Annotated in this window: 111 protein-coding genes, 1 tRNA gene and 1 pseudogene (2 of these 113 running past the window's edge); 65 read left to right on the top strand and 48 right to left on the bottom strand. The window is 43.5% G+C overall.

Features of this window, described 5'->3' with window-relative positions:
• From HYN43_RS15285 to HYN43_RS15250, 9 genes are all read left to right on the top strand, one after another.
• A protein-coding gene (locus HYN43_RS15285) for a TolC family protein (RefSeq protein ID WP_119410174.1) crosses the window boundary here: on the top strand, positions 1–1,220 show its 3' portion. It extends 103 nt beyond the left edge of the window; 1,220 of the gene's 1,323 nt are visible here — the last part of the coding sequence; its start codon lies beyond the left edge, outside the window; it ends in the stop codon at positions 1,218–1,220.
• 11 nt (positions 1,221–1,231) lie between these two features.
• Positions 1,232–2,293 (top strand): HlyD family secretion protein, encoded by a 1,062-nt coding sequence (locus HYN43_RS15280; protein ID WP_119410173.1) that lies wholly within the window; start codon positions 1,232–1,234, stop codon positions 2,291–2,293.
• A 3-nt stretch (positions 2,294–2,296) separates the two neighbouring features.
• The gene (locus tag HYN43_RS15275) at positions 2,297–3,814 is read left to right on the top strand and encodes an efflux MFS transporter permease (RefSeq protein ID WP_119410172.1); all 1,518 of its coding nucleotides are present in this window, start codon (positions 2,297–2,299) and stop codon (positions 3,812–3,814) included.
• Positions 3,815–4,021: 207 nt separating this feature from the next.
• The gene (locus tag HYN43_RS15270; RefSeq protein WP_119410171.1) at positions 4,022–4,999 is read left to right on the top strand and encodes a helix-turn-helix domain-containing protein; all 978 of its coding nucleotides are present in this window, start codon (positions 4,022–4,024) and stop codon (positions 4,997–4,999) included.
• Between the two features lie 185 nt (positions 5,000–5,184).
• Complete coding sequence (locus tag HYN43_RS15265) at positions 5,185–6,477, top strand: NAD(P)/FAD-dependent oxidoreductase (protein WP_119410170.1); 1,293 nt, start codon at positions 5,185–5,187, stop codon at positions 6,475–6,477.
• A gap of 306 nt (positions 6,478–6,783) precedes the next feature.
• Positions 6,784–7,413, top strand: a complete 630-nt coding sequence (locus tag HYN43_RS15260) for a hypothetical protein (protein WP_119410169.1) — start codon at positions 6,784–6,786, stop codon at positions 7,411–7,413.
• Positions 7,414–7,418: 5 nt separating this feature from the next.
• Entirely contained in the window at positions 7,419–8,519 is a 1,101-nt protein-coding gene (locus HYN43_RS15255) for a hypothetical protein (protein WP_119410168.1), read from the top strand.
• An 11-nt stretch (positions 8,520–8,530) separates the two neighbouring features.
• Positions 8,531–8,698: a hypothetical protein gene (locus tag HYN43_RS30410; protein WP_162996502.1), complete on the top strand. Its 168-nt coding sequence runs from the start codon at positions 8,531–8,533 to the stop codon at positions 8,696–8,698.
• A 362-nt stretch (positions 8,699–9,060) separates the two neighbouring features.
• Entirely contained in the window at positions 9,061–12,042 is a 2,982-nt protein-coding gene (locus tag HYN43_RS15250; RefSeq protein WP_119410167.1) for a lantibiotic dehydratase, read from the top strand.
• Here the strand turns inward: HYN43_RS15250 and HYN43_RS15245 are convergent, their stop codons facing one another.
• Together HYN43_RS15245 and HYN43_RS15240 are read right to left on the bottom strand one after the other, a co-directional pair.
• Positions 12,043–12,771, bottom strand: a complete 729-nt coding sequence (locus HYN43_RS15245; protein ID WP_119410166.1) for a LytR/AlgR family response regulator transcription factor — start codon at positions 12,769–12,771, stop codon at positions 12,043–12,045.
• On the bottom strand, positions 12,758–13,825 hold the full coding sequence (locus tag HYN43_RS15240) for a sensor histidine kinase (RefSeq protein ID WP_119410165.1): 1,068 nt from the start codon (positions 13,823–13,825) through the stop codon (positions 12,758–12,760). The genes HYN43_RS15245 and HYN43_RS15240 overlap by 14 nt, the downstream gene beginning before the upstream one ends.
• Positions 13,826–13,990: 165 nt before the next feature.
• Between HYN43_RS15240 and HYN43_RS30405 the strand changes: the two genes are divergently transcribed.
• The 3 genes from HYN43_RS30405 to HYN43_RS15230 all read left to right on the top strand — a co-directional run bounded on the left by HYN43_RS30405 (position 13,991) and on the right by HYN43_RS15230 (position 18,485).
• Positions 13,991–14,164, top strand: a complete 174-nt coding sequence (locus HYN43_RS30405) for a hypothetical protein (RefSeq protein WP_162996501.1) — start codon at positions 13,991–13,993, stop codon at positions 14,162–14,164.
• Between the two features lie 89 nt (positions 14,165–14,253).
• Positions 14,254–17,376 carry a lantibiotic dehydratase gene (locus HYN43_RS15235; protein ID WP_119410164.1) on the top strand — a complete coding sequence of 1,041 codons (3,123 nt, stop codon included), beginning with the start codon at positions 14,254–14,256 and terminating at the stop codon, positions 17,374–17,376.
• A gap of 203 nt (positions 17,377–17,579) precedes the next feature.
• The gene (locus HYN43_RS15230; protein WP_119410163.1) at positions 17,580–18,485 is read left to right on the top strand and encodes a metallophosphoesterase family protein; all 906 of its coding nucleotides are present in this window, start codon (positions 17,580–17,582) and stop codon (positions 18,483–18,485) included.
• 168 nt (positions 18,486–18,653) lie between these two features.
• On the opposite strand, the gene HYN43_RS15225 is transcribed toward HYN43_RS15230, so the two are convergent.
• The 3 genes and pseudogenes from HYN43_RS15225 to HYN43_RS15215 all read right to left on the bottom strand — a co-directional run bounded on the left by HYN43_RS15225 (position 18,654) and on the right by HYN43_RS15215 (position 22,383).
• Positions 18,654–21,689 (bottom strand): glycosyltransferase family 117 protein, encoded by a 3,036-nt coding sequence (locus HYN43_RS15225; protein ID WP_119410162.1) that lies wholly within the window; start codon positions 21,687–21,689, stop codon positions 18,654–18,656.
• A gap of 141 nt (positions 21,690–21,830) precedes the next feature.
• A pseudogene (locus tag HYN43_RS30775) lies at positions 21,831–21,977 on the bottom strand (type II toxin-antitoxin system YafQ family toxin); the annotation flags it as partial.
• 139 nt (positions 21,978–22,116) lie between these two features.
• A complete protein-coding gene (locus tag HYN43_RS15215) occupies positions 22,117–22,383 on the bottom strand; it encodes a hypothetical protein (protein WP_162996500.1) in 267 nt (88 codons plus the stop codon).
• 63 nt (positions 22,384–22,446) lie between these two features.
• Here HYN43_RS15215 and HYN43_RS15210 point away from each other — a divergent pair, with 63 nt between their 5' ends.
• The 4 genes from HYN43_RS15210 to HYN43_RS15200 all read left to right on the top strand — a co-directional run bounded on the left by HYN43_RS15210 (position 22,447) and on the right by HYN43_RS15200 (position 25,157).
• On the top strand, positions 22,447–23,232 hold the full coding sequence (locus HYN43_RS15210) for a mechanosensitive ion channel family protein (RefSeq protein ID WP_119410160.1): 786 nt from the start codon (positions 22,447–22,449) through the stop codon (positions 23,230–23,232).
• Positions 23,233–23,243: 11 nt separating this feature from the next.
• Positions 23,244–23,747 (top strand): inorganic diphosphatase, encoded by a 504-nt coding sequence (locus tag HYN43_RS15205; protein WP_119410159.1) that lies wholly within the window; start codon positions 23,244–23,246, stop codon positions 23,745–23,747.
• Positions 23,748–23,826: 79 nt separating this feature from the next.
• A complete protein-coding gene (locus tag HYN43_RS30400) occupies positions 23,827–24,003 on the top strand; it encodes a hypothetical protein (RefSeq protein ID WP_162996499.1) in 177 nt (58 codons plus the stop codon).
• Between the two features lie 62 nt (positions 24,004–24,065).
• Entirely contained in the window at positions 24,066–25,157 is a 1,092-nt protein-coding gene (locus tag HYN43_RS15200) for an L-dopachrome tautomerase-related protein (RefSeq protein WP_162996498.1), read from the top strand.
• On the opposite strand, the gene HYN43_RS15195 is transcribed toward HYN43_RS15200, so the two are convergent.
• The 3 genes from HYN43_RS15195 to HYN43_RS15185 all read right to left on the bottom strand — a co-directional run bounded on the left by HYN43_RS15195 (position 25,144) and on the right by HYN43_RS15185 (position 26,790).
• On the bottom strand, positions 25,144–25,545 hold the full coding sequence (locus HYN43_RS15195; protein WP_119410158.1) for a winged helix-turn-helix transcriptional regulator: 402 nt from the start codon (positions 25,543–25,545) through the stop codon (positions 25,144–25,146). The genes HYN43_RS15200 and HYN43_RS15195 overlap by 14 nt on opposite strands.
• A gap of 71 nt (positions 25,546–25,616) precedes the next feature.
• Positions 25,617–25,823 carry a hypothetical protein gene (locus HYN43_RS15190; protein ID WP_119410157.1) on the bottom strand — a complete coding sequence of 69 codons (207 nt, stop codon included), beginning with the start codon at positions 25,821–25,823 and terminating at the stop codon, positions 25,617–25,619.
• A 91-nt stretch (positions 25,824–25,914) separates the two neighbouring features.
• Positions 25,915–26,790, bottom strand: coding sequence for a glycoside hydrolase family 25 protein (locus tag HYN43_RS15185; RefSeq protein ID WP_245446921.1), 876 nt, complete (start codon positions 26,788–26,790; stop codon positions 25,915–25,917).
• Between the two features lie 420 nt (positions 26,791–27,210).
• Between HYN43_RS15185 and HYN43_RS15180 the strand changes: the two genes are divergently transcribed.
• The 7 genes from HYN43_RS15180 (at position 27,211) to HYN43_RS15150 (ending at position 33,626) form a co-directional block, all read left to right on the top strand.
• Positions 27,211–27,648 carry a MarR family winged helix-turn-helix transcriptional regulator gene (locus tag HYN43_RS15180; RefSeq protein WP_119410155.1) on the top strand — a complete coding sequence of 146 codons (438 nt, stop codon included), beginning with the start codon at positions 27,211–27,213 and terminating at the stop codon, positions 27,646–27,648.
• Positions 27,649–27,663: 15 nt separating this feature from the next.
• Entirely contained in the window at positions 27,664–28,932 is a 1,269-nt protein-coding gene (locus HYN43_RS15175; protein ID WP_245446920.1) for an MFS transporter, read from the top strand.
• Positions 28,933–28,950: 18 nt separating this feature from the next.
• Positions 28,951–29,508, top strand: coding sequence for an isochorismatase family protein (locus tag HYN43_RS15170; RefSeq protein ID WP_119410154.1), 558 nt, complete (start codon positions 28,951–28,953; stop codon positions 29,506–29,508).
• A 157-nt stretch (positions 29,509–29,665) separates the two neighbouring features.
• Complete coding sequence (locus HYN43_RS15165; RefSeq protein WP_119410153.1) at positions 29,666–30,988, top strand: IPT/TIG domain-containing protein; 1,323 nt, start codon at positions 29,666–29,668, stop codon at positions 30,986–30,988.
• Positions 30,989–31,133: 145 nt separating this feature from the next.
• Positions 31,134–31,790, top strand: coding sequence for a phosphatase PAP2 family protein (locus HYN43_RS15160; protein ID WP_205589779.1), 657 nt, complete (start codon positions 31,134–31,136; stop codon positions 31,788–31,790).
• Positions 31,791–31,874: 84 nt separating this feature from the next.
• Entirely contained in the window at positions 31,875–32,240 is a 366-nt protein-coding gene (locus HYN43_RS15155; RefSeq protein WP_119410152.1) for a VOC family protein, read from the top strand.
• A 354-nt stretch (positions 32,241–32,594) separates the two neighbouring features.
• Positions 32,595–33,626: a hypothetical protein gene (locus HYN43_RS15150; protein ID WP_162996497.1), complete on the top strand. Its 1,032-nt coding sequence runs from the start codon at positions 32,595–32,597 to the stop codon at positions 33,624–33,626.
• Between the two features lies 1 nt (position 33,627).
• Here HYN43_RS15150 and HYN43_RS15145 read toward each other — a convergent pair whose 3' ends face one another.
• On the bottom strand, positions 33,628–33,834 hold the full coding sequence (locus HYN43_RS15145) for a hypothetical protein (protein WP_119410150.1): 207 nt from the start codon (positions 33,832–33,834) through the stop codon (positions 33,628–33,630).
• Positions 33,835–33,937: 103 nt separating this feature from the next.
• Positions 33,938–36,388: a TonB-dependent receptor gene (locus HYN43_RS15140; protein ID WP_119410149.1), complete on the bottom strand. Its 2,451-nt coding sequence runs from the start codon at positions 36,386–36,388 to the stop codon at positions 33,938–33,940.
• Positions 36,389–36,600: 212 nt separating this feature from the next.
• Between HYN43_RS15140 and HYN43_RS15135 the strand changes: the two genes are divergently transcribed.
• The 4 genes from HYN43_RS15135 to HYN43_RS15120 are packed head-to-tail and all read left to right on the top strand — an operon-like array spanning position 36,601 to position 38,340.
• Positions 36,601–36,846: a hypothetical protein gene (locus HYN43_RS15135; RefSeq protein ID WP_162996496.1), complete on the top strand. Its 246-nt coding sequence runs from the start codon at positions 36,601–36,603 to the stop codon at positions 36,844–36,846.
• Positions 36,843–37,664: a PRTRC system ThiF family protein gene (locus HYN43_RS15130; RefSeq protein ID WP_119410148.1), complete on the top strand. Its 822-nt coding sequence runs from the start codon at positions 36,843–36,845 to the stop codon at positions 37,662–37,664. Before HYN43_RS15135 ends, HYN43_RS15130 begins: the two co-directional genes overlap by 4 nt.
• Positions 37,665–37,675: 11 nt before the next feature.
• Positions 37,676–37,891 (top strand): hypothetical protein, encoded by a 216-nt coding sequence (locus HYN43_RS15125; protein WP_119410147.1) that lies wholly within the window; start codon positions 37,676–37,678, stop codon positions 37,889–37,891.
• Positions 37,888–38,340 carry a macro domain-containing protein gene (locus tag HYN43_RS15120; RefSeq protein WP_119410146.1) on the top strand — a complete coding sequence of 151 codons (453 nt, stop codon included), beginning with the start codon at positions 37,888–37,890 and terminating at the stop codon, positions 38,338–38,340. The genes HYN43_RS15125 and HYN43_RS15120 overlap by 4 nt, the downstream gene beginning before the upstream one ends.
• Positions 38,341–38,987: 647 nt before the next feature.
• Here the strand turns inward: HYN43_RS15120 and HYN43_RS15110 are convergent.
• From HYN43_RS15110 to HYN43_RS15100, 3 genes are read right to left on the bottom strand one after another with little or no spacing between them, the layout of a single operon-like run.
• On the bottom strand, positions 38,988–39,197 hold the full coding sequence (locus HYN43_RS15110; RefSeq protein WP_119410144.1) for a hypothetical protein: 210 nt from the start codon (positions 39,195–39,197) through the stop codon (positions 38,988–38,990).
• Between the two features lie 9 nt (positions 39,198–39,206).
• Positions 39,207–40,280 (bottom strand): nucleotidyl transferase AbiEii/AbiGii toxin family protein, encoded by a 1,074-nt coding sequence (locus tag HYN43_RS15105; protein ID WP_119410143.1) that lies wholly within the window; start codon positions 40,278–40,280, stop codon positions 39,207–39,209.
• On the bottom strand, positions 40,261–40,872 hold the full coding sequence (locus HYN43_RS15100; RefSeq protein ID WP_119410142.1) for a DUF6088 family protein: 612 nt from the start codon (positions 40,870–40,872) through the stop codon (positions 40,261–40,263). Before HYN43_RS15100 ends, HYN43_RS15105 begins: the two co-directional genes overlap by 20 nt.
• A gap of 594 nt (positions 40,873–41,466) precedes the next feature.
• On the opposite strand from HYN43_RS15100, the gene HYN43_RS15095 reads away from it, so the two are divergent.
• The 5 genes from HYN43_RS15095 (at position 41,467) to HYN43_RS15075 (ending at position 50,140) form a co-directional block, all read left to right on the top strand.
• Positions 41,467–42,219, top strand: coding sequence for a hypothetical protein (locus HYN43_RS15095; RefSeq protein ID WP_162996495.1), 753 nt, complete (start codon positions 41,467–41,469; stop codon positions 42,217–42,219).
• A 252-nt stretch (positions 42,220–42,471) separates the two neighbouring features.
• Positions 42,472–43,587: a FecR family protein gene (locus tag HYN43_RS15090; protein ID WP_119410140.1), complete on the top strand. Its 1,116-nt coding sequence runs from the start codon at positions 42,472–42,474 to the stop codon at positions 43,585–43,587.
• A 287-nt stretch (positions 43,588–43,874) separates the two neighbouring features.
• Positions 43,875–47,315, top strand: a complete 3,441-nt coding sequence (locus HYN43_RS15085; RefSeq protein ID WP_162996494.1) for a SusC/RagA family TonB-linked outer membrane protein — start codon at positions 43,875–43,877, stop codon at positions 47,313–47,315.
• 2 nt (positions 47,316–47,317) lie between these two features.
• Entirely contained in the window at positions 47,318–48,718 is a 1,401-nt protein-coding gene (locus HYN43_RS15080) for a RagB/SusD family nutrient uptake outer membrane protein (protein WP_119410138.1), read from the top strand.
• Between the two features lie 15 nt (positions 48,719–48,733).
• Positions 48,734–50,140, top strand: a complete 1,407-nt coding sequence (locus HYN43_RS15075) for a TlpA family protein disulfide reductase (protein ID WP_119410137.1) — start codon at positions 48,734–48,736, stop codon at positions 50,138–50,140.
• A gap of 43 nt (positions 50,141–50,183) precedes the next feature.
• Here HYN43_RS15075 and HYN43_RS15070 read toward each other — a convergent pair whose 3' ends face one another.
• The 6 genes from HYN43_RS15070 to HYN43_RS15045 all read right to left on the bottom strand — a co-directional run bounded on the left by HYN43_RS15070 (position 50,184) and on the right by HYN43_RS15045 (position 55,798).
• A complete protein-coding gene (locus tag HYN43_RS15070; protein WP_162996493.1) occupies positions 50,184–50,459 on the bottom strand; it encodes a DUF6520 family protein in 276 nt (91 codons plus the stop codon).
• 78 nt (positions 50,460–50,537) lie between these two features.
• On the bottom strand, positions 50,538–50,984 hold the full coding sequence (locus tag HYN43_RS15065; RefSeq protein ID WP_119410135.1) for a MauE/DoxX family redox-associated membrane protein: 447 nt from the start codon (positions 50,982–50,984) through the stop codon (positions 50,538–50,540).
• Positions 50,985–50,987: 3 nt separating this feature from the next.
• Positions 50,988–53,654 (bottom strand): lanthionine synthetase LanC family protein, encoded by a 2,667-nt coding sequence (locus tag HYN43_RS15060; protein ID WP_119410134.1) that lies wholly within the window; start codon positions 53,652–53,654, stop codon positions 50,988–50,990.
• A 309-nt stretch (positions 53,655–53,963) separates the two neighbouring features.
• Positions 53,964–54,770: an ImmA/IrrE family metallo-endopeptidase gene (locus HYN43_RS15055; RefSeq protein WP_119410133.1), complete on the bottom strand. Its 807-nt coding sequence runs from the start codon at positions 54,768–54,770 to the stop codon at positions 53,964–53,966.
• Between the two features lie 5 nt (positions 54,771–54,775).
• Positions 54,776–55,111 (bottom strand): hypothetical protein, encoded by a 336-nt coding sequence (locus tag HYN43_RS15050; protein WP_119410132.1) that lies wholly within the window; start codon positions 55,109–55,111, stop codon positions 54,776–54,778.
• Between the two features lie 15 nt (positions 55,112–55,126).
• On the bottom strand, positions 55,127–55,798 hold the full coding sequence (locus HYN43_RS15045; RefSeq protein ID WP_119410131.1) for an RNA polymerase sigma factor: 672 nt from the start codon (positions 55,796–55,798) through the stop codon (positions 55,127–55,129).
• Positions 55,799–55,883: 85 nt separating this feature from the next.
• On the opposite strand from HYN43_RS15045, the gene HYN43_RS15040 reads away from it, so the two are divergent.
• From HYN43_RS15040 to HYN43_RS15025, 4 genes are read left to right on the top strand one after another with little or no spacing between them, the layout of a single operon-like run.
• Positions 55,884–56,192 carry a multiubiquitin domain-containing protein gene (locus HYN43_RS15040; protein WP_119410130.1) on the top strand — a complete coding sequence of 103 codons (309 nt, stop codon included), beginning with the start codon at positions 55,884–55,886 and terminating at the stop codon, positions 56,190–56,192.
• Between the two features lies 1 nt (position 56,193).
• The gene (locus HYN43_RS15035) at positions 56,194–56,592 is read left to right on the top strand and encodes an E2/UBC family protein (protein ID WP_119411242.1); all 399 of its coding nucleotides are present in this window, start codon (positions 56,194–56,196) and stop codon (positions 56,590–56,592) included.
• Positions 56,567–57,982 carry a ThiF family adenylyltransferase gene (locus HYN43_RS15030; RefSeq protein WP_119410129.1) on the top strand — a complete coding sequence of 472 codons (1,416 nt, stop codon included), beginning with the start codon at positions 56,567–56,569 and terminating at the stop codon, positions 57,980–57,982. The genes HYN43_RS15035 and HYN43_RS15030 overlap by 26 nt, the downstream gene beginning before the upstream one ends.
• Positions 57,979–58,320 carry a ubiquitination-like system serine protease family protein gene (locus HYN43_RS15025; RefSeq protein WP_119410128.1) on the top strand — a complete coding sequence of 114 codons (342 nt, stop codon included), beginning with the start codon at positions 57,979–57,981 and terminating at the stop codon, positions 58,318–58,320. Before HYN43_RS15030 ends, HYN43_RS15025 begins: the two co-directional genes overlap by 4 nt.
• Positions 58,321–58,337: 17 nt before the next feature.
• Here HYN43_RS15025 and HYN43_RS15020 read toward each other — a convergent pair whose 3' ends face one another.
• Both HYN43_RS15020 and HYN43_RS15015 read right to left on the bottom strand, forming a co-directional pair.
• Positions 58,338–58,532 carry a hypothetical protein gene (locus HYN43_RS15020; RefSeq protein ID WP_119410127.1) on the bottom strand — a complete coding sequence of 65 codons (195 nt, stop codon included), beginning with the start codon at positions 58,530–58,532 and terminating at the stop codon, positions 58,338–58,340.
• 7 nt (positions 58,533–58,539) lie between these two features.
• Positions 58,540–60,015 carry a hypothetical protein gene (locus tag HYN43_RS15015; RefSeq protein WP_119410126.1) on the bottom strand — a complete coding sequence of 492 codons (1,476 nt, stop codon included), beginning with the start codon at positions 60,013–60,015 and terminating at the stop codon, positions 58,540–58,542.
• Between the two features lie 295 nt (positions 60,016–60,310).
• On the opposite strand from HYN43_RS15015, the gene HYN43_RS15010 reads away from it, so the two are divergent.
• The 4 genes from HYN43_RS15010 (at position 60,311) to HYN43_RS14995 (ending at position 62,918) form a co-directional block, all read left to right on the top strand.
• Positions 60,311–60,694 (top strand): hypothetical protein, encoded by a 384-nt coding sequence (locus tag HYN43_RS15010; protein WP_119410125.1) that lies wholly within the window; start codon positions 60,311–60,313, stop codon positions 60,692–60,694.
• Positions 60,672–61,637, top strand: a complete 966-nt coding sequence (locus tag HYN43_RS15005; protein WP_119410124.1) for an MvdC/MvdD family ATP grasp protein — start codon at positions 60,672–60,674, stop codon at positions 61,635–61,637. Before HYN43_RS15010 ends, HYN43_RS15005 begins: the two co-directional genes overlap by 23 nt.
• Complete coding sequence (locus HYN43_RS15000) at positions 61,597–62,283, top strand: hypothetical protein (protein WP_119410123.1); 687 nt, start codon at positions 61,597–61,599, stop codon at positions 62,281–62,283. Before HYN43_RS15005 ends, HYN43_RS15000 begins: the two co-directional genes overlap by 41 nt.
• A gap of 455 nt (positions 62,284–62,738) precedes the next feature.
• The gene (locus HYN43_RS14995) at positions 62,739–62,918 is read left to right on the top strand and encodes a hypothetical protein (protein ID WP_119410122.1); all 180 of its coding nucleotides are present in this window, start codon (positions 62,739–62,741) and stop codon (positions 62,916–62,918) included.
• Between the two features lie 79 nt (positions 62,919–62,997).
• Here HYN43_RS14995 and istB read toward each other — a convergent pair whose 3' ends face one another.
• The 6 genes from istB to HYN43_RS14965 all read right to left on the bottom strand — a co-directional run bounded on the left by istB (position 62,998) and on the right by HYN43_RS14965 (position 69,796).
• Positions 62,998–63,759 carry an IS21-like element helper ATPase IstB gene (istB, locus tag HYN43_RS14990; protein ID WP_119407387.1) on the bottom strand — a complete coding sequence of 254 codons (762 nt, stop codon included), beginning with the start codon at positions 63,757–63,759 and terminating at the stop codon, positions 62,998–63,000.
• A 20-nt stretch (positions 63,760–63,779) separates the two neighbouring features.
• Positions 63,780–65,309 (bottom strand): IS21 family transposase, encoded by a 1,530-nt coding sequence (gene istA / locus HYN43_RS14985; protein ID WP_245446919.1) that lies wholly within the window; start codon positions 65,307–65,309, stop codon positions 63,780–63,782.
• A gap of 632 nt (positions 65,310–65,941) precedes the next feature.
• The gene (locus HYN43_RS14980; RefSeq protein WP_119410121.1) at positions 65,942–67,261 is read right to left on the bottom strand and encodes a phage integrase SAM-like domain-containing protein; all 1,320 of its coding nucleotides are present in this window, start codon (positions 67,259–67,261) and stop codon (positions 65,942–65,944) included.
• A 196-nt stretch (positions 67,262–67,457) separates the two neighbouring features.
• Positions 67,458–67,535 (bottom strand) — tRNA-OTHER (locus tag HYN43_RS30395).
• Between the two features lie 78 nt (positions 67,536–67,613).
• Complete coding sequence (locus HYN43_RS14975) at positions 67,614–69,053, bottom strand: phage integrase SAM-like domain-containing protein (protein ID WP_119410120.1); 1,440 nt, start codon at positions 69,051–69,053, stop codon at positions 67,614–67,616.
• A gap of 263 nt (positions 69,054–69,316) precedes the next feature.
• Positions 69,317–69,796 carry a Dps family protein gene (locus HYN43_RS14965; RefSeq protein WP_119410119.1) on the bottom strand — a complete coding sequence of 160 codons (480 nt, stop codon included), beginning with the start codon at positions 69,794–69,796 and terminating at the stop codon, positions 69,317–69,319.
• A gap of 97 nt (positions 69,797–69,893) precedes the next feature.
• On the opposite strand from HYN43_RS14965, the gene HYN43_RS14960 reads away from it, so the two are divergent.
• Genes HYN43_RS14960 through HYN43_RS14950 form a run of 3 tightly spaced genes read left to right on the top strand, consistent with a single transcriptional unit; the run spans position 69,894 to position 72,321 of the window.
• Positions 69,894–70,658, top strand: coding sequence for a DUF4905 domain-containing protein (locus HYN43_RS14960; RefSeq protein ID WP_162996492.1), 765 nt, complete (start codon positions 69,894–69,896; stop codon positions 70,656–70,658).
• A gap of 21 nt (positions 70,659–70,679) precedes the next feature.
• Positions 70,680–71,696 carry a DPBB and LysM peptidoglycan-binding domain-containing protein gene (locus tag HYN43_RS14955; RefSeq protein ID WP_119410117.1) on the top strand — a complete coding sequence of 339 codons (1,017 nt, stop codon included), beginning with the start codon at positions 70,680–70,682 and terminating at the stop codon, positions 71,694–71,696.
• Positions 71,689–72,321 (top strand): uridine kinase family protein, encoded by a 633-nt coding sequence (locus HYN43_RS14950; RefSeq protein WP_119410116.1) that lies wholly within the window; start codon positions 71,689–71,691, stop codon positions 72,319–72,321. The genes HYN43_RS14955 and HYN43_RS14950 overlap by 8 nt, the downstream gene beginning before the upstream one ends.
• 67 nt (positions 72,322–72,388) lie before the next feature.
• On the opposite strand, the gene HYN43_RS14945 is transcribed toward HYN43_RS14950, so the two are convergent.
• The 3 genes from HYN43_RS14945 to HYN43_RS14935 form a co-directional block, all read right to left on the bottom strand.
• Positions 72,389–72,751, bottom strand: coding sequence for a superinfection immunity protein (locus HYN43_RS14945; protein WP_119410115.1), 363 nt, complete (start codon positions 72,749–72,751; stop codon positions 72,389–72,391).
• Positions 72,752–72,879: 128 nt separating this feature from the next.
• Positions 72,880–73,536, bottom strand: a complete 657-nt coding sequence (locus HYN43_RS14940) for a 3-oxoacid CoA-transferase subunit B (protein WP_119410114.1) — start codon at positions 73,534–73,536, stop codon at positions 72,880–72,882.
• Between the two features lie 134 nt (positions 73,537–73,670).
• Positions 73,671–74,369: a CoA transferase subunit A gene (locus tag HYN43_RS14935; RefSeq protein WP_119410113.1), complete on the bottom strand. Its 699-nt coding sequence runs from the start codon at positions 74,367–74,369 to the stop codon at positions 73,671–73,673.
• 168 nt (positions 74,370–74,537) lie between these two features.
• On the opposite strand from HYN43_RS14935, the gene HYN43_RS14930 reads away from it, so the two are divergent.
• On the top strand, positions 74,538–75,095 hold the full coding sequence (locus HYN43_RS14930) for a hypothetical protein (RefSeq protein ID WP_119410112.1): 558 nt from the start codon (positions 74,538–74,540) through the stop codon (positions 75,093–75,095).
• 147 nt (positions 75,096–75,242) lie between these two features.
• Here the strand turns inward: HYN43_RS14930 and HYN43_RS14925 are convergent, their stop codons facing one another.
• From HYN43_RS14925 to HYN43_RS14910, 4 genes are all read right to left on the bottom strand, one after another.
• A complete protein-coding gene (locus tag HYN43_RS14925) occupies positions 75,243–76,328 on the bottom strand; it encodes an SGNH/GDSL hydrolase family protein (RefSeq protein WP_119410111.1) in 1,086 nt (361 codons plus the stop codon).
• 279 nt (positions 76,329–76,607) lie between these two features.
• Complete coding sequence (locus tag HYN43_RS14920) at positions 76,608–76,970, bottom strand: bleomycin resistance protein (protein WP_205589778.1); 363 nt, start codon at positions 76,968–76,970, stop codon at positions 76,608–76,610.
• Between the two features lie 174 nt (positions 76,971–77,144).
• Entirely contained in the window at positions 77,145–79,508 is a 2,364-nt protein-coding gene (locus HYN43_RS14915) for an endonuclease MutS2 (RefSeq protein WP_119410110.1), read from the bottom strand.
• A gap of 4 nt (positions 79,509–79,512) precedes the next feature.
• Positions 79,513–80,082 carry a DUF4296 domain-containing protein gene (locus tag HYN43_RS14910; protein ID WP_119410109.1) on the bottom strand — a complete coding sequence of 190 codons (570 nt, stop codon included), beginning with the start codon at positions 80,080–80,082 and terminating at the stop codon, positions 79,513–79,515.
• Positions 80,083–80,125: 43 nt separating this feature from the next.
• On the opposite strand from HYN43_RS14910, the gene HYN43_RS14905 reads away from it, so the two are divergent.
• The 4 genes from HYN43_RS14905 (at position 80,126) to HYN43_RS14890 (ending at position 83,518) form a co-directional block, all read left to right on the top strand.
• A complete protein-coding gene (locus HYN43_RS14905; protein ID WP_119410108.1) occupies positions 80,126–80,815 on the top strand; it encodes a YggS family pyridoxal phosphate-dependent enzyme in 690 nt (229 codons plus the stop codon).
• A 210-nt stretch (positions 80,816–81,025) separates the two neighbouring features.
• Positions 81,026–81,445 (top strand): GNAT family N-acetyltransferase, encoded by a 420-nt coding sequence (locus HYN43_RS14900; protein ID WP_245447283.1) that lies wholly within the window; start codon positions 81,026–81,028, stop codon positions 81,443–81,445.
• Positions 81,446–81,457: 12 nt separating this feature from the next.
• Positions 81,458–82,261, top strand: a complete 804-nt coding sequence (locus HYN43_RS14895; RefSeq protein WP_119410106.1) for a DUF3298 and DUF4163 domain-containing protein — start codon at positions 81,458–81,460, stop codon at positions 82,259–82,261.
• Positions 82,262–83,518, top strand: coding sequence for an aspartate kinase (locus HYN43_RS14890; protein WP_119410105.1), 1,257 nt, complete (start codon positions 82,262–82,264; stop codon positions 83,516–83,518).
• 143 nt (positions 83,519–83,661) lie between these two features.
• On the opposite strand, the gene HYN43_RS14885 is transcribed toward HYN43_RS14890, so the two are convergent.
• Positions 83,662–84,135, bottom strand: a complete 474-nt coding sequence (locus tag HYN43_RS14885; RefSeq protein ID WP_119410104.1) for a DUF4920 domain-containing protein — start codon at positions 84,133–84,135, stop codon at positions 83,662–83,664.
• Positions 84,136–84,250: 115 nt separating this feature from the next.
• Here HYN43_RS14885 and HYN43_RS14880 point away from each other — a divergent pair, with 115 nt between their 5' ends.
• Positions 84,251–85,111, top strand: coding sequence for a YitT family protein (locus tag HYN43_RS14880; RefSeq protein ID WP_119410103.1), 861 nt, complete (start codon positions 84,251–84,253; stop codon positions 85,109–85,111).
• A gap of 129 nt (positions 85,112–85,240) precedes the next feature.
• Here HYN43_RS14880 and HYN43_RS14875 read toward each other — a convergent pair whose 3' ends face one another.
• Both HYN43_RS14875 and HYN43_RS14870 read right to left on the bottom strand, forming a co-directional pair.
• On the bottom strand, positions 85,241–85,624 hold the full coding sequence (locus HYN43_RS14875; protein ID WP_119410102.1) for an acyl-CoA thioesterase: 384 nt from the start codon (positions 85,622–85,624) through the stop codon (positions 85,241–85,243).
• Between the two features lie 80 nt (positions 85,625–85,704).
• Positions 85,705–86,703: a beta-ketoacyl-ACP synthase III gene (locus tag HYN43_RS14870; protein ID WP_119410101.1), complete on the bottom strand. Its 999-nt coding sequence runs from the start codon at positions 86,701–86,703 to the stop codon at positions 85,705–85,707.
• A 219-nt stretch (positions 86,704–86,922) separates the two neighbouring features.
• On the opposite strand from HYN43_RS14870, the gene HYN43_RS14865 reads away from it, so the two are divergent.
• The 3 genes from HYN43_RS14865 to HYN43_RS14855 are packed head-to-tail and all read left to right on the top strand — an operon-like array spanning position 86,923 to position 88,929.
• Entirely contained in the window at positions 86,923–87,666 is a 744-nt protein-coding gene (locus HYN43_RS14865; protein ID WP_119410100.1) for a dioxygenase family protein, read from the top strand.
• A gap of 16 nt (positions 87,667–87,682) precedes the next feature.
• On the top strand, positions 87,683–88,207 hold the full coding sequence (locus HYN43_RS14860; RefSeq protein WP_119410099.1) for a hypothetical protein: 525 nt from the start codon (positions 87,683–87,685) through the stop codon (positions 88,205–88,207).
• A gap of 2 nt (positions 88,208–88,209) precedes the next feature.
• Positions 88,210–88,929, top strand: a complete 720-nt coding sequence (locus HYN43_RS14855; RefSeq protein WP_119410098.1) for a pirin family protein — start codon at positions 88,210–88,212, stop codon at positions 88,927–88,929.
• Here HYN43_RS14855 and HYN43_RS14850 read toward each other — a convergent pair.
• On the bottom strand, positions 88,917–89,717 hold the full coding sequence (locus tag HYN43_RS14850) for a carbon-nitrogen hydrolase family protein (RefSeq protein WP_245446918.1): 801 nt from the start codon (positions 89,715–89,717) through the stop codon (positions 88,917–88,919). The two genes, HYN43_RS14855 and HYN43_RS14850, sit on opposite strands and share 13 nt — an antisense overlap.
• Before the next feature lie 174 nt (positions 89,718–89,891).
• Here HYN43_RS14850 and HYN43_RS14845 point away from each other — a divergent pair, with 174 nt between their 5' ends.
• Positions 89,892–90,428 carry a hypothetical protein gene (locus HYN43_RS14845; RefSeq protein ID WP_119410097.1) on the top strand — a complete coding sequence of 179 codons (537 nt, stop codon included), beginning with the start codon at positions 89,892–89,894 and terminating at the stop codon, positions 90,426–90,428.
• 312 nt (positions 90,429–90,740) lie between these two features.
• Positions 90,741–90,995 carry a hypothetical protein gene (locus HYN43_RS14840; protein ID WP_119410096.1) on the top strand — a complete coding sequence of 85 codons (255 nt, stop codon included), beginning with the start codon at positions 90,741–90,743 and terminating at the stop codon, positions 90,993–90,995.
• Positions 90,996–90,997: 2 nt separating this feature from the next.
• Here HYN43_RS14840 and HYN43_RS14835 read toward each other — a convergent pair whose 3' ends face one another.
• Positions 90,998–92,677, bottom strand: a complete 1,680-nt coding sequence (locus tag HYN43_RS14835) for a GH39 family glycosyl hydrolase (protein ID WP_119410095.1) — start codon at positions 92,675–92,677, stop codon at positions 90,998–91,000.
• Positions 92,678–93,089: 412 nt separating this feature from the next.
• Here HYN43_RS14835 and HYN43_RS14830 point away from each other — a divergent pair, with 412 nt between their 5' ends.
• From HYN43_RS14830 to HYN43_RS14810, 5 genes are all read left to right on the top strand, one after another.
• Positions 93,090–93,923 carry a phosphatase PAP2 family protein gene (locus HYN43_RS14830; RefSeq protein WP_162996491.1) on the top strand — a complete coding sequence of 278 codons (834 nt, stop codon included), beginning with the start codon at positions 93,090–93,092 and terminating at the stop codon, positions 93,921–93,923.
• A 281-nt stretch (positions 93,924–94,204) separates the two neighbouring features.
• Entirely contained in the window at positions 94,205–94,609 is a 405-nt protein-coding gene (locus HYN43_RS14825; RefSeq protein WP_119410093.1) for a BlaI/MecI/CopY family transcriptional regulator, read from the top strand.
• Between the two features lie 13 nt (positions 94,610–94,622).
• Positions 94,623–96,239 carry a M56 family metallopeptidase gene (locus HYN43_RS14820; protein ID WP_119410092.1) on the top strand — a complete coding sequence of 539 codons (1,617 nt, stop codon included), beginning with the start codon at positions 94,623–94,625 and terminating at the stop codon, positions 96,237–96,239.
• Positions 96,240–96,400: 161 nt separating this feature from the next.
• Entirely contained in the window at positions 96,401–97,270 is an 870-nt protein-coding gene (locus tag HYN43_RS14815) for a hypothetical protein (protein WP_119410091.1), read from the top strand.
• A gap of 82 nt (positions 97,271–97,352) precedes the next feature.
• Entirely contained in the window at positions 97,353–97,994 is a 642-nt protein-coding gene (locus tag HYN43_RS14810) for a hypothetical protein (protein ID WP_119410090.1), read from the top strand.
• 8 nt (positions 97,995–98,002) lie between these two features.
• Here HYN43_RS14810 and HYN43_RS14805 read toward each other — a convergent pair whose 3' ends face one another.
• The gene (locus tag HYN43_RS14805) at positions 98,003–98,581 is read right to left on the bottom strand and encodes a Crp/Fnr family transcriptional regulator (RefSeq protein ID WP_119410089.1); all 579 of its coding nucleotides are present in this window, start codon (positions 98,579–98,581) and stop codon (positions 98,003–98,005) included.
• A gap of 134 nt (positions 98,582–98,715) precedes the next feature.
• Here HYN43_RS14805 and HYN43_RS14800 point away from each other — a divergent pair, with 134 nt between their 5' ends.
• From HYN43_RS14800 to HYN43_RS14780, 5 genes are all read left to right on the top strand, one after another.
• Entirely contained in the window at positions 98,716–99,153 is a 438-nt protein-coding gene (locus HYN43_RS14800) for a hypothetical protein (RefSeq protein ID WP_119410088.1), read from the top strand.
• Positions 99,154–99,193: 40 nt separating this feature from the next.
• Positions 99,194–100,189 (top strand): L-glyceraldehyde 3-phosphate reductase, encoded by a 996-nt coding sequence (mgrA, locus tag HYN43_RS14795; RefSeq protein ID WP_119410087.1) that lies wholly within the window; start codon positions 99,194–99,196, stop codon positions 100,187–100,189.
• A gap of 23 nt (positions 100,190–100,212) precedes the next feature.
• Positions 100,213–101,679 (top strand): glycoside hydrolase family 30 protein, encoded by a 1,467-nt coding sequence (locus HYN43_RS14790; protein WP_119410086.1) that lies wholly within the window; start codon positions 100,213–100,215, stop codon positions 101,677–101,679.
• A 208-nt stretch (positions 101,680–101,887) separates the two neighbouring features.
• On the top strand, positions 101,888–102,598 hold the full coding sequence (locus tag HYN43_RS14785) for an RNA ligase family protein (protein WP_119410085.1): 711 nt from the start codon (positions 101,888–101,890) through the stop codon (positions 102,596–102,598).
• Entirely contained in the window at positions 102,567–103,697 is a 1,131-nt protein-coding gene (locus HYN43_RS14780) for an AAA family ATPase (protein ID WP_245446917.1), read from the top strand. The genes HYN43_RS14785 and HYN43_RS14780 overlap by 32 nt, the downstream gene beginning before the upstream one ends.
• A 79-nt stretch (positions 103,698–103,776) precedes the next feature.
• Here the strand turns inward: HYN43_RS14780 and HYN43_RS14775 are convergent, their stop codons facing one another.
• Genes HYN43_RS14775 through HYN43_RS14765 form a run of 3 tightly spaced genes read right to left on the bottom strand, consistent with a single transcriptional unit; the run spans position 103,777 to position 104,973 of the window.
• Positions 103,777–104,187 (bottom strand): LIC_13387 family protein, encoded by a 411-nt coding sequence (locus HYN43_RS14775; RefSeq protein WP_119410083.1) that lies wholly within the window; start codon positions 104,185–104,187, stop codon positions 103,777–103,779.
• A complete protein-coding gene (locus HYN43_RS14770; protein ID WP_119410082.1) occupies positions 104,177–104,641 on the bottom strand; it encodes an SRPBCC family protein in 465 nt (154 codons plus the stop codon). The genes HYN43_RS14775 and HYN43_RS14770 overlap by 11 nt, the downstream gene beginning before the upstream one ends.
• 5 nt (positions 104,642–104,646) lie before the next feature.
• Positions 104,647–104,973, bottom strand: coding sequence for an ArsR/SmtB family transcription factor (locus tag HYN43_RS14765; protein WP_119410081.1), 327 nt, complete (start codon positions 104,971–104,973; stop codon positions 104,647–104,649).
• A gap of 303 nt (positions 104,974–105,276) precedes the next feature.
• On the opposite strand from HYN43_RS14765, the gene HYN43_RS14760 reads away from it, so the two are divergent.
• A complete protein-coding gene (locus HYN43_RS14760) occupies positions 105,277–105,816 on the top strand; it encodes a peptidoglycan-binding domain-containing protein (RefSeq protein WP_119410080.1) in 540 nt (179 codons plus the stop codon).
• 125 nt (positions 105,817–105,941) lie between these two features.
• Here HYN43_RS14760 and HYN43_RS14755 read toward each other — a convergent pair whose 3' ends face one another.
• The 5 genes from HYN43_RS14755 to HYN43_RS14735 all read right to left on the bottom strand — a co-directional run.
• Positions 105,942–108,470 (bottom strand): zinc-dependent metalloprotease, encoded by a 2,529-nt coding sequence (locus HYN43_RS14755; RefSeq protein WP_205589777.1) that lies wholly within the window; start codon positions 108,468–108,470, stop codon positions 105,942–105,944.
• Positions 108,471–108,619: 149 nt separating this feature from the next.
• The gene (locus HYN43_RS14750; protein ID WP_119410079.1) at positions 108,620–110,062 is read right to left on the bottom strand and encodes a RagB/SusD family nutrient uptake outer membrane protein; all 1,443 of its coding nucleotides are present in this window, start codon (positions 110,060–110,062) and stop codon (positions 108,620–108,622) included.
• Between the two features lie 11 nt (positions 110,063–110,073).
• Entirely contained in the window at positions 110,074–113,349 is a 3,276-nt protein-coding gene (locus tag HYN43_RS14745) for a SusC/RagA family TonB-linked outer membrane protein (RefSeq protein WP_162996490.1), read from the bottom strand.
• 228 nt (positions 113,350–113,577) lie between these two features.
• Positions 113,578–114,741 (bottom strand): FecR family protein, encoded by a 1,164-nt coding sequence (locus HYN43_RS14740; RefSeq protein ID WP_119410077.1) that lies wholly within the window; start codon positions 114,739–114,741, stop codon positions 113,578–113,580.
• 76 nt (positions 114,742–114,817) lie between these two features.
• Positions 114,818–115,343, bottom strand: partial view of an RNA polymerase sigma factor gene (locus HYN43_RS14735; protein WP_119410076.1) — the 3' portion only. 74 nt of this gene lie beyond the right edge of the window; only the last 526 of its 600 coding nucleotides appear in the window; its start codon lies off the right edge, out of view; the stop codon is at positions 114,818–114,820.

The raw sequence follows: 115,343 nt of genomic DNA, 5'->3' as shown, positions 1-115,343 counted from the left end.
AGGTGTTTGCGCTTGCCCTCAATAACAGTGTACAGCTTAAGGTGGTGCAAAAATACACCGAACTTGCCCGGCAAAAAACAGAAATTGATAAGCTGTATAAATTGCCCGGTATTACCAGCAGTTTAAACTACGGCTATATCAGCAATGCCGATATCTGGACACCGAGTTTTTCCGAACATCAAAAAGGTCACATACCACACCAGTTTACCCAACTCACGGTGCAGGCTGCCGAGGCTATTTTTAGGGGAGGGGAGATCAATAACAGCATTCGCAAATCAACCCTCGAAGAGCAGGTGGCTGTTTTATCTTTAGAAAAAAGCACCCAGGATATTAAATTCCTGGTAGTGGCCCAGTACCTGGATATTTACCGGGCTATGAATTTAAAGCAGGTGTTCATCAACAACGCCAAACTGGCCGAAAACAGGTTGAAAAATATCCTGGTGATGAAAAAGCAGGGTATGGTAACCCAGAATGATGTGTTACGCACCCAGATCACCCTTTCAGATCTGCAGCTGGCTATCCGCAAAACGGATAATAATATCGCCATCCTCAACAAACAGCTTAACATAGTAACCGGACAACCAGACGAGGCCCGGCTGATACCAGACAGCACCCTGCTTAACGACCAGCAAACCACTCAAACGGTTGAATTTTTTACTGAAGAGGCCTACAAAGAAAATCACGAGCTTAAAATAGCCGCTACAGAAAATACCATTGCCGAAACCAACATTAAACTGTTTGGTGCCGACCGCTACCCCGAAATTGCCGTATTTACCGGCAGCAGCCTGCAGCGGCCTTTTCTCAACAGTATCCCATCTATTGATATTTTTTATAATGTGTGGCAGGCCGGTATCGGCATAAAATATAATATCTCATCAATTTACCAGTCGCCCCGTAAGCTTAAACTGGGCAAAATTCAATTGGAGCAATCAAAGCAGAAAGAGTTGTTGCAGCGGCAAAATGTAGGTGTTGAGGTAAGCTCGCGCTATATCAAATACAATGAAGCTATCGACGAACTGGCTACCCTGAAGAGCGACCAACAATCGGCCGAAGAGAATTACCGTATTGTAGAGAAGAAATACTTTAACCAACTGGCCCTGCTTACCGATTTGATTGATGCTACCAGCACTAAAATAGAAGCGGAAACTAAAGTAGTTAACGCCCGGATTAATATTGTTTACACCTATTACCAGCTCCTTAAAGCGGTAGGTACCCTCTAACATAAATAGCCATGAGCGATCAAAATATCCCCGAAAAAAATAAAAACCGTAAGCTGCTGATCATGCTGTTAAACAGCCTGCTTATAGTTTGCGTTATTGCTGCCATTGTTTGGGGCATCTCCACTTATTTTAATTTAGATAAGGATGCCTACACCAATGATGCCCAGGTTGAAGAATATATAAACCCGGTTAACGTACGCATTCCCGGTTATATTAAACAGGTGAGGTTTGAGGAGCATCAGCAGGTAAAAAAAGGCGATACCCTGGTATTGATTGATGACAGGGAGTATAAAATTCAACTCGAGCAAGCCGAGGCTGCTTATCTTGCTGCGTTAGCCACAAAAAATGTAACATCATCATCGGTAAATACGGTGCACAGCAACATCAGCATAACCGATGCCAACATCAAAGCTTCGGAGGCGCGACTGTGGAATGCTAAACAAAACTATAACCGCTACGCAAATTTGCTAAAGGAAGGTGCCGCCACCCAACAACAGTTTGACCAGGTAAAAACCGAATATGATGCCTTGCTGGCCCAGAATACAGCCCTTAAACGCCAGCTTAACACCACCAACCTTTCAACCAGCGAAACTTCAAAAAGGATAGATATTAACGATGCCGAAATTAAGCGCACCCACGCTTTGGTTGATATGGCTAAACTCAATTTATCATATACCGTTATTACTGCGCCTTATGATGGGGTAACCGGCAGGCGCAATGTACAGGAGGGCCAGTTGGTTCAGGCCGGGCAAAATCTGCTATCATTTGTACGCAACGGCAATAAATGGGTGGTTGCCAATTATAAGGAAACGCAGATCGGCAAAATCCACATCGGATCAAAAGTTAAGCTGAAGATTGACGGTCTGGGCGATGAGGAAATGGAGGGTAGGGTGGTGGCTATTTCGGGGGCAACAGGTTCGCGGTATTCGGCGGTACCGGTTGATAACTCTACCGGTAACTTTGTAAAAGTTCAGCAGCGTATCCCCGTTAAAATTGAATTGTTGCCAGCAAACTCCCGTAAATTGAACCAACTGATAGCCGGGATGAATGTTGAAGTACGCCTGGCCAATTAATATATGGAACTATATGATCTTTTTTATAAATGGGTGCCGGTTTACATAAAGCTGCCGGTATTGTTTATACTGATATTTGGCATATTGGTTTGCAACGGCATTTTTTTAGGCAATACCAACGATATTTTCAGCGATCTGGGTGTATATACCGAGCCTTATACCCAGGCCTACAATGCCATGTACATAGGCATGGGCATTGGGTTGATAGCGCACGTACGGCTCAAGATGCGTTTTAGCAACAAACAATTGCTGATGACCGGTTTGCTGTGCATGCTGCTCATGAACGTGATATGTGCAACCACCAGCAATACGCTGCTAACTATAGCCGCCTGCCTGGTGCTTGGTTTTACCAAAATATGGGCCTTGGTTGAGGTATATGTAATATGGCTGATGGTATGGAGTAAAAAGTTTGATACCAGCAGGCTTTACCCCTTTGTGTACTTTACGGCGCTGGGCGGCCTCTACCTCATGACCTGGTTTAACACCCAACTCACCTACCGGTACAACTGGCGCTACTCATACATAGCGGTGATTATCCTGCTGCTGGTTTGCATTTTACTGGCCATTATTTTTGTTGAAAATCATCCGCTAAAGCGTAAAGTACCTTTGTATCAGTTTGATTATATCGGCATTATCCTGCTGGCTTCATCCATGATGCTGCTTGATTATGCTATCGTTAACGGTAAGGTGGAAGATTGGTGGGCATCCAATAAAATAGTTGCCGCTTTTTGGGGCTCTGTTTTTACTTTTCTGTTGTTTATGCGCAGGGAGTTAACCATTAAACACCCGTTTTTTGATTTTGCGCTTTTTAAAAGAGGTAAGTTCAGGTCGGGTTTATTGTATTTTATTTTTTTGGGGATAGTGCTTCCGGGTACTTTGCAATCCACATTTACGGCGGGTATTTTACATTACGAGTCGATACGCAATGTTGAGCTTAACCTATACCTCATCCCCGGTATATTAGCGGGGTGTATGCTGTGCTTTTTTTGGTATTACAATGGCTTCGATCCCGAAATTTTGATTTTCGGCGGTTTTTTATGCTTTGTTGTTTACCATATTATCATGTACAACAGTTTTGCAAACGATTTTAATATCAATGATTTCTGGCTGCCTTTAACCATTAAAGGTTTTGGTACGGCGTTGCTTTATGTGGCTATTGGTTTGCATACAACCCGCGGCTTGCCTATTGCCGGTGCAATGGGCGCGGCAGGAGCTATGATTGTGGTAAGGTCGTTTTTGGGGAGTGGCATTTTTGCGGCTCTGTATGGATACTTTGTGTACGATGAACGGGTAAAACATTTCGATTACCTGGCAGGGCAGTTAGATGCCGGGAACCACATTGTTGCTATGGGCGGAGCGGCTACCTCATACCGGGCCCTACAGCAGCAGGCTACGCTGGCGGCAGCAAAACAATTATCCGGCTGGATCATCATAGCAGGCATCATTATCATGGCCATTGTACTCACCAAATATATTTTTATCAAGCTCAAAAACAAGGCAGATGCACAGGTTATCGGCTAAGCAATGGTTACCTCATCCTTTTTCACGAAATATCATACCTGTTAAAAGTATTTTGCGGAATATCGTTTCTGTAATTGTTAAGTTTAATATAAGTATCTTTAAATCAGTTGTTTGATTTTATGGCATGCCTGTTGTATTTAGGCGTATGCCGCCGGTATGTTGTTCCTTGCCTGGCTACAACCATCAATCTGATCAACACCCCTTATTATGGAAATGAAACTTGTACAATCTGATATTGAAGATGATCTGCTGATTTTGCGCAAGTATCACCAGATTTATACAAAATACCGCGATGAAGGCATCATCGATCTCGACAGGCGCCTGCGGCATAAATTTGATTTCCATATTTATCGCCTCGAGGAAGTAATCCCGCTAATTAACGGTGATGTGCCGCCAACACGGCAAACACCCTATTGGATGGTGCTGGTAAAACACGGGTCGGGCCAGAAATCTATCGGGCAATTTAATTTTCCTATTAAAGATAACACCCTTTTTGTAGTACCTAAACGGGTAATGCATTGGAGCAAATACTCATCGTTGGATTGTACCGGCTATGTGATGGTTTTCGGTATCGAATATTTTTTAAAAACTTCGTTCCCCAAACAATGCCTTGCAAACCGCAAGGTGCTTAAAACAGCCGACCGTCCGTACCTGCACCTGAGCGATAGCCAGGCAGACGCAATAGCCGCCACCTTCGAATCGATAATGAACGAGCATACCTTTAATTTGCCCGAAAAGCGCGAAATGATAGCGGTAAAGGTACTTGAACTACTTATTCAATGTGACAGGATGTTTGCCGAGGCGCAATTAATTGGTAGTGAAATTAAACTACACCCGCTTGTTGAACAATTTGCCGACTTGCTTGATGATAATTACCATATCCATCGTGATGTTCAGTTTTATGCCCAGGCGTTAAATGTTCACCCTAATTACCTTAGTCAGTTATTAAAAAAGCACAACGGCTTCAGTACCAAGGAAAGCATTGACAACCGGATCATCATCGAATCAAAATTATTGCTTTCCAATTCGGCGTTTATCATTAAAGAAATAGCCAACAGGGTGGGTTTCGAAGATCCCAATAATTTCTCAACGTTTTTTCAAAAACACACCGGTACTTCGCCCTTAGCATACCGGGCAGCACTGCTTAAATTTACCATGCCATGTAGTAATTCTGCAGTTTTATAAGTGGATAAACAGCCAAGCGCAGTTTATATTTAAGTGTGTAATAATTACACTAAGATTAAACAGTCCCGCGATTTTATCAGTAAATTTATATTATAAAATAAGGGCAAGTAAAGCCGTAAATTCTTCAATTCAAGCCTCAGTTCCTGCTTTACCGGCCGATATAACAATCACAAACATTCTATATCATGACGAGTATAACACCTAACAACGGTAAAAAAAAGATAGTGATAGTTGGGGGCGGTTTTGCCGGCCTTAACGTTGCGCAACAGTTGTATAACGACAGGCATTACGAGGTAACACTGGTTGATAAAAATAATTACAATTACTTTACCCCGCTGCTTTACCAGGTGGCAACAAGTTTTTTGGAGCCATCAAGCATCAGTTATCCATTCCGCAAACTTTTCAGGGATAAAAGGTTAAATTTCAGGATGGCCGGCGTTGTAAAAGTTGACCCGGCTGCAAAGATAGTTTACCTTACCAATGGTGAATTACCTTACGATTACCTGGTGTTTGCTGCCGGAGCAAGTACCAACTTTTATGGTATTGAAAGCATTAAACAAAATGCCATCTCGCTGAAAGAAATTGATGATGCTTTAAGAATGCGCAACGCTCTTATCAAAACAATGGAACAGGCCGCAATTACCACCGACCCTGAAGAGCGCCGCAAGCTTTTAACCATTGTGGTTGCCGGTGGCGGCCCCACAGGTGTTGAAGTGGCAGGGATGCTTGCCGAAATGAAAAAATTTATCCTGAAAAAGGATTATCCGGAATTGGTGGATGCCAAAGGCAAAATTTATATTGTTGATGGCGGTGCCAACCTGCTGGCCCCCATGAGCGATAAAACCCACAAGGAAACCCGCCAGGCTCTTATTGATTTGGGCGTGGAAGTTAAATTGAATGCCCATGTAAGCGATTTTAGCAATGGCGTGGTAACCTTTGCCGACGGCGAAAAACTGGAAGCCAAAACCCTGATCTGGGCCGCAGGCATTATTGCCAATACTTTTGAGGGAATCCCGGCCACAAGTTTAGGCGTTGGCCGGAGGATGATAACCGACGAGTTTAACCGGGTAAAGGACCTGGAAGATGTATATGCCATTGGCGATATCAGCGTGCAGATGACGGATCCGTTGTATCCTAAAGGCCACCCGCAACTGGCCCAGGTAGCCATACAAACCGGCCGTAACACCGCCAAAAACTTTAAAGCCATGGCCCGGGGCAAGGCGCTAAAACCATTCAAATATTTCGACAGGGGTGATATGGCCATAGTTGGCCGTCACAACGCCGTGGTTGATCTGTTTAAGCACAAGGTGCACTTAAGCGGCATAGCGGCCCTGTTTGTTTGGTTGTTTATCCACCTTATATCACTGGTAAATTATAACAACAAGGTAAAAACGCTGTACAACTGGATGGTAGCCTTTTTAACGCGCGACCAGGCTTTACGTATGATATTCGGCAAAGGAGAAAACAAAGCCGCCTGATAATCAGGTTTTTTTCATACTTCAGCAGGCTCTAGCTGCGGGCCTGCTGAAGTTTATCATTGTTTTTGTGGCCCCAATATCCTACCCTCGCCAAAGGCGGATCCTCCCTCCGTTCTGCACAAGTCTGTTTCGATCCGAAAAACGAACGTTTGTTTTTTATTGATGATTAACTTTTTTCGCCAATGTTAACATGGTACGATGCCAAGGTTAACTTTTTCTATATATGCAATATTTATTTATTTTTATTGTGTTGATTTTTAAATAATTATATTGCACTAATATAATACCTTCACCTTCATTTAAACCATGAAACCACACAAGCTGTTGCTACTTAGCGCCATGTTGCCTGTTTTAAGCCTGATGGGATGCCAGGTAGGTCGCGAGATCCACTATTTTAAACAGGGGCAAAATTATTATCGTATTACTATTCATGAAAACTCAATCGCCTCAAAATCGCGTTATTTAAGCGGTTTTTATGATGAAACAGCCTTAAATAAATACTTTGGCGAAATGAGCCAGCCCATTGAGAAAATAGACTCGAGCCAGAATGTGAGTTTTTTAAATTCTCAAAATGGCGAGGGCCTTCAAATTGACAGCAATAAGAAATTTGTGATGATCCTCTCAACAAACAGCAATGTAGTATCTGAACAGATTGGCGCCTTTGCTGAGAATGAACAGGTGCTTGAATCGATAGCCCGGTTATCAAATAAAAATAAAATAGAGGAGAGCAATAAGTTTGCCGCCGATATAACTACTATTTATAGCCGCAACAAAGCTGTGGCCAATTTGGGCGATCAGTTTATCAACACGCTTCCAAATGCTGCTGATACAACCAAAGTAAAAATGAACCTTGCTGTGTTTTTGCAGTATCTAAAAGATCAGGGTACGGCAAATACAGCAACTGCAGAAATACTTATTAAACGATTTCAAAAATAACCGGTATGAAAATTAATTTATTAGCAGTATCATGCCTGTTGGTGCTTTCGTCATGTTACTCGAGGCTTAAGGTACAGGTAGACTCATTTGATATGAAAAAGATGCATGAGTCGGCAGAGTATAAATCAGGCAACAGGCAGGAGGAGTTATTGAAGTATCAAACCATGATTCAATCAAATGCATTTGATGAATCGGGAAAACAAATTTTAACAAAAGTAAGATCGCTGCTCACCACATTTGCAGATAGCGGCAGATATCTCGACAGGTATATTAACCCTAAAATTGCGTTAATAAAACCCAAACTGGCAGAAAAAACACTTAATTATAAAACTGCTACTTTAGCTGTAAGCAATGCATTATCTGCTTTAATTAAATCAGACAACGAAAAAACACTCGATACATATACTACGGCATATGTTGATTTCCAGGTAGCAAAAACGGCATTTGAGCAATATAAAAATGAGTTGGCCCTTAATTTATTGCAGCCCAATCTCGATTCGCGTACAGTTTTAGATCAGTTAAACAGTTTACCTGCCGTAGCCACGCTCACTACCTTTGGCAACTCGATAGTGAATGATAACATGGCCTCATTTGTTGTCAAAGCGCCCGAAGAGTTTTGGTTAAAGTATAAAAGTAGTTTTTATACCAACGAGAAGGATCTGACAAAATCAATCCATAATTCGAGCATTAATGTTACCAAGGTTACCACCTTTATCGGTAACTCGGATATAGCGGTTAAGATGGATGGGCCGGGGAATTTTATTATTAAAGGAGTGCGTTTGGATGCTGATGAGGCTTTTCGCACCTCGTTTAAAGTATTGAACCAGGGTATTAAATACCTCACTTATGCTGCCGGTATTCCAACACCGGTAAAAGACGCTTCACCGGCTGTTAAAATTCCGGAGCTTGCAAGTTATGATCAAAATAAACTGAAAGCCGAAACGCTTAACACACAATATCAGCAGCTAACAGATTCATTTTTGAAAATAATAGACGCCTATAAAGCTGATTTATTATCGGGTAACGATGCAAAACGGCAAAATGCAATTATTACGTTAAAAAAGGCTTACACTTATTATAAATCACAATTACCAATTCAACCTTAACCTTTATAAATATGAGATATAATGTTGACGACACTGTAGTATTGAAAAATGACTACCTCGATTTAAAAAAAGGCACCGCCGGCGTAGTAGAAGCTGTTAATAATGGCCTGCAGAATTATTGGGTTTTGTTTGATGGCAAAACTCAGGCAATACTTACTGAAGACGACGATCTGGTATAGCCGAAACTGTAAATAAATCCCTTCGGGAACTCTTGTGATTTTATTATTAGTTAATAAAACTAAGCATGCCTGCGGGAGTTTTTTATTTGATATTGGCAAGTGCATAAAGAGCGCAGAACATAAATTGACGTTGTTGCAGTTTGTTTTTCGCTAACCATGCAGTAAACTAACAGTAGCCGGTACATTTTAGGTATCATTTCTTTATTAAATTGACCACAAAAAGGGCAAAGTCTCAATAAAGGCTTTGCCCTTTTTTATTATTCGGAAATATATATTAATTATATATTGTTTCTTTGACTGCTCAATAAAATAACACTAACTTAAGTTCGCTGTTTAAGCCCCCTAACCTTTCTGCTATACTGATGAAAGTTAATTTTATTAACGGTTTAATTTTACGTTCGGCAGCTTTATCATACCGGCAACGGCTTGATAAGGATACGCTGTTTACGCTTTGGCATAACCTGCTTATAAAAGAAGGCATTTACGTGGCCAGTAAATCGCTTTACCAGGAGCTGGAGTCTTTTTTTGATGGCGAGGAAAAAGCTCCTGCAAAGGAAGCTCAACTGGTGGCAAGCTTATATAAATATATGTCGCGCATGAGTAACAGGGCTACGCCTTTTGGCTTATTTGCTGGCTGCGCAGCTGTTAACTGGGGAACAGGCAATAATATTTCACTTACCGAAAAATACCGTAAGCATATAGTTCCCGATGCTATTGTAAGCTTTGCCCTCGCTAAACAAATTGAAGCTGCAAATAAACTTACGGCTGGTTATAAAATTAACAATACTATTTATAAAATAGGGCATGATATTCGTTTTATAACCTATCAAATTATTGATAATCAGCGTGTATATCAGGTTAGTGCGGTGGATGCAAATCCTGTGCTTGATAATATTATTGATAGTATAGGAGATAATATTTGGAATAAGCAGCAACTGCTTGATCGCTTTCCTGATTTTGATCGGGATGACCTGCTTGAGTTTATTAACGATTTAATAGACGGGCAATTGCTGAAACCGGCTTATGAACCCGTTATAGGGTGCGATTTCCCGCTGTTTATGCAAAAAACGGATGACACGGCCTTAAATAACACCATAAACCAACTGGTGGGTTTATTAACCGATGCCGACAACCACGTTGCGAAACCAGCCGGCTGGCTTTCATTTTACACACAGGTAGAGCAATTAACTAATAACATAACCGGTCGCGAACTTAAGGATCAGATCCACATCACCCGCTTTAATCAGCTTAATGGCAAAGTGATAAACAGCGCTTTACAGGCAAAGCTATCAAAAGGGATAAAACTACTTAATAACCTCAGTACACCAGGCTTAAACAAACGAATTGAGCAATTTAAAAACCGCTTCAGGAAACGTTATGAAGAGCAAAGCGTACCCTTGTTAGAGGCTTTTGATGCCGATACCGGGATTGAATACGGGCAATGGTACGAACACGAAACCTTGTTTACCGAAGGCCTTTACGCCGCTGCCGAGGCAAACGGACCACCGGTTGAATATGCCGAAATTGATTTTAAAATGCTGGCCATGCTAAATGAAGCAAAGGCGGGCGGCCGATACCACATTATTATCCCAGATAATTTTGTGAAGGAACGCGCTGCGGATAAGCTGCCGTTTTCCATGTGCGCCATTTTTCAGCTGTTTGAAAATGATGTTGTGTTTCTTGAGCGGGTTACCGGCCCCGGTGCGCTTAGTATGATAGCCCGCTTTGCCACCGGCGATGATGAGATTTATAAAACCGGCCTCGATATAGCAAAAAAAGAAGCCGAAAACAGTCCGGACGCCATGTTTGCAGAGGTAATTCACATGCCCGAAGAGCGGATATTGAATGTGATGTCGCACCCCCCGTTTTGGCTGCATGAATTGGCTTATATTGATGATCCTAAGGGTAAATCGGTTTTGCATCTTGATGATATCTATGTTAAGCTGGAGCAAAATGCATTCAGGCTGTTTTCAAAAAAACACCAGCGGGAGGTAATACCAAGGTTAAGCAGTGCCTATAACTATAACCGGTCGCAGCACCCCATTTATACTTTTTTGTGCGATATCCAGCACCAGTACAGCAACGGCAACTTATCATTTAACTGGGGCGCACTGGCCAAGGATTTTGTTTTTTTTCCGCGGGTTGAAACTACCTATGGGCTTATCTTACACCGCGCCACCTGGAAATTTACACCTGCCATCCTGAACGAACTTTGCCGTGCCGAAAAGCAATTACCAAAGTTTGGCGAATTACTTGCCGCTTTCCGGGAGCAATGGTTACTGCCGGATAAGTTTTTTATAGTAAAAGGGGATAATGAACTGTTGATTGACGTGAATAACGAAATTGGCCTGGCCGTACTGGCAAAAGAAATAGCTAAGCAAAGTGCTGTACTTATTTTATCAGAATGTATCCATCTGCAATACGAAAGCGTGGTTAAAGGCCCTGGCGATGATCCGTATGCTCATCAACTGGTGGCTCCTTTTTATTTTGAACGGCCGGTAAAGCCCGCTTACTATCAATACATCGAAAGCGGCTTACAGCGTAACTTTTTTCCGGGCAGCGAGTGGCTGTTTATTAAGCTGTATTTAAGCAGCAATATTGCCAATAATGTTTTGTTAAGGCTGAATGAACTGCTCGATCATTCGGGCACAGTAAGTATTAAACAGTGGTTTTTTATCAGGTATCATGATCCTGATAATCATATCAGGGTGCGGGTTAATTTATTTAAGGAGGATGATTTTCAGGATGTTTACCTGGCTATACGCGAGGTGCTTTCGCCGTTTTTAATAAGCGGGCAGGTACATGTTGTACAATTGGATACCTACGTACGCGAACTGGAGCGCTATGGGCACCAGATTGAACAGGCCGAGGGCCTTTTTTGTATCGAAACGTTGTTTTGCTGCAACGTGTTCCGCCTGCTCGAAACCAACAGGTACGATACTGAAGACTGGTTTTTAATATTCTGGCTTATTAAAGATTATCTTAACCTGATGAGCAACGACATTAATGCACAGATACGTTTTGTTGAAAAAGGACTGAGCTATTTTTTAACCGAATTTGATGATAAATCGGTCAAGATCCAGATCGATCAGCTTTTCAGAAAATACCACGGTAACCTCGATACACTGCTTTTGGCGTACGATAAACTGCTGCATCAAAAGCGTGAGCATATTGATCGGTTACTGCAGCAATACCATATTGACTGGAATGAACGCTTTTTAAGCAGCGTGATCCACATGGCGGTTAACCGTTATTTCAGCAACCGGCAGCGCCTGCACGAGTGTATTTTGTATGGGATAATGCTTAAATACCTCAAATCAGAAAAAGCGCGAAAGAAGCTCTGATTACTTAAACATCTTATTGTTTAACTGGGCAAAAAAGCTCTCGCGGTAGGTAACGCCGATGGGGATTTTTTCTTTGATCTTATCAAACATCACCATGTTGCCATCAATGGATTTTATCCTTTTAAGTGCAATGATGTACGATTTGTGTGTGCGGGCAAAATCCTGTTGTGGCAGATTATCTGCCAGGGTTTTCATACTCACGAGCGAGATATGGCGTTCGTGTTCGGTAAATACTGAGCAGTAGTTTTTAAGGCCCTCTATATAAATAATGTCGTTAAAATTGATGCGCACAATTTTACCGTGGTCTGTTTTCAGGTAAAACGAATCTGAATGATCGTTTACGGGTGTGGGCTTGTGGGTATCCAGCAGCAGCAGTTTGTCGAGCGCCTTTTGTGCAGCCTGCAAAAACCTGTCAAACGAGTATGGTTTCAGCAGGTAATCAAGCACATTGTTTTCAAAACCGGCCACAGCAAACTCGCTATAGCCCGACGTTATGACGATTTCGATATTTTTAGGCAACAGTTTAATCAGATCGATGCCTGATAGTTCGGGCATATTGATATCGAGGAATATCAGGTCGATAGAATTACTTTTTAAATATAGCAGGGCATCTATCGGGTTGGTAAAAGTTTGTTCGAGATTGATGAAAGGCACCTTCGAGATAAAATCGCTCAGGATATTGATGGCATATTGCTCATCCTCAACTATAATGCAATTAATTACTTTCATATTTTAAAGGCATGGTAAGTTTACATTCATAGCTGTTATGTGTTTCATTAATCAAAAGCTCAAAGTTTTGACCATATTCATCCGTTAACCTTTCCCTGATATAATTTAAGCCTATCCCGTTCGATTCCACCTTATTTAAACTGTTATTGCCTTTATAATTGAGCGAGTAAAAATACAGTTTTTCATCTTCAACATTAATACTTAAAGTGGCTTCCTTACTGCTTTGGTTAAATATACCGTGTTTAAACATGTTTTCAATCAGGGTTATTAAAACCAATGATACTATTTTATATGGCCTGGTAACTGTGCCGATATCAACTTTCATAAAAAAAGAAGGACTGCGGGAAGCATGAATCTTGATAAAATCTTTAATATACCCCAATTCGCTTTCAAGTGTGCTGAAGCCATCCTGGTTTTTAGTTAGGGCATGCCGCATAATGTTTGATAGGGCGATGATGGAATCGCCAACGTCGGGCAGTTTTTTATACGTTTCAGAATATAAAAAGCCAAGAGTATTAAACACAAAGTGCGGATTAATTTGCGATTTGATTACGTTTAACTCGGCCTGCAGCGCCTGTTTCTCCAGTTTTTCCTGTTGCTGCAGCAGTTCAATTTTTTCAAGCTGATGCTGGGCTGCTTCGCGTTCCTTTTGTAACAGTTGCTTAAAAAATCCGTAAGCGGCACCCATGGTGCCAAAATAAATAGCCCGTGTGCTTAGCGCAACAACCCGTTCGTTATTACCCGCAACCGAAAATGGCTGATGCAGGATGAGCATTACCAGGATCACCTTCAGATAGGCTGATATCACAATAAAAACGGCTATAACTATAACAGTTACTGCTATCCGTAGTGGTTTGTTTTTGATTTTTCGTCCAAAAAAGCGGTAGCAGGCCCAAAATCCATAAAAATCGGCAGCATTTACTATAAAAGCAAAAAAGCTGTTGAGCAGCGAGATATCCGAACCGCCGATATAGATGGCAAAGTTTTCATAAAACATGTAAACGGCCCAGAAAAGTAAATGCTGACCGGTGGTTTTTAGCTTCTTGTTATTCACTGTAAAATTCGTTTTGTCTTTTTTTTTCGTCCCACGCAAAAGCGGTTTTGGTCATCCGGAAAGGGGCATTGGTACTAATTTTTTCTTCCGCAAAGGCTTGTTACTCACATTTATACCATCACGGTTAAAAAATACTGATCCATAACCCTTTAAAAGTTTAAAATTATGAAAAATCACGACAAAGCCTCTTTACCAAAAATTCAAATTAAACAAGTGCAGGTGCTTAACAGGGTTTTAGGTAATAACATTAAAAATAGTAACGCAGCGGGCTATGCGGGCATGGCCGGTACAACCACTGTAGATACTTCGCAAACTACTACTACATCAGGTATCTTTTAATCAGTTCAGCGCCGGTATACCAGCGCTTATTGCCTGCCGCCACGATGTATGTTTTTCATTAATAAGGTTATTACCAATAGCCGGTTATCATGAAAATGCCGAAACTATCCGAATCATATAAATTTTCATCAGCATTGATGTTAAGGTTTCACCCTTTTAATTGCGGTGGAGCCTTAACAAGCAATGCTATTCGTGAATTTATTAAGGACGAGCTTTTTATGCAGGCACTTTGGCTAACCTCGAAAGACCTGTACGATGCGGTTTTGCGCATTGATGCCATAACTGATAGCCGCAAGCTCGAAAAACTTGAACTTACGCTGGCCAAATTTGTAAACCGTATTAACACCGGCGATGCACCGGCGGGATTATTTGACGGATACGCTGCTGTTGACATAGGTAACCAAACCAACCTGCAGTTTGATGAAACTTATCATCATACGAGGCTTAGTCCGGCAACAAATTACAGCATTTGCATTGGCTTACTTAATGATAACGTTATTCGCGGCTTGCTAAGTTACCGCGTAAACAAAACATTATACACCCATAATAACAGCTACCGGAAAATTGACGGGCAAACTTCAAATTACGGTAAATGCAAAACATCTTCGGTAACGGCATCGGCCGAGTTGATGCACCTGGTTAAATTTTGCGCTGCCGAACGCCCTTATGTAGATATACTGGAGTTTGTAATGCGTACCATGAGCATGCAACCGGCAGAGGCTGAGCAATGGTTAAATGAACTGATAGATACACAGATTTTATGGAGCGAGCTTGAACCGCGGGTATACGGTGACGGATATATTGACCATGCTGTACGGGTACTTAATCGCATTGCTCCGGATGCCGATGCTGCCAGGACCTATTTATCTAATCTGGGTGAAATACAGCAAATACTAAGCGGTACCGATAGTGTAATTGTAAAAAATAATAAGATAGCTATGATTTTGAAAAACTTAACAGGCGAAGTTTCTGAAGGGACGTTTTTGCAGGTGGATTATTTCAGGCAGGGTGCAAACGCCACGCTCGACGAAGCTTATACTGATAAATTGCTTGATGCCATTGATATGTTGAACAACATTACACCAAGGCATCGTCATGGCGATCTGGAAAATTTTATAAAACGCTTTAAACAAAGATACCACGAGCAGGAAATACCCCTTATGCAGGCTCTGGATCAGGAAACCGGCATAGGGTACGGTAACGAACGTAAAGAAAAATTAAAACCGGCAGATATTAACGGAGACGGATACAGCGCTGCCGTGAGGTGGCTGATTAGCCAGGTGGTTAACAACCCCGGCAAAGAGGTGATCAACCTGCCTAAAACACTGGTTGATGTAGCTGATGCCGATATTGAGCATGATTTGCCGCCAAGTTTTTCGGTTACTTTCCGCATCTCTAACGATGATGAGCCTTTAATTTACCTTGAACATTGCGGCCGGCCAACCGGTACCGCTATGTTTAGCCGTTTGTCAAACACCGAAAAAAGCTTTAAGCAAATTGTTGATGAAATAGCCGAAACGGAATCTTACATATACGATCCGGCATTAGTTGCCGAAATTATACACACGCCGGCAGATAGTTTGGGGAATTTTACGCCCGGTGCCTTCCGCAACTATCAGGCTCCTGCAACCGGTGCCGACGGGCAGGACAGGGCCGAGGTTAACCTGGGCGATTTAATGCTGGCCATTAAGGGTAACGAAATTGTGTTACGTTCGGTAAGCCTCAACCGCCGCATTATTCCTGTAATTACCAATGCAGGTAATTACGGCCTTAACTCGTTACCGGTTTACCGCTTTTTAAGTGATGTAAAGCAGCAGGGAGCTAAACAAGAGTTGGGTATTAATCTTGATATATTACCAACATTGGGCGTAACCAAAACGCCGCGTATTGTTTATGAGGGCGTTATACTGGCCTTAAAAACCTGGTACATCAATAACGCTGCCGTGCTTGAATTGCAGCAGGCTATTGCCAATGATTACTATACAGCCTGGGAGCAGTTTTTAAATTACTGGCAACTGCCTGATATTTTTGTATATACCGATGCTGATAACGAGCTTATTGTGCACAGTAACAGCCGCCTTGAAGTGGTAGCCTGGCTATCGTGCTGTAAAAAGAAACAGCAGGTTGTATTGAAGGAGTACATAGGCAGCAGCAACAATATCATCCTTAAAAAGAAAGACGAAAAAACAGTTGGCAACCAGTTTGTAGCCGTTTTAAAACGCGGCGAAAAAACGCCGGCAAACAGGTATGCGGCCACTGCGCCAATGAGCGCCAATATTGCTAAACGGCAGTTTTTTCCGGGCGATGAGTGGCTGTATGTTAAGTTGTATTGCGGCCTCAAAACGGCCGATAATGTAATAGGCAACGAGCTGATCCAACTGAGCAAAAAACTTTATCACGAAGACCTGATAGACCAATGGTTTTATGTGCGCCACGCCGATCCCGAACCTCACATCCGTTTCCGGGTGCACCTGGCCTCGGTATTTGCACTGGGCAGGGTTATTCAGAGCATCAATACCGCGTTTTCGGCACTCATAAAATCAAAACAGATTTGGAAGGTGCAGTTTGATACTTATGAGCGCGAACTGGAGCGCTACGGCGAAGCCTCGATTGAGCTTGTGGAGCAGTTTTTCTTTAATGATAGCCTTGCTATTGCCAGCCTGCTATCAAGGATGGATATGACCGAAAACTTTGATGAAGCAAGGTGGCTTTGGGGACTGTTATCGATAGACAGGTTGTTGAACGATTTTGAACTTGATACGGCTCAAAAAATAGCAATTACCCGCCTGCTTGCCAAATCGTCACATCCCGATGATAGTGACGATGCCGATAACCTGCTTGCCCGCCAGTTATCATTCAGGTACAGGCATTATCGCGGCCGTATTGAAGCGCTTTTTGCAGTAGGCGGAGATATTACTGGCGATGACTTACTCAGGTTCAGGAGCCTGAATAATCGCCCTGCCGCAGCGTTGCTTACCGAGCTGATAGCATCAGGCACCATACCGCAGGATCTTACGCTGGTATTAATGAGCCTGGTACAAATGAGCATGAACCGCCTGTTTAAAACCAAACAGCGTGTGCACGAACTGTTTGTTTACGATTTTCTGCTGCTTTACTATCAATCAACCCAACTGCAGCAGGATGAGCAGCAGAATAATTATGTAGTTAATGCCCAAAGCCAGTACTTTGCCGACAGGCCATATCTCAGGTAAATTATAACCTTAGTTTAAAAATACTTTAACCGATCCTACACAAATCAACATTAAGTCTCCCTTTGCGGGGAGACTTTTTGATTTTATATCCCCGGTTTATTTGTTAACAAAATCTTAATAACACATTTTTTCCTGAAATGTAATTACAGGCGTAATTTTGGCCGGGTGCATTATATAAGCCCACAACCCCGCTTTAATATACTATGGAAAGAAGATCGGCATTAAAAAATATAGGCGGCCTGTTGCTGGCCCCTTCACTGGCCCTTGGCAATAACACTATAAAACCGGGAAAACCGGCGCTTCGTATAGCCCACATTACCGATGTACACCTTAAAGATAAGTTTGACGCTCCTGCCCGCTTTACCCGCTGCCTGCATCATTTGCAGCAGCAAACTCCAAAAGTAGACATGGTACTAAACGGAGGCGATATTGTTTTTGACATGAACAAGGAAAACATCGGCACCATTAATGATCAATGGAAGCTGATGCACCATCTAATGAAAAACGAATGCAGTCTGCCGGTGCACTACTGCCTGGGTAATCATGATATATGGTGGTACGAAGACGATAAGGGCCAGGCCATCTACGGTAAAAAATACTCGATGGACCAGCTGCAACTGGCAAAACCCTATTACAGTATGGTGAAAAATGGCTGGAAAATCATCATCCTGGATAGCGTTCACCTGGATATTGATAATACCTGGTACATAGGGAAATTAGGCGATGAGCAAATGAACTGGCTGAGTGATGAGTTAAAGGCCACAGATAAAAACATGCCGGTAATGGTAATGACACATATCCCGATATTAACCGCTTTGTTGATGATTGAGGATGATATAGTGAACAAATGGACTATGCTTGGCGGCGATATGCATACCGATACCGCTAAAATTATCAACCTGTTTTACCAGCACCCCAATGTAAAGCTTTGTGTAAGCGGCCACCTGCACATGCGCGATAAGGTGATTTACAATAATGTTACCTACCTGTGCAATGGCGCAGTATCCGGCGCCTGGTGGGAAGGCAACCGCCGCGAAACCGCCCCGGGTTATGGCCTTATCGATTTGTATCCCGATGGTACTTTTAACGAAAGTTACGTTAATTACTGATACTTCGTGTCATTTGTTTCACGTCATTAGGTCATTAAGTCATTTTGCTTTGCACCGTTAAAAATGACCTAATGACGCAAAGCAAAATGACTCAATGACGCGCAGCTAATGGCGCAAAGCAAAATGACCCAATAACGTGAAACAAATGACGCGCAGCAAAATGACCAATTAAAGTTTGAGGATGCTTTTAAACTTATCCTCGTAGCTATTTAACTGGGCTATAAGTTGTTTGCTTAGGACTTCCTGGTGTGCATCGCGGGTGATGATTGCCATGTTGTTGAGAAACGACATGCCTATTTGCACTTCGCGCGGGTTGAGTTTGCCGGTATCCTGTTGTAGCTGGTGATAGTTATAATTCAGTTGATCGGTTATATAGCTGTGCACGCTGTTGATGAGCTTGTTGCCCAGTTTATCATACTTAAGTTTATATGAAGTATCGGCCAACGTCATTTTAGTTTGTGCGGCAAATATATTTGGATTAATATCGGGCATTACCTCTTCATATTTTTTCAGTGTTTTTAAAGCCAGATCAGGATGCCCGTCTTTAATCAGTCCTAACGACAGATCGGAAAATGTAGAGAGCATTTGCGGGTAAAACATTTGGGTGGATTGCTGATCGAGGTACCTGGCATTTTTAAAATTACCGAACCTGAATTTATTCATCACATTGCTGTACATCACTAAACTATTGGTTTTTGAAAGCTGATCGCTTAGTGACGAATCTGTTTTAAGCGGCAGTAGCCTGAAGGTAAAACCTTCCTGGTACAGGTATGGCTGCAAACCTATCATGTTTGATCGGCTTATTGAAGTGGTGAAGCAGATAGGCCGTTTCCAATCGTTATGTGCCAGGATATCTATCATGGCCAGGTTCTCTTTAGTGATATAGTTTGGCGGGAACTGCCATTTCATGGTATCGGTTAACATCCCTTTTTGTTGGGGAGTGATCACCTTGTTTTTCATTACATCAGCAGCATTAACCGTTAGTTTGAAATTTTTGGTAGGCAAAAAGTTTTCGGTTGTGCCGTTAGTGTACTCAACGTGAGTGCGCTTATCATCTGATGTAACAAAATCAAAAATATCCTTTACCTCAGTGTAGCCGGGTATTTTAACATCGTTGTACCTGATTACATCGCGGGTGCCCAGTTTATATTTGTCGAAAGGCATGGTGATGGGTAGAGCATCGGCCTCGTTTATTTTACGCTGCATTTGTTTTACCGACCAATCGCCGGTTAACAGGCTCAGGTTAACAATACGTACATCGGGCCTGATGTTTTCCACTTCCTGATCGTACCATAACGAATAGGTGTCATTATCACCCAAATCAAATAAAATGGCATTTTTTGGGCAGGAGATGAGGTAGTTATAAGCCATATCATGCGCCGCCATTTTGGTAGATCGATCATGATTTCGCCATTCCTTACTGCCCAATAAAACCGGCCCGGCCAACAGGCAAACAGCCGTTGTACCTATTGTGGCAAAACGTGGGTTTATTTTTTTAGGGATAAGGTTGATCAGCGCTATCAATCCCAAACCTATCCATATAGCAAAAGCATAAAACGAACCAACATAGGAGTAATCGCGCTCGCGGGGTTGAATTGAAGGTTGATTTACATAAAGTACAATAGCCAAACCCGTAAAAAAGAAAAGCAGGATAATAACCAGCGCATCCTTTTGCCGTTTTTTAAAGTGATAATACATCCCTATTAAACCTATTACAAGCGGCAGGGCATAAAGCGGGGTATAAGTAACGTTGTTTAATATATACTTAGGTGTGTTGGTGCTGTTGTTAAACAAACCCGATGTCCAGTTACCGCCAATACCCTGCATATTGGTTTGGCCTTCGTTATCATCATCATTATAGCGGCCAACAAAGTTCCACATAAAATAGCGCCAGTACATTTGGTACATTTGCCAGCTAAACATCCATCGCAGGTTATCGCTAAAGGTAGGGGTGGCGTTGTCGCTTAGCTGCAGCCAGTCGCGGTAAAACCGGGCATCCTGGGTGTAGGTGGTATTCTCCTCGGTCGACCAGATGCGGGGCAGGAAAGTGGTGTGGTCGTAAATATAATCGGGCCGGTTATAGGCCACTTCGTATTTGTTTTTGCCTTTGCGGTAAAGCGGGGTGCCATCGGTAATATCGGTTATTTTGGCATCAAAATAAGGGCCTTTAAGCAGGGGCGTTTGGCCGTATTGGGTGCGGTTAAGGTACTCATAAAGGGTAAACAGATCGCTGGGGTGCGAGTTGTTGAGGTTGGTACCGGCCGCCGCACGAATAGGAATATAAACAAACGAGCAGTATCCAAAGTAAACAAACACAATGCAAAGCAGCCCTATATTTAAAAAGTGTTTTTGCCTGCGGATGCTGTAACGGATGCCCCAAATTAAGCCGCCGGTTATCAGCGCGAAAAAGAACATTGCTCCAACCCCAAACCCCAGGCCAATTGTGTTTACAAAAAATAAATCGATATAGGCGGCAAGGCTAATGGTATACCCGCGTACGCCAAACTGCACAAAAGCAAGGATGAGAATGCTGATTAAAAAAGCCATCAAACCGCTTTTAAAATTGATGTTTTTATGCCTGCGGAAATAGTAAACCATCACCAATGCCGGGATAGTTAGCAGGTTAAGTAGATGGATGCCGATGGAAAGCCCTATAACATAAGCAATAAACACCAGCCACCTGTCGGCACGGGGCTCATCGGCAACGGTATCCCATTTTAATATAGCCCAAAAAACAACCGCCGTGCAAAGCGACGACCATGCGAAAACAATGGTTTCCACCGCCGAAAACCAAAAGGTATCGGTAAAGGTAAACGCCAGTGCACCGGTTAAACCTGCGCCCATAATTTGCAGGGTTTGGTTTTTGCCAAGCGGTTCGCCTTTTACAGAAAGAAGCTTTTTGGCAAGTGTAGTAATACTCCAAAACAAAAACATAATGGTTGCCCCGCTGGCCAGTGCCGAACCCAGGTTGGTAAAGTAGGCTACTTTGGTTCTGTCGCCCAGGCTAAGCAGCGAAAATGCCTTACCTATCATGGCAAAAAGCGGGTAACCTGGTTGATGTGATACCTGGAGTTTATAGGCGCATGAAATAAACTCGCCGCAATCCCAAAAGCTTACAGATGGCTCGAGGGTGAGGATGTAGGTTAGGGAAGCAATAGTGAAACAAAGCCAGCCCAGCAGGTTGTTGATTTTATTATAGGTCATGGATGGAAAGTGTAAAGTTTTTTCAAATAGTTAGCACTAAATTATGGTGTATTTAAGCTAAGTAATTGAAATTTAACACTTTTAACATTTATTAACAGATGGGGAGGGGAAATGTTAAAATGAGGGGAGCCAAGAAAAAAATTAAAAAAGGTCCGAGTGGGAGCCCGTTCTAACTAATTCTAAAAGGTTAATTCGTTCGTTTTCATCCCAAATCAGTAAAAGGTCCGGCTTCACGTGGCATTCCCAATAGCCGTTATAGGTACCGCTTAATTTATGTGGTTTGTGTTTTTTGCCAAGACCCCGATGTCCCTTTCAGCAAGAACCGTGATTAGTTTTTGTAATAGCAGTACATCTGTTGCTGATCGCTTTTTTAACAATTTCAGGTCTTTAAGGAATTTAGTTGACGTAACAATTTCAAACATTGCATTTAAATGCTTTTGAATAACTCGTCAACGTTTTTAAATCTTTTTCCTTTTCCTGCCTTAAGTTCATTCATTGCAGCAATGGTTTCTTCGTTTGGAATTTTAGATTCCTTTTTAATCTTGATGGTTACCCCAAGCTCTTTTAGCAGGCTTTTAACCAAGCGGGTTTTATCAACCGGAACAGTAATCTCAAGTGTCTGCATACACAAAAATAGGTAATAATTTGCTTTTGAGCCAGCCTCAAAAAATATTACTATTCCGGTTAAATTCAAACCATCCCGCCAAACCCACGTTAAGCAATAATGATTTTTAATTAAAAGTTTAACGCTTTTGTTATGAAGATAGAAAAGTTTTATGACCAGGTGTACGTTTGGATAATTAAATACGGCCCCGGATTTTTAATAGGTTTACTGGTTTTATTTATAGGGCTTTGGTTAATTAACCTGCTACTGAAGTGGTGGCAGGGGCATATGCTTAAGAAGGAAATTGATCCCACCATCAAACCCTTTTTGCAAAGCCTGGTAGGTGTAACCTTGCGGGTTTTGCTTATACTGGGTGTGGTGCAAATTATGGGAGTGCCTATCACCTTATTTACTGCATTGGTTGGCGCGTTTGGCGTAGCCGCCGGTTTGGCGCTTTCGGGTACTTTGCAAAATTTTGCCAGCGGTGTGCTTATTTTGTTGCTTAAACCTTTTGTTATAGGTGATAACATTATAGCACAAGGATTGGAGGGTACGGTTACATCTATCCAGATTTTTTATACCACGGTTAAAACTTTTGATAACCGGATTGTGATTGTGCCCAACAGTAAGCTATCCAACGAAGTTATTATCAATATCAGCAGGGAGGGTACGCGCCGGTTGGATATTGAGCTGAAATTTACTAACAATATTGATTTTAACGAGGTTAAATCGGTTATCAATGCATCAATCGACAAATCAAAAAATATTCTCGAAACGCCCGAAAGGAGGATTGGCATTGCCGGGATCGATCCGGACGGATACCGGGTTGGGGTAAATGTTTGGGTACACGCGCATGGTTTCCAGGACACCAAACTGGCTGTGCAGGAAAATATTTTGCAGGATATAAAAGCATCGGGGATAAAAATTCCGGGATTATAAGCGGTGGATATATGGAGAAGTTTGAAAACAGGACAACAGTAATTGTTGAAACCCCCAAAGGTTGCGGGCATAAGTATGAGTTTGACGTAACATCAAATCAGTTTAGATTAAAAAAACTGTTGCCTGCCGGGATGGTGTTCCCGTTTGATTTTGGTTTTATCCCCGGCACCCTCGGCGGCGATGGCGACCCGCTGGATGTGCTGGTGATTTCGGAGGTAAGTACTTTTCCGGGTTGCGTGATTGATTGCCGGCTAATTGGCGGATTTAAGGTTGAGCAAACCAGTCCGGAAGGGAAAGTTTATAGAAATGACAGGTTCCTGGCCGTACCCCTTGTTTCAAAAATATTTACCGATTTACACGATGCCGCCCAATTGCCCCATACACTTACCGACCAGATAGAGGCTTTTTTTACCAATTACAGCCGCCTCGAATCGAAAGAATTTAAACTGATGGAACGGCTTGGTGCAGAGGGGGCTATGGAACTGGTAGAGATAGGAACTATCAGGCAGGAATAGTAAAAGGCATTTTAATAAAACTCAATTGCCTTTTACCTGTATTTATAGTATAACATTGTTGAATTTAAATACTACTATTATGAAAGCTCAACAGAATTCTAATAACAATGCGCAAGGTAAACCAACTGCCAATCGCGCCTTTACTAACCAAAACGATGCCCAAAAGCAAAAAGGCATCAGTAATGCCGGAGGCCAGCGCTCAGATCAGACATCGGGCCGGGACAGCGCTCATCATCCCGAACATAAAAAAGCGTAATGTTGTTATTTATAAAAACGCCTTTGCTTACCGGTAAAGGCGTTTTGTATTTTTAACCTGCAATGAAAAAAATCTTTACCTGTATATTAGCTATGGCAGCAGCTTTAAACGCCCAATCGCAACAAGGTAAGCTTATTGAAGTAGCCTCTTTTGGCCAAAACCAGCCTATCGGTGTAACTGTAGCGCCAAAAAACAATCGTTTATTCGTATCCTTTCCGCACCACCAGCCTTATTTATACGGGCTTACCGAAATTATTAACGGCAAACGTGTGCCTTTTCCGGATGCCGAATGGAACAAATACGATATGCAAAACCCGGATAACCATTTTGTAAACGTGCAGGATTTATATGCCGACGATCAAAATAATCTTTGGATACTTGATTCGGCCCCGGCAGGTGCGGCTTCGGTGCTTGATAAGGGTAATAATGCTAAACAGGGCAGGTTTAAACTCATCAAAATTGATCTTGCCGAAAACGCAATTAAACAGATCTACACCTTTGATGATTTGCCAAAAGAAAAAAGCGCCCTGAATGATATGTGTATTGATAACAGCAAGGGGCTGGCTTACCTCTCTGATCCCGGTTTACACGCCATTGTAGTGCTCAACCTGGCATCGGGCAAAAGCAGGATTGTACTTAAAGATGATAAGGCTACCATAGTACAACTTGGCTTAAAGCTACACCTGGATGGTGAGGATGTGGTTGACCAAAGCGGTAACCCATTTGTATCAAACGTTAACGGTATAGCGCTTACTAAGGATAATAAATACTTTTATTTCCGTGCCATTAATCAAACCAAATTATACCGAATTGAAACCAGGTTTTTGGCCGATGAAACGCTTACCGATACTGATTTATCAGCCAAAGTACAAACCGTTGCCGAAACAGGTATTTGCCACGGCATGATTGCCGATAGCAGGGGGAATATTTATTTAAGCGATTCGCCCGATCATGCTATCCAATATGTAACGCCCGATGGGCAGGTGCATTTTTTGGTGAAGGATGAGCGCCTCATCTGGCCCGATTCGTTCGGTATCAGCAGCGACGGTTATTTGTACCTGAGTGCATCGCAAATGAACCGGTTGCCCCGGTACAATGACGGGCAGGACAAAACAGCATATCCTTACCGGGTTTATAAAGTTAAACTGCCGTAAGCTTTTTGGCTTCGGCTTCTTCGCGGCTCATTTTTTTAATGTGTTCGCGGTGTTGAATGCCCCAATCGCGCAGTTCGCCAATTACCTTGCTAAGCGAGTTGGCGTATTCTGTGCGGGCGTATATTACCGTTACGGGTGTGGTATCATAAACTGTGCGGGTTACAAAACCGTTAAGCTCCAGTTCCCTTAACTCTTTCGAAAGCACCTTTGGGGTAATATCCTCCAGTTCGCGCTGTAACTCCTTAAAACGTTTAGGGCCGTTAATAAGGCTTACCAGCATAGGTAACTTCCATTTACCGTTAAGTACATACAGCGTATCGCGCACGGCGGTTACGCTGGCCTTGCAGGCTTCTTTGGAGTATTCAGTAGGAGGATTGTTGTGATCCATTGTTTTGCTATTTATCGATTCCGGTATCTTTTTGGATGGTGGTATCTTTTGGATAGCAAAAATACTAAAGCTTATCGTAATTTTCTTCGGAAAACAACTTTCTCAATTTTTTCAGGAAAAGGTTTTTCAGCGGTTGAAAAGTATAATCTTCTTAAGCGGCTAACTTCTGCAAGTCGTTCGGATGGGGTTTTCTTTAACCAAAATTCAGTGTCAAGTCTGTCCTCATCTTGCTGAAGTACATGGTTTACTACCATGATCATTTTTCTTTTGGTCGACATAACGTTGTAAAGTTACTTCTTAATCTCCTGTTTTAAAAGAAACCCTTACTGCGTAGCGCCTTAACGCGCTAATTCTGCAATATCCAGGTTTTCACCGCACCAGCAATTTCTCAAACTCTGTACTATCTCCCTTAAAAACATTAAAATCAACCACATGATTAATGCCGTTTACGCGGGCTTTATCCGAGTGCTGCCAGAATTTCCAGTTGGTTTTGTTGGATACCAGTAGTTTGGGTTGGTAGTAATGGGCTATCCAAAGTGTATAACCATCAAAATAGCCCTGCAGGTAATCCTGGTAGAATTTAAGGTTGGTGTAAATGATAGGTTTTATGCCGGTGCGGCTTTCAATCACCTTGATAAAACTTTCCAGCTGCTCGCGCATTTTTTCGGGTTTAACACGGTATAGCCGCTCTACATCCACCACCATAGGCAAATCACCTTTTTCGGTTTTTACCGTTTGCAGAAAAAATTTGGCTTGCCAGGTGCCGCTTTTTTGCGGTAGAAAAAAGTGATATGCGCCACAAACAATACCGGCCTTAGGCGCCTCACGCCAGTTGCGCTGAAAATACGGATCGACACTTAATACGCCCTCTGTAGCTTTAATAAAAGCGAAACTGATATGCACATCGCCCTCGTGCATGGCTTTAACCTGTTTCCAGTTAATGCGGCCCTGGTACGATGATACATCTATGCCGTGTACCGTATATCCATCGGGTATGTGAATATTAAAATTATTGTATTTGCGGTAATGCGTATCCTCGCCCGAATCAATGATCCAACGCCAGGTGGCGCTGCCAAACTTCAGGATATAACCGTAATAAAAAGGCGAGAGTAAAATAAGCAACAGGAAACAACCCCCAATTATCCAATCGACAGAGATTACCGTTCGCTGCTGCTTTTTAGTCGTCGGCTTTTTGCGGGCTGGCGCTTTCTTTTTTACAGGAGATTTTTTATCGGCAGGCGGCACGGGGCAAAAGTAACTAAACTGACCTTTGATTGGGGATGATTACGTTGATTTCGCTGATTTTTTTCTTTTTGAATGATTAGGATTGATTTTAATGATTTCACTGATCCTGTGCGAACTGAAGGTTACTAATCATACACCGCCTTGATAAATCGGAAATCTTTTTTACTTCACAATGCATCTGCGAAACCAACGTAATCTAACAAATCAACGGTTTTCTTTTTGGGATTTCACCGATTGAGCTTTGATTACGCCGGTTTGGTCTTTCTAAATACAGACACTCACATCCCTGCAGCCATCATCCTCATTCTTTAGGTATCAACGAAATCAACGTAATCATTCCAAATCAACGGTTTTACAATGGGATGATAAACAAAGTTGTATATTTGTAAGGTAAACTTACAAGTTTAACTGATTAGATTTATGAGTGAAGAAAAAGAAGTCCAATTGGTTTCAGAATTACGCTTTGTAATAGGCCGCTTAAGTAAGAAGATCCGCCGCAACTCGGAAACAGCGGGGAAGCTTTCTTTAACCGAACGATCAACCATGGCACTAATATTTCAATATGGCGAGATTTTGCCCAATGAACTGGCATCGATGGAAAAGATCACCACACAATCCATGTCGCAGATTTTGAATAACCTGCTTAACCTGGGGTTGATTAACAGGCGCATCTCCGAACTGGATAAACGGAAGGTGATCATCTCGCTATCTGATGAGGGGATGAACCTGATCCATAAATCGCGCAGCGAAAAGGACGAGTGGCTTAACCGCGCCATTGAGGCTACCTGTACCGCCGAAGAGCAGGAAATATTGAAAAAAGCGCTGATGCCATTGGCCAAACTGGTTGAATTTGATTAACAGGAAAGATTATTGATGATTAAGATAAGCATATTCAGCGCGTTTAAAAGCCGCAATTACAGGTTGTATTTCTCGGGGCAGTCGGTATCCTTATTGGGTACCTGGATGCAGAAAACGGCCGTTAGTTGGGTAATCTATTCGCAAACGCATTCTAAATTTATGCTGGGGCTCAGCTTGTTCGCCAGCTTGTTCCCTTCGTTTTTATTCTCGTTTATCGGCGGCGTAATGTCTGACAGGTACGATCGCTTTAAACTATTGCTGCTTACGCAGGTGGCATCTATGGTGCAGGCTATCCTGCTTTCGGTAATGGTGTTTTTGGGATATTATTCGGTTTGGGGCATCATCGGCTTAAGTGCCGTACTGGGTATTATCAATGCCTTTGACGTGCCGGCCCGCCAATCGCTGGTGTATGATATGGTTGATGATAAGGCCGATTTGCCCAATGCCCTCGCCCTTAACTCGTCTATGGTAAACCTTTCAAGGTTGATTGGGCCGGGTATAGCCGGGCTGGTGCTCGAGAAATTTGGCGATACCGTTTGCTTCGGAGCCAACGCCATAAGCTTTATAGCCGTGATAGGTTCATTATTAATGATGCGCCTGCCCGAAGCTGCTGCTAAAAAACACGATAAAAATATAGCTGCCGAACTGAGGGAAGGCTTTGCATACATTCAAAATACACCAACTATAAAATTTATTTTGCTGATGCTGGCCTCGGTGAGTTTGTTTGTACTGCCTTTCAGCACGCTGATCCCGGTGTATGCCAAGGATATTTTTAAAGGCACGGCCTCCACATTTGGCGTAATTGATAGCGTGATAGGTTTAGGCGCGTTTGGCGGCGGGATTTTCCTGGCTTCGTTACAGGCAGGTACCGATTTGAAAAAGATCCTGGCCATCAACACGCTTGTGTTTGGAATAGGCCTGATTGTGTTTTCGCACATGCACAGTTACCCGGTGGCGTTATTATTTGGTGCGATAACCGGTTTCGGGATGATGTCGCAGATCACTATTGGTAATACGATAATCCAAACAACTGCCAGTCCGGATATGCGCGGGCGGGTGATCAGCTATTATGCCATGGCTTTTTTTGGTATGCAGCCGCTGGGCGGTTTGCTGGTAGGCTCGGTATCGCAAAAAATAGGCGTGCCCGATACGGTTATGGCCGAGGGTATGGTAGCCCTGCTGCTGGGCGTTATCCACTTCAGGTTTTTACTCCAAAGCCGGCTGAAAAAGGAAGCCGCCGAACGATTATTACAGCAACAGCAGCCTCTTGAAGCTATTTCTTAATTAAAAACAATAAACACCATGATAACTACCATTGATGAAAATGCAGCGTTAGTACTTATCGATCTGCAGAAATACATTGTTCAACTCCCTTGCGCACACCCAATGCCCGGCGTACTTGAAAACGCTGCCCGGTTGGTGGCCGCCTTCCGCAAAGCGGGTAAACCCATCGTTATTGTTCATGTTGAACCTATCAGCCCGGCATTTAAAACCCGTCGCGACAGCAAAGGCAACAGCATGACCGAACTCCCTGCCGACTGGAACGAAATTGCCCCCGAAATAAAAACCGAATCCACCGATATTTTTATCACCAAAAAACAATGGGGCGCTTTTTTTAATACCGGCCTGCACGAAGAACTACAGAAACGAGGGGTAACTCAAATAGTTTTAGCAGGCGTATCCACCAGTATTGGTGTTGAAGCAACCGCCCGTTCGGCTAATGAGTATGCCTATAACATTGCTTTTGCCAGTGATGCCATGACCGATATGTTCGCTGAAGCACATGAGCATAGCTTTAAGTATATTTTTCCGAGGATAGGAGAGGTAGGGACTACCGGCGAGATTATTGAGAAGCTGTAATAATAAACAACTATCAGGCAAAAGGTAACGCCGATGATTGCCTTTTTGTAAAATGGCATCAATGTTAAATAATGACAATTTATTTGAGTTGATGCCGTTTTTAACATAAATTGCCTCAAAGTTGATTTTTGAATAACAAATAACTAAACCTTATACCATGAGTATTTTTTCTACCCGTCATGCGTTTTATCTATCTCTTTTTTGCGGATTCTATTTTTTTAGCAGTTGCTCGAAAAAGGATAAGCCAGCCCCTGTTGACAATACTCCCAAGATTACAATCACTTCTTTAAGTGCCGACTCGGGAGTTTACAATGCTTCGATAACGATTACCGGTACTGGTTTTATCAATGATATGACCCGCGATAGGGTTTTTTTTAACGGAAAGGAGGCTAAAGTAACTTCGGCCGGTAATACACAAATAACCGCCCTGGTGCCCCTGGCAGCAGGTACAGGTAAGCTAACCCTAAAGGTTGACGCCGCTGCCGAAGTAAGCGGCCCGGTATTTAACTATAAACAATCGTGGATAGTGAGTACAATTGCCGGAAGTGGTGCGGAGGGATTTGCCGATGGAAGCGGTACGGCCGCAACGTTTCACAGCCCTGTGGGTATAACGATAGATGATGCAGGCAATCTTTTTGTAACAGATGAAAAAAATGGTGCGGTGCGTAAAATCACTATCGACGGAAAAGTAACAACTATAGCAGGAAACGGAGTTTCGGGAAATGCTGATGGGAAAGGAGCGGCCGCCAGCTTTTATAACCCTGCCGGCATTTGTGCTGATAAGGCAGGTAACCTTTACATAGCCGATTATGCCAATAACCTGATCCGTAAAATTGATGCATCGGCCAATGTAACTACTATAGCGGGTACCGGTGCGATTGGATTTACCAATGGAGCCGGCAGTAAAGCGAGTTTTACAGGTCCGACGGGTGTTGCTATCAACGGTTCCGGTGAGCTATTTGTGGCTGATTTCGTTAATGAGGCTATCAGAAAAATAGCCAAAGATTTAACTGTTAGTACCTTTGCGTCAAGTCTGATCCCAGGGGTTGACGATCATTTACACGGGTTCCATTTCCCGGAAGGAATAGCAACAGATAAAAATGAAAATATCTATTTTACAGACCTGACGGGCTATACAATCAAAAAAATAAGTTCTTCGGGCGCAATATCAGCCATTGCCGGAAATGGTGTGCGGGGTATTGTAAACGGACAGGGTAATAAAGCCGGATTTGAAGAACCAAAAGCTTTGACAATTGATAAAGACGGAAATATTTATGTTACTGATAAAAATCAGATCAGAAAAATAGACAAGGATGCTAACGTTAACGTTTTTGCCGGACAATCATCTGCCGGTGCAGTTAATGGTGCTGCTCTTGCCTCGGGCTTTAATGAGCCTAACGGGATTGCAGCAGATAAAGACGGAAACATTTATGTGGCCGACACCGGAAATAGTCTGATCCGTAAAATTGCGTTTCAATAAAAATAACAGGTGTTGGAATGTTTGCGGGCAACGCGCTTATTTTTGCAGCTGGAGATGGGGTCTTTTCAAAACAAAAACATTTATTTGAAGTAACCTACCGGTGTGTACACCGGTAGGTTTAAATAATGCTGTTTAGGTGCTACCTATGAAAAAAATATTTCCGCTTAAATATCTTACAGCGCTGCTTAGTATACAAGGGGTGATTATTGGCCTGTCCACCAAAACGTTCGCCCAGGCCGATACTGCAAAAATTACGGTAAATAGCCCCGTGTTCATCTCACCCACCGTACAACGCTGGGACGATAGGGTAATGATCGATCTGCAAAATCAGCGTACCCCAAAGCAAACCGGCTTTTTTATGTTTTTAAGTAAAAATGTTTTGTACGGCGATATCGGTATCCCGGCGGGTTTACTGGTGGGTGGCATAGTGAGCAACAATAAGGAGATGCGGCAGAATGCGGGCTATGTGGCCAGTAGCACGGCCATATCTTACGGATTTATGGTGCTTATTAAACACCTGGTAAAACGCCCAAGGCCTTTTGTGCAGAATATCCGGATCACGCCGGTTTACCGGGCGGGGGGAACATCGTTCCCCTCTGGGCATACTTCGTCAAGTTTTGCTACAGCTACTGCGCTATCAGCCGCTTACCCAAAGTGGTATGTGATAGCGCCATCGTTTTTCTGGGCAGGGGCTACCAGCTACTCGCGTATGTATCTTGGGGTGCATTATCCCACAGATGTGGGCGCGGGGATTATATTGGGAACGGGCAGCTCGGCGGCAATGTCGTTTTTGAAAAAGTAGTTTTTAGAACAAGGTAAACTTTTATATTTACTTAATAAATCACTATCCTTTAGTGGTACGCCGCAAACTCCGAAATTAAAACCTATGGAAAACACAGCCAAATCTATCCGCCCATTTATCGGTGCCCAAAATTTTGAAACATCACGCAGCTTTTACCGCGACCTTGGTTTTGAAGAAGTTTTGCTAAGCCACAATATGAGTTTATTTAAAACCGATGGGTTAGGATTTTATCTGCAGGATGCCTATGTGAAAGATTGGATAGATAACACCATGGTGTTTTTGGAAGTGGCTGATGTTGATGCTTACTGGGAGAAACTGTTGGCTTTAAATTTACCTGAAAAATACAAGGGAGTTAGAGTAACACCCATCCGAAGAGAATCGTGGGGGAGCGAATGCTTTGTTCATGATCCATCGGGGGTTTTATGGCATTTTGGGGCGTTTAATAAATAGTACCGAGGTTACTAATCTGCATGCGGTTGAATGACTTTTTGCATAACTTGGTACAAAGATACGCCCTTGGGTAACTGTGTGTGCTGCAATACATTTACGATGAACTGCACAGGAGCGGGAATTGTCTTTGGACATCGTTTAAAAAGACAAAAAAACGGCCGAATTGTTTTGGAAAGAGATTAAGTTTTGAACGATTTTGTTGGTGGCCTGCGAGAAATGTAAATCGAGTATTACGCCGGAAATAATGGATGGAAATATTTATTTTAGATTCTAATCCTTTCACAAATGTATTTTGTCCGTTTTCGTCGCCTCATAACTAATCTAAAAAACAATATCGTTTTAACGATAACAACATTGTTAAATACAATAAAGCGCATATTTACATCTACTTGGACAAAATTTGGTATCCTATTACTTGTTTATGTTGGAATTTGCTTGGGTTTAAGTGTTTATATTTATTTTTCGAAAAAGATAACCGGAGAGCAATGCTTATGGTGTACAAATATATTGACAGGGCTTTTAGCAATCTTAGCGCTTATAGAAATAAAAGAACGTACAAATTCTAACACCGGCAGGCGATCGTGGCTATTATCGATATTTGACAACAAAAAGAAGCTTATCAAATTTTTATTAGTGATTTTATTGACCGTCGCTGAGTGTGCTATTGCAATAAAAAAAGAAAAAATTAGTAGTGATGAGTTATTAACTGAAAAGAAGCAATCACGTATTAACGAAGTTAAAAATAGATCAATATTATCAGATACAATTTCTACTCGTGTTAAACAAACCGAAAAATACTTTGCAGATAAATATGATCATAAATTAGATTCTGAAACGAAAAAAATTACAGAGCATTTCATTACAGCTTTGGCTGAAAACGGAAAGCTATACGATAAAAAACAAGATAAAGTCATAGATGAAGTTAGTAAGAGTGGCCGTTTCGATCCTCCCGCAGTAGGACTTGACTCAATACCGAGTAAAGGGATTCCCAATAATTACCTCAGACTTGATTTTTGGTTTACTAATAAAGGCACGAGAGCTAAGGCTGGTGAAATTAAAGTGTATTTTTTAGCATCGTCATTTGGGAAATATATCCCTTTTGGTAACAAACATTCAAATTATTTTAGTTTCGATAGCATGGATAGAGGTCCAGGCATGTCACACATAATTGATGTTCCCTATAATCCTTTTTTGCATCAGACTATCATTATATTAACCAAACTTAGCTATTTTGATGCCTTTATGAAAAATCATTTCGATGATGAATATATCATCGAAATAGATCCCAAAAATCACAAAAATTCGGAAATTCCTTTTGCTACAGGGAACTATCGTGAAATATTATTTGAAGAGTTTAAAAAGAACTTTTTAGATTTACAAAAGTGACTTAGAAATAAGGACTCTCAAATGCCTTTTTGGTCTCATCAAAAACCTTCAAATCTTCCTCGCTCCATTCAGAAACCTGAGATAATCTTTCCCGGTAATTAGATACAGATGAATGAGATTCCTGTTGAATAGTTACGCCTAACTCTTTAAGTATCTGTTTAACAACAACACTTTTATTATCAGGAATATTTATAACTAAAGTCTCCATGTATCAAATTTACAATTTTTAAAGAATAATATTATAGAGTTAGTTACCAAAAAAAGCCTCCCTGTTTACCGGAAGGCTTTTTAACAGTTTTGTCAGGCTCAACTCAATGCGCCCTGCCTTGTTCACTTTCCGCCCCGCCGGTGTTCCGTTTTGCAGGAGTATTGGTCAGTTTACCAAAGCTATAGGTGAAGGCCAGCGTGCCAACTTGCGTATCTAAAAAGTTATGATAAGTGGCAGTAGCTCCCGCAATATTGGTGATGGTACCACTCGGACTAAATGATTTTAATACATCCCGTACACTCAGCTTAATAGTACCTTTATTATTCAGTACTTTTTTCTGCACCGCTGCATTTAACATACCGGTAGGGATGGATACAAACTGCCCGTAAGCGCCACTGGTATTATAAAACCCGCTTATTTCGGCGCTCCAGGTTTTTGATATGGTAAACTGGTTGTTGCCGTTGGCACTGAAAGTAGTTTTCGACTGGTTAAGATATCCCGAATAAAATGCGCCCTGGTATTTGTTGTTGTAAACTTCGGCATATAAATTAATTGTCCACCATTTGGTGGGTTGAAGGTTGCTGCTTATCGAAAAATCGAGTGTTTTTTGAACGCCTATGTTGCCTGTGGTGCTGATAAATACATTACCATCTTTATGTATCGTTTCGTTATGTACATCGGTTGTGCGGTTATAGGCAAGGGCAATGGTAAACAGGCTTTTAAAGCTGTAGGCCAGCTTATAATCATCAGTAAATTGCGGCTTAAGGAAAGGGTTGCCCGAAAAATAAGTGAATTTATCTACAAAAAAAGTAAAGGGATTTAAGTTGCCGTAGCTGGGCCTGCCAATCCTGCGGCCGTACGATGCCACCAGCACATTATGCCCTGCCGTATCAATATTGTAGGATAGATACGCCGTTGGAAACAGGTTGGTGTAGTGCTTTACAAATGATGAATCGGGCCTTTGTGCGTTGCCCAGTTGATGGCCGTTGCCGTTGGTATTCTCCATCCTTAAACCTGTTTGTATCGAAAACCTGCCGAAAGCTTTGTTGAAATTAACATAACCGGCATTAATGTTCTCTTTGTAAATAAAGCGGTTGGTGTTGTTATAATCAACGGTGCTTACGTTATCAATTACATTAAAGTAATTAGCCGCGTTATCGGTATTTACATAGCTGCTTTTAACCCCGGCCTCAAATTTAGCTTTGCCTTTAAGCGGATGGGTATAATCGGCTTTGGCCGAATAAATATTGATAATAGAAGGCAAATCATCTGTAATGGTTTGCGAGTTTGTCAGGGTGCCATCGGGCAAAAAAGTGTTATTTACAAAAGTCTGGTTGCTGCCCGATACATCACGGATATAATCCAGATCGAAGGTAAACGCGCGGCCGGTGCTGTCAAACTTGTGGGTGAAGTTTAAGTTAACGCCCTTGCTGGTAAATTTATTGGTAGATGTATTGAGTGTTTGGATGGTCGAATCCAGTCCGCCGCCCTGGCCGTATAGCAAACTGTTTACTGGGCTGCTGTCATGATCGTGGGATAGGGTGCCGGTAAATACCACGCCCCAGGTTGTTTTGGGCGACAGGAAATAATCCATGCCTGCCTTAATGTTGGTGTTGTTGCTTGACGGCCTGAAATAGGAGATATCTTTTAATGAAGAAGTTTGATTGCCGTTGTCATCAAAAAAGATGCGGTCAATTTCAAGCCTGCGGTAAGTTTTTTGATTGTTATAGGCCAGGTTGGCAAAAAAGTTAACCTTATCTATCCGGTAGTTGAGGTTGATGCTTTCGTCGGTACGGCCGTAAACGCCACGGCCCCAACTGGCGGTTGCTACGGCGTTAAAGCCACGGGTGGTGTTCTTTTTGGTTTTTATATTGATTACACCCGCGTTGCCGGCTGCATCATATTTAGCTGGAGGGTTATCCATCAGTTCTATCTGATCTAAGGCCGAAGATGGAAGGGAACGTAGATAAGTTGCCAGGTTAGCCGCCGAGAGATAGGTGGGTTTATCATCTATCATTACCATTACGCCGCTTTTTCCTTTGAAGGTGATGTTGCCGTCGGCATCTATTTGCACGCCCGGAGTTTTTGATAGTACTTCTAAAGCGTTAGCGCCGGTGTTGGATATCAAAGCGCCCACTTTAACTACCGTGCGGTCTATTTTCTGTTGCACGTACGATTTTTTGCCCGTTACGGCTACCTCGTTTAATGTTTTTCCGGTTGCGGATAATGTGAACGCCGGCAGGCTAATTGTTTTTTGCTGACCTATAGTCACGGGGCTGCTCAGGTAATTTTTATAGCCTATATAGGTGGCTTTGATGATGTAAGTATTGTCTTTCAAATTTTGAAAAGTGAAACTGCCATCAGCTTTAGCCAGTTGTGTGCTTACAACGTTGGAGTCTTTTGCTATGAGCAAAACGACTGTTGCGCCATCAAGTGTTTTTTTGGCATCATCCAAAACTATTCCCGAAATTTTACAGGTGGAGGTTTGCGCATAGGTGGTGTTATATAAAAATAATGTAAATAAGATTGAATAGAAAAAGTAAAGAAGCTTCATATCGCTATAAGACTTCAGTCGCGCGAAAATAGTTACAGGGAAATTGGGATTATGAAAAATCAGGAAGAATGAATGCAAAATCTATAAAGCGAAAAAGCCTTCCTGCTTACACCGAAGGCTTTTTGTTGAACCTGTTTTCCTACAAGGGTGGAGAATACGGAGGCATTGACCACCTCATTTCGGAATAGTGTAACCATCAATTCCGTAACACATTGACCACTTCAAGTGATTATCCTGTAGTGATATTTTTATATAATATTAAACACAATTCATTGCTCAAAAGCGCACGTAAATACATGGTCAATGCCTCCGTATTCTCCAGCCATACCATCGAGGGGGGCAGCCGATGCGGGAAAAACATCGTTCAGCTTTGGCAGGAGCAGGTGACAAAAGATAGCCCGTTTCCCGAAATGTATTTAACCCAATCCGGTAAAACTTTAGCAGATATGTTCGCATGAAAAAGAAACCCAACACCCCAAAAATAGTTGCCCACATTGTCGATAATGAATTGTTACAACCCGCCAACCCGGTTTCCGTCAACTTGATCGGTGCAGGGGGCACGGGCAGTCATGTACTCAGTGCATTGATGAGGCTCAATTTTATGCTGAACGAGTTGGGTCACCCCGGTTTGAACGTCCGCCTATTTGATGATGACGTTATCGAAAAGAAGAACAGGCTGCGCATGCTATTCACTGATGCCGAAGTCGGACTGTACAAATCGGTCGTACTGATCAACCGCATCAACCGGGGATTCGGCCTCAACTGGAAAGCCGTGCCGGAGAAATATAGCCCCGAAGGACTGAAGCAGTCATCGCACTTAGCGATGGCGACTATAACCATAAGTACCGTTGATTCGGTCGACGCAAGGTTCGGCATCGCCGAAATACTCACGCAATCCCGGAAATTATCCGGTTTCCGGAGGGATTGCCCCAAATATTGGCTCGACTTCGGCAACAGCCGGGATTCGGGGCAGGTGATCCTGTCCACAGTAGGTGAAATTAAACAGCCGGAGTCGAAAAAGTTCGATACACGCCCGGTGCTTCGGATGGTCACGGATGAGTTTCCCGACCTGCTCAAAGCCGGGGAGGCCAAAGACAAAGGGCATAATTGCTCGACAGCCTCCGCGCTCGAAGAACAGGACTTATATATCAATGCCTCACTGGCTTATCAGGGCGCTGAAATCCTGAAGAAAATGTTCCGCGAGGGAATACTGTTCGACCGTGGATTTTTTCATAACCTGAAGGGCTTTCGCACTCAGCCATTGAAAATTACCTAAACATTTTTGCCATGTTTATTATTGATCAAAACGGCAAGGAAATAGAGGTGACCGACCTTCGCCTCGCCATCATGCAGGCCGATGATTACCGCCATTACCAGTTGAGAGGTTCTGCGCATAAAGATTATAACCGCAGACAGCAGGCCTATTGGGAGGATATTTACGTCAAATTAATGATATTAGCGGAACATGCAATCCCGGCAGATAATCAGCCTAACGAAAGATGATCACTTACACACAGGGAAACCTTTTAGCCGATAAAGCCGAAGCTTTGGTCAATACCGTGAATTGCGTCGGTGTGATGGGCAAAGGCATAGCCCTTGCCTTCCGGGAGGCCTTTCCGTTGAATTACAAGTTGTACCGGGCTGCCTGCGCTGCGGGCGAGGTTCAGCCGGGAAAGCTTTTTATCGTCAGCGATTTCAACCTCTTTTACGGCCAGAAACGTATCATCAATTTCCCGACAAAAACGGACTGGCGCAAGCCTTCGCAATATGAGTATGTGGAATCCGGCCTGAAAGCACTGGTCGGGCATTTGAACGCAAACCCGGTTGCGACATTGGCTTTGCCTGCCCTTGGTTGCGGAAACGGTGGTTTGAACTGGGAACGGGTCAAAGAAATGATCGAAAGTCAGCTGGGCGATTTACCGGCAGCTATATCGGTATATGAACCCGCCTGAAAAATCGCGCCGGAACGGCCCCGTTTCCGTTCCTCCAACAAGGCCGCCCCGGAATCAGCGAATGCCTGACTTGCTGCCGCTCTTTTCGCTGCCCTCCTTCGCTCTGCAACACAGTGCGTCTTTGTTTACTTTGTTTTTTTCCTTGGGAATTATTTCGTTTTTGAAAGCGCTTACGCAGTCTGCACATGTTGAAGTTGTATCAACCTGTTGGTGTTGCTGATTTTTGTCGGTTGCGGGTTTGAGTGGCATGCCCGGCGAAAAAAAATAGCCACGCCTTTTTCAAAGCGTGGCTTTAATGTGAGTTATTTAATACCCCTATTAAAATAACCTTATAGTAAAAATATATTTTTTCCCGATATTTTTGCAATTGTAATTGTAAAAATACAAAAGCCCATCGGGGGACGGGCTAAGGTAGACATAGGGCCTATAGGGGTATTAAATATGCTTGTGGAGTATATACAAATATAAATTATTAAACCTTTATTGAATGAATAAAATGAATGAATTAATTGTAAAATAACTGTTTGTTTTTTAACTATTTCCTAAAATATCGGGGCGGCAGAGCTGAGAAAGTTAGAAAAACGCCATTCCTGGCACTCCCGGGAAATGGAACTGGGTATTTGCCGTTTTAAAGCGCCCTTTGCGGATTAAACTATTCCCAGAGCCAACATGACCGCCCCAACCAGGCCTTCTCTCATTTCCATAGCATTGGACTGGTTGTTCATCCACCTGTCGCCGGATTTCAGGAAGGTATAAAGAGTACCATACATATTGATCTTAACTTCATTTTCCTTTTGCGATTCGAGCGTGAAATAATAGGTGCGGTTTTCGAAATGGGCCGCTAATCGTTCTGACATGGTGCGAAATTATAAAATAATGTTAGGATGGCCGTCCTTGGCTTCGCCTGCTGGCGGGGTGGCTGATTCACGGAACAGTTGTATTAAATTGTTCATCATTTCAAAGAGTTCCTTTTCCCCGGGAGCGGTAGTGCCGTAGATCATGTTTTCAAGCATATCGCGGTAGTCGGCCTGGAGGGCAGTGATAAGCGCCTCCGTAGGAGGATAAAAATTGATATGCTCAGGCTGCAGCAGGTCATAATCAACACCCTGCATCTTCGTGTAGTTCCGGCGGTGAAGGATGATCGCTGCATATAATTCTTTATCGGCTAAAGCATCCTTACCCGCATCTTTGTTCATCATAACGGCCAGGTCGTGAAAATGACGCGATGTACGTTCCGTTTTGATCACTGCGGCTTCACCGCGGTTGAACAGCTCATGGAGCAGGAAGGCTTTTTCCAGAAAGGTTTTTCGGGGTTCGACGGCCTGCACCTTGAAAGGTTCTTCCGCATAGGCGGCGTTCGAAAAGTATTCGTCAAGCAATGATCTGACCGGCATTACTGTATAGGGTTCCAGCTTAGAGCGGACACCGGCTTCGATTTTAACTACGTCGGGTAGATACTTATTCTCCCCGTAAAGAGATGGATAGGCGACAAATAATTCCTGCGGATCTTTATCCGGCATTCCGGGGGCAATTTCACCTGCCGTAATCGTCAGTGTTCCCTCCGGAACGCCGAGGGCAATGAACTGTTCGTTCAGGGCCTCTTTAAGCTGGTTTGAGGTGAACGAACAGCCGGCCCTTTTCAGGCGGTTTAAATAATTTTTGCTTGGCGTATCCTGGTACTCCATTCCAAATAGGCCGGGAGATAGTGCAATGTCAATATCTTCGGAAAACCGGTCAATTAATTTCCAGCATTTGCTCAGCGAGGTGCCGCCCTTAAATACGATTTCATTGGCATACGGCGTTTGAAATAGGGCTTTTAAAGTCAGCGTAACCCACCAGTCTTTTTCCAGGGCCTTGGCGATAATGCTGCTGTTGTTTTCCGCCTGCGTTAAAGTGGTGCGGCGCTGCTCTTCCGTTAGTTTAAGCCATCCGGTCATCATTAATAATTTTTAGTAAGTAGTCATGTACAGATGCCGAAGCAAGTTTCAGGTCTTGTTTAAACACGACCGGATTTTCTTTGCGGATCAGTTCACGTATTCTGTTTTGTATTTGAGCGTCAAGGTCATTTGTACCCAGTTCTTCCAGGGCAAGGATGATCAGGCTGCTTAATTCGCCCTTCAGCGCCATTTTTTTGGGTGTTGTTGCCTTGAAGCGGATGATAGTCCGGTTAATTTTGATGGTCCTGCTGTTGCCGTCCGTTAAATAAACCAGCTTCGTGGGTACCTGGGTCGTCAGTCCCAGTTTGTGCATGGCCTGCGCACCCGCAGGCTTTATCTTTATTTTTTCTTTGTCAGCGAGGGCATGCGCAATTTCATCCGCTGAAGGGAGCACCTCCCCGAAGAGCGGATCTTTGATGGGCAGGATATATAATCCATGCCCGATCCTCCGGATAGTCCCGTCTGTGGCCAGGCGGGATAGGGCCTTTCGTATGGCCGCTTCGCTGCCTTTTCCCCGAAAATCTGAGGGCACGATAAGGTCACCGCGTTTATAGCGTTTGATGTAATCCTCTATTGTTGAATGCGTGGCCGTCATGATCTGTCGAATATTCAAAGATAATTAAATATTTAATTGTCACATAATTTCAAAAAAATGTGACAGTTTATCTTTTTATTTTGTCACAAATTTTCAAAAAAATGTGACAAAGAGGTTTATTTTTATTGTTTGTAATTGTTTAATAATCAATTATATAGATATAGTTAATTATATAGTCAATTTTAAAAATATTGGGGTTGTATAATTGGTTTTCAAAGCCATGGATGTATGGGTAATATCTGAGCATTTTTAAATGTCGAAAAAAACGTGTAATTTAGTACTGTCAGGAAATATATATATTTCCTGACAGTACTAAAATGGATGCACTTATCCAGATCTTTTTTTAAGATTTCAGAAGAATATTCTTGCAGAAATAAAACCATTTGCCATTCTTGCTTGTAAAATATATATATTTTACAAGCAAGAGTGTACCTGATCTTGTTTTTTTAATGAATGGCTAATACATCACGGATATCGCAGGCTTTGGAGGAGATCAAAAAGTCGCTCCGGAGACGCCAATTGCGCATTTTTTCTGCAAAGCAATTACATCAGATTTTTATAAAGAACAGGAAAAAATGGAACCTGCCAACGGCAATGACCACGAAAAAGTTTGTGCAGGCGCTGGAGCTGGAAGTTGTTATTGATCAATACCACCTGGATTTTTCCGGAGAAGAGTTTGGAGGATATTATTTATGCAGCAGTTCTGCTAATTATATTATTGCAAACATTGTTCCCCGGACGTTTATATCGCATGAATCGGCATTAAACGTTTGGGCGATGGTACCGCCAGGTAACAGGATCTTTATTAACCGGGAACAATCTCCGTCATCCGGAAAGGCCGCCAAAGGAACACTTGTTCAGTCCGCAATCGATACTGCATTTAGTAAGCCGCAGCGGGAACCCGGCGCGCCGGCTGAATTTAACGGTATCGATGTATTCTTAATTCGCGGAAAATTCACGGATCAGTTAGGGGTTACTGAAGTTACGTTGAAAGATCGTGAAAACGTTATGGTAACGGATCTTGAACGGACCCTGATCGATTGCGTAGTGCGGCCAGGTTATGCGCCCGATCCGGAAGAAATGGTGGACATATTCAGAAGGGCCAAAGCAGATATATCCGTCACTTTATTGGCTGATTACCTGAAAAAGTTAAATTATACCTATCCTTATCATCAGTGCATCGGTTTTTATATGGAACGGGCGCAAAATTACTCCGCAGACGAAATAGATCTTTTTTTCAGGCAGGAAATTAAGTATGACTTTTATCTTGATTACGATATCCATGAACCTGTTTATGACGCGCGATGGAAACTATATTATCCGCAGGTTTTGGATTTGAAGAAGTAGGTCTTTGATTAAAGGTCCATTTTTCGGGTACTATACGCCTCATTCAAACTCCAGATCCTTGATCCGGGAAATCCTTTACCCCAATTTTTATGCTTTACCGGGAAATGCAATTGGCTGTTCAAGCTGCCTATGCCTCAATTTATTCCTGATGAACAGGATAATTCCCTGCCCATAAAAAAAATAAAAATAAATCTTCCTGTTCGGGGCTTCTCAACTGTCTTGTCTTAAAAACCGGATAATGCCGGTAAGGATATGGAAAAAAAAGAAGTCAAAAGCCGCGCTGAGCGATACCTGAACGGCAAGGCCACTGAAAAGGAGAAAGCGATGCTGGAAGCCTGGTACCTGGAGCGGGGCGAAGATGCGGTAGATATCCCGCAGGAAAGGATCCGCGCGATGCAGGAGGAAATATTCCAAAAATTACCGGGGAACGGCGGCAGAAAATTTCCGACAGGCATCCTGCTCGCTGCCGCGGCCATCGCCGTCATCATGGTTTCGCTGATCCCCGAGGTGGTTTTTCATCAACGTGACCTGGTGGTTCAGCATGTTACGCACGATATCCCGCCGGGAGGCAACCGGGCCGTACTGACCCTCTCGAATGGACAGAAGATCGATCTCAGCCATGCCGCAAACGGCAGCGTTGCCGTTCAGCAGGGGACGCGCGTGCTAAAAAACCGGGCCGGCCAAATCGTTTATGATGATGGTGCCGAGCCGGAAGCGAAGGGGCAGGCTGGTGAGAATACCATTACCACTCCCGTAGGTGGAACATGGCAACTTAACTTGCCGGATGGTACCAGGGTCTGGCTCAATAATTCGTCCTCACTGACCTACCCATCGCATTTCCGCGGGCAACCCGAAAGGACGGTTATCCTGACCGGAGAGGCCTATTTCGAAGTGGCTAAGGATAAGCGCCATCCTTTTATTGTTAAAAGCGAAGGACAGGAAGTAAAAGTGTTGGGGACTCATTTTGATATCAATGCTTTCCCAAATGAGCAAGTTGTCCGGACAACTTTGCTGGAAGGCCTGGTGACCGTAAGCGCTGCTGATATAAAGGTGACGCAAAAACTCATTCCGGGAGATCAATCCCAATTGCAGGGAGGAAACCTGAAACTAACCAGGGTCAACGTTGAACAGGTCATGGCATGGAAAAACGGATATTTCAGGTTTGACAATACCCCTATTGAACAGGTGATGCGGGAGCTTGCGCGCTGGTATGACATCGACGTGCATTTCGATGGCCCTTTACCCACCGAAAAACTTAACGGCAGGATCTCCCGCTCCAAAAATATCAGCAAAGTGCTGAGTGCCCTCGAGGCTACCAAAACCGTGCATTTCAAAGTAGAAGAAAGGAGGGTGACCGTAATGAAATAATTGCTAATGATAAGAATCAGTTAGTTAAAAGCCAGGGAACCGGTCCCACCCGGTAACCTGGCTTAAGCTGGACTCCCTTAAAAGTTTTAACTATTAACGAACAGCGCTGCCGCCGGGCAATCTCGAAAATGAACGGCCGCAACGCTCTCCAACTCCAACAACGAATGTACAGTTTTTATAAAGAAAAACTGGTACGGTCGAACCGCCGTACCTCCCTGGTCCTGAAAGCCTTCCGGCTTGCGGCCATTTTAATGGTGATCCTGAACATGCAGGTCAGTGCAAGTACCTTGCTGCAGAAAGTCACTTTATCGGAAAAGAACAGCACGCTCCTTTCCGTCATAGAAAAGATCAGCAACCAGACCGGTTATGATTTCGTGCTGCCTGATGGCGTGATCACCTACGCCAGGCCCGTAACTATCTCCGTGCAGCAGGAAGAACTGAAGCTGGTCCTGAAAAAAATATTTGATGAACAGCCGCTTGCCTATGAACTGCAGGAAAAAATGGTTGTTGTCAGCAGGAAGAACCCGGCACAACCCGTAAAACCTGTAACAGCTCCCAAAATCCCTGTCAACGTTACGGGTGAAGTTGCTGATACTTCCGGTAAACCGCTCAATTCCGCAACGATCCGGATCGCAGGCAGGCAAGGCTTTTATTATACTGATGAAGCAGGTAAATTTTCATTTACCGCTGAGGCAGGGGAAGAGGTGACGGTTTCCTTCATCGGTTATCAACCTTATTCCTTCAAAGTGGTAAGCGGTATTCCATACCAAAAAATTATGCTCCATCCCGCGACCGCGGCGATCACCGAAGTCAGCGTCGTTTCAACCGGCTACCAGAACATTCCGAAGGAACGGGCTACCGGATCGTTCGCGCAGATCAATAATGAGTTGCTCAACCGCCGCACCGGAAGTAATATTATAAGCAGGCTGGAAGGCGTTGTCCCGGGTTTATTATTTAACCGGAACACGACCGCATCGTCCAGGGGCATCAGTGATATCAGCATCAGGGGGACAAATACCCTTTTTTCTAACAGCCAGCCCTTGATCGTACTGGACGGGTTTCCTTTCGACGGCGATATAAGCAATATCAATCCTAACGACATTGAAAATATCACCATATTAAAAGACGCGGCTGCGGCAAGTATCTGGGGTGTGAAGTCAGGCAACGGGGTGATCGTATTGACCACGAAAAAAGGGAAGCGCAATGAAAAGCTGGCGGTCGAGCTCAACGCCAACGTTACGGCTACTGCGAAACCCGACCTGTTTTACAGTTCTTCTTACCTGAACTCTTCCGACTATATCGATATCGAGCAGCGCCTGTTTAAAACCGGTTTTTATGATGGCCAGATCGGCGATCCGCTTCAGGTTACTTCGCCTGTCGTTAATATCCTCGCCTCTCAGCGGGACGGTAAATTGTCGGCGGCCGATGCCGATGCCCAGATCAATGCTTTGAGGAAACTGGATACCCGCAGCCAGCTGGATAAATATTTCTACAGGCGCGGTTTCCTTCAGCAATACAGCCTTAATTTTCGTGGCGGCGGCGACAAAAGCGATTATTACTTCTCAGCGGGCGAGGATCATAACACTGCGACGCTGACCGGTAATAAAAATAACAGGATCACGCTGAACGCGAACTATAATTTCTACCCGGTGAAGAACCTGCAACTTTCAGCGTCGTTCAATTATATCCAGGCAAATGCAACCGCCAACAGCACCGCCGCAAATACGACCGCAGGCGGCCGCTATGTCAATTTCACATTCCCCTACGAGGCTTTTGCAGACGGGAACGGCAATCCGCTCCCTATCGTCCGTGGTTTAAATTATGAATTTGCCAAAGATGCGCAGCAGCAAGGCTACCTCGACTGGCTTTACCGGCCGCTCGATGAGCTGAGGAACGCGGACAATACCAGTTCGGCTATTGAAAACCGCATCAACGTCGGCGCTCAATACCGGTTGATACCCGGACTGGACATCTCCCTCAAATACCAGTTTGAACGACAAAGCAGCAATTCGGATAATTATTACAGCACCGCTACCTTTTACGCACGCAACCTGATCAACCAGTACGCACAGTCAAACGGGAACGGTACTTTTACTTATCCGATCCCCAATGAAGGCATATTGCGGCAATCGGATGGCCTTTTGATCTCCCACCGGGCGCGTGGGCAGATCAGCTACGATCGGGAAATCGCAAGCGGTCACCGCCTGAGCGCGATCATCGGCAGCGAAGTCAGCTCCGCGGTTACCGATAGCCGTGACGGTACCGTTTATGGTTATGATAAGGATACACGGACAAGTGCCGCGCAGATCGACTACGCCAGCTATTTCAACCTGAACCCGGAAAGCGGAGCCGTGCGGATCCCGACCAACCTCGGTTTTGCAAAGTTCACGGATCATTATATTTCCTATTTTGGAAATGCTGCCTATACCTACCTCGACCGTTACACTTTTTCCGTTAGCGGCAGGATCGACCGCTCGAACCTGTTTGGTGTAGCGACGAACCACAAATCAGTTCCATTATATTCTACCGGCCTGGCCTGGGACATCAGCAAGGAACAATTCTATCACCTCAACTGGCTGCCCTATCTTAAAGTTCGGGCGACTTATGGCTATAATGCCAACGTCAATAAAAGCGCGTCCGCGATCACTACTTTGGAACAGCAAAGTAATGCCTACTACTCGGGTGTTCCTTACAACATGATTAACAGTCCCGGTAACCCGGAACTGCGTTGGGAAAAAGTACGCATCGCCAATTTCGGGATCGACTACAGCCTGAAAAACAACATACTTTCGGGTAGTTTTGAGTACTATACCAAGCGTGGCATTGATCTTTTCGGTAGTTCGCCGCTGCCGCCATCGGCAGGGTTCACCACATTTTTTGGAAATACCGCCAATACGTCCGGGCACGGGTTTGATCTCGTGCTCAACTCGCGAAATATCTACCATAATGATTTTAAGTGGACAAGTAACCTCCTGATCAGCTATGTGATCGATAAAGTAACGGTTTATGACGATCCTGCATCGACCCTGACCTACCTTGCTTCAGGCAGCGGAAATGGCGGAACGATCACACCTTTTGTCGGTCAGCCGATTTATGGCATCTACAGTTTTAAATCAGGCCCGCTGACCCATGATACAGGTGACCCGCAGGGTTATCTTGACGGGCAGTTGTCTACGGATTATAAAAGCATACTTTCCAGGACCGGAATAGCGGACCTGTATTATAACGGGCCATCGAGGCCGACCACTTTCGGTTCCTTCCGGAACACTTTTACTTATAGAAACTGGACGTTTTCCGCCAATATAATTTTTAAGCTTAACTATTATTTCCGCAGGCCATCCACCGGTTTATCTTATGACCAGATCACCTATGGCATTGTGAACAGGGACTATGCAAACCGCTGGCAAAACCCGGGAGATGAAGCGCATACCACCGTTCCATCCATATTAATGCCACCGGCGAATACGGACCGCTCTACCTTTTACCAATATTCCCAGGCCCTCATTGACAAGGGCGACCATATCCGGCTGCAGGACATCCGCCTCACTTACGCCTTCAAACCGTTCAGCGGCAATAACCCCGTTTTCAAAAGGCTGGAGGTGTTTTGCTACCTGAACAATGTGGGTATTCTTTGGCGTGCCAATAAGGACCACCTTGATCCCGACCTCGCTTCCGGCACCTATCCGCTTCCGCGAACTTTATCCATTGGTATTAATTCCAGATTTTAACCATGAGAAAAACAATCACCGGCCCCTTGTTCGGGTGCATCGTATGCATCATGGGCCTGACACTCAACAGTTGTAAGAAACAGGACGATTTCTTAGACACTAAACCCAACCAGACACTCAAAACGCCAACCACCCTGGCGGACCTCCAAGGTCTGTTACAGAACGAAGATATTTTTAACAGCCAGCCCGACCCCGGTCTGGGAGAGATCGCCTCGGACGATTTTCTGATCCAGGACCCTATATTCCCGACGCTGTCGGCGACTGACCGTAATTCTTACATCTGGGCAAAAGACGTATTTGATGCTACAACTACCCAGTCCTCAGACTGGAATTCGCCCTACCAGATGGTGTATTACGCTAACGTCGTGCTGGATGCGCTTCCAGGCATAACTACTTCTGTCGGTGAAAAACCATCCTACGATCAGGTCAGGGCCAGCGCTTTATTTTACCGGGCATGGGCTTTTTACGGCCTTTTGCAAACATTTGCGCTGCCTTATGACAAAGCACAGGCTGGCAGTCAACCGGGGATACCGATGCGGTTAACCTCCGATCTCAATAATCATCCGGGAAGGTCGAGTATTGCGGACTGTTACACAAAAGTGATAGCTGACCTGAAAGAGTCCCTGCCTGCCTTACCAGTTACCCCCGTTTATAAAACGGCTCCCTCACAGTCGGCCGTAAATGCCCTGCTCGCCCGGATCCATCTCGGCATGGGAGATTATGCTGCCGCTCTGACTTACGCGAACGCCTGCCTGTCGCAGTTCTCGACGCTGACCGATTATAATACTCTGAATAAACCGACGACAACGGCCATTAATAACAATTATCTCTCCGAGGATATTTACCATTCAAATATGGTAGGGCACATCGTTTACAGTGTTCGCAGGGACAGCTATATTGGCCCGGACCTGTATAACAGTTATGCCGTAAATGATCTTCGCAAAACCAAATTCTTTACCATACTCGATGGATTGCCACAATACCCGCGCTTTGTTGGTTCTTATGATTTTAAGGGCTTGAAGTATGATGGGCTTGCTGTCGATGAAATGTACCTTATTAAAGCCGAATGCCAGGCGAGGGCGGGGGATGGTGCAGGTGCAATGGCTTCCTTAAATACGTTACTTACGGCGAGGTGGAAAACAGGGACTTTTATTCCATACACTGCATCGGGGGTTGATGACGCGCTGAGACAGGTGCTTAAGGAGCGGCAAAAGGAGTTATTGCTGCGCGGGCTTCGCTGGACTGACCTGCGCCGCCTCAATTTTGAAAGCAGGTTTGCAGTTACAATGCAAAAAACAGTCAGCGGCGTAAGTTATACTTTGACGCCAAATGATCCGAAATATGCTTTTCCGATCCCGGATATCGAGGTCCAATTGGGCGGGCTAACCCAGAATCCAAGATAATCGAAAGGTGAAATTATGAAAAAAATAACATTAGTAATCTTTATCTGGGTGCTTTTTTGTGTTCAGCTGTTTGCTGTTGAACACAAGGTTAGGATCAGCGGTTACGTGGATTTCCTGAAGGACGGCGATACGGTTACAGTTACGGTTTCTCCCTATACAGGGAAGTTAAGCGAGATCAAAACAACCTTTAAGGGAATTGCCCGGGGCAACGAGTTCAGCGTGGAAATTACGGGTTCAGAAAGCCCCCGTTTTATAGAGGCCCGGTTTAGCAAGGTTCCAGGGATCGCATTGGCATCTAAGCTGCTTTTTCCGGGAGACGACCTGGCCTTCCGGCTTGATCGGGGAAAAACGGTTTTTTATGGCCCATCGGCAGGAAGGTTCGAAGTACAGCAAGGCATCCAGGAATTATCGAAGGCTTTCAGACTGCGCTACAGCGCGGTTTACGCACCCGAAGCACTACCGGCTGCCTTTAGCCTGATCGACTCATGTACGACCATTTGTCTGGACAACCTGCAAAACAGGAAGCAGGATATCGGGAATTTTGCTTTCCTATTGCTCAGGAATAACCTGATCTCAGGCGGGATGATTTCCAAACTTGCTTATTTGACTGATCGGTTTTATAAGCCGCTGAAGGAACAGGAAGGAGTTATCAGTGTCTACAGGAACCGTAGCAAAGAAATGAAAAGCTTTCCTCAATTTGTTCCTGCGAATAATCGGGGTGTGCCGGCTTCCAGTTTTTCCTGTGAACTGATTTATCAGCAATATCTGGTCGACTCTTGTATCATGAAAGGTAAAAAGTTCAGTTTGCATGACTGTTACCAATTTGAATCCCTTCATTTCAATGGTGAAATCAGGGAGCAACTGCTTACGGAACTTTTTATGAGGAAAAGGAACAACCCGGAACTAAAGGTTTCAGATATTGACGATGCCCTGGTCTACATAAGCAACCCCGGATTTCGGTCGGAACTTGAAAAGATTAAATCGCTGAATATGGCGGGTACAATTGCCCCGGAATTTGTGCTCACCGATATCAATAATAACCCTGTTAAATTGAGTGATTTTCGGGGGAAACTGATGGTTTTGGATTTCTGGTTTACCGGCTGCGGCGCTTGCAAAGGTTTGGCCCCGACGTTATTTAAACTGGAAAAAAAATATGAGCATAGTCCCGTTGTTTTTATTTCGGTGTCCATTGATAAGTCACGGGAGCAATGGCTCGCCACGTTGAAAACCAACGATTATGCCTCGCCGTTGGCCGTAAGACTATATACTGAAGGAAAAGGAGAAGAGCATGAGGTTATTAAAAAATTTAGCGTGCATGGCTATCCTACTGTATTATTGATTGACAAGGAGGGGAGGTTTTGTCCGAAAGCTGCGTTGAATGAGCAGGGGTTATCAGATATGATTGACCGCTTTCTTAAATAATAAAAACCAACTGCCGGATGCCACCGGCAGTTGGTTCTTTTTGTTAAAGGGTAACAAACACGTGGTTGGTTGATGAATGACCCGCAGGGATCTCATCATCTTTCGGTGCCGTGCTGGTTGAAATCTGGCAAACGCGGCCGGTCTCCGTTAAACACTGTGCAGTGTCAGGGTTCGGAACAGTTTGAGTCCAGTGAAAACCGTTGTTAAGGGTCTGCCTCGCGTAATAAGTTGTAGCCTGTGGTTTTGGGCTGAAAGCAAATGCACTGCCTACGCCCGAAAGGGCTACGATGGCCATAAGGCCCATTCTGATCTTTTTCATGGTTTGTTTATGTTTAGAAATGTTCGCGGGTTTTACCACAGGACCCGCAATAACCTGATTTCGCGCGCGAGAAATATCTTATGCCCCGAAAGGCTTATGTTTTGTTGTCAATTTTCTTTTAGTGCGGTAATATCGGATTGAGATAACCGCAAGGATGATAAACAGCAGGTTAAGGACGAAATGCTGTCCCCAGCCTAATGATTTGAGCATTCCTCCGCAAGCGCAGGGCGCTCTCGGGAAAAGGTGCAGCAACGCCGCGCCGACATACAACGTGAAGGCAGTCATCATGATAAGGAAAACGTAACTTCCCGGCAATCTACTTTTATCCGGGATCATCAGGGCTGCTACTGCGATCTCCGATAATGGTAATCCATAGGTCATCGGTATGGTTAGCCATGCCGGTAAATGCTGAAACAGCATGGAAACTTCGAAATTCTTAAAATCGAGCAATTTGCTGAGGCCGGTATAAAGGAACAGCAGGACCAGTAAACCGGTGATCAATTCGTAGATCAGTTCTTTTTTCATAGGTTATGGGATAAGGTGTGCAAGGAAATGAATTTGATCGGGGTATTCAAAACGGAGCAGGAAGTGTAATACGCCAGCATTGCCCGTCCAAAAATCAGGAGTAGGATTTAACTGCGTGCCGTCAAGCCAGTAACAAACATCGTCGTCCCGGAAACAACTGTTGAGCAAGGTATCGCGAATTATGGTTGCTCGAAAAAGCCATTCCTCGTTCCCGAATACCCGGTTAGCCTCCAGGTATATTTCTCCTAATCCGCTCAACCCATTGCCGAAAGCACAATAATTACTCGTAACATGCAAGGGGTGATAGCCTAATACTTCTTCGGCGATTTCCCTGTAGATGGAATGGCCCATTACTTCATAAGCCTTAATAAATGTTAAAGCTACGCCGGAGAATCCATGCTCCAGCCAGGGATCGACGGTTTGATTCTCGGCACTGACCGGCCAGGTCATTTTGCCTCTGTCAGACCGGCGCTGCTTGATGAGCCACTTCAAAGCGAACACGGTTCGTACCCGTAGATCTTCCGACCGGTACCTTGCATAGTAACTTAACAGGAAATACGTTATGCCTGCTACGCCATGCGAAAAGCCAATTGCTTTAAAGCTTTTTTTGCCAGGCGTTTTGGATACGGTTGCCCAGGAACCATCTTTTTCTTGCATCGCACTTATACAGCTGACCGTTTCGGCTAATTGGTTCCGGTCGGACTCTGAACTCTGCTGGTCCGTAAGAAATAGCGATTTTAATCCGATACCTGCCAGGCCCCCGGATATCGCAGCTGAGGTAGGATCGGTAAGGTCGTCAGCGAGAGGGTTAGCTTTACTCATGAAATTCAGGAGCAGTTCTGTGCCTGGTTTTATTTGGCTCAGTGCATTTGAAAAAATTTGAAGTTCAAGGTCGGGGAGTTCGATCGTCATGATTTGTGCTATCCATGATTGGATATTAGAATTAAACCCTTGAATCAAATCAGTCGAAAAGTAAGGTTGGTACATCGCAAGGACGACAAAGTCAGCGAAGCCAGGTGTGATGCCTATGGTGAAATCAGCATTCGCTGGTTCGCAGTTTTGACCAGGGTTGGTCGCCACCGTCTTATTGGAAATATTCATCCTGTAGCCAAAAACAAGATTTGAAATTGTATTGAAGGCGTTACTCAATATGCTGATTGAATTTTCATTGGCTATCGACGGCGCAATGCCTGGCAAGGGAGCCAATGTTGTCAATAACATGGTGTCACATAGTTCCAAAACCGCACGGATTTCGGAGAAGCCTGGCCGGAGGCCTGGATCTGCACTAAGGCATGCAATAATTGCGTTTACCAAGGATGGCGAATCGATGAAATAGCATAGATTGGTTTTAAGTTGTTTGGGATTTTTAAGGTTTAACTTATTTGGCAATACCCCGGTCAGCAAGGAAATTAATAGCGCGCCAAAACTGTGAATATCATCTTTGAACGAGGGTATATCGCCCTTTTCCTGCGCGGGTGACATAAAGCCCGGTGTCCCCAAGGTGAAAGGAGGGTTCGGAGCTTGCATCCGGATGTTGTAACATAATTCGATATCTATGGCGAAGACCTGGGCGGCTTCGGTTACAACGAAATTTGCCGGCGTAACATCACGGTGTACAAAGCCCTCGTCATGAAATTGCCCAAGGATGTTCGTTACCTGTAATAAATAACCAAGCATCTCCCTTTTTCTTTCGACAGATGTCGAAGTCCAGGTACGGCCCTCGCTTAGCTGAATTGCTTTTTCGGTCAGAGAAACGGATTCTTTGTAATCCATAACAAAGAAAGCATCGCCGTATAGTTCGAAATGTGCTATTGTTTTCGGAAGGATGTTTTTGGATTCGAAATGCTTATGGATCTCAAATTGCCAGGCCAGCCGATCTTTCGCGTCCCTCCCGGAATTATCAAAACTCTGGTAATGCCTGCCCTGCTTGATCACGCACCATTGCATATCGAAAATCCTGTTTAATTTCAGGGCTTTGAAAACATTGCCCTTCGGGTCTTTTTTGAATGTTTCGATGGGGATATACTGCTTGTTCAGCAAACGTGGTTGTTTGAATGAAGTTAAGGACATTATCTCCTGGAATGGCCATGCAATTTTTTTTGTGTTAATTATCTGCTTTAAGTTATCAGCAATCGCGGATTTGTAAAAAAGCGACCCTGTTATCGCTCTGTTATCATTTTGGCTGAATAAAGTGCCGTAGCTTATTCCAACAGTGTCTGTTAGGTGATAGGCGCAGGGCATCGATGGCCCTATGATTGATTTCGTCAAAGTGCATAAATGGTGAACTATTAATATCGCTTCCTCTGACGTTGATGCGCAGATCGTAATGGCTTTCCCGGTAAGTGGGAAGCTGCTTCGCCCGTCGAGGATACTGCTGTGATGGTCTGCATCGACAGGTATTGCGAACGAAACTGCAATGGGTTTAAGAAACGCAAGTAATGGCCGGATCAGCTGGTCAAATTGCAGGCGAACAACCGTAATATGGATCAGCCAGGTATCAGTTTTGCTGGATTCCCCTGCGAACAAATAGGGATGAGCATAGGTGAATCTAAAACCCTGTTCCATCAGATAATAGGAATAATCGTAATTCGCGTTTGAAGATGGGTGGTCAACTTCAACGTCCGATTGCTGAATAATGCAATTTTGTTGGCTTATCTGAGTTTGTTCCATTTTCGCTTTCGTTAAAGATTGATTTCTTTATAAGCAAAGGAACGTGGTTTGTTAAAGCGAAAACAGTGGGAAAAGGGTGGTATCTATTCGCGTGGAGATTTTTATTTTGCAGACGATAATGACACTTATGAGCTTTATTTTAGGACTTAGTCGACTTTCTTTAGGAAAAAACTTCGTTTCGCTTGTAACTATTTTCAACCCAAAAAATGCACAATCAGCTCTTGAATAGGTAAATTGTATTTATTAAAATAGAGAGACAATAAGCTGAAGAGGGGATTTTGCAAATGAAATGGCTTTTTAAACTGTATTTCAGCTTAGCGTTAATAACGTTAAACCTCCATGTTTACCTAATTTTATGGTTTGTTCGATCGCCACGAAGTCTTCAGGTGATTGACATTTAATGGATGGAAGCCATGTAGACAAGTTAACTGCCCTCTCCTGAATAGAAAAAATGCCATCGATAACAAACTGGTCTTTAAGTTCGCCGAAATAATTGGAAATTGTTTTAATATACGGCCGGGCTTTGATTCCTGTAAGTTCACAAAGAGAAGAACTACATAACCAGCTTTTTACTGATTGGTCTTCATTCCACCGGATCATCAGCCCCGGACAGCAATTTAGTTTAAGATACTGTATCACAGTACTATCAATTGATGATTCAAAGCGTTGTGATAAACTCAAAACCGCTTCTATTCCATATTGCAGTTTTGCCGCCGCAGCTTTGAATTTGCTGGGCGGCATTAATAAAAAAGAAGCAAAGTGATTTGCTTCTTTTTCAATGACCAAATTGTTATGATTGGTATTGAATGAAAGTGAGGTGCCTTTTTTTAAAACATTTCTGTGTTCATCGATAAAAAAGTGTCCGAGTTCATGGGCGATAGTAAATCTTACACGTGGCTGATGGGTCTCACTTAGTTGATCCATATTTAAGTATAAGTAGAACTTTCGCGAATGATGCACTAAGTTTCCTAAAAAGTAATCTTCGTAATTACCTTTGATCACCCTGATGTTTTTTTCATCGAGTATTCCCTGCAGATCAGTTCTGCCGTTTACAAAATGTTCGTCGGCAATAGCTTCCGCTAACTCCGCAATTTCCTCAAACCTTTCAGTGTCCACTTTTATTACTTTTCAGATTTATTACGATCCTCGTCCATTTTCTTTTTGATACGCTCAGGAAGCTCCGTCCCTTTCTCGAGTCTTGCTGCGATGGCAAAATTGTCATCTTTGTTTTTTATTGCTGTTAATTTATTTCCCTGCACTTTTGAAAGTGCCTTTTCGAGAAAAGTTGGTTCACGCATATCGTCGGGTAATATAATGTCGGTATCGCCAAATCTTTTCTCGTATTCCGAAACTTCATTTATAGTTTCAGGAAAGAGGTACCCGTTTGTTCGTAATAAGAATTCCAAGTCGGGTGATTGATCCTTTTCAGTTGGATTTTTTTTGGTTTCGTTTGCCATGGTTGTTGTTGCCTTTTAATTTTTGAAGCAAAATAATTTTATTTTTTTCAGTGCGCGGTTTTTACGTTGTCGTATATTGTCAGGTGTTGTGTTATAAGTTTCACACAATATTTTCATCGTGCTATCCCGAATATGTTGCGTTGTATACAAGCAATTTTCGGCGGCATAGCTAATTATGATATGTTTATCAATTTCTTTTAATTGTTCCATAGCTTCTCTTAATAAAATTAAGACCGCTGATGGTTGTTCTTCTGGAACCGGATTAAAAAGTTCTTCAAAGAGATCATAAGTAGGTTCGATTGTAGCGACTGTTTCCAATTCAACTTCTTCGTTTTTGTATTCTGCATAAAGCTTGTTGAAGTTATTATTTGCTATACGTCCTAACCACGCCTTAATCATCTTTTTAAGTATTACGTCGTCAATTCCTAACGCAATTGTAAAGTTGTTAATTGTCTTCAGCGCCTTTATAAACGTTAGCTGCATTATTTCTTTCGCAAAATCATCAGCGTCAGCAAAAATCTGACACCGTTGAACCGACAATTTGAATACGTACGGAGCATAACGCCGGTAAAATTCGTTCTGATATTGAGTAATTAAGGCATCATTTTCTATTGACTTCAGCCCTAACACAATATCCCTTTCTGAAATGCTTTTCAAACTCTTTGTTTGCGATAAAGTATTTGACATAGTATTACTTATTTAATCATATAATCCCTAAGCGTGACAAAAAAGCAATGTCACGCTTTGTGATTATTGGTGTAAAAACAAGATAATGATAATACACGAAATTTTAATCATTGACATAGAGGTCTATGTTAAGGAAAACAGAGAAATCCCACGAGGCCATCACTATTTAATCATGGTTGATCGCCAGAAGTATAAAGTTGAGCAAGAATGCTTAACCGGAAGAGAGATTTTAAAGCTCGCTGGTAAAAACCCACCTGAACGATTTCAATTAAATCAGCGCTTCAAAGGCGGCAAAGTTGTGAAGGTAAACTATGATCAGGAGGTTAGCTTCGTAGAACCTGGCGTAGAGAAATTTATGACTATCCCGCTTGATCAAACAGAGGGAGGTAAGTAAAATGAGAAGGCAGTTTCAGCTCCCCGAATCCGACGCCATATACCTTGAAAATTTGGGCAATGATTGGGAAACTATTATAGACGGCGGTATGCACTGGGTGATCATTAAAGATCATCCAGTACCTCTAGGATATAATATCTCAAATACAGATATAGCAATTAAGATTGAGACAGGTTATCCGCGAACCGGGCTGGATATGGCCTACTTCTATCCTGGTTTAACCAGGCTTGATGGTAAACTTATCGGTGCTGTCTGCTTACAGCCCATAGATGGCAAACAATTTCAACGCTGGTCGCGGCATCGTACCGCAACGAATCCCTGGCGAGAGGGAGTTGACGATTTGTCTACTCATGTGGCGTTAATTTCATATTGGTTTGAAGAAGAATTCACAAAAAGATAAGATGGAACTACAGTTTAAAATATCAGGTTATGATCACGCAAGATTGATGGGACATCTTTTTTGCGGCGATGACAAGGAATCAGTAGCGGTCGCGCTTTGCGGACGACAACGTGCGGGAGGTCGCGAAACGCTCATTGTTCACGAATTACAAATAATTCCGAACGAAGAGTGCTTTTCACGGGAATATGACCATTTGCATTGGCCAACTAAAATTATTCACCCCTTCTTTTTGAGAGTTAGCCGTTCTGATATGGCAATTGTGAAGATTCATAGTCATCCCGGAGGCTACAATGAATTTTCAGAAACTGATAACCGCTCGGATAATGAATTCTTTCAATCTGTATTTGGATGGTCAGATACTGACGGTCCTCATGCAAGCGCCGTTATGTTGCCAGGTGGGGAGTATTTCGGAAGGTTTTTTTTCCCAGATATGAGCAGTTACCCGATCGACCGTTTTACGATCGTCGGCGAAACTATAAAAGTGGGTGATTTGTCACCTGTAGATGGCAATGCCGCTTTTGCTCTCAGAACAATTCAAGCTTTTGGCCAAAAAACTTATAGTCTATTAAAGCGGCTTAGGATTGCAGTCATCGGCTGTTCCGGCACAGGTAGCCCATTAATAGAGCAGCTTGCCCGGCTTGGGGTGGGTGAATTGGTGTTGGTAGATCCAGATCGAATCGAACATAAAAATCTAAATCGTATTGTGAATGCCACGTTGGACGATGCAGAAAAAGCGCTTTACAAAGTTCATGTTTTAAAGCGAGCTATTGAGACCATGGGATTAGAAACAAAAGTGACTGTTTTACCAGTTAATTTATATGATAATCGCGAGGGGTTGGAATTGGTCGCATCATGCGATGTCGTTTTTGGCTGTATGGATAGTGTCGATGGGCGGCACTTACTCAACCAGCTAAGCGCTTTTTATCTTATTCCATATTTCGACCTTGGTGTCAAACTGGAGGCAGACGGTTTAGGGGGCATAAGTAAGATTTGCGGCAGTGTTCATTACCTGCAGCCTGGGGTGTCTTCCCTCATCACAAGGGGTGTCTATACTATCGATGATTTACGGGCCGCCGCCCAGCTTCGTAAAAACCCTGAAGAATATGAAGCTTTAATCAAAAATGCCTATATAAAAAATATTAATGTTAGCAGTCCGGCTGTTATAAGTGTTAATATGATGGTTGCAAGCCATGCGATCAATGAGTTTTTAAACCGTATACATGGCTATAAGGCGGAACGTCCAAATAATTACGCTGGTAGTATTATTGACCTGTCTGAGAATTGTATTGTGAATGTAGATGAAGAAAGCTACCCAACAGATCTTTATTTACGAAAGAAAGTAGGTAGGGGAGACATGATTCCATATCTTGAAATGCCTGATTTGCCATGAAAATGTTGGAACGTTTTTACTGTTGGGTACATGGTTTTAGCTTTTTCAGGCGCAGATTTAAATATCGGTTAGTCGGAGATATTCCAGTTCGGTATGCTAAAAATATGATATACATTGTTGGTGAAGCCAATGAATGGCTTATAACAATGAGATGCCCTTGTGGTTGCAGGCGAATTATCAACTTAAATACATTGCAGGAAGCTAAACCTTGCTGGATATATCAGGTGGAAAAAAGAAAAATTTCTTTGCAGCCATCTATTTGGGGAACTGATGGCTGCAGGAGTCACTTTATTATTAAAAATGGCTCCATTGAATGGGTTGGAAAGGTTCGTTCGTAAACTGATTGCAAAGCTTGTTATGCGGTTAGCACAAGCGATGACATTTCCGCAAGCGATTCCTGCTGACGCCTGCGTCCATCGATCCTAAAATCCTCCAGCTCTGTTTCAAGGCCGGATAATAATGCTTTCGTATCTGTTTCATTAAGTTGTCTCACCTTACCGTCCTGCCTCAGTCTTTCAACAATTTGTTCGAAGTTAGTTTGAATAGCCATATGCGTTTTATTTAAGGTTACTATTATATACGGAAAAAGGGTGCAAAGGTATATCAATTATTTCAAATTTACTGAAATCGTAAGATAGATATGTTCCCTCCAACAATGTCGCTACTACTCCCTCTTGCTTTGGTTCGGTAGCATCCAAAAGAATAACGCCAAAACACTTGCCATGTTTTAAGTGATCTTTGTCGGACAATTCTGTCACCCAAATGAATTTTGGCAACGAAGTCGACATCAGTAACTCCTGCGCATCTTTTTCAAGTCCGCTTTTTAGCGCAATATATTCCTTATATGAGCGACTCGATGTTAGGAAAGTTTTTGCAATAACTTCTGTTCTTGTGAAGATACCAAGTTTTTGAAATCGCTTAATGTAGGAGTTTGCTAACTTTCTCGCGGTATCGGCCTCCAAATATATTTTCGGATACAAAGGCGCGATAAACATGCTAATTTCACAGCCTTGCCATTTCGGATTTGTATAATAACCCGAGGGGTTATTAATTGTTGTCATCTGGTAAGGCGGGTAATTATCATCGATAAATACATAATTCAGTGGCATGGTGTAATAATCAGATATATGAAGGTTACCATCATTGGCTATCTCAGCAACCGGTATACTATCAATTGCAGCGTCTGAAGGCACTTCACGTCCAATTATATTGAACGCATGACCTATACCTAAATTGTTCGACATCGCTCCAACAATCGGTATACCTGATTCTATATATGTTTTTAATAATAAATCGAAATCTGCACCATAAGCATTTTTTGCATAAATCTTTACCGAAAATCCAAACTCTTTCAACGCATAAGAAACTAATGTCGCGGTTAATCCTTTAGATGGGATTAACCTTTCAACAGAATAACGGTTAATTGCAGCGTTGATGTGTGAAGGTAACACTGGTTTATATATTGGATATTTATGACTGAAATATTCAACTATACTCCAAATTGTGGTCTCCGCGCAAGTTATCGTTTCCGCGTCTTGAGAAGAATGCGGAAATCCAATAGCATTAAATTTTACACCATTAGCGGTTACATTGAAACCTGTTTTACAGCAAACAAAGTTATTATTCTGAAATACGTACGGGGATAAAACTGAACGGCCAATTACTGAAGGAAAAGTTGGCCTAATTGTGAAAAATCCAAGATATGTGTTTCTTAAGCGTGTAACTTGGTTCTCTGATCGAAATTGCTCGTCCGAAATTTCTTCGCTGAATACGGAAACACGAATTGAATCCCTTGAGTAATCACCGAGTTTTGATGAATAATAGTTATAATAAGTATCGCGGTAAAATTTATCAACATATGGATGCTCGATGACAAACCAGAGGGGCGAGCAAAATGATTTTACGTAGTCGCTAATGGCAGCGATCGAACTGTCGGCTACATCTGCCGTTACTTTGTAGCGATCAAAAATAAGTTGTTTTAATTTATCTATAAGTTCACCTTGACTAACTACAAGGGCGGTAATATTGATCATATGTAAATGGAAAGGGTAGGTTAGGGGTTCTATTAGAACAACTTATGAACAAATGTATATATTTTATCAAATAAAACTAAAAAATATCTATTTGTTCATAATATTTTTTTCAAGGGAAAGCAATGCCCTTATGCGAAACCCAATTGCTATTAAATCAACCATATAATCTCTTGAAAACAATCAGTAGCGATTTAAATATAGTGTATGATTTTAAACCGTATATAGTACCTTGATCAGAAATTACCATTGGAAATTGAATGTTGTTTGTATATTTAAGCGATAACCTTATCAAAATATGAAACCACTTATACTCGATTTTAAAACTAATAGAATTCCTGAGCAACAGCCTGTGGCGTTTGTTTACGATTTTGAACAAAGCTTAAACGTTATTGAAAGAGAGGGTATGGTCATTCCGATAATTGAGGCTGATAGACTAAATGCGGAACTTATGACCAAAACAAAGGTTACCCAAGAAAGAGATGATGATCGACTTTTGCCACTCGAAGACGTCAACTCAAATTTCAACAATTTAAAAAATGGAGCTTTACTTTTAGAACTTACCACGAAAACACTTGTCGCTCAGGAAAGAGATGACGTTCGTAACGATTTTTTGTTCGAACTAACTACGAAAACAAGAGTAAAAAGCGAACGAGACGATGAGCATTTTGATAATAACTAACAAATCAGATATTACATCCGATTTTATTGTTAAAAATCTTAGCCAACGTCGGTTGCCGTTCTATCGTTTGAACACAGAGGATATCGGTAGATCAATCCTTGTAAATTTTGATTTTGTAGCGGAAAAATTCTTGTTAAAGGATTTGCGTCTGGACTTGGAGATAGATTTACGCTCAATTAAGAGTGTATATTACAGGCGTCCAGAAGTCAATAATCTATATACGGATGTTACGAAGGGTGAGTTGAACTTTATTCGCTCAGAGCTTTTGTTTACTCTGGAGGGGATTTACAAAATATTGGATGACGCTTTTTGGGTCAATAAAGTGTACGCTATAAGAAACGCTGAGAATAAGATATTTCAATTGCTAGTTGCCAAAGAATTAGGATTCAGTATCCCTCCGTCTTTAGTGACAAGTAGTCCCCATGAGGCTTTGCATTTTTTTCAGGAATACGATAGTGACTGTATAATTAAACCAATAAAGTCGGGGCTTGTTGAGGGTGACGTTGAGGAAGGGGTAATTTTTACTACTAAAGTATATCTGGATAATGAAAACGTAGACAGATTAATTGGATTTCCTGTTTACCTTCAAAAACTAATTTACAAACATGCGGATATCCGGGTGACAATTGTAGGCAATGAGGCCTATGCTGCTATGATCCATTCACAGGGAAATATTGAAAGCGAAATTGATTGGCGAAAATCAAGCCAGCCACTGCCTCACTCAATATATGAACTTCCTAAAGCTGAAGTAGACAGATGCATAAGCCTAACTAAGCGGTTAGGGCTTAATTATGGCGCAATCGATTTTATTCTTGATGAAAACGAAAATCTGCATTTTCTTGAAATTAATCCAAACGGCCAATGGGCTTGGATTGAAAATAGGCTTAATTTAAATATTTCAGATGGAATTACCGAACTCCTCGCAAGAAACTTGGAAACATAAAATCCGTGAATTTTTTTGGCCGAAGTTAGAAATTGAAGAAAACGACAGTGGCGAAGCTGAAGATGCATTGCCGACAAATATTAATATCGTTATTGAAAATGAAAACCTGGATTTAGCATATAACTTGGTTACGAAATTTGCTGACAGCGAAGATGAACGAAGGAAATCAATTGAATCAAAGGCAAACCTTTTTCTAAGCACCGTAAGTATTGCAACAACCTTAGTCGTCGCTTCCAATACTTTACTTGCAGGTAATAACGAAAAATCCTGGCCAGTCCTATCTTCAGTCGGTATTTCTTTCGTGCTAACTTTATACACTATAAGAACAGTTTGGTTTTCTGTAAAAGCCTTGGGAAGGGGAAGCTATAATATGCTTGCCTTTGATGATTTAAATATGGATGGTAATGCAACCGAATACAAGAAGAAACTTATTTTGGCACTAAAAAGCAAGACAGAAGCTAACTATAATGTAATAAATGATAAAGTTGATAACGTAACTATGGCTCAGGAATATTATAAAAGGGCGATAGTTGTAATAGCTTTATATGCTTTTCTTATCTTTATGTTTTGCTTATTTTATTCCCCTCCAGCAAAAAAAGATGCTGCGCCGGTCGAGAAAACCATTAATATCAGAAATAGCAATTAAGGTAGTTCTGTACTGTTAAATGTTGGAAGACGAATAAATCTTTCAATTGATCTATTCTTGCTTATCTACAGGTTCATTGCGGTCTTTATATTAATACGATTGTCTACCCAACGTTTCCTATAAACTTTACGAGTAGATACCGTTCCCCCCTCGCGGCTGCCTTTTGTAACTTCGCTATCAAACCATCTCATGTCCCTTTCTTTATTGCATCTGAAACGCGGTTTGCAATTCTAACAGTTGAAGGAATTGAATGTGGAAGTTCCTTGGCTATTTCGATTGTTAATCTTGCGATTTTATAGAAAAATGCTTCTATTGTATTTTCTCTAATGCATGTTTGACATTATTATTTCATTTTTTCGGTGTACTAGATCGTGCGTTGTTCTCTCATGCTTCTAATTGGATTGAGGCGATTTCCTATATGAAAATTTGTAAATTTATTAGGAATAAAAAAACTCATGAAAGAAACCATTATCAATTTGATTGAAAACGAAAGTGAAAACACCAGGTTAGATTTTAAGTTCGAGCAATACGCTATTGAAAAGGGCAACATTAAAAAGGGCGAATTTTTAAAAGATATGTGCGCCTTTGCAAATCTGCGTAGTAAAGTGTATAATACGGAGAAGTTGACCAGGTGATTCCGTGGCAAATTGACCACCTAAAGTGCTGGCGAACGAGCGCAGCGAACGCTGTAGAAGCGTTGTCAAAAGTAGTTATTTAAAGTGTGTTTTGCAGATAGCTTTTTTCGGGCTCTGCCGGCCTTCTTTTTCTCATCGACTCTCCCTTAAGTTCCATCCGGTGCGCATCATGCACGATACGGTCAAGGATAGCATCAGCGATCGTCTTTTCACCAATGACCTCATACCATTTACTGACCGGCAGTTGAGAGGTAATGATCAATGACGTTTTACCGTGCCTGTCCTCAATGATCTCCATCAGTGCAGCCCTGCTCTGCGCATCAAAAGGCTGTATACCGAAGTCATCCAGGATCAGTAGTTGCTGGCGTTCCAGTTTGGCGACATCCTTCATATAGGAACCATCTGCCTTAGCCATCTTCAGCTTAGCAAAGAGCTTGGGTGTGCTGGCATAGAACACGCGGTAACCCAGTATGCAGGCTTGGTGTCCGATAGCAGAAGCGATATAGCTTTTGCCGATACCGGTGCTGCCTGTGATCAACAGGTTCTCATTCCGGTCAATAAAGTGGCAGTCTGCCAGGCGCATTACCTGATTGCGGTCGATACTACGGTCGGCATGGTAGTGGATGTTCTCTACCGAGGCCTTATAGCGGAACTTAGCATACATGATCGTACGCTCTATGCGCCTGTTCTGCCGGTCGTCCCATTCGGCCTCTACCAGGTGGGCCAGCAGTTCATCAGTAGTGTATTCAGCGGTCTGGCCCGTTTCCAGGCAGCTTTTAAAGGCATGGTACATGCCAAAGAACTTCAGCTTGCGAAGTTTGTCCAAGGTGTTCGTGTTCATATCGATCTATTTATTAATGGTTATTTATAGTAGTTCTCTCCACGGATATTGTCATGGCTGGGCATAGGCAGTTCGTCAGCAAATAAGCTATCCTCGTAGCTGTCCATCTTGTTCTCCAGTATCTGCTGTATGGTCTTGTAGTTATAAACGCCATAACCGAGTGCACGCCTGCAAGCGCTGGCCAGCCTTTCGTTACCTGCCTTACGCGCCAGGCTGAGGATACCGATACAGGAGCGGTAAGCTTGTTCCGGGTGTTGCTTCCGGTCCAGTATCTTCAGGATGTAAAGCCTCACATCCTCATGAATGGATGCCGCCCATTCCAGGAACTTATCTGGTGTCCATTCGGTCATAAAGCGGTGTGTCGAAGCCAGGTGGTCTTTATCCGTAGTATAGCTGTAAGGGCTTTTGATACGCCTGTGCATGGCAATGCGTTCGTAGTGGTAATAGACCTCTACGTTGGTGCGGGAATACAGCAGTTTGACCTTCCTGCCGATGAAGCGGTACGGTACGCTGTAGTAGTGTTTGTCGATACCAAGACAAACATGCCCGTTCTTCATTACGGTGGCCTGGTGCTGCCGTTTGAACTCATAACGTAATGCCGGTAATGGCGAGAGAGCCTGGCGTTCTATCTCCTCGAACTGGAGCTTTCTGCTGTAATTGCGGCCTTTCAGCGGCTGGCTGTTATGTGCTTCTAAAGCGGCTTTGACCGCTGTGTTCAGTTCTGCAAGGGTATGATAGGCCTCTTTGCGAACAGGTGCGTAGATACGGCTGTAAACGATCTTAACAGCTCCTTCTACCAGTGCTTTGTCGCGAGGGCGGTACGCCCTCGCTGGTAAGATGGTCGTTCCGTAATGGTCGGCAAAGTCGGCAAAGGTCTCGTTCAGTGTTGGCTCATAGCGGTTGCTTTTGGTAACGGCAGCCTTCAGGTTGTCGGGAACGATGGCGGCAGGTACGCCGCCATAAAAGTGCAGGGCATTCTCGCAGGCCGCTATAAAGTCTTCTTTCTGCTGGCTCAGCACAGCTTCTACGTAAGTTAGCTGACTGGCACCAAGGATAGCAACGAACACCTCGGCCTCGATGACCTCACCGGTATCCTTGTCCGTTATGCTTAGCTTTTCACCGGCAAAGTCCACATACAGCTTATCACCGGCTTTATGATCCAGGTGCATCGTGGGGTTCACGCGGGCTTTCCACTGGTTGTAATAAAAGCAGAACTGGGTGTACTTGAACCCGTCAGGGAACTCTTTGATATAAGCTTCCCACAGGATGCGGCGGTTCATGCCGACACGCTTTAACTCTTTATCTATCTGCGGGAAACAGCGCTGCAGGGCCACCATGCGCTTGTCCGGGGGGCGTTCACTGCTTTTGCCAAAGAAGTCCTCCAGCTCTTTATCATTAAGGGTATTGATCTCTTCGAACGTAAAGCCGCTGGCATCGAACGCAACAAGGTACTTCTTTGCGGTATTGCGTGACACGCCGGACTGGGCCGCTATCGATAGCTTGCTGCGGCCCTGGCTGTACATCCTTAGGATCTGTCTTATCTTACTCATGCTTATCGTAGTGTTGGCCATTAGTGAAGTTGTTAAACCTCAAAAATAGGCCTGCTTCTACAGCATAAGTGGCTCGTTCGGGGTGGTCACTTTCCCGCGGAATCAGGTGGTCACTTTCCCGCGGAATCGGTGGTCACTTTCCCGCGGAATCGGTGGTCAGTTTCCTCCGAAATCAGGTGGTCAATATCAGCGAATTCTCCACTATGGGGCGTTAAGTTCAGCGTACCGATTAATTCTTTATTTTAGGTATAACCCTTGTAATTGAAAGTAAAGGCGGCGGTAAGTCATTAGGATGGCACAATAGTGAAACTGTCTTATCATATAATAAATCGATCGCTTTGAGCGAAAAATCAAAATGTAATTAAGCAAAGAATCGATAAAATAAAAAGCTTTATGAGTGGAGATTTCACGATGAGAGTAGCTTTGATGCTGCCATATTCGAATGTGATTAAAAAGAATAAAATTTATTTGTTTTACTAGTGCAATAAATGTTGCCAAAGGACGCTTTGGGCAGACACTTGACGTTGTTTTCGGATTTCTCGAAAGAATGCGCCGTATATAAGGCTGCTTGATCGATCCGTATAATTTTTTGCGGTCATATCAAGCAGCCTTGCAGACAGATTTCCTTTCTGTCAGCACCTTATCGGATTAAAAGCTAACTCAATAGAAAGCTCCGATTTGTTTACTTTTCTCAGTCGTTTTGTTTTCAGGAGTTTGATCGTTCCTTCCTGCACCTCATCAATTATATTCCAATTCTTTGAAATATAAATGTCGGTTACATCCTTAGATAAGTCCTTATGATTCAGGGCAAGGCCAACGTCATCTTTACTGAACCTACAGATATTTCTTGCCCAATCTCCAAAGGCATGTCTTGCATCGTAAAATTCCAAATTTGGAATGCCTGTTTGGGCCCCTATTCTGCGCATACCAATGCTCAGCGCACGATCAAGTGTGTTATGAGTCGAATATCGGTATTGCAGTTTTCCGGCGTACTTGATGTAAAGTTCGCGCGCCTCCGGCGGAACCCCAATGCTAATGAATGCCTTATCTTTCCTCCTGGTCCTTGTCTTTGATCGATTGTAATTAACCCTTGAAAGAAATCGTTGGCTATTTGAAAGCTGATACAAATCAACAGCGTTCATGCCGCACAAATAAAAACTTAGCATAAATAAATCCTTCGCTATTTCCATTCGGGTATTCTCAGGAACAGCCAGGTTTTTGATTGCTAATACTTGTTCGATAGTTAGTTTCGGCTTTTGATTTTCCGGAACTTCAAGGATTTTATATTTTTTAAATGGGTAATGTTTAATAATGGTAATCCCCAGGTTTTCATCGTTATAAAAGTCGGTAGCATTATTGAACAGGATCCGTAAATCGCGCATGTGATTGTGTAATCCAGTGTCGGATAATCCGTTTACTATCCGTGGGAGCGGCCTTTTGAATTGATCAAGCCTGATAATGCGCCTCTCCTTTCTAAGGTACCGTTCGTATTCAACTAACATGTTTGCCCGTATTTCAGTTATTGGTATCACTTCCGTCTCAAAATAGTCTTTTAAGCTATTGACCACAGTTTGCATATTTGCGGCGCTCGCTTTTCTTTTCGCTTTTTTTAAGATTTTAATTTGATTGTTACCAAATTTGATAATATCAACCTCATCTGCACTTTGAATACTTTCGCCTTCCAGGTGTTTTTTCAGGCGCGTTACGTCGTAAAGGGTCAGTCGATTCCCAAGTTCGCTGATCTTCCGACGGTACTCTATGAGTGTCGGCGCGATCAGATCTAAAATGAATTGATCTTTAATCGTAAAGTCTTTTTTAATTTGTTTAACGCCGATATAATGCGGCGTCTTGATGTAGCGGGTTTTGCCTTTGTGATTTACGCTAATTTTAACATTCCATGTCCCATCACTTTTTTGTTCTAAGGGTATGATAACCCCACGTACAGTTGCCATTAGATCAAAAGTTTAGCAACCGAAATAGCCTCAAAAAATTCTCAATTATTTCTCGATTTTTTTTCGGTTAATTCAACAAAAGAATCTGTTTAACTGCTAATCCCTTGATTAAGCGAACATAGAAGAGTGACGTTAAAATACGCCTTTTTAAAGCAAAAAAGGCCATTTTCGAGCGAAAATGACCTTTTTTATGCTGTGGTACCAACTGGGATCGAACCAGTGACACAAGGATTTTCAGTCCTTTGCTCGTATTTTTTGACTGATTTACGGCATTCATTCATATTATTTGTAATAGTTTACGGTAACATTGTTGAACTATTGAGTTTGATGGCAGAAACCATTGGAAAATCTACTAAGAAACTGCGGTTGTTGTTGATTGCCCTTTTTCTTTTAGCAAATCCAATACACCTTTTTGAACCTGGTCGATAATAGACCAATCAGGCGATATATAAATATCGGTGGTTTTACGGCTAAGGTCGATGTGATTTAGAGCTAATGCAATGTCATCTTTGCTGAAACGGCAGACGTTTCTTGCAAAATTTGCGAATGAGTGTCTTGCCATATAAAACTCAATTACAACTTCAAACAACTTAATACCGTGCTCTTTAACAAAATGATCGTTAATGGCATCAGTCAGCTTGTTTAGGCCATAGCTAATTACTCTTCCAAGACCGGTGCTTGCTGTATACATTGAATTGAGTTTGCCAAAATACTTCTCAATTAATGCCGACGATTCTTCAGGGACTCTTATGCTGATAAAAGCTTTATCTTTCCTTCTTTCCTCTGTTTTTGATCGGTTATAATTAATCCTCCCTTTTTCCTGTTTGTCAGCTTTATATAAATCAACTGCATTCATTCCGCACAGATAGAAGGATAGCATAAACAAATCTCTGGCTATTTTCATTCTTCCGTCAAAATTTATTTCAAAATCTCTAATGGCAATTATTTGTTCAATGGTTAAATTCCTTTTAACAGGGGCGGGAGCTTCGGCTATTTTGTACTTCCTGAAAGGGTAGTGAACTATCGATATTTTGCCCGTATCTTCGTCATTAAATTTATCCCTTGCCGCATTAAATAAAAGACGAAGGTCCCGCATAAATGTATGGATGCCGGCGGTGGTTGACCCAGCTCTTTTTAATTCCATTTCACCACCACTGCTATGTTTTCGTTTTAACGTACGAGGCTTTCTTAAGTAAGCTTCTATTTCAAAAAGTTTGTGGGCTGTGATATCTAATGCAAAAATATCTCTGGTGCCAAAAAAATCAATTAGTGAATAAACAACCGTTTGCATATTCCGTGCGCTACCAATCTTGCCATTTAGCTTAAGGTCGCAAATATATTTTTCAGCAAAGTTTATAAAATGTACATCACTTGGAGTGTCTTCTTTTTTAAGAAACTCTGCGACATCTTTAGCTGTCATAGAGTTTATGCCTGCACCTAAAGAACTTATTTTTTTTCTATAATCGGAAAGTACGGGCGAAATCAGATCTTCAATAAAAGGATCTTTTATAGAAAAATCCTTTCTGATTTGTTTTGCACCGATATAATGGGAAGTAGATATGTAAGCAGTTCTTCGATTATGGATTATCCGGATTTTTAAGTTCCATGTTCCATCATCGCGCTTTTTTTCTTTGAGTATTACTTCTTTCACCGTCGCCATGACATAAAGGTAAAACAATGGTAAAACATTTTCGATAAGTTCGTCAAAAAAAGCTGCGAAACTTAATAGCATTAAATGATATGTACATTGATATTTTCTTCTTAAAAGCTTAAAAAACGCCTTAAAATGCATGAAAAAAGCCCTTAGTATTCTTACTAAGGGCTTGGAGTTTTGGTTTTCCTACAAGGGCTCGAACCTCAATCTTCAGAGCCAGAATCTGACGTGATACCATTACACCATAGGAAAATTTTATAACGAACAGCGGCCTTTTCACAGCACCCTTCGTATGCTGCAAATATACAAAATATACAAATTGCTGTAAACCCTTCATTAAAAAAAGCCGCTATCCATGTTAAGGATCAGCGGCTTTTTTACAGTATGATTATGCTGGGTAATTAGTCTTCGTTTACAAACGAGCGCAGCATCCAGGTGTTTTTTTCGTTAAATTGCATAAAGCGGTTAATCATATCGTTGGTTCCGTCGTCTCCGGCATCGGCGGTGATTTTTAACAGTTCGCGCTCAAATTTGATCAGGGTGGCCAGGTCATCAATAATAGCCTTTACCATCAGGGTATCTTTCAGACCGATAGTCTGAATTTCTTTAAGCGTTGCGGTTTCGATATAATCTTTAAAAGTGCTGATTGGAGGCTTGCCTAATGCAAGGATCCTTTCGGCAAGCTCATCGATTGTAACAAGGGCGGCGGTGTACAGTTCTTCAAATTTAAGGTGCAGGGTGAAAAAACTGGTGCCTTTTACATTCCAGTGGCAGCCGCGCAGTTTTTGGTAGTGGATATGGTAATTAGCCAGCAAATCGTTCAGATGGTCAACAACGGGTTTTACTTTGCCTTCTTCCAGGCTTATTTCTTCAGCGTTCATAAATAAATATAGTGATGTTTTAAGTGTAACATGCCTTTGGTGGCAATGTTTGGTAAAGATAAACAGTTTTGATTTTAATAAGCATCTTTGCAAAATTATGATCACGCTGTTACCCATCATCCATAAAAATTACCAGGCCCCCATTTGGCGTATGGAAATTGACAACAGCACACAAACGCTCTTCCTCGAGATCCGCGACCACGCCAACAAACAGGTAAGCTTTTCGGCCCTGAGCCTGCAAACCGGCCAGGTGTATTTTGAAAACCTAACCACGCCCGAACGCTGGCTTACCGGCATCGAGGCGGTTTACGATGGTGTATTGCTGCTGCATAACTATCAATCAGAAACAGGGCCGGTTCACAAAGGGCTTACCGCTATTGTGGGCATATCGGCACAAAACCTCTGGAGTAATTTTACATTGGCTTTTGATCAGCTTTCGGTAAACGGCCCTGTAGTTTATAACAGCCAGTTGCAGCCCAAAAGGTTAACGCTTATTGACATTAAAACAGGTAGCACGATAAGGCCTTTTGAGCCGGTGCTGGATATGCCTTTATACAACCAGATCAGCAGCCCGGAGATGTTGCCGGCCAACCAAATAGACCGTAAATATCTGCCCCAACAGCCTTATGCAAATGTGGTTCATTATATCAGTTACAATAGTTTCAGAATTGTATCTTTGCACACGCTTTTGCAGGAGCAACTTATACAGCATCTTTATATATTTGACGAATCGGGCAATACATTGTACCACGATTTGTTAAATACCGCTATACAAAAAATGCAACCCGAGGCGTTTGTACTACATAATAACCAGCTTATTTATTTAAAAGATAGATCGGCTGTAATAGTGTTGAACTTGTAAATTACTGTATTATAATTTATTATGAAATTTAAGATTTTATTATTGATCGCGCCCTTATTTACACTCTCCATATCCGCTTTTGCAAATCCTCTTGTCGATTCGATTGGTGTTGAAAACCTGAACGGCAAAAAAGTTATCCTCCATAAGCTCGACCCAAAAGATAATTACTACTCAATAGGCCGTAGGTATAATGTTAGCCCGAAAGCTATCATCGCATTCAATAACAATGCTGCGCTTAAAATTGGCGGCACCGTAAAAGTTCCTACCGAGTTGCCATTTTCGGGCGAGGCCGTAGCAACAACGCCGGTACAGGCTCCTGCTAAACAGGCAGTAACCAACCCGGCTCCGGCACAGCAAAAACAGGTTACTCAGCAAGTACCGGTTCAAAATAAGCCGCAAATCCAGGCCGCGGTAAGTTCGCCTGCCCCGGTTGCTCAGGCCCCGGTTAGCAAACCACAGCAAGCCCCTGCCGATACGGTAAAAAAAGTAAGCATGCTTAATGTGCAGCAATACAAGGTATCTGCCGGCGAAACTTTGTTCTCTATCGCCAAACGTTTCAACACTTCGGTTGATGATATCAAGGCTTTAAATAAATTAAACTCGGATACCCTTGCGCCAAACCAGGTAATTAACGTGCGCACCGGCATGCCGCCCGAGGATACTTCAAAACAACCGGTAATGCAGCGCGATTCGACAAACGTAGCGATGCCGCAGGACAGCACTGCCGATCATGGCAAGGCTAACCGTTTCGGCCTGTACGAAAAAGTTGAAAAAGGCGTGGCCACCTGGATGGACGATGCCGGGCTGGACCCTAAAAAGGAGCTGGTTTTACACCGAACGGCCCCAATCGGCACCATTATTAAAATTACCAACCCTATGAACAACCACACCACCTTTGCAAAGGTAGTTGGCCGTTTTACCGATAACGAAACCAACAAAAATGTTTTGATCATCATGACCAAAAACACCGCCGATGCTTTAGGTGCTTTAGATAAACGTTTCCAGGTAAATATCAGCTACGGTAGCCCGAATGAATAAACCTTATATTATTGGAATTGCCGGAGGAAGTGGTTCGGGCAAAACTTTTTTTTTGAAGTGTTTTTTAGAGCATTTTACCGCCGATGAGGTGAGTCTTGTTTCGCAGGATGATTATTACATCCCGGTTGCCCATAACATGACTAAAGAGGAGAATAAGTTATACAACTTTGATCTCCCCGCTACTATCGATCATGAACATTTTCAGCAGGACATCAGCAAATTGCTGAGCAAACAGCCTATCCTGAAACAGGAATATACATTCAATAACCCGGATGCTATCCCCAAAATGATAGAGATAAAGCCGGCTCCGATTTTAATTGTAGAGGGCCTGTTCATCCTCCATTTTAAAGATATTGCCGAACTGCTTGATTTGAAAGTATTTATTGATGCCGATGAAGACGTAGCCCTGCAGCGCCGCCTTAAACGTGATTTGATAGAGCGCGGCTATTCGCACGATGACGTGATGTACAAATGGATCAATCACGTGGTACCGGCTTATAAAGAATACTTATTACCGTACAAAGACGAATGCGACCGCGTGATAACCAACAACAGCCACGTGGCCGAGGATATTATCGTGATTACCGAAGAGATCTCGGCCGATTTGAGGGAGAGGTTGTTTTAATTTGAAAATTAATTGATTTGAAGATTTGAAAATGTTTTGAGTATAGGGCTCCTGAATTTTCAAATCTTCAAATTGACTCATCTTCAAATTTGATAAAGTTGTCGCTCAAAATTTCCTTTACCCCATCATCATAATTAATTTTGGTAAGCACTCCCGCATCAAACTGCCGATGTAATTCTTTCAATCTGAGCGCTTTCTCAAGCGTATATCCCGGATAACCAGGTTTATAATAACCCAAAGGTTCGATATCTTTTTGGCAAGCCCAGATCAGCGCCCAGACCCAGCCTATGATGGTCCAGCCAAGGAAGAGGTTGAGCGCGAAAATTAATTTGAAATCCGCTTTTTGGCGGGCAATGATGGAAGGGATGAAATAAAGCGAGCCGCCTATAACCATGCCTGCCATTCCGAATATGCCAAATAGAAATTCCATAAGTTAAAGATAGGGTTTGTTTTCGGTTGCTAAGAAAGCTATGGCTACCAATGATATGGTTAGAAACAGGATGACAAATATTGGTGTCGTCTCTTTCAGATTTTATTTACTTGCAATGAAATAGCGGGTTATAGATCTATTTCCGGTACATCTCCATCAACAATCAGTTTGCCCGCTGTTGCCTGTTTAATTTCCTCAACACTTACCCCCGGCGCGCGTTCAATCAGCCTGAAGCCACCCTCTGGCAACACATCAAACACACCAAGTTCGGTCACTATTTTTTTTACGCAGTGTATGCCGGTTAATGGCAGGGTGCATTGAGGCAACAGCTTTGATTCACCGGCTTTGTTTACATGTTGCATGGCTACGATAATGTTTTCGGCCGATGCCACGAGGTCCATCGCGCCGCCCATGCCTTTTACCATTTTACCGGGGATCTTCCAGTTGGCAATGTCGCCGTTTTCGGATACTTCCATGGCACCGAGGATGGTAAGGTTTACCTTTTTAGCCCTGATCATCCCAAAACTCATAGCCGAATCAAATATGGCCGAGCCGGGCAGCATGGTGATGGTTTGCTTGCCGGCGTTGATGGTATCCGGATCTTCTTCGCCTTCAAATGGGAATGGTCCCATTCCCAGCAGGCCGTTTTCTGATTGTAATACCACATCCATGGTTTCGGGTATATAATTGGCTACCAGTGTAGGTATGCCAATGCCGAGGTTAACGTAGTAACCGTCTTTTATTTCTTTTGCTATTCGCTTCGCGATACCTTGTTTGTTTAACATGATGTTTTTATTAGAGTTTCCGCCACGTCATTGCGAGGTACGAAGCAATCGCGAACTATACCAGGCGGATTTGCATGGCCGCCCTGCTAATCGGGGATTGCTTCGTACCTCGCAATGACGGCGGGGGCGTTCTTTTATTCCTTATTTCTTACAGTCGTATGCTCTATGCGCTTTTCATAATCCGTCCCCTTAAAAATCCTATGCACATAAATTCCGGGCGTATGAATATGATCCGGATCGAGCTCTCCAGGCTCAAGCAACTCTTCCACCTCGGCAATGGTTATTTTACCGGCCATAGCCATAACCGGGTTAAAGTTGCGGGCAGTTGAACGGTATACCAAATTGCCCATGGTATCACCCTTCCATGCTTTTACAATGGCGAAATCGGCATCAAATGCCATCTCCATTAAATAATCCTTGCCGTTAAAATTGCGTACTTCCTTGCCTTCGGCTACTTCGGTACCTATGCCTGCCGGGGTAAATATGGCCGGCATGCCGTAGCCGGCGGCCATGCAGCGGGTGGCTAAAGTTCCCTGGGGTATGAGTTCTACTTCCAGTTCGCCGCTTAACAGCTGGCGTTCAAATTCGGCGTTTTCGCCAACGTATGATGAAATCATTTTTTTTACCTGCCGCTGCTTCAGCATCAGGCCGATGCCAAAATCATCAACCCCGGCATTGTTGGAGATACAGGTTAATTGCTTAACGCCCTTTTTTACCAGTGCCGCTATACAGTTTTCCGGCAATCCGCATAAACCAAAGCCACCCAGCATCAGGGTTGCGCCGTCGGTAATGTCGCGGATGGCCTCGTCGGCACCACTAACTACTTTATTCATATACTATAATTGGTTATAGTAAATATACTAAATGTGCTTTACAGATAGGTTGTAAATAGATAACGCTACAGGCAATTTAAGTGTTGTGATTTTGATGATTTCTTTTTGTAGATAAAACAATTAGAAAAATTATTTATTAATAATTAAATACATCAATAATAAAAACCTATGGAATTAAGAGATAACGAGTTCAGGAGCGATGAGCTTAACCGCCCCGAACACCACGATGATAAACCCAATGCTTACCGCATAGATGACGATAGTAATGAAGAGGAAAAAGACCTGAAGCGCAGTTACCTTTTCGGCAGCTCGGAAATGAAGAGCCCGGATGACGTGGGAATGGAAGGTAAAGGCATGGGCGGCCAAAACTTCGGCCGGAATAATATTACCCCCGCCGGTAATGACAAAGACAATCCATCGCAAATGGCGGGCAACAATAATGCGTACTTTAACCGTACCCAGCCGGCCGAGGAACATCCCGAAAACAGCAATTTTAAAGATCCCAACCAGGCAGGTAATGCCAATTACAGCGATGTGATGAATGTTTCGCAAAACGGCCGGTCGGATGAGGATAATGCACAACAGGATGGCAGCGATGATAAGCCAAACCAGCAACAGCCATACCAGGAGGGCACTGCCGATGATGACGGCGATAGTGATAAAAAGCAGCAGACGAATATTCCGGGACCTAATGAGGTGCCCGATCAGCAGAAGGTAGGGGAGTAAAGGTCTGAAAAAACATAGGGCAGTACGATTTTCCTTGCGCTCGTTTGCAACGAGTGCTTAACCTGGGCTCGCGTTTGTAACGCGACTGGCGATGCAATCGCTAAACCACATTAAGCGCTCGTTGCAAACGAGCGCAAGTATAAGTTTCTACCACTTAACCGTCTTCTCCATAAAAGCGATCAGATCATCGGCCATAGCCTGCTGCTCTTTAATGCTCGGGTGCCCCGGCGTATTTTTATATGGGATGAAGTGCGTGTAAATCCCTTTATCATTTAATGCACCAACAGCTTTTTCAATATATCCCGGCCATGGCGAGCCCTCTCTGGTAGCATCCATACTGCCCAGTATACATAAAATTTGCGCCTTTGGATAAACCTTCCGAACGCTTTTAACAAAATCCCGGTAGGCTTTAACCAGTTGTTCCGGCTCGGGCGCTTTGGTGCCAAAACGCTCTTTAAACTGCGGGTTATCGGGCATTTTGGTTAACCACGAATCGTTTTGAAACAGGTTGATCACCACCACATCCGGCGTATATTTCTTAAAATCCCAGGTGCTGGTAGGGTCGGTAGGATCGAGGCGGTTGTACATCTCGGGCATAATAAGCGGGAACCAGCTGATGGTTATGCCTATACCGCTTTTGGATGTGCATACATATTGGGCATCAAAGTGGCGGGCGGTTAGGGCTGCGTAACTCAGGTAGCCGTTTTCGTAAGGTTCTGTACCGCGGTCCTGCCCGGTAGTGTCCTCATCGGCATAGCCGCAGGTTATCGAATTGCCAAAAAATTCAATTTTACGTTTCTTCGCTTCCGGGGCGGCTAATGCGCCTGCGTCTTTAGCCAGGTTAAACTGGTAAAACCAGGTTTTGCCTTTGTCCCATTCGGTGCGTTTAAAAAGTTCGAGGGTATGTTTGCCTGCGGGCAGATTTTCGGCCAGGGAGTATACCTGTTTGGTATTATCCAAATGGATGGTGTTTACCACCTTATCATCAACAATAATGGTAAAATAGTTTTCGCCGCGTTCGTCCTGCATCAGGGCCGATACTCCTGTGCCACTAAAAGTTATTTTTGCTGATGATCCCGTCCAGTAAAATTCGGCTGCCTCGTCGGTTTGGTTAATACGACCGGTGTAGCGGATGCGTTGATCTTTGCTTTTTAGTATAACGCTCTGGGCGCTGCAATTGGTTAAAACGCCGGTAAAGGCAAGGAAAAATACAAGGCTGTATATTTTTTGCATTGGGAAAATAGGTTTATCGGCCTTAAAAATAAAAATTAAATAACAATGGCGATAAACCGGAAGCTTATCGCCATTAAAATGTTATAAAAGTATTGATCGATGTAATTAAGCGCATCCCTTTATTCACCCCGGCATCGCTTCGCTCGCCACCCCTTTCTACGCTGCGCGTAAAGAAGGGACTTTTAGTCTTCTTTATTTTTCGTACCCTCTTTACGGCTTGCCGTAGAGAGGGTGGTCCAGCGAAGCGTAGACCGGGTGAGTAACCTGTGCGCCAGGTCTTTATTCTATCGGCATCCCAAACTGCAGCAAATATCCATTATAATCAAACACACCAAACTCGCGCATGCCGTAGCTAAAATCCTCTATCGGGTAGCAAATCACCGCTTTTTCCTTTAATTCGGCCCATAGCGTATCCACCTTATCGGTGCGGATATAAAACGATCCTGTAAATTTAGGCATGGTGAAAGTGGCGCTATCAACCGGCAGGGCCAGCATAATCTCGATGTCATCACGGCTCACGGTGGCCCAGCCCCAGTCTTCATCATACCCTATGCAGGTAAAACCAAGGTTATTTACGTAAAAATCAACACTTTCCCGGATGTGCCGGGTGTATAACATGGGGGCAATGGATTTTAATGACATATTTTGAAATAAGTTAAGGTTTTAAATTGGGTGATAATACTTCGTCTGTAATCTCTTGTCATGCTGAGGAACGAAGCATCTTCTTCGCCCTGTAAAGCGGCTATGCTTAGCGGAAAAGATCCTTCGCTATCGCTCAGGATGACAAAAATTTGGTGGTTTATTTTAACCTACCGTTTACTTCAAATATACATAAGTTATTCCATCTCCGCCACGGTCGGCGTGCTCATCTTCCATGCGGTCAACCTGGTCGTATTTTTTGAGGTACTGACGGATCATTTTGCGCAGGATGCCATCGCCCTTGCCGTGGATGATTTTTAGATTATTAAAGCCCATCATCAGCGCCCGGTCAAACAGTTTTTCAATATTATGCAACGCATCTTCGGTACGCTGCCCACGCACATCAATCTCCGGGCTAAAACTTGCCAGATCATTGGTTTGCGAGCTGAAATTCCGCCTGATCTCTTTCGGAACAGATGATTTGGATACTTTTACCACCCGCTTCTTTTTAGCAACCGTGCGCAGATCGCCAATGGCAATTACAACGTTCTCTTTAATAATCTCTATTACCTGGCCGGTAGTTTCCGAGTCGGTAAGTTTCACCCAGTCGCCCGGTTTCAGTTCCTCATCAGCGGGCGCGGTTGGTTTTGGGGCCTCAACTTTAACGGTGTTCCTTTTAAGCTCAACGTTCAGGTTTTCGCGTAGCTGGCGGGTTTTCTCCTTATCGGCATTGCTGCTTTTAATTTCGGAAATGGTGTTTTCAACCAGTTTGTTGGCGTTCAGGATAATGTTTTTAGCCTGGTCTTTAGCTTCTTTAATTAAAGATCGCTGATTCTCTTCCAGGTAGCTTTTCAGCTTCTCGTTCTCGGCCAAAAGCTCATTTACCTTGCGTTGTTGCTTATCCAGCTTTTGTTTAGTTTCGAAGATGGATCGTTTTTCACGTTCCAGGTCAACCAGCAAGGTATCAACCTTTTTCTGTCCCTCGCTTATTTTATTTTTGGCGAGGTTGAGCACGTTTTGAGGCAAGCCTATTTTTTGAGCAATCTCAAACGCATACGAGCTGCCGGGCTTGCCTATTTCCAACTGGTAAAGTGGTCGCATTTCGATATTGTTAAACAGCATCGACGCATTTTCAATCCCCTCGGTATTGCTGGCAAATATTTTTAGGTTGGAGTAGTGCGTGGTAACCATGCCTTTAACCTTTTTTTGGTTAAGGGCTTCCAGCACAGCCTCGGCAATAGGGCCGCCAAATTGCGGATCGGTACCGGTACCAAACTCATCTATCAGTATCAGCGTTTTGCCGTTTGCCTGCTCCACAAACGTTTTCATTTTGGATAGGTGGGCGCTGTAGGTACTCAAATCACTTTCTATCGATTGGTCATCACCTATATCAACAAAAAACTGCTTGAACACGCCAACCACACTGGCCTCATCGGCAGGAATCAACAAACCGGCCTGTACCATCATCTGTAGTAACCCCACGGTTTTCATGCAAACCGATTTACCGCCGGCATTAGGGCCCGATACCACAATAACGCGGGTGCCCTCATCTATCTGCATATTAAGCGGCACAACCGTTTTCTTCTCGGCCTTAAAATTCAGGAACAACAAGGGGTGGCGGGCATTATACAATTTAACCCTTGCTTCGTTCACTACCTGCGGCATTTCGGCCTCAATATCAATGGCAAACAGCGCCTTGGCCCGCACAAAATCCAGCTTGGTAAGCAGGCCGTGATAGGATAGCAGCAATGGTACATAAGGCCTCAATTCGTTGGTTAAAGCGGTGAGGATTTTTACAATCTCTCGGCGGCGCTCAAACTCCAGATCTCGAATGCGGTTGTTGAGCACAAAAACCTCTTCGGGCTCCAGGTAAACCGTTTGGCCCGAGGCCGATTCATCGTGTACAAAGCCTTTTAGCTTGCGCTTGTTTTCGGCAAGCAGCGGTATTACTAACCGGCCATCGCGTATGGTAAGCGAACCATCGGCAGCCCAGCCGTTGGATGTGGCATTTTTAAAGATCATATCAATCTTTTTGCGGGCTTCCTGCTCGGCCTTGGTTATGCCGGTGGTAATTTCCATCAGCTCGCGCGAGGCGTTAACGCGGATCTTTCCTTTCTGATCTATCACCGCGTCTATCTTTTTCAGGATAGCTTTTTCTATGGGCAGGTGCTCAAAAAGGGCTTCGAGGTTGGGGTACAGGCCTTCACGCTCGTTAAAGTAGGCGATAACGGCAAATACGGTGTTCAGCGAGGCCTGAACCTGGTAAAATTCTTCCTCGGTTAAAAAAACGCCCTCAATGCGGGCTTTATTGGCAAGGGACTTTATATCGAAAAAATGCTGAATGGGCAGGGCCTCATCGTTAACCAGGATATTTTTAAACTCGTTGGCCTGGCTCAGGAATTTATGGATCTGGTCGTAATTGCTCATCACCCCGATCTTGTCAACCATCTGCTGACCCATCTCGCTAAGGCAATGCGCTTTTATCAGTTCTTTTATCTCGGTAAAACCCAGCTTATCTACACTGTTTGGTGGGTAAAGCATTTGGTTATATGTTAGGATTAGCAGCCGGTTTCGCGTTTCCGTTTGCTTTACGGGTGCGAAGTCTTTTTATCATTTCGGCTTTAGCTTTATTATTTACATTTCTTAACGAATCGGCATTCAGGGCGGGCCTGTTCACGGTTGAAATAACTTTTCGGGCCGAATCCGTTTTAGTTTTAATATTCAGGTTTTTTAACGAATCGGCCTTGCGGGCGGCTTTGGCCTCGTTAACCTGTACTTTGTTAAGCGAGTCCATTTTGGCTTTAATTGTTACATCAACCTGGTCGTATATCGCCAGCAATTTATCGGGCTGGCTGCCGTAAAACTGCATGCTTTTGTTAAACTGCGCGGCGCTGGTATGCATGCGTGTAAACATGGCGGCATATTTGCCCGCGCCGTATTTGTACAGGCTATCGGGTGTCTGCATTACGTTGTACATGGTACCGTCAATAATGTGCATTTCGGTTAATACCCGGGCCATGGCCTCGGGTTTAAGCACATCCTTAGGTTCGGGTTTGCCATTGCAGGCACATAAAAAAAGTGCTGCCGAAAAAAACAAGGTTATATATTTATGCATTCAGTATTTTAGCGGCTAAATTATTAAGCAAATTTACGGATAAATGAGCATTGCAGATAACATCAAAAGCTTAAAAAAGGAAACGGCGGGAGATAAGGTAATATTATTGGCGGTATCAAAAACAAAACCGGTAGCGGATGTGCAGGAAGCATACGATGCCGGGCAGCGTTTATTTGGCGAAAACCTGGTTCAGGAACTGGTTGAAAAATATGAACAACTGCCCAAAGATATTGAATGGCATCTGATTGGTCACCTGCAAAGCAACAAGGTAAAATACATTGCACCCTTTATCAGCATGATCCAATCGGTTGATAGTCTGAAGCTTTTGCAGGAAATAAACAAGCATGCCGAAAAAGCCGGCAGGGTGATTGACTGTTTATTGCAAATTTACATAGCCGACGAGGAAACCAAATACGGCTTAGGTTTTGACGAGGCGATTGAACTGTTGCGAAGCGATGAGTATGCGGCTTTGAAAAATGTACGCATCCGCGGCCTGATGGGCATTGCCACCAATACCGATAACGAAAAACAAATAAAAGAGGAATACTACGAGTTGAAAACCTTTTTTGATGGAATAAAACAAAGCTATTTCCGCAAGGAGGCGAGTTTTGATACGTTATCTATGGGCATGTCGTCAGATTATAAGCTGGCTATTGAGCAGGGGAGTAATATGGTACGATTAGGTAGTACCATTTTTGGTAGCCGGGTGATTAAACATTGGAAGAATAATTAAACATCGCCTGAATCAGAATTTACAGAATTTGAGAATTTTCAGAATGTTTCGCTTTGATATTCTGTTAATCCTAAAATTCTGTAAATTCTGATTCAGACAAAAGAAAATATGACAAATACAGAAAGTAATACACTCGCCAATCAGCACCCCCTTCAGGGGGCGGGGGGGGCTGTTATACGTTACGCAATAAAAGAAGATTGCCCGCGCCTGATGGAGCTTGTACACGAGCTTGCTTTATATGAAAAAGCGCCCGAAGAAGTTACCGTAAGCCTGGAGCATTTTGAAGATGCCGGGTTTGGCGCTAACCCCGTATGGAAAGCTTTTGTTGCCGAGGTAGATGGCGTAGTGGTTGGCTTTGCGCTGTACTATATTCGCTATTCAACCTGGAAAGGCAGCCGTATGTACCTGGAAGATTTAATTGTAACCGAAGCAATGCGCGGCAAAAAGATAGGCAAGCTATTGTTCGATCGCTTATTTCAGGAGGTTAAAGAACGCGGCTTCAGCGGCATGGTTTGGCAGGTGCTTGACTGGAACCAGCCCGCCATCAATTTTTATAACAAGTACGGCGCCAATATTGAAGCGGGTTGGCTTAACGCGTCGCTTTCGCGCGAACAGTTGCTCAACTTTTAATCTACTCCACCTATGAGAAACCTATGTTTGTTAATTTGTATCACTGCGGCATTGGCCTCGTGCCAGTGGGGCGTACCTAAAAATAAACCCGATACTACCCCATTTAAGGATACGCTTCGTTACACCTATAAAACGATAAAAGAGCGGGCTGAAGATTGCGGTACTAAACCCGACAGCGATTGTACAGTAGTAAAGATTGTATATCCTGTTTTTGATAGTGCAAAAACGCTGAACGATACTATAACCCGCAAGCTCACCAACCTGTTTGCTTATGATGGTAAAGCTGATAGCAGCCTGCAGGCACTAACCAAAAATTTCCTGAAATCATACACCGATTTTAAAAAAACCGACCCACGCACGGGTATGTTTTTTACGCTGGATGACAGTGTACAGGTAGTCAGGCAGGATTCGGGCCTAACCACACTTCAAGTTAAAGGTTACACTTATACTGGCGGAGCGCATGGCGGTTCATTTACAGCTTTTATTAATTGGGACACTAAGGCGGGCAAAAATTTAACCCTAAATGATATCTTCACTCCCGGTTACCAGGATAAGTTAAAAGCCATTGCCGAAAAGATTTTCAGGAGGGACGAGAAACTAAGCGATAGAGCATCCCTCAAGGATAATTATTTTTTTAAGGATGATAAATTCGCGTTGAATACCAATTTTTCGGTTACACCTTTAGGTATCAAATTTCTGTATAACCAATACGAAATAAAACCTTACGCAGCCGGTATTACCGAGCTGTTTATTCCATACGCGCAAATCAAATCATTGTTACGGCCCAATACGGTTGTAAGTCAATTCATCAAATAAATGCTTGTTTTTAAATTCGGAGGGGCATCGGTAAAAGATGCAGCGGGGGTAGCCAACCTTGCAAACGTTGTTAAACAATATACTGATAAACAGTTGCTCATTGTGGTATCGGCCATGGGTAAAACCACCAATGCGCTCGAAAAGCTTACCAAAGCCTATATGGAGCAGGATGAGGAAATGTATATGATATTTGATGAGATCAAAGCCTATCACTACAATATCCTGAGCGAGTTGTTTGAAACCGGCCACCCTGTTTTTGACGAAGTAGCCAATACCTTTGTAGAAGTAGACTGGGCCATTGAAGATGAACCACATGATAGCTACGATTTTGTATACGATCAGATCGTATCCATCGGCGAACTGGTTTCTACCCGCATAGTTGCCGCCTACCTCAATAAAGAAGGCGTTAAAAGCAAATGGCTTGATGTGCGAGGTTACATACACACCGATAACACTTACCGTGAGGGTATTGTAGATTGGGATAAAACCAAAGCAAGTATAAGCAAAGAGATCCCCGCGCTGTTAGAAAAAAGCATCGTGGTAACCCAAGGCTTTTTAGGCGGCACATCCGAAAACTTTACAACTACTTTAGGCCGTGAAGGCTCGGATTATACCGCATCCATATTTACGGCCTGCCTCGGTGCCGAATCTGTAACCACCTGGAAAGATGTTCCCGGCATCCTCAATGCCGATCCCAAACATTTTGCCGATACCGTTAAGTTTGATGAGCTATCCTACACCGAAGCCATCGAGATGACTTACTATGGCGCCAGTGTTATCCATCCTAAAACCATTAAACCGCTGCAAAACGCTAAAATACCTTTGCTGGTAAAGCCATTTACGGATCCATCAGCACCCGGTACGGTTATTAAGGAGGATGGGCAGAACAGTTTTGTCAAACCCATTATTATCATAAAGCAAAACCAGGTATTGCTATCTGTATCGGCCAAAGATTATTCATTTGTAACCGAAGATCATTTGAGTGATGTATTCCGCCTGTTTGCGCAAAACCATATTAAGGTTAACGTAATGCAAACTTCGGCGCTAAGTTTTTCAGTTTGTTTTGATTGGAACGAGGAACGGTTTGGGAAATTGCTGGTTAGCCTTAAACAGGATTTTAAGGTTAAATATAATGACGGCTTAACGCTTATTACCACAAGGCATTATGCCGCAGGTACAATAAGTGAGCTAACTGAAGGCAAAACGGTTTTGTTGGAGCAGGTGAGCAGGAATACAGCACAGGTGGTGGTGAAGTAATTTATGTTAGGCTTACGAAGTAGTCTAAATTACTTCGTAAGCCTTTAAATACCCTATAAGGCGTGTCTCCACGCCCGCATTGTGTTTCTGGCGATAATTCGTGGTCGTGGAGACACGACCACCGGGAGAGAAGGTAAAACATCTCAATCCACCACCAAAACGCCATCAGCCATAATCTCAATATCTTTTTTAGGTTGATTGATTTTTGCTATTTCCTCTTTGCTTTTACCCGCATCGGCGGCATAGTGCTGCAGTTTGGCAACGCTTGTTTCATTTACGGTGGCTTTACCTTCAACCACTACATTTTTACCAACAATGTTTTGCGGCATAAAGTAAGCATAATCAGTAAACCTGATCATTACGGGCGTACCGTTTTCGCGGGCTATTTTTATGAAGCAGCCTTTTTTAGTACATACTTCAACCACTTTACCGCTAACGCGGCCATTATAAACCGAATCGGTATTTAAAGCAGTGCTTAGCGCGGCAACATTAATAGCTTTTTCGGCAGTGATAGTTTTGCCGTAGGTAACGCCCGGAGCGGCCGGTGTGATCTTGTTTTGTGCAAAAGTAATGGTGCCGGTAAATAAAGCGGCAATAAGCAGGATAAATGTTTTCATGATTTTGTTTGATAAACAGTGTGATAGAGGCAAAAATATAAAATAAACCCTCTCACAATCATCCGCAGCTGGAGTTTTTATACCCGTTTATAGCCCCAAAAAGTTATATTTGGGCATGAAGGCAATCAACATCGTCAGAGATTCGGCAAATATCGGACTTGGGATTTTATCCGCAGCTTTCGGTCTTAAGGGCTTTTTACTATCAAGCCATTTTATCGACGGTGGTGCCACCGGTGTTTCCATGCTTATCTCGGATGTTACCCCGGTATCCATCTCTATCCTTATCTTCATCATTAACGTACCTTTCTTATGGCTTGGATATCGTAAGCTTGGGCTTTGGTTTGCAATCAAAAGCACTATCGCTATAGCTTTGCTTTCACTTTGCCTGGCCTTGGTGAGTTTTCCTGATGTTACACATGATAAACTGCTTACTGCTGTATTTGGAGGCGTTTTTATAGGCACAGGGAGCGGGCTGGCCATGCGTGGCGGTGCCGTGCTTGATGGTACTGAGATTGCCGCCGTACTGGTAAGTAAAAAGACCCAGATACTGAAAGTGAGTGACTTTATATTGTTGCTCAACGTACTCATATTCGGTGTAGCGGCATCGGTGCTGGGTGTTGAGCCGGCTATGTATTCGATATTAACCTACATGGCTGCCGCCAAAATGATCGATTTTTTACTGAACGGTATCGAGCAATATTCGGGTATTACGGTAATTTCAACCAAAAGCGATGCCATTCGCCGGGCTATAACGGTAACTTTAGGCCGTGGTGTTACTATTTACCAGGGTAAAAGTGGCTATGGTAAGGATGGGCATGTAAATGATCCGCGCGATATTGTTTTCACGGTAGCAACCCGCCTGGAGATCCCCTCACTTAAACAAACCATTCTGCGGATAGACCCCAAAGCTTTTATTGTACAGCAAAGTATTGATGATACTACGGGTGGCTTATTGAAGCGGAAGAAACTTCATTGAAAAGCTAAATGCTTAAGGCCTAAAGCTGAAAGCAATTAGAAAGGCAGACAGCAAAAAAAATAGAAAACTGCCCTGCCAATTATGAAAGAATGCGCTTCGGCTTTTGGCGTTCTGCTTTGGGCTCTAAGCTTACAAAACGCTCACCGGGTGCTTATGCTCATCAATCGCTACAAAAGTAAAAGTACCTGTAATAGCTTTTTCGCGTACAAACGAGTACATCTCTTCAATATAAATCTCAACCAATACTTTTAAGCTTGTATTGCCAATATGGGCTATTTTGCCAACAAGCTCTATAATAGTGCCTGCCGGAATGGGGCGTTTAAAATCAATCCTGTCTGATGACACAGTAACCATCCGTTTGCGGGTAAAGCGGGTGGCGGTAATAAAAGCAACTTCGTCCATCATGGCCATCGCTGCACCGCCAAAAAGTGTATCGTAATGGTTGGTATCACCCGGGAAAATGGTTTTTAATATGTGCGATTCGGCTGCTTGTATTTTTTCTTCGGTAGTCATTGTTATCTTTTTCGTATTAAAAAAATAAGGCTTCCCTTTTTAGGAAAGCCCTGGTTTATCTATCCGTTTTTTACGGAAGCTTATCGTAATTTACCCCATTTTAAATAGGTTGCCCCCCACGAAAAGCCGGCACCAAATGCGGTTAGGATCACATTATCGTTCTCCTTAAAATCTTCTTTATAATCCCACAACGCCAGCGGAATGGTGGCCGCAGTGGTGTTACCATACCTGTCGATGTTTATTTTAACACGGCTTTCAGGTATACCCAGCGCGTCACCTACTGCATGAATAATGCGGTAGTTAGCCTGGTGGGGGATAAGCCAGTTAATATCGTTTGTACTGAGGTTATTACGTTGCAAAACGGCGGTACAACTCTCAGTCATGCCTTTAATGGCAGCTTTAAATACCACGCGGCCGTCCTGGTGTATGTAGTGCAGTTTGGCATCAATAGTTTCTTCAGAAGCCGGGTTCATTGACCCGCCGCCGCGTACCAATAAATGCTGCCGGCCGTGACCATCGGTTTTAAATACACTGTCCACCACTCCCAAATCTTCTGTTGTTGGTTCAAGCAGTACTGCTCCGGCACCATCACCAAACAGGATGCAGGTGTTACGATCTGCATAGTTTACAATGGCGCTGTTTTGATCGGCTCCAATAACTATTACTTTTTTATAGCGGTTACTTTCAACAAGGCTTGAGCCAAGGGTGAAAGCATAAAGAAAACCGCTGCAGGCAGCGTTAACGTCGCTTGCCCAGGCATTAATAAGGCCACATTTTTCGGCTACAATGCTTGCAGTTGATATAAGCAGGTAATCGGGTGTAGAGGTAGCTACGATTATGCAGTCAATTTCGGCCGGATCAACTTTGGCATTTTCAAGTAAATTTTTTACGGCAAAGCTTGCCATATCTGAAGTAGCGAGCGTCCGATCGGCCAAAATTCTCCTTTCCCTGATCCCTGTGCGTGAAACTATCCAATCGCTGTTAGTATCCACCATTTTTTCTAAATCGCTGTTAGTTAAAATGTTGTCTGGAACGTATCCGCCTATACCAGTTATAACCGCATTGCTTTTTAATGCCATAAATAATGTGTATTCTCAAAAAAACATGCAAAGATAGGGAAATTTGACGGTTTATACCTGTCACACAACTGTATGTTTATCAAACAGAATCCATAAATATTGCAATAAGCTACCCTTTATCGACACAAATACGTCGCTAACCGACACATCTTACAACCATTATCACGGGGTTTTTAGCTTTGAATCAACAATTTGATTAAACTTAAAGGAGCGTAAGCAATGGAAAGAAAGAATTTTTTGAAAAGCCTGATGATAGGCGCGGTATCTACAACGGTATTGGTGGAGGCCTGCAAAAAGGATGCGGACACTGCCACCGCAACTTCAAGTACTTCAGGAAGTTCATCTTCCGGCAGCAGCTCGTCCGGCTCCACCGATTCGGGCAGTTGCAGTGTGGCACCTACCGAAACTGAAGGGCCGTACCCAACGCACTCTCCTGCATCTTATGTAAGAAGCGATATTACCGATGGCCGCACGGGCTATAAACTTACCGTGAAAATTACAATTAATAACAGCAACAACAGTTGTAATGCACTTTCGAGCGCGCTGGTTGATATCTGGCATTGCGATGCGGCGGGCAATTACTCTGAATACGGCGGCATTGGCTCACAATCAACCAACTATACTTCGGTGCATTTTTTACGCGGCCGGCAAACCACCGATACCAACGGACTGGTAACTTTTACCTCTATTTTCCCCGGATGGTATACCGGTCGGGCCACACATATCCACGTACATGTTTATAACGCTACAGGTACATCATTAAAAGTAACCCAGATTGCCTTCCCGGAGGGTACGGGTACGGCTTTGGCGGCGGTGAACGGATACAGCAAAGGCATGAGCGGTTATACTTATAATGCTAATGACGGCATATTCAGCGATGGTTATTCGCTCGAGCTGGCGTCGGTTACGGGCAATACTACTGATGGTTTTGTGTTAAGCATTAATTTCAGTGTGCCGGCCTGATTATTTTAAATATAATATGACGCCCAAACGCATAATTGTACTGTGTTACCGGAAAATTATTGATATAAACTCGGCAAAGGCCTGGGATAAGATGGTGTTTGAAAGCACCTACCTCGAATTTAAAATGCAGGCGCAAAATTTTAGCCTGGGTACCAAATATACGTCTTATGCCGATCTGCTTCGTAATGTGCCCAATGCGCAAAGGCTAACCGTTATGGTAACGCCAGCTGTTACCGGTTACGTTCAACAACTTGGTGGTGTTATGCCCGATGTATTAAATAATGCGGGAAGGCGGTTTTTAACATTCGATAAATTTCAGTTGGAGATCATTAACTCGGATATTGATGACAAAAACAGGCACCAGGTTGCGGTGAATTTTTACTCGGGACCGATGATCTGGCATGATACTATCGATATTTTTTTGCTGATCTCGGATCATCTCCCCGAAAACAATCAGCCTGGCCAAAATGGTAAATCGCTCACCAACCTGATGCAGGTTCAGTCATACGTAAACATCTGCTCAATACAATACCTCAATTAAAAATGGAAAAGCTATCGCCGGGACAAATACATTTAGCCGATCAAAGGGGATTTACCGAAACCAATACGTTGCAGCGTTACAGTAGTTTCAATTACGGTGCTTATTTTAACGAGTATCGTAAACCCTTAGGGAGGCTTAGCGTTTTTAATGAAGAGGTTCTGGCGGGCGGCAAAACCACCTGGTTTCAGGCCGAAAATGCGGGTTATGTTGTTTTTATTCCGATAACCGGCGAATTAATATTACAGGATGCGAACCAGGATAGTTGTATTATTGATGTTGGGCAGGTATATATGCATCATACTTTCCCGGGCGAGGTATTAAAGTTGGTGAACCGTTACCCCGGAGATGAGATCAATTATTTGTGTTTTTTTGTAGATAACAGCGCGGTTTTTTATGAAAACAGGATCTTTAATTTTGATTTTGCCGGTAAACCGAACCAACTCATTGGTATTGGTCATAAGCAAGCAGCCTTACCTTTTCGTTTAAGTATCGGTATGTTTGCCGGTCGTGCCGATGCATTGTACTGTTTAACTAATAAAAATTCCCTTTTTTACGCATTTGTAGTAGCGGGGGCATTTGAAGTACAGGGGCGTTTGTTGCACCAGCGCGATGGATTGGCTTTATGGGCCGGGGATGAAATAGATCTGGAAGCGCTCAGTAACAATGCGATAATTGTTACGCTGGAATTGTTGAGCGAATCATCAAATGATTACCTCCCATAATCATAAAGCTGCGGCTTAAACCTTTTGGCTAATAAACCGGTAGCCTTTTCTAAATCAATATCAGCAACTATCACACCCTTTGTTCCATAAGGCTGCCAGGCTAAGCATGTACCATCCGGCGCTATGATGGAACTTGCGGATTCGGGATAGAGCGAGCCGTAATTGGAGCTGGCAAAGTATATAGTGTTTTCCAAAGCCCTCATCATCATTGCTTTTTCGTAATAAGGGTTATCCATACTGCCCCAATCCTTTAGCAATACCCCATCAGTATTACTACCCGAAAAATGCGGGTGAAAAACAATCTGTGCCCCGTTTTGCGCAGCCCATCTTACCGATTCGGGATAACGAAACCCCTCGTGACAAATGGTTACGCCAAACTTTAAACCATTTATCTCAAAAATATGCCGGTCGGTTCCCGGCACCCAAATATCGTCTTCTGTTGGGTCGAGTTGATTTTTGGTTTGATAGCCAAGCACTTTTCCGGTGTTCGATACTACCTGGGCTATATTCAACAGGCCCGCGTTGCTGTACCAATCCATAGGCATCACAATAGCTATATTATGCCTCACGGCCATAGCGCATACCTCATCTAAAGCCCCCTGTAATACTTCCGGCGATTTTTCTTCGGGTTCGGCAATCATACCGGGATATCCGGGAATATACGATTCGGGAAAACAGATAATCACAGCTTCCCGCCGGGCTGCTTCCCGTACCAGTTTTTCGGCTTGTTCTAATCCGTCGGCTATAGATTTTGGAAAGGGAGGAGAGGCAATTGCTATTTTCATCATCGGGCAAAATTTATGTGCTAATTTAACAGTTAGCCTGCTTTTGGGATCGGAATTTTGCATTCAATTTCCTAAATAACCGAACAATAAAAAGGGAAACTTCTGAAAATATTAATCTACAGGCAACTCTCACAGCAAAACCATAGTAATTATTATGTATATAAAAAATCACACTACATGAAATTACTATCAAAATTAACAGCAGCGGTTCTTGTAATGGGGGCTCTGTTTTTTGCAAATACGGCAAAAGCGCAAACCACACCTGCAAATGCGTTCCGTTTAGGTTTAGGGATTGAAACCGGGGTACCCACCGGCCTGGCAAGGCTTGGCAGCACATTTACATTGGGGGGTACGGCCCGTTTACAATATGGTATAAGTAATGATTTTGCGGCTACCTTTACCGTGGGCGGCTATCATTTCTTCCCCAAAAAAATTCCCGGATCGGACAAACGTTATGGAAGCTATGGCGAAATCCCAATTAAGTTTGGTTTTAAAGAGTTTTTTGTGCCTAACGTATATTTTGGCGGCGAGGCAGGTATTGCTTACGAGAAACTGGAAGAAGGCTGGGGCCCGCACAGGCTTGATCTTTCACCGGGCCTGGGTTATGCCAATAAAACCTGGGATGTAAGCATCCGTTATGAAAACTTTTCGGGTGCTGATCAGCCTCGTTTTGGTATGGTTGGCCTGCGCCTGGCCTATGGTTTTGGCTTATAAATTTGGCATATATAATTATCCTAACTAACAGGCCGGTATGATACCGGTTTTGTTAGGTTGACTGGCCCTCTTTCGGTTTTTTCGGAAGAGGGTTTTTGTTTATTATTGAGGCTACAGTAACTGTTCGGCGGGCAACCGGCAGAGATTAGTATAAAAAACAGAAAGTGCAATTGGGGTTAGTCGATAAAAAGTGCCTGTTAGTCGGCACATTATGGTTTAAATTTGGATTTTAATATACATTTTTACACCTTCAAGTTGTTTTGACCGCTGCCTGTATTGTTTTGTGTTTTACCCTAATTTATTTATTCTAAATTGTCTAACCCATTTCCTGATGCATACTTTGAAACGCTCAAAGGCATGGTTTTAAAAAAAGCCGGTCTTAATTTTACCGAAACATCAGCATTAAAATCCATTATAACAGCGCAAACCGGCCACCAGCTTAGTTTATACGCATTGAATAAGGCTTTTGGCCTTGCGCCGGCCAGGTTTAAACCCTCACCCTATACACTTGATGTTTTAGCCCTGTTTTGCGGGTATGAAGGCTGGGACCATTTTTGCCGAGTTTGATTTTACCAGCTAAATTTCAGAAAGATAACGCCCTGCCTTGGCAATTGTACAGTAGCGCCCGATAATCCTGATTTGGCCATTAAGGTAACCGGCTTGCCAAATTTTTGTAGTTGCCCGGCTTTTTCAAGTTCTTTAACCTGGGTAGCAGTAGGGTTTTGTGGCGACCCCATCTTTTTCCATACCTCATAGGCATTACTGTGCGCATTATCTATACGGTATTGGGTAAGTTTAATAAAAGTTGGGGGCAGGCGCTCTATCCTGATTTTTACGGTTTTGCCGGTGTCCTGCATATCATCGTCGTGATAGTTCCAGAGTAAAACGGTCATCTCTTTTTTATCTACAGCGGCCACTGCGCCAATATCAGTATGCGTACCCCTGATGCTTGAATCGGCTACGGTTTTAAGCGGGTACATCTGGCTGCCGCTTACTTTAAGTCGTTTACCCTTCATCATCCCCAGCATCCTGAACACATTCAATACCGGTTTATCAACGCCGTTGGTTGCCAGATCGCGAAAGCCATAAAACCACGGCTGATTTTCAAACTCGAACGACCATGATACTGAACCCATAAAGTTTACCCCTAACGAATCGGCCAGTTGATATTCGCGCGCAACGGAGGCTGCCGTATAGCTCGAATACATGGTGCCGTTACGGTATGCATTTGATGGGTTAGTGGCCATACCGCAGGCTGCGCAGCCCTCAGGGTCAGATTCACCAATCACAATAGGCGTATTTTTTGTTTCGGGGTACGATGCTACAATTTTAAAACCCTCCCTGATATCGCGGATCTGCGGTGCCATATTCATGCGTACCTGGCTATTAACCAGGGTAGGCTGCCCCTTGGCGTGAAATGAGATCACATCAATTGGCGAACCTATTTTACCCGTAGCATAATTGGTATCGGCAATACAATGTTTAATAAAAGCATTCAAAAATTTCATACCGCCAGGGCTTGAGCCGCCCGCAACTTCGGGGCCGCCTACGTGTGCCGTTGGCAGGGCCCGTTTTACGCCATGGGCGGCATAATCATACAGTTTAAAAAACTCCTGCATGGTACCTTTCCAATAGCCAATATTGGGTTCGTTCCAAACTTCCCAGTACCAGCTTTCAACTTCGGTTTGTCCGTAACGCTGCACGCAGTGTTTTACCCATTGATAAACAAGTTCTTCCCATTTGTTGTAATCTTTTGGCGGATAGGCCCAGCCGGTATATACATCATCATAATTATCGCCCGGTTTCCAGTAGTGACGGTAAGGTTTTGGATGGGTGGATAAGGCTTCGGGCATAAAACCAATCTGGGCGTAAGGTTTCATGCCCAGTTTAATATAGGTATCAAAAATACTGTCAACCAAATGCCAGTTGTAAACCGGATTGCCTGTAGCATCTTCAGTATAAGCATTGGTCGATCCCCATTTTAACGCAGCCGTTCCATCTCCGCTGGTAAGCAGGTTATGCACCCGCATATGTACAGGTACCGGGCTTAAGGCAGCCAGCTCGCCAAGCAGTTTGCGGCCATCTTTCATATAGGTATAGTTAGGCTCGTCGTGCCCAAACCAGGCCCAAACAGGGTACATATCACCAATTTTATTGTTTAAGCTGATATTGATGGTCGCCGGTTGCTGAGCAAAGCAACTAATGCTGATAAACAGCAAAAGGTATGGGATAAGTTTGATGATCTTCATTTAGGTGCTGTTTGGTGGTTTATTGGATGCAGACCAAACATAGGTAATTTTATTTATTGTTAAAAGAACAATTAAAATCGTTGATTGGAAACGATTACGTTGATTACGCTGATTTTTCTGAACAGGGATTTGGGGGGATTTTTGGGATGACTGGATTTTGTCTGAACTCGAATTTGGGGGAATTAAGGAATTATACAGAATGCTAATCAAATTCAAGAAATTCTAATAATTCCCCCAAATTCGAGTTCAGACAAAAAAAATCCACCCATCCCCAAAATCCCGGTTCAAACAACACAACATATCAGGTATAATTTACGTTAACAGGCTGTTAATTTATTGTTTACTCGCTTCAGAAATTCTACAGAATTGAATTGTATCATTGTGTTTTTCAGCGCTTAATAAGGGGGATTCTTTGCAAAAGTTCAGGTTTTATTTTATTTCGATGCTATTGGCAGCTTCGTTTGCGCTGCCTTCTTATGCCCAGGTTAAGGATACATTACAAAAGGATGCCATAAAAAGGGATTCCTTGCAAAAAGATTCGGCCCGTAATATCCTTACGTTGCCCGATACGGTTAAACACCTTCAAAGTAAAATTCCTTCATACATACCGCCTGCGGCTTTTGTTGCGTATGGTTTACTATCATTAAAAGTGAAGGTTGTACGCAATTTGGATTATAGCGTTCGCGATGATCTTAATAAGGATCATCCGGGCTTTCATACCAATGTTGATAACTATCTGCAGTATGCGCCGATAATATCCGTTTACGGTTTAAACGCATTAGGTATCCATGGTAAAAATACTTTTATTGATCGTACCATGTTGCTGGTACTTTCTGAGGCCATATTTGCCGGTACCACCTTTGGTTTAAAACGTGTTACCCACCGCATGCGGCCCGATGGTTCCAATAATTTATCATTTCCGTCTGGTCACACCGGCAATGCCTTTGTATCTGCCGAGTTTATGGCCCAGGAATATGGCGAACGTTCGCCTATATACGGCGGTGTTGGCTATGCTTTTGCAACCACTACAGCCATTTTAAGGGTATACAATAACAAACATTGGTTTAGCGATATTATAGCGGGAGCCGGTTTCGGCATCCTGTCTACCAAGGCGGCTTATTATTTGTATCCGCTTATCCGTAACAGCGTATTCCGTGGCGGTAATGAAAAAAAGAATAACAGTTCATTCTTGCTGCCCACTTACCAGGATGGAAGGTTTGGGCTAACCTTTGCCAAAAGTTTTTAAGCGGCGTTACTCACCACGAGATCGCTTGTAACCCCCCTCTACGTAAATGTAAAGAGGGGATTTTTTTTGTTTGATTTTTTTACCCTCTTTGCGGCTTGCCGCAGAGGGTGGTCCAGCGAAGCGTAGACCGGGTGAGTAAACTATGTGCCTTGCCGGCTTATATGTTGGATTTATAAATTATCTATCTGATTTAAAGTATTTTGTGTTATTTTATTTAAAAATCTCACCATAAATTATTCTTACCTATTGCAACGTACGTTTTTAATACATACCTTTGGTTTATGAGTTTGTTTAAAAAGGATATTGCTGCCGATCCGGCACCCACCAAAACCGAAATGGATGTTTTGCAGGTGCTGTGGCAGTATGGCCCATCCACAGTGAGGTTTGTGCATGATAAGCTTAACGAGCAAAAGGAGGCCGTAATTTATACCAGCACCCTGAAGCTGATGCAGGTAATGAAGGAGAAGGGGATGCTGGAGCGCGATGAAACCAATATGAAGCACGTTTACAGCGCCGCAGTTGAGGAAAGCAAGGTAAAAGGAAACCTGCTTGGCCGCTTTGTTGATTCGATGTATAACGGTTCGCCGAGCGATTTGATGGTGGCCCTGCTGGGTAATGATAAAACATCGGCCGAAGAACTCAAAAAAATAAAAGAGCTGCTTAACAACATGGACGATAAACAGTAAAATATTTACCGATATGCACCTGCTCCTTAACATCAACACCATCACCCAAAACCTCATACAAGCTTTTAGCTGGATGCTGATCCATTCGCTATGGCAGGGTTTGGTGCTGGCTGTTATGAGTGCGCTGGTGATGTTATTTACCAAAAAGGCCGGTTCGGTACTGAGGCATAACCTGATACTTGCGCAGTTTTTACTGTTTGTGGGAGCCTGCCTGTTTACGTTTGTTTGGGAATTGAATAAACACCCTCAGCAAAACATGATGCAGTTGGGCAGGGCGATAGGGGGTACAGCAACAGCCTTATTGAGCCTTAATGGCGATGGTGTAAGGGCTTTTGCTTATGCCTGCATTAACTATTTTACAGCCAATGCACCTATGGTTGTGCTGTTATGGTTTGTGTTTTTCCTGTTTAGATGGGTGCGGATGATGCGTGGCCTGGTATTTATCCGCCTGGCCAGGTACAGGCAGGTATCCGAACCTTCAGACTATTGGAAAAACAGGGTTGAGCAGCTTTGCCAAAAACTGCAGTTGAAGCAGGCTGTGCAATTGCTTGAATCGGGCTATGTAAAAATGCCTATGGTTATCGGTCACCTGAAACCGCTCATCCTGATCCCGGTGGGCTTACTGGCCGGATTACCGCCCGAACAGGTAGAGGCCGTGTTGCTGCATGAACTGGCCCATATCCGCAGGCATGACTATCTGGTTAATATTTTGCAAACCATTGCCGAAACCGTGTTTTTCTTTAATCCGGGTTTGCTATGGATTTCGGCTTTACTTCGTGATGAGCGCGAAAACTGCTGTGACGATATTGCCCTCGCCCAAACAAAAAATAAACGGGAATTTATACAGGCACTCATCAGTTTTAAAGAGCATTCGCTTTACGGAAACAATTACGCGGTAGCTTTCCCGGGTAAAAAGAACCAGTTGCTGCAAAGGGTAAGCCGCATACTGGGGCATAAAAATAAAACCATAACTACCGGCGAAAAGGCATTCCTGATAAGCGGCCTCATGATCCTCTCGGCCATTATTGCCACGGCGGCTATCGCGCAGATCAGGGAAGTTAGCAAGCACGAAAATAGCAACAAGTATCTGCATAAACAGCAGTATCTTATAACCAAATCAGCAAGCACAAAACCTGCAGTTACAAGTAAACCGGCAGATAAACCAAAGCTCTTAAAACAGAAACAAGTTATCCCATTATCACAACCTACCCCGGTAAGTGATGAGCAAACTATGGTTAATGCACAACCGGTTTCTGCTACGGAGGAGCGGCCTGAGCAGGACGCATTGGCTGCAAAGCAGCAGGCCGAGCGTGAAAGCGCGCAAATATCGGCCGATAAAATCAAGTTTAATAACGAGCAATTGCAAGCTAAACGCGACCAGGATCAGGCCCGCATTGATATGGAGCATGCAAAGCTTGACCAGGAACAGGCCCGTCGCGACCAGGAGCAAGCCAAACGGGATCAGGAACAAGCCATGCGTGATCAGGCGCAGGCTAAACTGGATCAGATACAGGCCATGCGCGATCAGGAGCAGGCCCGGCGTGACCAGGAACAGGCCAAACGTGATCAGGCTCATGTTAATAAACCTCAAACAGAACCTATTAAAAGCAAAACAAACGTTCAGGAGTAAGTAATCAAATTCTTTTCTACCGGTTGATGAGGCAGGAGTGCACCCTGTTTTAGAGGCCGGAGTATGGCTAAATCTTAAAATCTTAATTATCAATTTTAAAACCGCCTGTATGGCGGAGGGGAAAGCTATTGCCCGATTTCTAACCTTTAAATCAACAAAAAATGAAAACAAATTATTTCAAAATCAGCACGCTGCTGATGGTTTCCTTAGCGTTTGCAGCAGTAGCTAACGCACAAAAGCCCACAAAAAAAACTGCTTACGACCCGTATAACAATTATGCTAACTTCAGCAGCAACGGCCGCGAGCAAATCCAAACCCATTGGAACGGTAAAACCTACCAGATTGAATTGCTGAAAGACAAAATGACCTCACTGGCCATTGATGGCGAAACGATTCCGCTGGCAAGATGGGGCGAATACAGCAAAGAGATTGCCGCCATCCGCGAGCAAATAAAAAAAGACAGGATCCAGGCAAAAAAAGACCAGGAGCAGGCCATGCGCGATCAGCAACAGGCTAAACGGGATCAGGAACAGGCCAGTCGGGATCAGCTGCAAGCCAAACGCGACCAGGAGCAGGCCCGTTTAGATCAGGAACATGCCAAAACGGAACAGGAACAAGCTGCCCGCGATCAGCAGCAAGCCAAACGCGACCAGGAACAAGCTGTCCGCGACCAGGAGCAAGCCAAACGCGATCAGGAACAGGCCGGTCGTGATCAGGTGCAGGCTAAACGCGACCAGGAACAGGCCCGCTTAGATCAAATACAGGCTAAAAAAGATCAGGAACGGGCCGCCGAAGATCAACGATTATTAAAACAGATGACCGGCGATTTAGTGAAAGATGGCATTATCGCAAACGAGGAAGCGCTACACGATATGTCATTTAACAGTGAAGAACTGATTGTTAATGGTGTTAAACAGTCAGATAGCGTGTTTAAAAGATACGCAGCAAAATACAAACGCTTTGCGCAGGGCAATTCTTCGTACGAGAATGGTAAAAAGCAGTTTAATGGACTGCATATTCATCGTAATTGATTAATTCGCTTCCGGTAAAAATGGTCCATCGTATATTGTGATGCGCCATTTTTACTTTATATTGGTTGTGTAATCCATATCAATGAAAACCTTTCTTATCACCACTATCTTATTTATTTATACCAATTTGTTATTTGCCCAACATAATACCTTTAAAACTGCAAGTGCCTGGGTTGACGGTGTGCTTTATAGTATCAGTTATAGTAACAGTGATACCGTGGTAGAGGTAAAAGCAAAACGGAGAATAGTAAGCCGCTTACATGAATTCGGTATTTGGGAAATGAAATTTATTGATTTCAATAAAGATGGCTATAAGGATATTCTTATACAATATGTTTCAAACACACCCAACGACAACAACCTTTACTTGTACAATAAACATAGGCATAATTTTATAGAGGTTAACAATTTTAGGAATTTCGCTTACGCGGCGGGATTGGGAAGTAACAACTTATATTATTCATATGAAAGGGCGGGATGTGGTGATTTAAATTGGAATAGTTATTTGTTCAAAATAGTCAACTTTCAGGCAATTCCAATCGGCTTCATTTCGGGGCTTGGATGCAATGGTGATGAGAAGATGGGCATATTTATTTTTAAGATAAATAGAACTAAAGAGAAACTTATCCGGGAATACCCCATTGATAAAATTGATAAATATAAGAGTTATAAGTGGGGCTTCATTAAGCAGTACTGGAAAACTAACTACAGAAAATTCCTGTAGCATATCGCTTACTTCTTCATCCCCCTCGCCCTCAACTTACTCAAAAACTCCGGCGAGATCCCCAAATAAGAAGCAATATAATGCTGCGGCACCCTTTGCGGTATGCCGGGATACCGGTTAATAAACTCCTGGTATTTTTCCATAGCTGTAGTGGCTATGGTTTTAAACAAACGCTTTTGCACCACCGTAAGATGCCTTTGCAGCATAAGCCTGAACATACGCTCAAGTTTGGGCACTTCGGCAAGCAGGCGCTCTTTGCTTTCGCGGTTGAGGATAAGCAATTCGCAATCTTCTAATGTTTCGATATTCATGTAGGCGGGGCTTTGATCCTGAAAGCTGGCCAGATCGCTTACCCACCAGTCTTCAACGGCAAATTGCAGGGTTACCTCGGCACCGTTTTCATCAATAATGTATTCGCGGATGCAGCCTTTATTTACATAAGCCTCAAAATTGCAGATATCACCCGCTGCAAGCAGTCGTGTTTTTTTGGGCACTTTACGATATTCGAGAATCTCATTAAACAGCGCTGTTTCTGCCTCTGTTAAGTTAACAGACCGTGCTGCATAATTATTGATGTTTTGAAACATGGCTCAAATATAAGCCCGATGGTAAGTATACCTGCAAGTGCCGGGTGGTAAATAATTTCATTTCTTGTCCCAGTTCAATGGATTTATCGCGGCGGATGTCTCAATTTTACGTCGTTATAAACCTTCCGAAAAAAATGAGAAACGACGTGCTCGATGCTATTGTTAACAACGCCTTTGCCGAAATTGAAAAACTGATACCCGTTTATATGCAGGATGAAAACGACCGGGTAATCTCGAACGGAAACCTGGCCGCATGCATTATAGCTGATGACGGAACGGTTTACGGCAAAATGTTTGGCTCCAATCAACCCCGTCTGCGCCAATCGTACAGGGTGGCCTGGACAAAGGCCAGCCAGGTATGGCTAACCGTCGTAAAAACCGGCGAATATGAGCGTATGGTATTTAACCGCGAAGTGGAAGAAAACGGCAATGGCATTGAAGCCCCCGGCCTGATTGGATGGGAAGGAGGCCAGCCTTTAACGCTTGCCGATGGTACAAAACTTTCGGTGGGTTTCAGCGGTTTTAGGGGAGTAACCGATCTGGAAATTATGGTTAAGGCATTCGGCCTTTAATTAACATAACAGAAAATTAATAAACTCATATATAAATATTATGACCTATCTACCCAATCCAACCCGTTACCAGGATATGGAATACCGCCGTTGCGGTAACAGCGGTTTAAAATTACCGGCGGTATCGCTGGGCTTATGGCACAATTTCGGCGGTATTGATAGCCTGGAGAATGCCCGCAATATTTTACGTTTGGCTTTTGATAAAGGCATCACCCATTTTGATCTGGCTAACAACTATGGCCCGCCGCCGGGCTCGGCCGAAGAAACTTTTGGGCGTATTTTAAAAGATGATTTTAGAAGCTACCGCGATGAGCTCATCATCTCGAGCAAGGCCGGTTGGGGCATGTGGGATGGCCCTTACGGCGATTGGGGCTCAAAAAAATACCTCGTTGCCAGTTTAGATCAAAGCCTTAAACGCATGGGCCTGGATTATGTGGATATTTTCTACCACCACCGCCCGGATCCCGAAACACCTATAGAAGAAACCATGGGTACGCTTGATTTGATGGTACGCCAGGGCAAGGCTTTGTACGTGGGCATTTCAAGCTACAGCGCATCCGAAACCGAGCGGGCCGTGGCCGTATTGAAAGAGTTAGGTACGCCATGCCTTATCCATCAGCCTAAATACTCGATGTTTGACCGTTGGGTTGAAGGTGGCCTTCTTGATGTATTGGAAGATGAAGGTGTTGGTTGCATCCCGTTCTCTCCACTGGCACAGGGGCTGTTAACCAATAAATACCTGAAAGGTATCCCCGAAGGTTCAAGGGCTGCCGCTCATCGCGGTAATGGTGCTATTGATGAAGATGCTATAACCGAACAAAACATAGCTAAAGCTGCAAAACTAAATGAGCTTGCTTTACAGCGTGGGCAAAATTTGGCACAAATGGCTTTATCATGGATTTTGAAGGATAAGCGCATCACTTCGGTATTGATAGGCGCAAGTAAACCTGAGCAGGTAACCGATTCGATAGGCTGTTTGGCAAACACCTCATTTAGCGAGGAGGAGTTGAAGTTGATTAACAGCATACTGGCATAAAACCAATCAAATCAACCTAAATTATGAGAAGAGAATTTTATATCCGTCCGCTGGGTGTGGCCCTGCTGCTGTTATCGGCAGGATTGGCTCAGGCCCAGAAGGCGCCTTTTTCTGTCGATGGAAAAACGGCTAAGCTTTATGTAACTGCCAAAAACACCGAAAAAAAGATAACCGAAAGCGGCACGCTACAGTTTGAAGCTTATCCGCAGCCCTTGGAGAACGAGGTCACCATTTTTGTCGATCCATCCAAAACTTACCAAACCATGCTGGGAATTGGCGGTGCACTCACTGATGCCTCGGCCGAGGTGTTTTATAAGATGCCTAAAGACAAACAGCAGGTGGTGCTTACTGATTATTACGACAAGGATAAGGGAATAGCTTACACGCTTGGGCGTACCAATATCCAGAGTTGCGATTTTTCGAGCGACACCTATGCTTATGTAAAGGATGGCGATGTGGCCTTGAAAACATTCGATATCAGCCATGATATGAAATATCGCGTGCCTTTTATTAAAGAGGTATTGGCAGCGGCAGGTGGTAAGCTTACGCTGTTTGCCTCGCCCTGGAGCCCGCCCGCCTGGATGAAAACCAATAATGATGCCCTGCACGGCGGCAAACTCAAAGCCGAATACAACCAAAGTTGGGCCAACCTGTACGGCAAATTTATCAATGCTTACGAAAAGCGGGGCATCCCGATCTGGGGTATCACCGTGCAAAACGAAGAAATGGCCGTGCAAACCTGGGAATCGTGTGTATTCACTGCCGAAGAAGAACGCGATTTTATCAAGAACTTTTTAGGCCCGGCCATGAAAAAAGCAGGCTATGCAGACAGAAAACTGCTGATCTGGGATCATAACCGCGATTTGATGTACCAACGGGTAAGCACCGTATTGGAAGATCCGGAAGCGGCCAAATATGTATGGGGTGTTGCCTATCACTGGTACGAAGACATAGCCGCGCAGGGTGCAGGCATGAACTTTGAAAACGAGCGCATGGTTGCCCAAACATTCCCCGATAAACCGCTGATGCTTACCGAAGGCTGCGCCGCCGATTTTAACCCCGAAAAATATACCGACTGGGGTTTCGGAGAAAAATACGGCGCATCTATGATAAACGATTTTAACATCGGCACCGTAGCCTGGACAGATTGGAACGTATTGCTGGACGAAAAAGGCGGCCCCAACCACGTAGGTAACTTTTGTATGGCACCAATCCATTACGATACCAAAAACGATAAGCTGATTTACACCAATGCTTATTATTACCTGGGCCAGTTCTCTAAATTTATCCATCCCGGTGCCAAACGCATCGCAAGCTCATCAAGCCGTAATAACCTGCTTACTACGGCTTATGTAAATACCGATGGTAAACTGGCTGTTGTGGTAATGAATAAAACCGATGCCGATATTGATTACCGTTTATGGATAAAAGGCAAAGCCGCCAAAACCAAAAGTCTTGCACATTCAATTGCAACCGTAGTTATTGAGTAGTGCAATTAGTTTGAAAGTGTTGTTGGCCTCCCGGTTTATGCCGGGAGGTTTTTTGTTTTAAGCCGCCGGTTTGCTATCTTTGCATCATTAGTAACAAAAACTCTCAAAAATTTGAGCCATGTAATCTCATTAGCATAAACGTTTAATGAGCTTCCCCATCCCAGGGGAGGAGGTGAATTTCTATTTCTTTTAATTAAAATTTTACAACATGGCTATATCACAAAAATATGGTCGTACGTATCATTATCCGTTTTCGCCGGGTACCACCAGCGACGACAGGATACAGCACGACTATTGGCAACATATACAAAAAATACCCACGCTTATCCATACCGAAAAACTGGATGGCGAGAACAACTGCTTATCGCGCAATGGCGTTTTTGCACGCTCGCACGCAGCACCAACTGTTTCGGCCTGGACAGAGAGTATCCGCAGGTTCTGGCAACTGGTTAAAAATGACCTGGGCGATCTGGAGATTTTCCTCGAAAACCTTTACGCCATTCATTCTATCGAATACAGAAACCTCGAACATCATTTTTATGTGTTCGGCATCCGCGAACATGACAGATGGCTGAGCTGGGAAGAAACTAAATTTTATGCCGCAATGATCGGGCTGCCAACCGTGACCGAACTGGCAATAGTTCATCTGCCTAAAGATCAAATGATATTTGAGCGCGACACGCTGGAGCTAACCAAAGGCAGGGGAACTTTTGATCCGTACGATATATCAAACGGACAGCCCTCAACCATCGAGGGAATAGTATCCCGCAATGCGGATGCTTACGGAGTGGATGATTTTGCACGTAATGTATTTAAATATGTACGAAAAGGGCACGTTAAAACTAACCAGCACTGGACACGCAGCTGGAAACGTGCACCCTTAAAAAATGAAGGAGGTACCTATGTGGACCATTACTGAAAATAAAACCTGGGCATACCTCGAAACCCGCTTTGATTGGGTAAAGCGGATGGAAGATGTGCCGCAGGATGCAATTTATCATGCCGAAGGCAATGTGGCTATTCACACCCAAATGGTGCTTGATGCGCTGTTAACAGAGCCGTCCTACAAACAACTTCCTACACAGCAGCAGGAGATTTTGTGGGCTGCCGCTTTACTGCACGACGTTGAAAAATACAGCACAACGGTAATTGAGCCCGATGGACGGATCACATCAAACGGACACGCCCGTAAAGGCGCTATGACTGCGAGGCAAATCCTGTACCGGGATATACCAACGCCATTGGCCATCCGCGAGCAGGTGGTAGGTTTGGTACGTTACCATGGTTTGCCGCTCTGGATTTTTGAAAAGCCCGATCCTGTAAAAGCACTTATTATGGCAGGCATGGAGGTAAATACCCAATGGCTTGCCCTGCTGGCCAGGGCCGATGTACTGGGTCGGATTTGTGACGATCAGGATGATATGCTGTACAAAGTTGACTGCTTTGAAGCTTTTTGCCGTGAACAAAATTGCTGGGGTAATGCCCATAATTTTGAAACGAACGAAGCGAAAATGTACTACATGCAAAGGGAAGATACCTACCCGGACTATGTACCGTTTGAACAACCAGTTTTTGAGGTAATATTGATGAGCGGACTACCCGGAGCAGGAAAAAATACCTATATCAAAAAGTATTATCCGGATATGCCTGTGGTATCGCTTGATGATATCCGGATTGCACGGGGCATATCGCCTACATACAAAAGTGGCAACGGCATGGTGATACAGGAGGCAAAAGAACAGGCCCGTATTTTTTTACGAAAACAACAAGGCTTTATCTGGAACGCTACCAACATCTCCCGGCAAATGCGTATGCAATTGGTTGAGTTGTTTACCACCTATAAGGCATCTGTAAAAATAATTTATGTAGAGGTGCCTTATGCCGATTTACTAAAGCAGAACCGAAATCGTGAAGCAGCAATACCTGATGCCGCGTTAGAAAAATTGACCGATAAACTGGAAGTGCCGGCTTTGTGGGAAGCTCATGAAGTACTTTATTCTGTAACCGATGCCGAATAATTGGCATCGGTTATCTCACCCAATATGATCGGGGTGCCTTATGCAAACATCCCGATCATATTAAGTTATAGGAGTATATTTAAATGCTTTTTTGCTTATGCAAAGCAACTGAAAACCCGGTACAAACCGCCGCAACGCCGGTAAGTATAGCAGGCAAAGGGAAAAAATAAATAAACTCGACAATAGCAAGGCCGGCCAGAAAAATACTCATAAGCACCATCATCGGTTTGGAGAAGATATTGCTCAGTAACCATAACTGCAAAGCTGCAAATAATAATACCAGGATCATGCTGATACCATAACCGTTAAAAAATGCCGCCAGCGTAACGCTCCGGCCCATAAAATCAAAATGTTCGGTTTGCATGCCGATAATTACGGTGCCAACTTTGGGGGTGGGCGGCTCGGTCCAGGTAAGGGCACCCATGGTGTGGCCGATGGTGTGCAGCAGTATAAATATTGCCGCGATGCGTAGTAAAACTTTAGGCTTCATCTGCTACTTGTTTATAAAGGTTAATAATCATGCCCCAACCCTGGTCCATACTTTCAATCACTTTGCTGCCGCCCATTAGTTTTTGCAGATCGTGGTGTTCAAGTATTACGCGGGTTAGGGTTGGGCTTTCTGCAATAAAGTTAACTTTTACTTCGGTTATCAGTTCGGGTACGTACTGAAAATTGCCATCTATTTGCCAGGCGAGAACAAGGGCTTGATAAGGGTCCCAGGCGAGTAAGTAACCTACGTTAACTTCCGAGCCATCCTCGTGCTTTGAAAACCAGCGGCCGTTTTGTTTTTGTTCAAGCACCAATTCGATCATCGGGCATTTGCCTACGTGATGGGTTCTGGGCCACCAGAGGTCAATTTTGCCGGTAAATGCGTTAAAGGCAGTCTCCTGCGAGGCGTTTACCAATACTTCTTTTTTGATTGTTGTAAGCTTAATTGTTTCCATTATTTTCAGTTTTTTGATTGTTCGTCGGCTTCTGCCAGTTTTTTGAAGTTGGCGAGTGCCTCATCCCAAAACTGATCTAAATAATTTCGCATGGCTAAAATTCCCTCCCGGTCAATCTCGCATACGCTGCGGGTACCCTGCCGGGTAATCTGAATCAGCCTGGCCTCTTTTAGTACTTTTAAATGCTGGGATACTGCGGGGCGGCTAACCGTCATGTCGGCAGCTATATGCACTACTGTTAAAGGACCGTTTTGCAGTTTTTCGAATATCTTACGGCGTGTAGGATCACCAAGGGCATTGAATGACAGGTCGGACAGTTTTAAAGCACTCATAAGCAATTTTGTTCGGATATTTTTATTGGTAAGTTTTAACTTACCGTAAGTGTAAACTTACTAATTGTTTTCGAAAATGCAAATGGTATTTTATTTTTTGTGGAGAGAGGCAGGGCTACATCTGCTACACAAGCATTTCTCGTCCCCTCAGGGTCTCTCGACAGAGGACCCTGAGGGGACACGAGGATTACATCAGCTACACCAATGTTTTATTAATTTTTTAAATATGAATTTTTATAATGCATTGTTTATCATTATATTAGAATCTATTAAATATCGTCCTAAATCTTAAAAAAACACACTATGGAACTAAGCGGTCCGCAATGGGTAGGCAGATACCCTACAAGCAAGTCAATAAGCGATTTAACATCGCCGTTTAAAGAAAATTTACAGGCTTTTTATGATGCGCTGATTAAGGCCGGGGCAACGGTTAAAATTTCGGCTACGTTAAGACCCAAACAACGGGCCTTTTTAATGCATACATCGTTTGATATTGCCAAAAAAACAATAAAGCCCCAGGATGCACCTAAACTTGAAGGCGTAGATATTAATTGGGTTCATGCCTCGGCCGACGAATCTGTGAAGGCAGCCCAACAAATGGTGGATGGTTACGGGATTGTTTTTCGTCCGGCGTATCCAACCAAGCATTCAACAGGCACGGCTATCGATATGAATGTAAGCTGGACCGGGGTGTTAAAAATTAAGCTCGCCGATGGCACGGAAAAGGTTATTTCATCAACACCGCGCGATAACAGTAACCATGATTTGCACGTGGCAGCTAATACTTATAATGTACATAAGTTGGTTACCGATGCGCCGCATTGGTCAGATAACGGGCATTGAGTGAAAATACAAAGCGCCGCCACTCCAGGCAGCGCTTTTGTTGGTTAAACTAAAACTGATTTTCACTGAAGGTTAAAAAATAAAGAACGAGGAGTATTTTTAGTTTCTTATTGTCCCGGTGATTTTTATGCGTTGTCTTTTGGTTTCAATGCGTTGTTGATGCGTTCGCAAAGGTCAGTTAAATGAGCCTTTGTGGTGGCATTGGCACCGGCCGAGGCAGCTTTCATTTGTGCTGATAATGTTTTGGCATGCGCTTTTAATATCGAAAGAGCATCATTATCAATACCGGTTGATTGTTTAACGATGTTTGTGATCAAAGCCTCTACATAAATTTTTTGCAGGTCGCGACGGTAAATGCTGATTGTCGTATGGGTTGTGAGCTCAGAAAAAATGCCTTTTTTCAAATCGCCAAGCATTTCGGTAACGCTGTACGCTTTATCGCCATACAGGTGTTCTTCGCTAATCATATTGGTTATGCGTTGTGGGCTGATAAGCTGTAATACAACACCTTTTTGCACCCTGGTAACCAAATTATAATCGGTAGTGCTGCGATCATAAAGTTTACCGTCAATCAGCCAGTAGGGGGTTGTAAAAAGCTGCTCCTGCAAAAATGCCATCGCTCTTTTTTGTTTCGCTTTTTCAACTACTTCAAAAACCGGTCCTGCCTGTTCGGTGGTTTTGGGGGTAGTGTATACACCGCCTATGTTTTTTAATACGTGGCCCATAAAACGCCCGTATTCGGTAACCACTTCGGTGTACATATCAGCTATTTTATCGTAGTTTTCATTAGGCTCTTTTAGCCAGGCGGTTAAGTTGGGTACTACACGTTTCAGGTTTTTGATGCCGTAGGTGCTGGCCAGCATGGCATCATCGCCAAGATCTTCGCTTTGGTCGCGGGGGTCCAGGTTACCTCCTTTGTAAATGTCATTGCTGTAGGCGTCAACCTGACTGCCGTAAAAATATTGCTTACCCGATGCCAGCTTGTCTATCATCCATTTATTGAGGATAGGTTTTTCGTCGTTGGTGGTTTTGGCATCCGGAATCAATTTATAGCCCCATTCAATGGCCCATTTATCATAATCGCCAATGCGCGGGAAAATGCCTTTTTCTGAAATGTTATCCTCGGGTTGGGCTACATAGTTAAAACGGGCGTAATCCATAATGGATGGGGTATGCCCATGCTCCTCAACCCATGCTTTGTTACGCAGGTTGGCAACAGGTACGGTTGATGACGAACCGAAGTTATGCATCAAACCCAAAGTATGCCCAATTTCGTGCGATGATACAAAGCGGATCAGCTGGCCCATCAGTTCATCATCTAATTGCGGCTTGCGTGCCCGCGGATCAATAGCGCCGGCCTGTACAGTGTACCAGTTTTGTACCAAAGTCATTACGCTGTGATACCAGTTGATGTGTGTTTCCAGAATCTCGCCCGTGCGTGGGTCTTTAATGCTCGGACCCATAGCATTAGGTATAGCAGATGGTTTGTAAACCAATACCGAGTGGCGGGCATCATCAATGCTCCAGGTCGAATCGTTAAGCGGGGCATCTTTAGCTACGATGGCGTTTTTAAAACCTGCTTTTTCAAAAGCGGCCTGCCAATCGTTAATGCCCTGTTTAAGGTAAGGAATCCATTTTTTTGGCGTGGCCGGATCAACATAAATAACAATGGGCTTTTGAGGCTCAACCAATTCGCCGCGTTTATACTTATCCATATCTTCGGCCTTTGGCTCCATACGCCAGCGCCATATATAGCTGGTACTTGCCACGCCATGTGGGTTAGCATCAAAATCGATATAGGAGTTGGAGAAGAAACCTATCCTTGGGTCGGCCAAACGGGCTTTCATGGGTACAGCAGGCAGCAACACAATCGAACTGTTAAACTCAAAACTAAAAGGCGGCGGGGTACCGTTAGGTCCCGGTTTTTGGTTATATGTTTTTACCGACCGGATCTCCACATTGGTAGGAAAAGCTTTAGCGTCATCAATGAAACTTCTGTCGGTAGCCATGAAGCCTAAAAAGTTGCGTACAAAAGGTTCGCCGATAGCAAAAATGCTATTGTCCGAGTTGATAAAATCGGTCATGTCAATCACGCTGCTTTTACCTTCCTTATTCAATGCTTTAATGGGGAATGCACCTTGTATAGTTTGGTAATTGCTGTTGATTAACGTGCGGGCCAAACCGTTTTCGGTGGTATCGTTCGAGAATTCGCGGAAGGCAACCGAACGCATTACAATTTTGTCGCCGGGCACTTTTTCAAACTCGATGACTGATTGAGCCGCTTCGTCGCCGGCATAACTCATATAGCCGCCCGGCAGCCTGAAACCTGTTGGCGCTTTATCAATACGCGATACCACGAGGATATCCTTTTTTAACAGTGAATCCGGAATCTCGAACAAATACCTATCGGCAACAAGGTGCAGCGAAAAAAAGCTTTTCAAGGTTTTAGCCGTAGCCGGTACAACTTCTTTGTAGGGCTTAAGTGTAGTGGCCGGTTTGGCGGCCGCCAGTAGCGCTAATGATTTAGCTTTGGCCGTATCAACCGCAGCCGTAGCGTTTTTTGATTTTTTCTGGGCATCGGCAGTGCCAAAAGCCAGCGTAAGCGCGGCAGCGAGCATCAGCGCCCGGCCGGCTTGTTTTTGGTAATTATGCATTAGTTTGATTAGTTTGTCTGTTTCCTGGTAGTAAAAAATTGGGCAAAGCGGTGGCTATGAAGCAGGATAATAAACCTGTTTTAAGGGTAATTATCCTGCAGTTTTATTGCTTGATTTTAAGATATTGCTAAGCCGAAAACGAATGATTTTTAGTTATAACCCGGGTTTTGCACAATGTTTGGATCGGCCTGTATATCAGCCGGTGGGATGGGCATGAGCTGCTTAAAGCTGGCCCATGTAGTGCCTTTGGTTGGCGCAACGGTAGTCATTACATCGTTTAATAGATTGTTACGTTTCAAATCAAACCAGCGGTGGCCCCATTCGGTAAATAGCTCCACTTGTCGTTCGTGCATAATAGCCGTGATCATATCGGCTTGTCCGGATGCTGTTGTTGCACCAAGCCCGGCGCGGGTACGAATGGTATTCAGGTCGGTTGCTGCACCGGTTAGGTTATTTTGCTGCGCCCTGGCCTCGGCGCGGATCAAAAATTGTTCGGCTAAGCGCATTACAATAGGGTATTCAGTTACAGCTATTGTTGAGCTAACCGACGATACTTTGTATTTATTGGCATAGTAATAGGTAACAGCCGGAGTTGCAGGTGTTGTAAATGTACTTACCCAGTTGGTAAAACGGGCATCGTTAGGTTCAAAAGCGTTTTGCAGCTGCGGGCTTATCGGGAATTGAAGAGAAGCCCGGTAATTGGTATTTACAATAAGATAGTAAGCATCTATGGTGTTGAGATACACAAGCGATGTTGGCTGCAAAGCCCAGATAGTTTCACGACTACCCTTCAAAAACACCTGGCTGATGTTTTGCTGCGGAAGTAGGGTATAGGTAGCACTACCTAAAACAGAAGTTGCCTCATCTTCAGCGTTTTTCCAGTCGCGCATGTAAAGGTAAACCCTTGCCAACATGGCGCTTGCGGTTTGTTTGTTGGGGCGCACCCTATCGGTTACTGTAGCTCCATTGGCATCAACATAAATATTATCTGCCAAAGCGGCCTGGGCAGCTTTTAAATCGTTGATAATTTGCTTGTATAAAGCATCCGGTGTGCTGTTACCTATGGTGTTATTGATGGTATAATCGGTAGATAAAGTTAGCGGCGGGGTACCATACAGGTTTAAAGCGTAAAAGAAGATGAAGCCTCTTAAAAACTTTACTTCGCCAAGTAATTGATTTTTCACATTGCCGGTAACGGATGGCGAGTTGCTTATACCATCAATAGCTGTATTGCAAAAATATAGCAGTTTGTAAAATTCGGCCCAAAATGATGGTGCAAGTGCCGGTGAATAGTTGTTGGTATAAAATGGGCCGAAACTTGAAGCGCCACTATTAATATTGGTTAGCTCATCGGCAGCAAGACCCATATTGATACTGATACCGTACTGTCCCTGAAAGAAGGAGCCTTGCGACATGCGTGAATAAATACCTGCCACAACAGATTGCGCCGCACTGTTTGATGAAAAGGCATTACCTGCGTTGGCAGTAACCAATGAAGGGCCTATTTCGATAGCCTTTTTGCAACCGCCTGCTAAAACCAGCATAAGTACGGCAGCACATATATGAATTGATTTTATGTTTAAAAATTTCATGTTTGTTGATATTAAAGTGATGCCTGGATTCCGAAAGTTATCGTTCTTAAAGGTGATAGCCGCTGGTAGTTCTGGATCTCCGGATCCGAAAATTTATACTTGCTGATGGTAGCAAGGTTTTCGCCCAGCATGTAAACTTTAAGTGATCTTAAATGCATCTTAGTGGTCAATTCAACCGGGAACTGGTAACCCAGCGAGGCGTTTTGCAGCCGGATGTACGAGGCATCGCTGTAAAACGCGTCCAGGTTTCTGTTAACGCTCAGTTTAGCTAACAAGGCAGCACTAAATGAGCTCGTGGCACGTTCGTAGGTTGCTACATCGCCGGGTTTGCGCCAGCGGTCTAACAACTGCACCGGTACATTGTAGTTAGCAAAGCCGGGGTAGGTAGCCTGTACAATTTGCCCGAACGGACTTTGCCCCAGTTGTTTTATGCCACGAAACAGGAAGTTAAGCGAAAAGTCTTTGTATGTAAAGGTATTGGTAACCGAGCCGAAGTAATCAGGATTGGTATTCAATAATTTAACCTGGTCGCTTCCATTGGCTGCCGGTGCGGCCACAATAGCGCCGTTGCGGTCATAAAACTGGTAAACGCCGGTTTGAGGATTAACACCCGCATAGCGATTAACAAAAATGGTATTTACCGATTGGTTAAGTTGTTGTTGTATAGCTGTATTAGCATTGGGGAACGACAGTAACGCGTTACGCTGCCTGCTAAAAATAAAAGTTGTTGTCCAGGTAAAACTATTTGAGCGTACGTTTACGGTATTTAAAGTAATATCAAACCCTTTATTCTGTACCCTGGCATTCAAATTTTGGTTTATAGCAGTAAAGCCTGTTGTTGATGATAATGGTACCGATGAAAGGATATTGATTGTTTTGTTTATAAAATAGTTACCATCAATACCTATGCGCCCGTTTAAAAACTGTATTTCGGCCCCGAAATTGGTTTTACGCGTAGTTTCCCAGGTGAGGTATGGGTTGGCCAGGTTAGATGGGTTGATGCCCGGCACGCCCTGGTAAGCATTAGCTGCTGTTACAGTGGTAAAGTTTTGCAGGTAAAGGTAATCGCCTATTTGATCGTTACCGGTTTCGCCATAGCTGGCTTTCAGTTTACCAAAACTGATAAATGGTGCTGCTCGTTTAATAAATTGCTCCGAACTGAATAGCCATGCACCGCCGGCAGCGTAAAAGGTATGGAACTGGCGGTCCTGGCCAAAGCGGCTCGAACCATCGTACCTGCCCGAGATATTGAGGATATATTTATTATCCCAGTTATAATTGGCACGCCCGAAGTAAGCCGCGTATTTATAAGTAAGCGCATTATATCCGGGACCGTTAGGTACAACGCTGGTTCCGGATGCCAGGTTGTTGATCAGTAAATCGTTCGTGTAGCCGTTGGCTATCAGCTGTGTGGCATCGCTCATTTGTTTTTGCAAACTTCCGCCGATTGTAACGCCTAACTGGCCTTTACCGTCGGTGCGGTTATAGTTTACCTGGGGCTCAATACTCCAATAGCTTTTGTTTGCGTAGGTATAGTTTGCCGAGCCTTTGGCACCGGCAGCTATCAGGGCCGGAGTGAAAGAAGCGAGAGTAGTAGCTAAAAACTCGTTATTGCCTTGCTTGTTATAGCCAACAGTGGTTTGTAAGGTAAGGCCTTTTATAATAAGATAGCTGGCCTGCATACTGCTGGTTAAGTTGGTTAAAGCGGTACGGGCTATAAGTTTACTACCCAGTAAAGGGTTGCTGAATGTGTTGTTTTCAAAATTAAGCGAGCCATCCGGTTTATATAAAGCCGGGCTGTTAGGTGCCATACTGAATGCTGAACCCGACAGATCTGCAGTTGGTATATTATTATCGCTGTTGGTGTAACCGCCGCTAAACGTCATGTTAAAACGCTTGTTGCTGCTGCTTGAGTTGAGGTTAAAGCTTAATGATGATACCTGCTCACGGCCGCCTATCAGTTGCTGCACGTTTGATTGCCTGCGGAAGTTACCGCTAACACGATATGAAATGTTAGGCGCACCACCCGATATACTCACCTGGGCATTGGTAGTATGGCCCTGATCACCTAAAAATAATTTCGGGTAGTTAGTATAACGGGTTGTATCCCAGGTGCCGTTAATGTCATAGTCGCCCGGGCCGATAGGTAAATTGTCGTTCTTTTTACCTTCACGGCGTAACTCAAGATATTGTGGTGTATTTAACAGTGGAGTAAGTTTAGGCACTTCGCTAAATCCACTAAAAACGTTAACATCAACCCTGGTATCGCCGCTTTTACCTTTTTTTGTTGTGATTAAAATAACTCCGTTGGCACCTCTTGATCCGTATATGGCCGTAGCATCGGCATCCTTTAAAACGTTAACGCTTTCAATATCCAGGGGATTAATAAGACTTAATGCATCATAGGCCCTGTTGGCCGAACCTAATACGTTTGATTTTTGTGATGAAAAAGCCCCGCCATTATAAGGCACGCCATCAACCACATAAAGAGGATCGGTATTGGTTATCAAACCATTTTGGCCGCGAATGAGCACCGAGTAAGTACTACCCGCCTGGCCTGTAGACTGGCTGATCACCATACCCGGAACAGTGCCCTGCAGTACCGATAATACGTTGCTTACCGGGTAGTTTTCAATTTGTTTGGCGGTTATAGTGGTTTGATCGCCGGTGTTGAAGCGCTTGGTGGTTTGCCCGTAACCGATAACCTGGATCTCATCTAACTGGCCGATATCGGGCTTCATGGTAATGGTGATGCCCTGTTTAAAGTTTTTAACAGGTATTTCCTGCGTAATATAGCCTACATAGCTTATCTGTAGCACCGCATTATCGCCAGGATTAATTAATAGCCCCGTAAATTGCCCCTGCTGGTTGGTGATCCATACGTTGGGTGCATTTTTTAGCCTGACAGAAACTCCGGGCAGGGGATGCCCGGTTTCATCAACTACCTTGCCCGATATAATAACGTTGTCCTGCAAAACAACCATCGCGGGTATTTCCTTACGTTTAACAACAATGCTTTTATCAACAATCAGATAATCAAGCGGCTTGTTCTTAAAGCATTTTTCAAGTACCTCATCAATGGTGGCATTATCAATTTCCACATCAATTTTTGGCAGATTTTTGAGGGTATTGGCTTTATAAAAAAAGGAATAGCCGCTTTGCTTTTCAATTTGTTTAAAAAGGGTTTCAATGCTGATGTTGCTCGCATTAATATTAATGCGCTGGCCGTAAACGGCGGCATTCACCTGCAGGAAACCGATCAATATGAGCAAAGTGGTTAACTTCATCACCAATAGTAATTTTTTTAGGCGCTTATGGGTAATACGCTGCAAACAAGAAGTAGAAAAATACATACTTTTGTACGGTTTTGGGTTTCAGTAAAGTTTGTTTAGTCAGATAAATTAAATGGAGGTTGGCCCAAGCTATTGGCCGGACAGTGTTGCAACCACTTTCCGGTTTTTTTGTGCCATCCGGGCACGGGCGGCCTCGCCGCCACGCGGGTTATAATGAAGTAATTATTTTACGATAATCTTTCTCCCTTCTATTTTAAAGTTAACACCCGAAAACTCAAGTACTTTCAAAGCTTTCGCTAAAGTCATTCCGCGCGAAAAGGTGCCGGTAAAAACATCATCGGCTTCAATTTTGCCTTCATATTCAATATCCACATCATACCAGCGGCTAAGCTGGCGCATTACAGTTTTAATATCGGTATCGTTAAAATGGAATTTGCCGTCTTTCCATGCTGTAACCTCGTCAATATCGTTAGCTTCGCTCACTTTTATCGCCGCGTTGATTTCATTATTGCTGATAGATGATTGCTGGCCAGGCCTGAGCATAGCCGATAAAGCACCTTTGGTGATTTTTACCGAGCCTTCTAACAAGGTGGTGTTGAGTGAAGCCTCGTCCTGGTATCCATTAACATCAAAATGAGTTCCGAGTACTTCTATGTTTTGCCCCGCCGAAACCACATGGAATGGCATTGCTTTGTTTTTAACCACTTCAAAATAAGCCTCGCCGCTTAGTTCAACATCACGCTCCTTGCCATTAAACGCTGTAGGGAATTTTAGTGATGATGCCGCGTTAAGCCAAACCTGTGTACCATCTGGCAGGGTAACATGGTATTGGCCGCCGCGTGGGGTGGTGATGGTATTATAAGTTACTTCGGTTGTGTTTGAGCCTGTCCCCAGTGTTGCCGACAGGTAAGAAAGCATACCGCTGCCGGTTTTCTGCACCACGGTTTTGCCCTGCGTGGCCAGTTTGCCGTTTTTGCTATCATCAAGCACCAGTTTTGAGCCATCGGCCAGCGTAAGGATGGCTTTGTTGCCGCCCGGGGCTATATCATTAAGGGCAAGGGCAGTGGCATTTTGTGCAGAATGCTGCCTGTAATAATAAAACGTAATGCTTATGGATAGCAGCACGGCGGCCGCTATCCATTTTACATAGGTAAGGGTGATGATTTTGTTATTTTGAGCGGGGTATTGTTTAGGTTGGGTTGTGCCGATATAGGTTTGCAGGGCGGCATAGGTATCCTGTTTCATTCCTTTCAGCTCTTTATCGCTTTTCAGGATTTCGGCGCCATTTAATTCATCGTACCAATTTTCAATAAGTACGCGTTCATCGGGCGTAGCAATGCCCAAATTGTACTTCGAAATCAGTTTTTTTAACTCTTGCTCTTCCACAATATGTTGTTTATATCTACATATCCGTTTAAGAAGCTAAAAGTACTATGCGATTTTACAATTTATTTGAAAAAAGTTAATGGTGTAGTAATAAGGGGGTGTAGCAAACTATAAAACCAACCATGGTTATTGGCGAATTATAGTCTTTCAGGCATAAACGCAATCTTCCGTAGGCATTTTGGAGCTGGTTTTTTACTGTTTGTTCGGATAAGTCAAGCTTTTCGGCTATTTCGCGGATTGAAAAATTGTCTTCCTTCTTTAAAAGATAAATCTCTTTCATCCGGCCGGGCATTTTCTCAACCTCTCCGGAGATAACTGCTTCCAGTTCCTGGTTTAATAACAAATTTTCGGAAGACGGATCGAAGGGACTATCGGTAATAACGGCCGATTGCGTATATCTTAAATGAATTTCAGATTTTTCGAACTCCCGTAGCGTTTTATTGCGCAGCGTACCATATAAAAAGGGGAGGATCTCCTGCGCATCGCCAAGCTTATCAAGATTATCCCAAAGTACCATAAAGGCTTCCTGAACTAAATCTTTTGATACATCTTCAGCCTGGGTTTTACGGAATGCGTGGCGGTAAAGCTCGTTCCAATACTCA

Origin of the sequence: Mucilaginibacter celer, from assembly GCF_003576455.2 — a bacterium.
Lineage (GTDB): Bacteria > Bacteroidota > Bacteroidia > Sphingobacteriales > Sphingobacteriaceae > Mucilaginibacter > Mucilaginibacter celer.
Note: the sequence above shows the minus strand (reverse complement) of the source record. Positions and strands in the feature narration are given on the sequence as shown.

Excerpts from the sequence above, each read along its gene's own strand:
- HYN43_RS15280 (WP_119410173.1), top strand. The coding sequence starts at position 1,232 with ATGAGCGATCAAAATATCCCCGAAAAAAATAAAAACCGTAAGCTGCTG.
- HYN43_RS15275 (WP_119410172.1), top strand. The coding sequence starts at position 2,297 with ATGGAACTATATGATCTTTTTTATAAATGGGTGCCGGTTTACATAAAG.
- HYN43_RS15270 (WP_119410171.1), top strand. The coding sequence starts at position 4,022 with ATGGAAATGAAACTTGTACAATCTGATATTGAAGATGATCTGCTGATT.
- HYN43_RS15265 (WP_119410170.1), top strand. The coding sequence starts at position 5,185 with ATGACGAGTATAACACCTAACAACGGTAAAAAAAAGATAGTGATAGTT.
- HYN43_RS15260 (WP_119410169.1), top strand. The coding sequence starts at position 6,784 with ATGAAACCACACAAGCTGTTGCTACTTAGCGCCATGTTGCCTGTTTTA.
- HYN43_RS15255 (WP_119410168.1), top strand. The coding sequence starts at position 7,419 with ATGAAAATTAATTTATTAGCAGTATCATGCCTGTTGGTGCTTTCGTCA.
- HYN43_RS30410 (WP_162996502.1), top strand. The coding sequence starts at position 8,531 with ATGAGATATAATGTTGACGACACTGTAGTATTGAAAAATGACTACCTC.
- HYN43_RS15250 (WP_119410167.1), top strand. The coding sequence starts at position 9,061 with ATGAAAGTTAATTTTATTAACGGTTTAATTTTACGTTCGGCAGCTTTA.
- HYN43_RS15245 (WP_119410166.1), bottom strand. The coding sequence starts at position 12,771 with ATGAAAGTAATTAATTGCATTATAGTTGAGGATGAGCAATATGCCATC.
- HYN43_RS30405 (WP_162996501.1), top strand. The coding sequence starts at position 13,991 with ATGAAAAATCACGACAAAGCCTCTTTACCAAAAATTCAAATTAAACAA.
- HYN43_RS15235 (WP_119410164.1), top strand. The coding sequence starts at position 14,254 with ATGAAAATGCCGAAACTATCCGAATCATATAAATTTTCATCAGCATTG.
- HYN43_RS15230 (WP_119410163.1), top strand. The coding sequence starts at position 17,580 with ATGGAAAGAAGATCGGCATTAAAAAATATAGGCGGCCTGTTGCTGGCC.
- HYN43_RS15225 (WP_119410162.1), bottom strand. The coding sequence starts at position 21,689 with ATGACCTATAATAAAATCAACAACCTGCTGGGCTGGCTTTGTTTCACT.
- HYN43_RS15210 (WP_119410160.1), top strand. The coding sequence starts at position 22,447 with ATGAAGATAGAAAAGTTTTATGACCAGGTGTACGTTTGGATAATTAAA.
- HYN43_RS15205 (WP_119410159.1), top strand. The coding sequence starts at position 23,244 with ATGGAGAAGTTTGAAAACAGGACAACAGTAATTGTTGAAACCCCCAAA.
- HYN43_RS30400 (WP_162996499.1), top strand. The coding sequence starts at position 23,827 with ATGAAAGCTCAACAGAATTCTAATAACAATGCGCAAGGTAAACCAACT.
- HYN43_RS15200 (WP_162996498.1), top strand. The coding sequence starts at position 24,066 with ATGAAAAAAATCTTTACCTGTATATTAGCTATGGCAGCAGCTTTAAAC.
- HYN43_RS15195 (WP_119410158.1), bottom strand. The coding sequence starts at position 25,545 with ATGGATCACAACAATCCTCCTACTGAATACTCCAAAGAAGCCTGCAAG.
- HYN43_RS15190 (WP_119410157.1), bottom strand. The coding sequence starts at position 25,823 with ATGTCGACCAAAAGAAAAATGATCATGGTAGTAAACCATGTACTTCAG.
- HYN43_RS15180 (WP_119410155.1), top strand. The coding sequence starts at position 27,211 with ATGAGTGAAGAAAAAGAAGTCCAATTGGTTTCAGAATTACGCTTTGTA.
- HYN43_RS15175 (WP_245446920.1), top strand. The coding sequence starts at position 27,664 with ATGATTAAGATAAGCATATTCAGCGCGTTTAAAAGCCGCAATTACAGG.
- HYN43_RS15170 (WP_119410154.1), top strand. The coding sequence starts at position 28,951 with ATGATAACTACCATTGATGAAAATGCAGCGTTAGTACTTATCGATCTG.
- HYN43_RS15165 (WP_119410153.1), top strand. The coding sequence starts at position 29,666 with ATGAGTATTTTTTCTACCCGTCATGCGTTTTATCTATCTCTTTTTTGC.
- HYN43_RS15160 (WP_205589779.1), top strand. The coding sequence starts at position 31,134 with ATGAAAAAAATATTTCCGCTTAAATATCTTACAGCGCTGCTTAGTATA.
- HYN43_RS15155 (WP_119410152.1), top strand. The coding sequence starts at position 31,875 with ATGGAAAACACAGCCAAATCTATCCGCCCATTTATCGGTGCCCAAAAT.
- HYN43_RS15145 (WP_119410150.1), bottom strand. The coding sequence starts at position 33,834 with ATGGAGACTTTAGTTATAAATATTCCTGATAATAAAAGTGTTGTTGTT.
- HYN43_RS15140 (WP_119410149.1), bottom strand. The coding sequence starts at position 36,388 with ATGAAGCTTCTTTACTTTTTCTATTCAATCTTATTTACATTATTTTTA.
- HYN43_RS15130 (WP_119410148.1), top strand. The coding sequence starts at position 36,843 with ATGAAAAAGAAACCCAACACCCCAAAAATAGTTGCCCACATTGTCGAT.
- HYN43_RS15125 (WP_119410147.1), top strand. The coding sequence starts at position 37,676 with ATGTTTATTATTGATCAAAACGGCAAGGAAATAGAGGTGACCGACCTT.
- HYN43_RS15120 (WP_119410146.1), top strand. The coding sequence starts at position 37,888 with ATGATCACTTACACACAGGGAAACCTTTTAGCCGATAAAGCCGAAGCT.
- HYN43_RS15110 (WP_119410144.1), bottom strand. The coding sequence starts at position 39,197 with ATGTCAGAACGATTAGCGGCCCATTTCGAAAACCGCACCTATTATTTC.
- HYN43_RS15105 (WP_119410143.1), bottom strand. The coding sequence starts at position 40,280 with ATGATGACCGGATGGCTTAAACTAACGGAAGAGCAGCGCCGCACCACT.
- HYN43_RS15100 (WP_119410142.1), bottom strand. The coding sequence starts at position 40,872 with ATGACGGCCACGCATTCAACAATAGAGGATTACATCAAACGCTATAAA.
- HYN43_RS15095 (WP_162996495.1), top strand. The coding sequence starts at position 41,467 with ATGACCACGAAAAAGTTTGTGCAGGCGCTGGAGCTGGAAGTTGTTATT.
- HYN43_RS15090 (WP_119410140.1), top strand. The coding sequence starts at position 42,472 with ATGGAAAAAAAAGAAGTCAAAAGCCGCGCTGAGCGATACCTGAACGGC.
- HYN43_RS15080 (WP_119410138.1), top strand. The coding sequence starts at position 47,318 with ATGAGAAAAACAATCACCGGCCCCTTGTTCGGGTGCATCGTATGCATC.
- HYN43_RS15075 (WP_119410137.1), top strand. The coding sequence starts at position 48,734 with ATGAAAAAAATAACATTAGTAATCTTTATCTGGGTGCTTTTTTGTGTT.
- HYN43_RS15070 (WP_162996493.1), bottom strand. The coding sequence starts at position 50,459 with ATGAAAAAGATCAGAATGGGCCTTATGGCCATCGTAGCCCTTTCGGGC.
- HYN43_RS15065 (WP_119410135.1), bottom strand. The coding sequence starts at position 50,984 with ATGAAAAAAGAACTGATCTACGAATTGATCACCGGTTTACTGGTCCTG.
- HYN43_RS15060 (WP_119410134.1), bottom strand. The coding sequence starts at position 53,654 with ATGGAACAAACTCAGATAAGCCAACAAAATTGCATTATTCAGCAATCG.
- HYN43_RS15050 (WP_119410132.1), bottom strand. The coding sequence starts at position 55,111 with ATGGCAAACGAAACCAAAAAAAATCCAACTGAAAAGGATCAATCACCC.
- HYN43_RS15045 (WP_119410131.1), bottom strand. The coding sequence starts at position 55,798 with ATGTCAAATACTTTATCGCAAACAAAGAGTTTGAAAAGCATTTCAGAA.
- HYN43_RS15040 (WP_119410130.1), top strand. The coding sequence starts at position 55,884 with ATGATAATACACGAAATTTTAATCATTGACATAGAGGTCTATGTTAAG.
- HYN43_RS15035 (WP_119411242.1), top strand. The coding sequence starts at position 56,194 with ATGAGAAGGCAGTTTCAGCTCCCCGAATCCGACGCCATATACCTTGAA.
- HYN43_RS15025 (WP_119410128.1), top strand. The coding sequence starts at position 57,979 with ATGAAAATGTTGGAACGTTTTTACTGTTGGGTACATGGTTTTAGCTTT.
- HYN43_RS15020 (WP_119410127.1), bottom strand. The coding sequence starts at position 58,532 with ATGGCTATTCAAACTAACTTCGAACAAATTGTTGAAAGACTGAGGCAG.
- HYN43_RS15015 (WP_119410126.1), bottom strand. The coding sequence starts at position 60,015 with ATGATCAATATTACCGCCCTTGTAGTTAGTCAAGGTGAACTTATAGAT.
- HYN43_RS15010 (WP_119410125.1), top strand. The coding sequence starts at position 60,311 with ATGAAACCACTTATACTCGATTTTAAAACTAATAGAATTCCTGAGCAA.
- HYN43_RS15005 (WP_119410124.1), top strand. The coding sequence starts at position 60,672 with ATGAGCATTTTGATAATAACTAACAAATCAGATATTACATCCGATTTT.
- HYN43_RS15000 (WP_119410123.1), top strand. The coding sequence starts at position 61,597 with ATGGAATTACCGAACTCCTCGCAAGAAACTTGGAAACATAAAATCCGT.
- HYN43_RS14995 (WP_119410122.1), top strand. The coding sequence starts at position 62,739 with ATGAAAGAAACCATTATCAATTTGATTGAAAACGAAAGTGAAAACACC.
- istB (WP_119407387.1), bottom strand. The coding sequence starts at position 63,759 with ATGAACACGAACACCTTGGACAAACTTCGCAAGCTGAAGTTCTTTGGC.
- istA (WP_245446919.1), bottom strand. The coding sequence starts at position 65,309 with ATGAGTAAGATAAGACAGATCCTAAGGATGTACAGCCAGGGCCGCAGC.
- HYN43_RS14980 (WP_119410121.1), bottom strand. The coding sequence starts at position 67,261 with ATGGCAACTGTACGTGGGGTTATCATACCCTTAGAACAAAAAAGTGAT.
- HYN43_RS14975 (WP_119410120.1), bottom strand. The coding sequence starts at position 69,053 with ATGCATTTTAAGGCGTTTTTTAAGCTTTTAAGAAGAAAATATCAATGT.
- HYN43_RS14965 (WP_119410119.1), bottom strand. The coding sequence starts at position 69,796 with ATGAACGCTGAAGAAATAAGCCTGGAAGAAGGCAAAGTAAAACCCGTT.
- HYN43_RS14960 (WP_162996492.1), top strand. The coding sequence starts at position 69,894 with ATGATCACGCTGTTACCCATCATCCATAAAAATTACCAGGCCCCCATT.
- HYN43_RS14955 (WP_119410117.1), top strand. The coding sequence starts at position 70,680 with ATGAAATTTAAGATTTTATTATTGATCGCGCCCTTATTTACACTCTCC.
- HYN43_RS14950 (WP_119410116.1), top strand. The coding sequence starts at position 71,689 with ATGAATAAACCTTATATTATTGGAATTGCCGGAGGAAGTGGTTCGGGC.
- HYN43_RS14945 (WP_119410115.1), bottom strand. The coding sequence starts at position 72,751 with ATGGAATTTCTATTTGGCATATTCGGAATGGCAGGCATGGTTATAGGC.
- HYN43_RS14940 (WP_119410114.1), bottom strand. The coding sequence starts at position 73,536 with ATGTTAAACAAACAAGGTATCGCGAAGCGAATAGCAAAAGAAATAAAA.
- HYN43_RS14935 (WP_119410113.1), bottom strand. The coding sequence starts at position 74,369 with ATGAATAAAGTAGTTAGTGGTGCCGACGAGGCCATCCGCGACATTACC.
- HYN43_RS14930 (WP_119410112.1), top strand. The coding sequence starts at position 74,538 with ATGGAATTAAGAGATAACGAGTTCAGGAGCGATGAGCTTAACCGCCCC.
- HYN43_RS14925 (WP_119410111.1), bottom strand. The coding sequence starts at position 76,328 with ATGCAAAAAATATACAGCCTTGTATTTTTCCTTGCCTTTACCGGCGTT.
- HYN43_RS14920 (WP_205589778.1), bottom strand. The coding sequence starts at position 76,970 with ATGTCATTAAAATCCATTGCCCCCATGTTATACACCCGGCACATCCGG.
- HYN43_RS14915 (WP_119410110.1), bottom strand. The coding sequence starts at position 79,508 with ATGCTTTACCCACCAAACAGTGTAGATAAGCTGGGTTTTACCGAGATA.
- HYN43_RS14910 (WP_119410109.1), bottom strand. The coding sequence starts at position 80,082 with ATGCATAAATATATAACCTTGTTTTTTTCGGCAGCACTTTTTTTATGT.
- HYN43_RS14905 (WP_119410108.1), top strand. The coding sequence starts at position 80,126 with ATGAGCATTGCAGATAACATCAAAAGCTTAAAAAAGGAAACGGCGGGA.
- HYN43_RS14900 (WP_245447283.1), top strand. The coding sequence starts at position 81,026 with ATGGAGCTTGTACACGAGCTTGCTTTATATGAAAAAGCGCCCGAAGAA.
- HYN43_RS14895 (WP_119410106.1), top strand. The coding sequence starts at position 81,458 with ATGAGAAACCTATGTTTGTTAATTTGTATCACTGCGGCATTGGCCTCG.
- HYN43_RS14890 (WP_119410105.1), top strand. The coding sequence starts at position 82,262 with ATGCTTGTTTTTAAATTCGGAGGGGCATCGGTAAAAGATGCAGCGGGG.
- HYN43_RS14885 (WP_119410104.1), bottom strand. The coding sequence starts at position 84,135 with ATGAAAACATTTATCCTGCTTATTGCCGCTTTATTTACCGGCACCATT.
- HYN43_RS14880 (WP_119410103.1), top strand. The coding sequence starts at position 84,251 with ATGAAGGCAATCAACATCGTCAGAGATTCGGCAAATATCGGACTTGGG.
- HYN43_RS14875 (WP_119410102.1), bottom strand. The coding sequence starts at position 85,624 with ATGACTACCGAAGAAAAAATACAAGCAGCCGAATCGCACATATTAAAA.
- HYN43_RS14870 (WP_119410101.1), bottom strand. The coding sequence starts at position 86,703 with ATGGCATTAAAAAGCAATGCGGTTATAACTGGTATAGGCGGATACGTT.
- HYN43_RS14865 (WP_119410100.1), top strand. The coding sequence starts at position 86,923 with ATGGAAAGAAAGAATTTTTTGAAAAGCCTGATGATAGGCGCGGTATCT.
- HYN43_RS14860 (WP_119410099.1), top strand. The coding sequence starts at position 87,683 with ATGACGCCCAAACGCATAATTGTACTGTGTTACCGGAAAATTATTGAT.
- HYN43_RS14855 (WP_119410098.1), top strand. The coding sequence starts at position 88,210 with ATGGAAAAGCTATCGCCGGGACAAATACATTTAGCCGATCAAAGGGGA.
- HYN43_RS14850 (WP_245446918.1), bottom strand. The coding sequence starts at position 89,717 with ATGATGAAAATAGCAATTGCCTCTCCTCCCTTTCCAAAATCTATAGCC.
- HYN43_RS14845 (WP_119410097.1), top strand. The coding sequence starts at position 89,892 with ATGAAATTACTATCAAAATTAACAGCAGCGGTTCTTGTAATGGGGGCT.
- HYN43_RS14835 (WP_119410095.1), bottom strand. The coding sequence starts at position 92,677 with ATGAAGATCATCAAACTTATCCCATACCTTTTGCTGTTTATCAGCATT.
- HYN43_RS14825 (WP_119410093.1), top strand. The coding sequence starts at position 94,205 with ATGAGTTTGTTTAAAAAGGATATTGCTGCCGATCCGGCACCCACCAAA.
- HYN43_RS14820 (WP_119410092.1), top strand. The coding sequence starts at position 94,623 with ATGCACCTGCTCCTTAACATCAACACCATCACCCAAAACCTCATACAA.
- HYN43_RS14815 (WP_119410091.1), top strand. The coding sequence starts at position 96,401 with ATGAAAACAAATTATTTCAAAATCAGCACGCTGCTGATGGTTTCCTTA.
- HYN43_RS14810 (WP_119410090.1), top strand. The coding sequence starts at position 97,353 with ATGAAAACCTTTCTTATCACCACTATCTTATTTATTTATACCAATTTG.
- HYN43_RS14805 (WP_119410089.1), bottom strand. The coding sequence starts at position 98,581 with ATGTTTCAAAACATCAATAATTATGCAGCACGGTCTGTTAACTTAACA.
- HYN43_RS14800 (WP_119410088.1), top strand. The coding sequence starts at position 98,716 with ATGAGAAACGACGTGCTCGATGCTATTGTTAACAACGCCTTTGCCGAA.
- mgrA (WP_119410087.1), top strand. The coding sequence starts at position 99,194 with ATGACCTATCTACCCAATCCAACCCGTTACCAGGATATGGAATACCGC.
- HYN43_RS14790 (WP_119410086.1), top strand. The coding sequence starts at position 100,213 with ATGAGAAGAGAATTTTATATCCGTCCGCTGGGTGTGGCCCTGCTGCTG.
- HYN43_RS14785 (WP_119410085.1), top strand. The coding sequence starts at position 101,888 with ATGGCTATATCACAAAAATATGGTCGTACGTATCATTATCCGTTTTCG.
- HYN43_RS14780 (WP_245446917.1), top strand. The coding sequence starts at position 102,567 with ATGAAGGAGGTACCTATGTGGACCATTACTGAAAATAAAACCTGGGCA.
- HYN43_RS14775 (WP_119410083.1), bottom strand. The coding sequence starts at position 104,187 with ATGAAGCCTAAAGTTTTACTACGCATCGCGGCAATATTTATACTGCTG.
- HYN43_RS14770 (WP_119410082.1), bottom strand. The coding sequence starts at position 104,641 with ATGGAAACAATTAAGCTTACAACAATCAAAAAAGAAGTATTGGTAAAC.
- HYN43_RS14765 (WP_119410081.1), bottom strand. The coding sequence starts at position 104,973 with ATGAGTGCTTTAAAACTGTCCGACCTGTCATTCAATGCCCTTGGTGAT.
- HYN43_RS14760 (WP_119410080.1), top strand. The coding sequence starts at position 105,277 with ATGGAACTAAGCGGTCCGCAATGGGTAGGCAGATACCCTACAAGCAAG.
- HYN43_RS14755 (WP_205589777.1), bottom strand. The coding sequence starts at position 108,470 with ATGCATAATTACCAAAAACAAGCCGGCCGGGCGCTGATGCTCGCTGCC.
- HYN43_RS14750 (WP_119410079.1), bottom strand. The coding sequence starts at position 110,062 with ATGAAATTTTTAAACATAAAATCAATTCATATATGTGCTGCCGTACTT.
- HYN43_RS14745 (WP_162996490.1), bottom strand. The coding sequence starts at position 113,349 with ATGAAGTTAACCACTTTGCTCATATTGATCGGTTTCCTGCAGGTGAAT.